Here is a 115,343-nt window from a genome sequence, read left to right as displayed (position 1 = left end):
ACTTTCTGAGCATGGGAATGTTTTAGGTATTGAGCCAATAGAGTGTGTAGTAAATTATGCTAAAAAAATGTTTCCTAATCTTAATTTTTTTTGTGGTACAACAACAGATTTATTAAATGATAAAAAATATAAAAGATATGATCTTATCGTTTCATCGGAGGTTATTGAACATATTTCAGATGAAAATAAAGGTGCTTTTATAAAAGATATAAATAAATTATTAAATGTTAACGGTTTTTTAATTCTTACAACTCCAAGGAAAGAAGCTCAAGAAGAATGGAATTTTTATATGAACCCTGATCAACCTATCGAAGATTGGATTCTTGAAAAAGAGCTTGAGGAATTAGTTACTCAAAATTCTTTTGTCAAAATAGAATTAGAAAGATTTTCGATATCACCAGTTTTAAATGCTGCTGAAATTGAAATTTATCAATTATGGTTATTTAAAAAAAATGACTAAAATCTCCATCATAGTCCCTTGTTACAATCAAGCCCAATATTTGAACGAGGCTTTACAATCGGTATTGGATCAAACATATCAGGATTGGGAATGTATTATTGTGAATGATGGTAGTCCAGATAATACAGAAATAGTTGCTAAAGAATGGCTAAAGAAAGATTCTCGATTTAAATATGTTTATAAAGAAAATGGGGGATTAAGTAGTGCCAGGAATGTAGGTTTAGGTATTGCAAATGGTAATTTTATTCAGTTTTTGGACAGTGATGATATTTTAGAATGTAATAAGTTACAGTGCCAATCTCAATTTTTTTATAAAAATATTGATGTTCTAATTTCGGGTTACAGATATTTTGAAGATAATGAAGGTATTTCTAATTTAAGAATTATTGGACGAAACAATTTTATACCTGAAACCATAATTAATTATGATGACACAATAGATTTAAAAAAACTTTTTGACATTAAAAACCCATTTGTAATATGTGCCCCTTTATATAAAAAAAGTATTTTTCACAAAATAGGCAATTTTGATGAACAACTTAATTCTCTCGAAGATTGGGATTTTAATTTACGTTGCGCTATTAACAACATAAGTTTTCATCATATTGGATATTTTCCAAAATCAAAAGTTTTAGTTAGACTTCATGAGAACAGTATGATGCGAAAAAATGATGTAATGAATACTAATAATAAAAAATTAAAAGATAAATGGAATAGTGACTTATTGTATCAATCTATTTTTAATGTTAAAAGTATAAATCAAGAAAATGTATCTGGCAATATTTCATTTTTAAAATTAAGTGATTTTAAATCTTTTTTTAAGTTGTTTTTGCCTCCAGTTTTTTTAATAATAAAAAGAAAAATATTTAATTCAAGAAATGTCTCAAAATAAAATAAAACCCATCGCTATCTACCTACCTCAATTCCATCCCATTCCAGAAAATGATGAATGGTGGGGAAAAGGCTTTACAGAATGGACGAATGTAACTAAAGCCCAGCCTAGATTTGAAGGACATTATCAACCACATTTCCCCGCAGATTTAGGTTTTTATGATTTGAGATTAGAAGAGACGCGTTTGGCTCAGGAAGCAATGGCAAAAGAATATGGAATTCATGGTTTTTGCTATTACCACTATTGGTTTAATGGTAAACGTGTGCTACACGAACCTTTAGATAGAAAAATGCAAAATCCAAAAGAGGATTTACCTTTCATGATGTGTTGGGCTAATGAAAACTGGACTAGAAGATGGGATGGTGAAGACAATCAAATACTATTACGTCAAGAATATAGTTTTGAGGATGATATAGCTCACATAAACCATTTGATTACTTACTTTAAAGAGGAACGATATATTAAGGTTGAAGGAAAACCAGTTTTTATTGTGTATAAATCTAAATTTTTTCCAAATATTCAAAAAACAATTTCAATATGGAGACAAGCAGTTAAAGAAGCTGGTTTTCCAGATTTATATATTGGTTTTGCACAGAATAAAGCAAATTCCTTTTATCCAGAAGAAAAAGGTTTTGATTTTGGTTTTCAATTTCAACCAGATTTTGATGCTCGGTCTAAGAACATCGTTTACGGAGCGAGTTTGTTAAAACGAGTAAAGCGCAGGATTAGAAAAAAACTAAAACTATCAGTTGAATCATTTAGTTATTTTAATGATTATAGCCATTATGCAAATACGCAAATTGAATTGGGTTTTAAAGAGAACGTTTACCCAGGAATAACTCCTATGTGGGATAACTCATCGAGGAGAAAAGTAAATCCATTTATTCTTCATGATTCTACTCCAGGTATGTATGGGGAATGGCTAAAAAATATTAAAGATAATTATCCATGGAATAATGTTCCAGAAAAATTTATTTTTATAAATGCGTGGAATGAATGGGCAGAAGGTAATCATTTAGAGCCTTGTAAAAAATGGGGTTCAGCTTATCTTAATGTAACCAAAGAAATATTAAAATAAATGCTAGCAATAGTAATTCCCTATTATAAAATAAATTTTTTTGGAGCAACCTTAGAATCCTTAGCTAATCAAACCAATAAACAATTCAAAGTTTATATCGGAGACGATGCGAGTCTTGATAATCCAAAAGAATTACTAGATAAATATCAGGATCAATTTAATTTTGTTTATCAAAAATTTGAGGAAAATCTAGGAGGAATATCTTTAGTTCAGCAATGGAATCGATGTATTGCCCTTTCTAGTAATGAAGATTGGATTATAATTTTGGGGGATGATGATGTGCTTGAAAATAATTGTGTCGAAGCTTTTTATTCAAATTTAAAAGAAATAGAAGATTTGGATAGTACTGTAGTACGCTTTGCAACGCAGGTTATTGATAAAAACGGTAAAACAATATCCAAAATTCATCAACATCCTAAAATAGAAATAGCAGGTGATTTTTTGATTAGAAAGTTTAAAGGAGGAACTCGCAGTTCTTTGAGCGAGTATGTTTTTAAAAAGGAAGTTGTAGAGAAGGTACAATTTAAAGATTTTCCTTTGGCTTGGTATAGTGATTTATTAGCAGTTTTAGAATTCTCGAGATTGAAAGAAATTTTCACTATTAATGAAGCAATAGTTTATTTTAGATTAAGTGGAATAAATATTACAAGCAGAACGGATGATAGTGTAATCAAAAACGTTTCTACGTTTCAGTTTTATTATTTCTTGTTAAAGAATCAGGATGTTAAATTATCTAAACAATTAGTTCAAGAAATTTTTAATAGTATTGAAAAAACATTATTAGATAATAAGAAAAATCTTAAGCACTGGTTACAACTTTTTTCATTGTATCTTAAGTTCTTACAGTTCAAAAGATTTTTCACTTTAAGTTTAAAGATAAAAAAAAGTATTAGATGAAGTTTTTAATTGTTGAACAAGATTTGCGTGTTTCGGGGACAAGTCAAGGTATAATTTCGAGGTCATTTTTGGCTAAATTGCGGAAAGCTTATCCAGAGGCCACAATTGATGTTGTTTATATTGTTCATACTGATACAGAGGATCAATTGAATCTCTTACCCGTAAATACAATTGAAAAAAAAATTATTAATATTAAAGTTCCCTTTTGGACTATTTTTTGGAACCGTTTTTATTGGCGTTTATTTCATGTATCTTTAAAAGAACGTAATATTCATAAACAATATGCAAAATTTATAGAAACAATACATTATAAAGCTTACGATCATATTTTTATTAGAAGTGCAGGTATAGATCATGAAATTATTTTGGCTACTCATAATTTACCAATTCTAAAAAAAGCAATAGTTAATTTTCACGATCCATATCCACTATCTTGGTATGTGGGATCTAAAACGGATCTTTCAAATTTAGAGTTGTTTAGATTAAAAAGAATGATGGAAATCGTTGCTCAAGCTAAAACCTGTTCGAGTTCCGCACAATGGATGTCTCATGATTTAGAACATTTATATGCATCAAAAAAGAAGTTTTATACTTTGCCACACCAGTTTGATGAGACAGTATTTGATTTATCTGATAAAAGTCAAATGTTAGCTAAAAATAAAAAGATTAGCATTTCGTATCATGGAGCAATAATGTTCGGCAGAAATCTAGAAAATTTATTAATAGCTTATCAAGAATTAGTACAAGAAAATGTTAGTTATAAAGAAAATACAGAATTTATATTAAGAGTAAAAGGAGAAGGAATAAAGCAATTAAAACAACAATTTAGTTCAATCGAAAATATTCAAATTTTGGATTGTTTAAATTTTTCTAACTCATCAAATGAGCAAATTCACGAAAGTGATATTATTATTATTCTCGAAAATGGGCCTTTGTATTGTAATATTTTAGTGGGTAAAGCTCCTTTTTTGGCAGCTTATGGTAAACCTGTTTTATGTGTGTCTCCTGAAAAAAGTGAATTGAGGGGAATTATTACTGATGAAAGGTTTATTGCCGATATGAATAATGTACAAGAGATAAAACAAAAATTAAAAGGGTTAATTGATGATAGAATGATTTCGAATGAAAAAGTTACCCCTTTTGGAGATTATTTTTCAGATGAAAACTTTAAAACATCTTTAGGTAAAATTATTAATAATCTTTAAAATACTAAATATTTTACCGATGAAAAAAAAATGGACTGGAGAACGCTTAGAGACAAATATATTTTCTAGAGACACCACCGAACACTTGCATAGATATGCTGTTGCTTTAGAGTATATCAAAGATAAAACAATACTAGATATTGCTTGTGGAGAAGGTTATGGAAGTAACCTCATGAGTAACGAAGCTAAATATGTTTTTGGAGTAGATATTGATGCAGAAACCATAAATAAAGCTTGCAAAAAGTATATAAAAAACAATTTAAAATATTTAAGTGGTAGTACTAGTAATATTCCTGTCCAATCAAATAGTATTGATGTTGTTATAAGTTATGAAACATTAGAACACCATGACGAACATGAGCAAATGATGCTAGAGATTCAAAGAGTACTTAAGCCAAATGGAATTTTAATTATATCCACGCCAGATAAACACTACTATAGTGATGTAAGAAATTTTAAAAATTCATTTCATGTTAAAGAATTGTATAAAAATGAGTTTTTAGATTTAATATCTAAATATTTTAAATTTGCACAACTACTTAACCAAGCACATATAAACGGTTCTTCTCTTATTTCTGAAAACGAGTACATTAAAAAAATTAAATTTTTTAAAGGAGATTATACTGAAATAGTAAGTATTGAAAATGATTTGACTTTTTTAATTATAATTGCGTCAAATGCTGAGTTTTCTAAACAAAACACTACAATTTTTGATGGAACTGAGGTAGCAAAACATATAGTAAATGAAATAAAAAAAGAATTTACTGATAGCAACACATTTAGATTAGGTAAATTTTTGCTTTCACCATTTGTTTTTATAAAAAGAATATTAAAATAAATGCTAGCAATCATAATTCCATACTATAAAATTACTTTTTTTGATGAAACTTTAAAATCATTGTCAAATCAAACGAATAGGAATTTTAAAGTTTATATTGGAGATGATTTTAGTCCAGAAAATCCTTCAGAATTATTAAAAAAATATGAAAATAAAATAGATTTTATTTATCAAAAATTTGATAATAATTTTGGAAGGTCATCATTAACAAAGCAATGGGAACGTTGTATAAAATTAAATAAAAATGAAAAATGGTTAATGCTATTAGGAGATGATGATGTTTTAAGTGAAAATTTTGTAGAAACATTTTATAATAAAAGACTTTTTTTTGAAGAACTATATGACGTTGTGAGGTTTTCAGTTATTAAAATAGATAGCAAAACTAATCCAATTTCTAATAAAATTCAAAACATTGAAATTGAATCTTCAAAAAACATCCTTTTCAATACTATGCGAAGTTCATTAAGCGAGTATGTTTTTAAAACCTCAACAGTAAATAAAATTGGATTTAAAAATTTTCCCTTAGCTTGGTGGTCCGATGTTTTAGCAGTGTTAGAATTTTCTAATTTCAATGATATTTATTCCATTAATAATTCTTATGTTAAGGTAAGAATTTCCGAACTCAGTATCTCAGGAAGTTCAAATTTTGAACAACAGAAAGAGAAAAGTTCATATTTATTTTATAATTACTTATTGTTAAATAAAAAAAAATACTTTACTTATTACGAAATTGACTTTCTACTAGAAAGAATTTCAAAACGCTATTTAAATAATAGAAGTAATATTAAATTATTTTATAAAATTTCTGCTACCTATTTTAAAAACGGCAAATTTATAGCCTATTTTAAATTTTTAAATAGAATTATAAAAAGTATATTTTACAAATGCGAATAGGAAATAACCCTCGTAAAAACGATAAACAAGAAGCTACGGATTATTTACATCAAGTTATTATTCCAGTCTACATTCCAAATAACGAAGGCTATTTCAGCGACTGTTTTAAAATTTTACAGATTTGCTTGGATTCTTTGTTTAAAACGGTTCATTCCAAAACCTTTATTACTATTGTTAATAATGGGAGTTGTGAGGAAGTAGTGAATTATCTCAATGGAGTTTATAAAAATGGATTTATAAAGGAACTCATTCATACCACAAATATTGGTAAAAATAATGCAGTATTAAAAGGGTTGAAAGGACATTATTTTATGTATGTAACTATAGCTGATGCCGATGTTCTTTTTTTGAATGGATGGCAAAATGAAACAATGAAAGTTTTTAATACGTTTCCTAAAGCTGGAGTTGTTGGAATAGTCCCTCAATTAAAATCATTTTCGTATTTATGTGCGAATGTATTATTTGATAATTTTTTTTCAAATAAATTAAAATTCACAAAGGTTATTAACCCAGAAGGAATAAAACATTTTTATAAAAGCATTGGTTGGGATAATGACTATAATAAAGAATATTTACGTTATCAATTAACGATTTCAGAAAGTTCAAATTGTAAGGCAGTAATTGGTTCTGGGCATTTTGTGGCAACCTACAAGAATGAAGTTTTGGAACAAAATTTAAAAATAAAGATAGATGAATATATAAGTTCAAAGTTTGATCGATTGCTGTTTGATGTTCCAGTTACTAAAAAAGGAGGTTGGCGTTTAACAACGGAGAATAATTATGCCTATCATATGGGGAACGTTTATGAAGAGTGGATGCAAAAAGTATTAGATGATTTAGAAGATGAAAGTAAAAGAATAATTCCTTTATATTCTGGGTCTATTTTAAAAAGTAATAAAATAATGTATTTTATTAAAAATAAATTATTCAATAAATTATTAAAAAATAATTTTTTTCTTCGTCACTTCTATATTAATAAAAGATTGCCAAAAGATATCGCACAGAACTATTAAAATATATGAAGCCTACTTTTTCTATACTTATCACCACCAAAAACCGTAAAGATGATTTAGCATTTACATTAGTTAAAATCCAACATTTATTAATTAGAGAAGCGGTCGAATGTATTATTTGCGATGATGGCTCTACAGATGATACAGTGTTATTTTTACAATCCAATTATCCAGAGATCCAATTAATTCAAAATAAAAAAAGTGAAGGGTTAATATACAGTCGCAATAGACTCATGAGCTTAACAAAGGCTGAATTTGCTATTTCAATAGATGATGATTTGCATTTTGTTACAGAAAATCCTTTAGCTATTATTCAAAAAGCTTTTGATGCTAATCCCCAAATAGGATTGTTGAGTTTTAGAATTTTTTGGGATTTAGAAGCACCAGAAAGCACAGATTGTAATGAGGTTTCATACCGAATGAAAAGTTTTGCAGGAGGTGCAAATGTATGGCGAATGGCTGCTTGGCGAGAGGTTCCAAATTACCCAGCTTGGTTTATGTTTTATGGAGAAGAAGATTTTGCATCGTATCACTTATTTAAAAGCAAATGGGAAATTCATTATTTACCCGAGGTTTTAGTAAATCATAGAGTAAATATTAAAGCTAGAAAAAAAGACACCGATTATAGTTTGCGTTTGCAACGTTCCTTACGTTCGGGTTGGTATCTTTATTTTTTATTTTATCCAATTCCAGTTATTCCTCGAAAATTATTTTATACACTTTGGATTCAACTAAAAACGAAAGTGTTAAAAGGTGATTTGAAAGCATTAAAAGCAGTTTTGTTAGCTATGTTAGATGTTTTGTTGGCTATTCCAAAGATTATTAAAAATTCAAATAGGCTCTCAATGAAGCAATATAAGGAATATCAGAAACTAGAAGAAACTAAATTGTATTGGAAACCAGAGGATAAATAAACTGTTATATGAAAACCATTGCCATAATTCCTGCTAGAGGCGGTTCTAAGCGATTGCCTCAGAAAAATATTAAATTGCTTGATGAAGTCCCATTACTATCCTTTAGTATATTATTTGCACAAGCCAATAGTGAACTTATTGATGAAGTGTATGTTTCGACAGATGATGCCGAAATTAAAAAAATTGCTTTAGAATATGGAGCAAAAGTAGTTGACAGACCCGAGCAGATTTCTGGTGATTTTGAACCCACAGTCTCTGCATTAAAGCATGTGTTGCAATCTATTGATTTAGAGGTTGAAAATGTTATTTTACTTCAAGCTACCAATCCTATTCGTCCAGAAAATTTATTGAAAGAAACTTTTGAAATATATCAAAAAAAAAAGTGTAACAGTTTGTTTACGGTTTCAAGAAATCATAAAAAATTCGGAAAAATAATAGATCAAAGGTTTATTCCTGAAAATTATAAAATTGGTCAAAGAAGTCAGGATATCGATCCTCTGTATTTTGAAAATGGATTACTATACATTACAAAAGCGGCTTTAATTCTTGAAGATATAATTATATCTGAAGATGCTTATCCTTTCGAAATAGATCATATTTTTGCCAACGTTGATATCGACACACAAGAAGACTTTGACTATGCTAAATATTTATACCACAAACATATAAAATCCTAATTAGGAATCTAATTTATGAATCCATTTATAGAAATTGCTGGGAGAAAAATAGGGCAAGATTTCCCACCTTTAGTTATTGCCGAAATCGGAATCAATCATGAAGGTTCTTTGCAAACAGCCAAAGAAATGGTTGACGCTGCAAAAAGAGCAGGTGCTGAAGTGGTAAAACATCAAACTCATATTGTAGAAGATGAAATGAGTGGAGCTGCTAAAAAAGTGATTCCAGGCAATGCGGATGTTTCTATTTATGAAATAATGGAACGTTGTTCACTCAATGAAGCGGACGAATTAGAATTAAAAAATTATGTTGAAAATAAAGGAATGATTTTTATATCAACTCCTTTTTCTCGTGCAGCAGCCGAAAGATTGAAAAAATTTGATATTACAGCCTACAAAATTGGTTCAGGTGAGTGTAATAATTATCCTTTATTAGAACACATTGCTTTGTTTGGTAAACCTATTATTTTGAGTACAGGAATGAATACTATAGAAAGTGTTCAGAAAGCAGTAGCTATATTTGACAAACACAATGTTCCAGTAGCTTTGTTACACACCACCAATTTATATCCAACACCAATTCATTTGGTGCGTTTTGGTGCAATGGTCGAATTGCATGAAGCTTTTCCAGACAAAGTCTTCGGATTGTCAGATCACACGTTGAATAATAATGCTTGTTTAGGAGCAGTAGCTTTGGGAGCGAGTATTTTAGAACGTCATTTTACAGATCACATGCAGCGCACAGGTCCAGATATAGTTTGTAGTATGGATGAAAAAGCCTGTCAAGAATTAATTGTTTCATCTGCAGAAATAGCTTTGATGCGTGGTGGAACTAAAAAACCAGCAGACGAAGAGCAAGTCACAATTGATTTTGCTTTTGCAACGGTTTGTTCTATAACAAATATTAAAAAAGGGGAAGTGTTTTCTAAAGAAAATATTTGGGTAAAACGTCCAGGAACAGGAAAAATACTAGCGGAAAATTTTAGTGATATTCTTGGTAAAATTGCTACTAGAGATATTAAAAATGATGAACAATTAGCTTGGGATGATATAGAATGAAATTCCATTCATTTTAGGAATAAAGTTTTTAAATAAAAAAGCGTCTCGACTACGCTCGACGTGTCAGCAGAATAAAACAATTGTCCAATCGAGCGGAACCAAATAACATTGTCAAATCGAGCGCAGTCGTGATTGAGCTTAATAAGAATAAAAAGGCGTCTCGACTGCGCTCGACGTGACAGTAATATAGAAAGGTTTGTCCAATTGAGCACAACCAAATAACATTGTCCAATCGATCGCAGTCGAGATTGAGCACAATAAGAATAAAAAAGCGCCTCGACTTCGCTCGACATGACAGCAGAATAAAACAAGTTTCCAATTAAACGCAGTCGAGATTGAGTTTAATAAGAATAAAAAAACGTCTCGACTGCGCTCGACGTGACAATAGAATAAACCAAGTGTCAAATCGAGCTCAGTCGAGATTACTCTCTCCTAAATTAATTTTAAGATATAAATAATGAAATTCTATTATGTATATATCCTTTCTTGTATTGACAAATCATTGTATGTTGGAATAACATCTGATGTAGAAAGACGAGTAATGGAACATAATGATGGGAAATATCCTGAATCTTATACACATTCTAGACGACCAGTAACGTTAGTGTTTTATCAAGATTTTACAGATCCAAATCAAGCAATTGATTTTGAGAAAAAGATTAAAAAGTGGAGTAGAGTCAAAAAACAAGCTTTAATAGACGAAAATTTTAATAAATTACAAAGCTTATCGGAGTGTAGAAATGCAACTCATTATAAATATAATGCTAAAAATGATGAGATTATAGAATAAAAAATCGTCTTGAATGCGGTAGACGTGACAGCAGAATAAAACAAGTATCCAATCGAGCGCAACGAAATAAAATTGTCAAATCGAGCGCATTCGAGATTGAGCTTAATAAGAAAAAAAAGCGCCTCGACTGCGCTCGACGTGACAGCAGAATAAAACAAGTGTCCAATAATCGAGCGCAAGGAAATAAAATTGTCAAATTGAGCGCAGTCGAGATTGATCTTAATAAGAATAAAAAAGCGTCTCGACTGCGCTCGACGTGACAGCAGAACATTACGCTTGTCAAATCGAGCGCAGTCGAGATTGATCTTAATAAGTATTAAATAAAAAAGCGCCTCGACTGCGCTCGACGTGACAGTAATATAGAAGATTTGTCAAATCGAGCGCAGTCGAGATCATCTTAGCAAATGCCTTAGTCCAAATTAAAATTGAAAGTTTTAGAATGAAAAAAATACTCTTCCTAACAGGAACACGAGCTGATTTTGGCAAAATAAAATCATTGATTTCAACTCTTGATAGGGATCAAGATTTTGAAGTTTTTGTTTTTGTTACAGGAATGCATTTGCAGGAGCAATATGGATATACCCTCATTGAAATTGAGCGCTGTAATTTTAAAAACATTCATACTTTCGAAAATCATACTCATGAGACTACGATGGATTTAACTTTGGCAAAAACCATCGAAGGGTTGTCGGCTTACTGTAAACAAGTCAAACCTGATTTGATTGTTGTTCACGGCGATAGACTAGAAACTTTAGCAGGTGCAATTGTAGGTTCTTTAAATAATATTTTGGTAGCTCATATAGAAGGAGGAGAATTATCAGGTACGGTGGATGAATTGATTCGTCATAGTGTGAGTAAATTGAGCCACATACATTTTGTATCTAATAATGAGGCCGCTAAACGATTGAAGCAAATGGGCGAAATAGAATCTTCCATTTTTACCATTGGTTCACCCGATATTGATATTATGTTTTCGGATAATTTGCCTGATTTATCGGTTGTGAAAAAATACTATGATATTAGTTTTGAAAACTATGCTATCGTAATGTTTCATCCTGTTACGACAGAGGTAAATCAGATGCAATCGTTTGCAGAAACTTTTGTAAAATCATTAGCAGCCGATAATCATAATTATGTAGTTATCTATCCAAATAATGATTTGGGAAGCCAATTTATAATAGAAGAATATAAAAAATTAAAAGACAATTCCCGATTCCGGATTTTTCCATCACTACGGTTTGAATATTTTTTGACACTATTAAAGAATAGTCAGTTTATAATAGGTAACAGTAGCGCAGGAATTCGGGAAGCACCTTATTATGGAATTCCAATTATTAATATTGGAACTCGTCAACAAAATAGAGCAGTTCAAGCCGATATTATTAATGTTGATTATGGATTTCAAGCAATCAAAGAAGCTTTATCAGTTATTGATACTCATAAAATTAAAAGGTCAGATGCCAGTTTTGGAAAAGGAAATAGTACAGCATTATTTCTCGAGTGTCTTCAAAAAGAGAATATTTGGCAGTTGAATCACCAAAAACAATTTAGAGACAGAGAATGAGTTTTTTAAAGACAATTAAAAATTGTTACTATATTTCTTTAAAGGTAAAAAGTAGGCTTCTATTTGGTAGACCTGTTTTAGTAATGATGTATCATAGAATTAATAATTCCGTTGGAGAAAAATTAACAGGATTGTCAGTTGATATTTCTAATTTTGAAAAGCATTTACTTTTTTATAAAAATAATTTTCAAATTCTAAGACTAGAGGAAGAGTGGACTTCTCTAAAAAAAACTGGACTTGTAATTACGTTTGATGATGGTTATGCGGATAATATTATAAATGCATTACCGCTATTAGAGAAATATCAGCTACCTGCAACCATTTTTGTAACGACTTTAAATATAGACTCTAAAGACGAGTTTTGGTGGGACCGTTTGGTTTTTGATTATTCCAATTGCAAGGAATCATTTTTTGTTCCGAATCAAAATAACGCAATTTCAAAATCAAATCGTTCCTATAAGATTCTTACTGATTTTGTTCATGCATTGCGAAATGAAGACAAAGAGGAATGGTTTTTAGCGTTTGAAAAGATAAATAATATCTCTTTTATACATAGAGAAGAATTTCGTTCATTGACAAATTCAGAGTTGAAGTTTTTATCAGAGCATCCTTTGATTTCAATAGGAATACATACACATAACCATTACTCTTTAGGAACTTTGAGTTATGAAGAGCAAAAAAAAGAGTTGCAATTATCGATACAAAACTTAAACGAATTAACAACTCAGAATATAAAATATCTGGCTCTGCCTCATGGTTCCTATAATCAAGATACAATTGAGGTTATGAATGATTTGAATTTGTCAGCAGTTTTATTAGCTAATAATTATTATTCAAGTAGTAAAAATAAAGCCAGTAGAAAAATTTATAGAATTTTGATGCCTAATATTAAGCATAATGAATTAAGAAATTATATTAAAAAATATAATTTTAAAATTTGGTAGTATTTAAAATTTAAAATACTCAGTCACATTTTAACATAAGATGATAAAAAATATTAAAAGTAAATTCGATAGCGAAACCAAGCGCAAAACAAAAAATTTAGTCAATAAAATTAAAGCTTTTTTTGTCTTGAACAATTTGACAACCTTAGCAAAAATATTTGGTACTGATAAATGGGGATATCATTATTATACAAAACATTATCAAAAACATTTCCGTCCATTTAAATATAAAAAGATTAAATTATTGGAAATAGGAGTTAGAGGTTACCATATTCCAACGAATGGAGGCCATTCATTACGTATGTGGAAGGCTTATTTTTGCTTAGGTAAAATATATTCACTTGATATTTATGGCAAATCACCACATGAAGAGCATAGAATAAAAATTTATCAAGGAAGTCAGGTCGATCAAAAATTTTTAATGTCAATTTGTGAAGAGATTGGAGATTTAGATATTATCATTGATAATGTAGGTCATATTAACGAACACGTAATAAAGACGTTCGAATATCTTTTCCGAAACTTAAAAATGGCGGTATTTATGTAATTGAAGATACACAAACTTCCTATTGGAAAGAATATGGTGGAACATCAGAAAATTTTAATTAAGATGCAACCATCTATTTCTATTTCAAAAGATTAATTGATGCATTGAACAATGAGGAATTTATGATAGATGGATATGAAAAAAATTATTTTGACAAGCATATTGTTTCAATGCATTTTTACCACAATATGATTTTTATTTATAAAGGAGAAAATAATGAACCTTCAACTTATTTAAAAAATAATCAAATAAAAAATGAATAAATCCCCTATTGCTATCTTAACTACTGTTGCTAATTTTGAACTTTATCAAAAAACAGTTCAACTATTTCCTAAAAACGTTCAGAAATATGTAATTGATGGAAGAAATGGCATGCATGGAATTCATAGTATTCTGTTTATGATCAATAAATTGAAAGGAAAAGGAATTGAATGGTTAGTGATGGCAGACGAAGATGTAGTTTTTAAAAATTCAGAAGCTGTTTTTTCTATTATTGAAAAAATGAAAAATAATGATATAACAGTTTGCGGGGTTCGCGATGGTGGGATTATTTCACATCGGAATTACAATCCCTATTTGATTAATACGTTTTTTTCAATACTTAATTTCAAAGAAATTGAAGTTATTTGGAATGAAAAAGAAATGCTTAGCAATCAGTTCCTTACTGAAAATGAATTTGATGATGAAGTTGCAAAATTGTTTTATGAATATGATATTTCAAGTCTTTATGAACCTTATTATTGTTTCTATTTATGGTTAAGAAGAAAAGGAAAGAAATTTCTTTTTTTAGATTCTGTTATGGAAGAAGATGGGGTTTCAAATAACGTGATTTTTAATGATGAAATAATTTTATGCCATACTTGGTATGCTAGAAGTTATGGTTTAAGTAAAAAACATACCAAAAGAATAAATAATTTATTAGGTAAAGCTTTAAATTTTGAAATTAATAGAAAACAGCAAAAGTCGAAAATTATTTTTTACAAAAAGAAAACATTTGCAATTGAACAAATGATTAAAAAACAGTATAGGCGAATTTGTTTAAAATTAAAGTAATGAAAAAACTAGCAATAGTTATAACAGACGGAGTAGGATTTAGAAATTTTATTCTAAGTGATTTTCTATCTGAAGCGGAACAGCAATTTGATGAGGTAGTTATTTTATCTTGTTTGCCAGCATCTGTTTATGACGGTTTTCTGCAAAAAAAAAGAGTTATAGAATTAGAAGTTTTTGAAGAAAAATTCCAAACTTGGTTTTTTAGGAAAGCTAAAGAAGTAGCACATTTGCAACTGCATAAAAAAGGTAATTTTGGAATTACAGATAATTTAAAAGCAAACAGGTCAAAAACAAAAACTCCGAGAGGATATGCTTCTCGGTTTATTTTTAAATGGACTTCACTATTTCATTCGGAAAATTGGATTCAGCGATATACTAAATTGCAACAATTCTCTTTTAAAAATAATGCAATTGTAAAAGAGTATAAAACAATTTTACAAAAAGAACAATTTGATATGTTGTTTTTTACCCATCAACGGCCTCCATTTATTGCACCATTGGTTTATCAGGCAGAGCAATTAAAAATAAAAACGGCTACTTTTATTTTTAGTTGGGACAATCTGGCTTCGAAAGGGAGAATGTCTGCTAACTTTGATTACTTCCTAGTTTGGAGTGAATTGATGAAGACTGAATTACTACATTTTTATAAAAAAGTTAATGCTGAGGATATTGAAGTTGTTGGTACACCACAATTTGAGCCTTATGTTTTGGAACGATATAAAGCTACGAAAGAGAATTTTTATACCCAATTTAATTTAAATGCTTTAAAAAAAACTATTTGTTTTAGCTGTGGTGATATTTCGACGAGTAAGAATGATGAACTATATATAACTGTAATTGCCGAAGCTATTAAAAAAAATAAAATTCAAGATGTCAATTTTTTAGTTCGAACTTCCCCTGCTGAAAATCCCATTCGTTTTGAAAGCTTTGTTGCCAAATATCCTTTCATAAAATGGAATTATCCCAAATGGCATTTATCTAGAAAAGGACATCAAGAGGAATGGTCACAACGAATTCCATCAAAACAAGATGTTATAGATTTAAGGAGTATTTTAGAATATTCTGATTTAAATGTTAATATGTTGTCTACCATGAGTCTGGATTTTATGCAATTTGACAAACCAGTAATTAATCCCGTTTTTGGTAATAATGGAAATGGACTTTATGATGACCAACGTTTTTTAGAATATCCGCATATTGAATACGTTGTTAACTCCAAAGCCAGTCAAATTGTTAAGACGGAACAGCAATTAATAAATGCCATAAATTTATATCTCCAAAATCCAGAGACGGATACCGAAAAAAGAAAAGAATTAATTCAACTGCAAATCGGAAAACCGCTAGAAGGAACATCTAAGCGAATTGTAACAATTTTAAGAAAATGGAGTCAAGAAAAATAGCGGTTCTTTGTAATTACGAACTCTTGCCCGAGCGAGTAGGCGGCATGGATTGTTTTTTTTGGCAGTTTGATGCAAAATGTAAACAGAATAACATTCAGGTCGATTGGTTTTTTCCAAATCAATCCAGTCATGGCGATTATGCAAAACTTACTATTTTTGAAAATACAGCGACAAGCATAGAATCTTTTTTTCTAAATCATTGCACTCAAAACAGTTCTAACTATGAGTCTATAATTACTCATTTTATAGAATTATGTACTCCTTTTTTTTATAAAATTAAACAAAGAACTACAGCCAGAATTATTGTTGTAGATCACAATCCAAGGCCTATTAATGGATATCCTTTCAAAAAAAGACTCCAGAAAAGACTAAAAGGGATTTTATTTTCTAAATACATTGATTTATTTGTAGGTGTTTCTAATTATACCGTGAATGAGATTTTAAAAGACTTTGGTAGTAGTTTAAAAAATAAAACGATTCCTATTTATAATGGAGTTTTAATAAATGATATCAAAGTAAGAACCGAGAGAAATAAGTTCAAACCTACTTTTATGGTTGCTTCTCACTTAAGAGCTTCCAAAGGGATTCAGGATTTAGTACAAGCCGTGATGCTTTTGCCTGATGAAATTAAAAATGAAATTAAAATAGCCATTTTTGGTGACGGACCTTATAAAGAGAAATTGATTGAATTAATTAAACAAAAAAAATTAACTGATAATTTTCAATTTATGGGATGTCAACCCAATTTAAAAGAAATATTTTGTCAGTATGATTACATGCTACAACCCACTCACATGGAATGCTTTAGTCTTTCTATAATAGAAAGTTTGGCAGCAAATGTACCGGTCATTACCACAAATGTAGGCGGTAATGAGGAAGTAATTACCAATACTGTAAATGGTTTTATTATCAAAGCAAAAGATATTGATTCCTTAGAAAACGTAATAAAAAAAGTATATTTGGGCGATTTTAAAATTACTCAAAATACCAGAACATTAATTGAGAAAGCTTTTTCATTAGATAGAATGGTCGACAATCATTTTAAAATCATTTAATAAAGTTCAATACTACGACAAGATGTTTTTCAATTCCTTTGCTTTTGCTATTTTTCTGCCTATTGTTTTTATCTTGTATTGGTTTGTTTTCAATAAAAACAAAAGCACTCAAAATGCGCTATTAATCATAGCGAGTTATTATTTTTATTCTTGTTGGGATTGGCGTTTTTTATTTCTGTTAGTATTCTCAACATTTTTAGATTATTATACAGGCATTCAAATTGAAAAAGCCAAAAAAGAAAGTATTCGAAAATTTTGGTTTTGGTTAAGTATCAGTGTCAATCTTGGTTTTTTAGGTGTATTTAAATATTATAATTTCTTTGCTGATTCCTTTTCGGATTTACTCAACGGATTCGGCTTGCAAACGAGCCCTTTATTACTGCATGTCATTCTTCCAGTTGGGATTTCTTTTTATACTTTTCACGGTTTATCGTATGTAATTGATATTTATTTAAAAAGGATTAAAGCCGAATACAACTTTGTCGATTACTCTTTGTTTGTAAGTTACTTTCCATTATTGGTGGCAGGTCCCATAGAAAGAGCCACACATTTATTACCACAAGTAAAAATAAAAAGAGAGTTTAATTATGAAAAGGCTAAAGAAGGAATTTTTCAGTTTATTTGGGGATTAGTCAAAAAGGTGGTAATTGCAGATACTTGCGCTACTTATGCCAACGCAATTTTTGATAATTATTCCTCCATGAATTCGTTATCTTTAGTGCTAGGCGCGGTTTATTTTGCCTTCCAGATATATGGTGATTTCTCTGGTTATTCTGATATGGCACTGGGAATGTCTAAATTATTTGGTATCGATTTATTACGCAATTTTAATTACCCTTATTTCTCTCGAGATATAGCCGAATTTTGGCGTCGTTGGCACATTTCATTGTCTTCTTGGTTTCGGGATTATTTATACATTCCGTTAGGAGGAAGTAGTGGTGGAATGGCGATGAAAATTCGAAATACGTTTATCATTTTTTTAGTGAGTGGGTTTTGGCACGGCGCCAATTGGACTTTCATCGTTTGGGGTTTCATCAATGCGCTTTATTTTTTGCCCTTATTGCTATTAAAAAAGAACCGTTCTAATATAGAAATGGTTTCATTAAATTGGGATTTAAAATCGGTTAACGTTTTTTTTAATATTGTAATCACTTTTGCGATAACTTGCTTTGCTTGGATCTTTTTTAGAGCAAAATCAATTAGCGAAGCTTTTAGTTATATAAAGAGGATGTTTATAGATCTAAGGTTTTCCTCTCAATATTTAGAAAATGAAAGGTATAATTATGAATTACTACTTCTCATTTTTACTTTTATTATTGTCGAATGGAATTTTAAAAATCAAGTAGAGCCTATTTCAGGAAAACTTTCGTGGCTGAAATTAGCATTGTGTTTGATTGCCATTATTACATTAGGAACTTTTTCTGACTATAAAGAGTTTATATATTTTCAGTTTTAATGAAAAACTTTACTATATATTTATTAGGACTTATTTTTTTTGTGATAGGGATTTTATTTATAATGGATATTTTTTATACGAAAGTATACGAGAATTCGATACCTAGAACAAAATTCCAATATCTAAGAAGTTTTAAAAATAAAAGAATAGATTATATTTTTTTAGGATCCTCTAGAGTTGAGAATAGTATAGTTCCAAATTTAATAAAAGAAAAAACTGGAAAAGATGGTATTAATTTAGGTTTTCAGGCTTCTAAATTAAGTGATATTTATACAGTTTTGAGACTTGTTAAAGAATATAATATTAAAGTCGACAAAGTTTTAATCCAAATCGATTATATTTTTAATATTGAAGAAGGATATTCTAATGTTTTTCAATACGAAATAATGCCTTTTATAAGAGAAAATCAAGTAACATATCAATATTTTGATAGTCATTTTAGTGATCGAAAAGAGATTTTTTATTTTCCATTTTATAGATATTGTACCTTCGGATCAAAAATTGGTTTTCGCGAAATTTTTGCAAATTTAATTAATAAAAGAAGTAAAATTATTGAAAATTATGGTTTCGTTAGTTTGTATGGAAATTCTTTTAATCATGATAATTCTTTACCAGAAGAAATAAATCTTAAAAATATATATTTTGACAAAATAAAAGAATTTAGTACAAGAAATAATATTCCAATAGTTTTTTTTTGCGCACCCTTTTGTAAACATACTAAAAACTTAGATTTTATCAAAAAACTAAAACAAAAAATCCCGGATCTTTATGATTTTTCGATGGCTATACAAAATGATGAGATGTTTAAGAATTGTTCACATTTAAATAATGAGGGAGCATGTTTTTTTACAGAATATTTAGCAGATGAAATTTTAAAATAAAATAACTGATGAAAAAAATCATATGTTTCATTGCCAAAAGCTTCCTTTTAATACTAATCTTGCTTGTATTTCTTGACTTACTCTATACTGCTATTTATCTTCAAGCTTCTGATAGAGGAAAAATAGACTTTGTTTACAATTCCAAAGGAAGAGTTTATGATGTAGTAGTTTTAGGTTCGTCTAGAGCTAATAATCATTTTGTTACTAAGTTGTTTGAAGACAAAGGATTGAAAGCTTTTAATTTTGGGATGAGTGGAGGCCATTTGTTTGAAGCTTCTTTAATTTTAAAGTTAATGATAGAGCGTAATTATTCCATTAAAAATGTAATTATAGAAACTGATCTGAATATTTCTAATGATCATAGAGCAGATGGAATTTCTTCGAAGTTTTTACCTTACATTCATAATTCTAAAATAATTGCGGGTCACTTTCGAGGAGAAAAAGATTTTTCTAAACTATATTATATTCCGTTTTATCGTTATATAGCTTTTGACGCTCAAATTGGATTTAGAGAAATGTTTTTTAATGTAATTCATAAAAAAACTGCACACCTTCAAAATTTAGGGTATTCTCCTTTAAAAGTAGGAAGCAAAGGAAATATGAAAAATGATATCAGAGCTCTTAAGCCGATTCAAAATAAATATTATGAAGAGATCAAAAAAATTTGTGCTGAAAATCACATCAATTTAATTGCCGTAATGACGCCGATGTGCAGTAATACAAAAGGATTGGATTATTTTGAGAAAGTTAAAAAAATATATCCCGAAATTCATAACTATGAAAATGCTGTAGAGGGCGATCAATATTTCTCTTCATGCGGGCACATGAATGATGTAGGCGCGCGACTTTTTACGACTCGAATTCTTAATGATTTTTTTATAAAAAAATAGATATTATTGTCGAATACAGTATTTTATTAAAGTACTGTGCAATTTAGTTTTTAATTATCAAACAAAATGAAAATAGCTTTTCTAACCCCAGAATATCCTCATGCTAAAACAGGTAATTCTGGAGGAATTGGGACAAGTATTAAAAATCTAGCAAAAGGACTTTTGTTAGAAGGATGTTCGGTACGTGTTTTAGTGTATGGACAAAAAGAAGACGCTATTTTTGATGACAATGGGATTTGTATTCAACAGATAAAAAATAAAAAAATTAAAGGGCTTTCTTGGTATTTTACTCGAAAAAAAATACAAGGAATAATCAATAAACTTTATCTAGAAAAAAAAATAGATATCGTCGAGGCCCCAGATTGGACGGGCATCACCTCATTTATACAACCTCACCTGTGTCCTGTTATAATTCGATTAAATGGTTCTGATACCTATTTTTGTCATTTAGACAATCGTCCTGTAAAATGGATAAATAAATTTCATGAAAAAAGAGCATTATTAAAAGCAGATGGTTTGCTTTCGGTAAGCCAGTTTACAGCCAATTTGACAAATGAAATTTTTGGCATTCAAAAAAAATTTACAATTATTCCTAATGCTATAGATACTAATTCTTTTGTTGCAAGTAACTCTAAAAATGAAAATACGATTTTATATTTTGGAAGTTTAATTAGAAAAAAAGGCTTGTTAGAACTTCCTTTTATTTTTAATGAAGTAATTCGTAAGAATCCATTAGCGCAGTTAATTTTGGTAGGTAAAGACGTTCCAGATATTATTACCGGGAACAACTCGACCTGGGAAATGATGCGGAAATTATTTACTAAAGAGGCATCCTCTAATGTTACTTATTTAGGGAGTGTTCCTTACCCAGAAATAAATAGGCATATTGCAGTTGCAACGGTTTGTGTTTTTCCCACATTTGCTGAGGCATTACCGGTATCTTGGCTAGAAGCTATGGCGATGCAAAAAGCCATTGTAGCTTCTAATATCGGTTGGGCAACAGAAGTAATTGATGATGGAGTGAACGGTTTTTTAGTTAATCCTAATAATCATATGGAATACGCTTCAAAAATTAATACATTGCTAATTAATTCAAAACTATGTCAAGAGTTTGGAATTGCAGCAAGAAAAAAAGTAATAGAAAAATTCAGTATTTCGGTTGTGGCAAAACAAAGTTTGGCTTTTTATAAACAATTCTCAAGAAAATGATATTAAAAGAATATATGACAGATTCAGGAGAAATTATATTATATAATGGGAATCCTGATTTTGAAAAATTAGAACAGCTTTCAAATGGATCTGGAGATATTTGGCATAGTTCTTTTGAACAGGGTTATAAAAATGCATTTCCGGAATTAGTGTATCAAACAGCAGTTTTTTTTTGGTATATTAATGATTTTGACAATTTGGACGAATGTGTAAGCTGGAGAATTAATCCCAATCATTTTGCTGTTCGAAAATCAGTTTGGGAAACACTAAATGGGTTTGATAATGATTATACGAATCCGCAAATACAGGCACTAGATTTTGGATATAATGCGATTAGAAACTCTGGTGCTGTTTCATTGTATGCAAAAGGTTTATTTGCTAGTAATGAAAAAGAAAACATAAACATATCGGTACGAGATCGATATACTTTTTTTATCAAAAATTTTAAGCTTGAGCATTCTTTGTATATGATTTACAGACAAGGTTTTTGGAAATTTACCGAATGGAGTGCTTTTTTTTACGCAAAAAACAGGTTTAATAAAATCTTACTTAAGCCAATAGTAAAGCCTAAAGAATTAAAACCTATAGTTGATAATCCATCAGTAAGTTATATAATACCAACAATGTTTCGTCAAGATTTTACTTTACAATTGTTGAAAGATTTGGCGAATCAAAGTTATAGAGTTACTCAAGTAGTTGTAGTTGATGCTACTCCAGAAATTGATCGGAATGAAAGTCTATATCAAGAAAAAGAATATCCATTCGAGTTAATTGTAAAGTGGCAAGAATCTAAAGGTAGTTGTCGAGCAAGAAATGAAGCTATTGACTTGTGTAATGGTGATTATATTGTTTTTGGAGATGATGATATTCGAATTCCATCTGATTTTATAGAAAATCATATTCGTTTTCTACAAACCAATAATTCAGGAGCATGTAATGGATTGGATATAAGAGCAGATCATCAAAATCAAGATTTACAAGATTTAAAAAATAAATTAAAGATACTAGGCAATAAAAGATGGATTGCTGGTAGTGCGCAAATGTTTAGTAATGCTAATTCCTGCGTAAAAAAAGAATTTGTTTCGCAATTACATGGAAACGATGTTAATTTTGATGGCGGTTATGGAGAGGATAGCGATTTTGGAATGTCATTATCAAAAATAGGTGTTACAGTTTTACATAATCCATTTTCGGTAAATTTACATCTCAAACCACCAGTTGGAGGTTATCGATTTTGGGGACTTGAAGCTAAAGTTACTGGTAAGAAGAGAAAGGCTCAAGCATGGGAATTAGAAGTTCCAGTAAAAACAATTAAGCCTGTTCCAAGCCCTACGGTACTATATGGAATTGTAAAACATTTTACTCCGCAACAAGTTATTGAATATAAGAAAAAGCATTTTTTTTTATATCTTTTTAAAGGAAGAAAAACTTCTTTTTTATACCGATTAATACGTATTCCATACAAAAATATTCAATTTAAAAAATCACTGTTTTATGCCAAAAATCTTTTGGCTTTAGGAAAAAGAATAAATTAATTCATGAAATTTTCTCTAATCATATGCACTTATATGCGTCCAAAACCATTGTTTCAATTATTGCAATCGGTTAAGGAACAAACTATTTATCCAGACGAAATTTTAATTGTTGATGGCTCTCTCAATCAACAGACACAAACTATTTTAAAAGATAATCAGTTTAAAAATCTAGTTTATTTTCTAGTTTCTGATCAAGAAAGAGGTTTAACCAAACAACGTAATTTTGGAATTACTAAGCTAAATTCGAATTCCGAAATTATTTGTTTTTTAGATGATGATACGGTTTTAGAAGTTGATTATTTCGAAAAATTGTTACTTACCTATAAAATTCATCCTGACGCTTTAGCAGTTGGAGGTTACATCATTAATGAAACAGAATGGAAAAAAGTTGATAAAGAATATAAGGCCTCGAAAAATGAATTTTATTTTGATGGCTGGAAACGCAAAGAGAGTTCTCGTTTTGTTTTACGAAAAAAGTTAGGTTTGGATAGTGATTGTCCCCCTGGATTTTCTAGTCTTTATTCCCACGGCAGAAGTGTTGGTTTTTTGCCACCTAGTGGAGAAATATATCCAGTAGAACAATTAATGGGTGGAGTTTCTTCTTTTAAAAAAACAGTTTTTGAAAGTTTTCAGTTTTCTACTTATTTTGAAGGCTACGGTTTATATGAAGACGCCGATTTTTGTTTAAGAGTGTCCAAAAAAGGGAAATTATATCTAAATACCTCGGCTCAATTATATCATTATCATGATGCTTCCGGAAGACCGAACCAATATCATTATGGGAGAATGGTAGTACGCAACGGTTGGTATGTTTGGAGGGTGAAGAATCCAAAACCTGTTGGTAAAGATCAATTCAAATGGTATGCAATTACGATACTATTAACTTTGATAAGATTTTCTAATACAGTAACCACCTCTAAAAGAAAACAAGCTTTTACAGAAGCACTAGGAAGAACCGTTGGATTGTGGAGTTTGCTTTTTGATAAGCCGAGAGAAAAATGAAATTTATTTAAATCAATAAAAATATTCCTTTTGATTTTAATAAATAATAATGACGCATGGTTTACAAAAATTTTGCATTAATGTGATTATTTTTTTCAGTATAGTGATGGCATATCTCATAATTAGTAATAAAAATCACAAACCATATAAATGCAATTAAAGTGCTAAAGTCAAATTTATTTAGGATATAATGTTTCGCCATAGAATTAAAAAATAATAATGAAAACAATACTTATCAGTCACAATTTTAGCGAAATATCATTTTCTAGTATGAGTTATAGCTTGGCGCATCATCTGGCTGATTTAGGACATAAAGTTATTTTTATTTCTCATAAACCGTATTTCTCAAAAAATCTTACAATAAAAAAAACTGAAGGTAGTATCATTATTTACTCTTGGCCGACAGAAAAAAGACCCACTACTTTAAAAGATTTTTTTTGGTTCAGTAAGTTGTATCTTCAATATAAACCAGATATTGTAATTGGGCATTTTGTAGGTAGCAATATTAGTGTCTCGATGTCAAAGTTACTTTCTTTAGGAAGGGTAAACACATATGTCTATTATCATACTTTATCTAAACAGCTTTTATTGGACGAAAAAAAAACATCATTAAAGCAAAAAGTTAAATTTATTAGAAAAAAAATATTTTACAAATTCTTCTGTGATATAATTGTTTGCCCATCAGAACTAGCTAAAAAAGATTTGAAATTATTTCACAATGTAGATAAAGCAATTGTACTTTTAAATCCAATGATAGATAGATTTGAAAATAAAAAAAATATTGAAAACGATTTTATTATAATAAGTTATTTAGGTAGATTAGATAATTCTAAGGGAGTAGTAGATTTAATCAAGGCTTATTTACTGTATAAAAAGGAATTTAGACATTCTAAAATTATTTTAAAAATTGCTGGTACAGGCGCACAAGAAAATGAGATTAAAGAATTGAGTAAAAATAATAGTTCTATTGAATATTTTGGAGGAATTTCATATGATAAAATTGATGATTATTTAAACGAATGTCATTTTTCAATAATTCCATCAAAGTTTGATGCCTTTAATGTCGTTGGAGTAGAATCGCTGATGAATCAAACCCCACTATTAATATCTAATGAGGTAGGATTAGCGGATTATCTAACAGATGGTAAAGAGTGCTTTAAATTCGATCCTAATATTGATTCAATGGTAAGTTTATTTAGTAGAGTGGAGAATAATATTGATTATCAAGTAAGTATGGGTTTTGACGCTAGAAAAACTTTTCTGAAAAAATTTAGTATTAGTACTTATTGTAATAAATTTTCAGACGTATTACTATGAAATTCCTCATCATCACTCACGTTCCTCATCTAAAATACGAAAACCACTATTTTGCCTATTCCCCTTATGTAAATGAAATGAACATTTGGGCAAAATATGCAACAGAAATTGTTTTGGTTGCTCCATTAACATTCACGGATAAAACAGCAATTGATAGTTCTTATATTCATCCTAAAATCAAGTTTTTATCCATTGATAATTTTGATGTATTGAGTTTAAAGGGGTTATTTCGAACAGTAATAAAAACACCAAAAATTAGTTGGCAAATTTTCAAAGCGATGCGTTCTGCCGATCACATTCACCTGCGTTGTCCTGGAAATATTGGTTTGTTAGGTTGTTTAGTTCAAATTGCTTTTCCATCAAAACCTAAAACAGCTAAATATGCTGGTAATTGGGATCCAAAATCACAACAACCTTGGACATATAAATTACAAAAATGGATTTTGTCGAATACTTTTTTAAGTCGTAACATGACTGTTTTAGTTTATGGAGAATGGCAAGGAAGTACAAAAAATATAAAACCCTTTTTTACCGCAACGTATTCAGAAGCCGAAAAAACTCCTATTTTAGAAAAGACTCTTCAGCAAACGATCGATTTTGTTTTTGTTGGTTCTTTAGTTTCAGGTAAAAACCCATTGTATGCCATTCAGTTAGTACAGCGATTGTTTCAAAAAGGATATAAAGTTAAATTAACTCTTTTTGGTGAAGGAAAAGAACGAAAGAATTTAGAACACTATTGCTATGCCAATCAGTTAGATGGAATTGTTATTTTAAAAGGGAATCAAAAAAAAGCAGCTTTAAAAAAAGCCTATCAAGAAAGTCACTTTGTAATTTTACCTTCTAAGAGTGAAGGTTGGCCCAAAGCCATTGCCGAAGGAATGTTTTGGGGTTGTGTTCCAATTTCCACTCCGGTTTCTTGTGTTCCTTATATGTTAGACAAGAACAATCGTGGGATTCTATTAAATATGAACTTTGAACAAGATATTTTGCAGATCGAAACCGTGGTTAATAATCAACAGGTTTTTGATAAAAAACAAATTCTTGCTGCCAATTGGTCTAGAAATTATACCTTAGAGGTATTTGAAAATGAAATAAAAAAAATGCTGTTGCAATCCTAGCGCAGTTAGATACAATTTTAAATCTTAATTGTAGTTTACAATCAAAGAGTAGCATAATAGTTAATAAATTTCCCCGGCTATTTTTATTCAGTAATTGAAATCTTGATTAATTTAATTACAGTTTTAGTAGAGGAATAAGTTTTAAAAATGATATTGAATCAGCTTTAATCACATCTTTTTATTTATTTAACTACCTTTGGTTTTTATAATTTTGAGGTAAAACTCAACACTAATCTTATTTTTGCTTAGCAATTAATTCCTGTTTATTTATTTATGAAAAAAGCGATATTTCTTTTATTATTATTAACTAATATATGTATTGCGCAAACTCCAAGTCAGCCAAAGCAAGTAAAGGATACAACAAAAATTAAAATAGCTCCAATCGACCTTTATAGAGTAATTACTTTAGAGAGAGACACTACCTATATCGATACTTCATTGACTATTCAAAAAGAGTACAGTCATAATTATTTAAGAAAAGATACTTTTGGTCTTTTGCCTTTTGCAAATGAGGGTCAAACTTACAATACGCTACAATATAGCCTCACGAACTTATCTCCCTATCCAGAATTTGGTTTTAAAGCAAAGCATTTTAATTTTTTAGAAGCCAACCAAATTAGATATTATTCTGTGGCTACTCCTGTAACCGAATTGTATTTTAAAACCACCATCAAAAAAGGGCAATCAGTAGATGCTTTTATTACCTTAAACACTTCTGAAAATCTTAATTTTTCTATAGCTTACAAAGGTTTGCGTTCAGAGGGCGAATATATCAATCAACTTGCTAGTACAGGAAATTTTAGATTTACAACAAGTTATAATACTAAAAACAAACGCTATTTTGCAAATGCGCATTATACCTATCAAGATATTTTAAACGGTGAGAATGGCGGCATCACCACCATTCAAGATTTTGAAAGTAAAGATCCTAACTATAACAATCGACAACGTTTTGAAGTTTTTTTGAACGATGCTAAGTCATTCTTAAAAGGGAAGAGAATTTTTGTAGATCATAATTTTAGAATCAACCCTGAAAAAGGATCCAACAATCTTTATATTACGCATCAGTTCAATTACGAAAATAAGTTTTTCGAATTCTATCAAGCCACTATTCCTTCTTTTGTGGGAAATAAAATCGTATCACGTTTTGGAAATTCATTCTTAGACTACGGAATCAATGATCAAACAAGGTACAATAAGATGTATAATCGCGCAGGTCTGGTTTATGAAAATACTACATTAGGGAAATTTGTTTTTTTTGCAGATGATTTCAGATCCAATTATTACTACAACAGAATCCTTATTTTTAACAATCAAAACACGATTCCTAGTGCATTTAGCCAAAAAATCAATAGTGCCGGCGGACAGTATGAGTACAGACATGATAAATGGAACGGTACGTTTTTATATTCAAGATCAATTACAGCACAATCTCTTTCTAATCTCGATGCGCAATTAAAATACGATTGGAATGACGATATTCAGCTGGCTTTTCAGTATCAAAACATCAACAAACTGCCTAATAGCAATTATAATTTGTACCAGAGTAGTTATGTGCAGTACAATTGGTCAAATGACTTTAAAAACGAAAAAATTAATGTTATAAAAGCCAATGCCATTTCACCTTGGATAAATGCAGAAGTATATTTGTCAGTAATGAATGATCATTTGTATTTTAAGGATAACTCTACCGATCTTCAAAAAACAGCTAGAACTCAAATTATAGCCCCAGCGCAATATGATGGTACCATTAATTACCTTTCGGTAAAAGCCAGTAGAGAATTTAAATTCGGAAAATTTGCTTTAGACAACACCATTTTGTATCAAAAAGTAAAGCAAACAAATGAAATTTTAAACGTTCCAGATATAGTAACCAGAAACACGATTTATTATACAACTTACATGTTCAAAAAAGCTTTGTTTCTGCAAACAGGAATAACATTAAATTACTTTTCTAAGTATTTTGCGAATGATTATAATCCTGTGATAGGTGAGTTTTTTGTACAAACCAACAAGCAAATAGGCAATCATCCTAATCTTGATTTTTTTGTAAATGCCAAAGTGCAAAGAACCAGAATTTACTTCAAGCTAGAACATTTTAATTCCTCACTTATGGGCAATGATTTTTATGCTTCTCCCACTAATCCTTCCCGTGATTTTACCATTCGTTTTGGTTTAATCTGGAATTTCTTCAACTAAATTCACACAAAAAAGTTTTTGTAATTTTTCATGGCGTTTTAACGTGCTATCCGCTATATCTTTCCTTGCTTAAGAACGCAAGCAAAGGATGTCGCTACTATCACGAACGCAAAATAGCATTCATAAGAATGTTTTGTAACAAAAACGTATCTTTGCAAAAGTTTTTCTAAAAAATTACAATCTAAAAAATTACAATCTAAAAAATTACAATTAAATGCAATACGCAGAAAATATATTAGGGACTATAGGGAATACTCCTTTAGTAAAACTTAATAAAGTTACCGCAGAAGTAGAGGCGCTAGTATTGGCCAAAGTAGAAACTTTTAATCCGGGAAACTCTGTTAAGGATAGAATGGCCGTTAAAATGATTGAAGATGCAGAAGCTGATGGTCGCTTAAAACCAGGTGGAACTATAATTGAGGGAACTTCTGGAAATACAGGAATGGGATTGGCTCTGGTAGCAATCATTAAAGGCTATAAATTAATTTGTGTAATATCAGATAAACAGTCTAAAGAAAAAATGGATATTCTTCGTGCTGTTGGGGCAAAAGTAGTCGTTTGTCCTACAGATGTTGAGCCTACAGATCCACGTTCTTATTATTCAGTTTCCAAACGATTAGCAACAGAAACGCCAAATTCTTGGTATGTAAATCAATACGATAATCCATCCAATGCTATTGCACACTATGAGCAAACAGGACCAGAAATCTGGGCGCAAACAGAAGGAAAAATAACTCATTTTGTTTCAGGAGTAGGAACAGGCGGAACAATCTCGGGTGTTGCAAAATACTTGAAAGAAAAAAATCCAAACATTAAAATTTGGGGAATTGATACCTACGGATCGGTGTTTAAAAAATACCATGAAACAGGAATTTTTGACGAGAATGAAATTTATTCGTACATCACAGAGGGAATAGGAGAGGACATTTTGCCAGAAAATGTAAATTTTTCATTGATAGATGGTTTTACAAAAGTAACAGATAAAGACGCAGCAGTTTATACCCGAAAAATAGCTTTAGAAGAAGGTATTTTTGTCGGAAATTCAGCTGGAGCTGCCATAAAAGGCTTGTTACAACTTAAAGAACATTTTAAACCAGAAGACGTAGTTGTTGTTTTATTTCATGATTCAGGAAGCAGGTATGTAGGAAAGATGTTTAATGATGATTGGATGCGTGAAAGAGGTTTTCTTGAAGAAGAAATCACAAAAGCAGAAGATGTAATCAAAGATCATATCACTAAACCATTAATCGTAGTTCGTACAGAAGAATTAGTTTCACACGCTATCGAACGCATGCGAAAATATAAAATATCTCAAATACCAGTAATAGATATTACCGGTTTTGTAGGATCTGTAGATGAAAGTGATTTGTTTCAAAGTTATGTAGCTAATAAAGATGTAGCCGATAAACCGATTAAGGATATTATGGGTAAACCTTTCCCAATTGTAAAAAAAGGAACTGCTATAGAAGAGGTTTCAAAATTATTTACTAAAGATAATGCAGCCGTATTGGTCGAATTAGAAAATGGTGCACACCACATTATTACGAAATACGATATTATTGGTTCTATAAAATAAGATTTTTTTTTTTTGCCACGAGTTAGACTATTTAGCTAAAATTTATTTTTCGTTAACTATTTTAATTTGTGGCTTTTTTAATTAAAAGTGATTGTGTCATAAAAAAAGATTCAAGAATCTCTCTTAATTCTTAATTCAATAAATTACTCCCAAAAATGACTTTTACCGCAATAGATTTTGAAACAGCAACTGCATTTCATCCATGTTCTGTTGGGATTGTTTCAGTAGAAAACGGAATAATAGTGGATGAATTTGTCAGTTTGATCAAACCTCCAAATAATTTATATTCTCCTTTTACGATTCAAGTTCACGGAATTCATCCTAGAGACACCATAAATGCGAAAAGTTTTGCCGAGGTTTTTCCAGAAATAAAAAAAAGACTGCAAAACAAAATTGTAGTGGCGCATAACGAAAGTTTCGATAGGAATGTTTTGTGTAAATCTATGGCGCTTTATAGTTTAGATTATGATGATTTAAACCTTGCCTCTCGTTGGGAATGTACCGTAAAAATATATAAAGCCAAAGGGCTTAAACCAACAAAGTTGAGTGATTGTTGCCGAGAAATGAATATTCAATTAAATCATCACGAAGCTTTGTCTGATGCTCGTGCTTGCGCTAAATTGTACTTACTGCGCTAAATATTTACTTCATAATCTTTCAATTACCATTCTTAAAAGGGATGTAATTCCAATTTATGTTCGAAATAACTTACTTTTAATTATTTTTACTACATTAGTATTCAATCTAATACGGTAAAGATGAAAGAAGATTTTCTACATTATCTCTGGAAATTCAAGAAGTTTGATTCCTTAAATTTGAAAACCTCGAACTTAGAAACCCTTACGATCATCCATGTTGGGCAGTATCTAGAACTTGCAGGTCCCGATTTTTTCAATGCACAAATTAAAATTGAAAATCAGAAATGGGCAGGAAACGTAGAGATTCATCTTAAATCATCGGATTGGTATCTACATCAGCACGAGAAAGATTCCGGTTATGAAAATGTAATTTTACACGTGGTATGGGAAAATGATGCAGCAGTTTTTAGAAGTGATAATAGCGAAATTCCGGTATTAGAACTTAAGGATTATGTAGATTCTGATACTCTGAATAATTACCATTCTTTGGTCGCACCTAAATCATGGATTTATTGCGAAAAACATTTGAGTACTATTGATGAATTTACGTTTAAAAATTGGCAAGAGCGTCTTTTTTTTGAACGTCTAGAGACAAAATCAAAACCAATTTTTGATTTATTAGAAAAAACGAATCAAGACTGGGAATCTGTTTTATTTTGTTTGTTAGCAAAAAATTTCGGTTTGAACACAAACGGTGAAATTTTTATGAAAATTGCCCAATCTATTCCTTTTTCAGTAATTCGTAAAGAAAGTTTTGAAGTCGAAAATCTTGAAGCTCTTATTTTTGGAACTGCAGGATTATTAGATAACGAAAAAGAAGATAACTATTTTAAAGATTTAAAATTCCGCTATTTTTATTTGTTACATAAATATCAATTAGATAAAATAGTTGTTCCACCGGTACAGTTTTTTAAACATCGACCGGATAACTTCCCAACTATAAGATTGTCACAATTAGCTAATTTATACCATACACATCAGAACTTGTTTTCAAAAATAAGTAATTTACGATCTTTGAAAGAGAGTTATCAGCTGTTTCAAATTTGCGCAGCTCCCTATTGGCAAAATCATTATCAGTTTGATAAAGAAAGTCCCAAAAAAAAGAAAACACTTTCTAAATCGTTTATTGATTTAATTCTCATAAATACAATTATTCCATTGCAATTCGCTTATGCTAAAAGTTTAGGAAAAGAAGTTTCTGAAGATTTAATGGAACTTTTAACTGAAGTTTCTGCAGAGAAAAATGCAATTATTGATAAGTTTATTTCTTTTGGAATTAAACCAAAGAATGCTTTAGAAACGCAATCATTGCTGCAACTTAAAAAAGAGTATTGCAATAATAGTAAATGTTTAGAATGTGTAATTGGAATAGAATTGTTAAAAAATAATAACTAATTAATAATCAAATAATAATTCAATTAGCTTATTTGTAACTCCTGAATGGGTTTATTTTGTAATTTTGTAAATAACTAAAAATTTAACTTGCAATGTCTGCTATTATAAAACTAAAGTTCTTTTTTGAAAAACATGGTTTTCATGTTTCTTCTCGTTTGGCAGATACATTAGGGATGCGAGCAAGTACAGTACGATTGTTCTTTATATACATTTCGTTTGTAACAGTAGGTTTAGGTTTTGGTGTTTATCTTACTTTGGCTTTTTGGATTAGGCTTAAAGATTTAGTTCGTGCCAAAAGAACTTCTGTATTTGATTTATAAATTATAATTTGATTAATAAAAAAAAGGATTATAAAGTAGTATTACTTTATAATCCTTTTTTTTATTAATTGAGGTAAATTATTTTTCTGGATTGTTTAATTTACTATTTTTCTTGCTGTATAAAAAATAAATTACAACACCAAGTACCATCCAAATTGCTAATCTTTCCCAACTTTCAATAGGTAAGCCAGCCATTAATACTAAACAGATTAGTACACCTATAATAGGGAACAATGGTACAAATGGTACGCGGAAACCTCGTACTGCATCTGGATTGGATTTTCTCATAACAATTACTCCAATACAAACAAGTGAGAAAGCGAACAATGTACCAATACTTACCATGTGTCCAAGGTCTGATACAGGAACAAATCCCGCAAACAAACTCACAAACACCATAAAAAGAAGATTCGTTTTGTAAGGTGTTCTGTTTTTAGTATGTAAAGTGCTGAAAAATTTAGGTAATAAACCATCTACACTCATGCTGTAAAAAACTCTACTTTGTCCCATTAACATCACTAACATTACAGAAGTATATCCTGCAATAATAGCAATCGTAAGTGCAGAATTTAAGAAGGTGTATCCTGTTTTTGCAAATGCAGTAGTAACCGGACTTGCATCACCTTTAAAATTAAGGTAGTTTTCTAAACCAGTTAAAACAAAAGCAAAAAGAACGTATAATATAGTACAAATTATTAATGATCCTAAAATACCAATTGGCATTCCTTTCTGTGGATCTTTTGCTTCTTGTGCAGCAGTAGATACGGCGTCAAAACCAATAAAAGCAAAAAATACAACTCCAGCACCTCTTAAGATACCACTCCATCCATAATGACCAAAATAATCACTACTAAAGAAATTAAGAAATGACATCTTACCAGAACTTAAAAGAGCTTCTCCTTCATTTACAGGTATAAAAGGTGTGTGGTTTGCGCTATTCATAAAGCCCCATCCTAAAGCAATAAATACAATTACCACGGTAACTTTCAAAATAACAAGTATGTTATTTATTAATGCAGATTCTTTTGTACCGCGTATTAGTAAAACAGAAAGTAAACAGATAATTAATATGGAGGGTAAATTAATGATTCCTGGTGTCGTGTCCCAGGGACCATGCAAGATGGATTGCGGTATGTGAATACCATAATTCCCGAGAAATTTATCTACATATTGAGACCAACTGACCGCTACTGTTGCGGCTCCTAAGGCATATTCTAACACTAAATCCCAACCGATTATCCAAGCCACAAATTCACCCATTGTAGCATAAGAGTAGGTGTAAGCACTTCCTGCTACAGGGATCATAGAGGCAAACTCTGCATAACAAAGTCCTGCAAATGCACATCCTACTGCGGCTAATATAAAAGAGAGTGTAACTGCTGGACCGGCATTATCTGCCGCTGCAATACCTGTTAGAGAAAATAATCCCGCACCAATAATAGCACCAACTCCTAGCGCTACAAGTGATTTTGCAGATAGTGTTCTCTTTAATCCTTTTTCATCTTCTGAAGCTTCATTTAGTAAAACCGAAAGCGGTTTCGTTTTCCAAATTGACATATGTTTTTTGGTTTTGTTGTTTTTAGATCTCAAATGTATTGTTTTTTGTAAAAAATAAAAACAATAATTAAAGTTTTCACTGATAAAATATAGTTTTTTACAATTTTTAGCGTTTTTCACTCCATTAATACTAGTTCTTGAATAAGAAAATCTTGTTTAAATTTTTATTTTGAATCTTGTGTTTTAAATTTTGCTTTCAAGTAAGAGTAAGTAATTGTGTTTTTATTTTATATGTTTCAGATGTTTATACAACAAGGTTTTTCTATTTGTAGTAATTTTATTTATAAATTAAATAGGTGAAAAGTGTATTATTTTGAATATTAGTTATATTTTTAAATAAATTAAGGTATCAAATGGCGTTTAAAAATATTCGATCTCATTTTAATTTTTCTAAGGAACAGAGAATAGGAGTTTTATTCTTGTTGTTAATTATAATTTCTTTACAGTTTGTTTATTTTTTCGGTGACTTTTCAATTGTTTTCAAAGAAGAGGCTGGTAAACAAGAGTGGCTTTCCCTGCAAGCAGAATTCGATTCTATACAACGTAATGATAAAAGCCAGAATAATATGGTTTATCTTTTTAATCCAAATTTCATTACAGATTACAAAGGATACAAATTAGGAATGTCGGTTGCAGAAATAGACCGTTTGTTAAATTTTAGAAAAGAAAATAAATTTGTTAACTCGGCACAAGAATTTCAAAAAGTAACACAAATATCAGATTCCTTATTAAAGAAGATAGCACCTTTTTTTAAATTCCCTGATTGGGTAAACAATAAAAAGAAGTTTAAAGAATATGATTCAAATTCTAATCCAGTTTTTGTTAAAAAAGATAAAATAGTTGTCATAGATATAAATCAAGCAACACAAGAGGATTTAATAAAAGTTTATGGGATAGGTGAAGTAATCTCCTCGCGTATTTTGAAACAAAAAGAAATTATAGGTGGCTTTGTTTCTATGGAACAAATGAATGACGTTTGGGGATTATCGCCCGAAGTAATTGAGAAATTAAATCTTCATTTTAAGATTGGTGCACTTCCTGAAATAAAAAAAATAGATATTAATAATGCTTCTTTAAAGGAATTATCAAAGTTCTATTATTTTAGATATCCATTAGCTAAAGAGATTGTTACTTATCGAAGCATGAACGGTGATTTTAAAAATATTGAGGATTTAACAAAAGTTAAGGCTTTTCCTGTTGATAAAGCAAAAATAATTACTTTATATTTGGACTTTAATTAAAAGTCTATAATTGGGTACTACTAAAATCTATAATTAATTGTAAAATCTTCCTTTTGCAACCTGTTCTTTTTAGATTTATACATATCACTCATTTACGACATTTAAAATAATAACGCTTAGATACATTGCTATTGCGATGTGTTTTAGTAAATTTAATTTGTTAAAAAAAAAGATAGAATTTATATGGAATCAATTTATTTCACAGAAGAGCACCAATTGTTTAGAAAAAGTTTGAAAGAATTTTTACAAAAAGAAGTAGTGCCTCATATTGAAAAATGGGAAAAAACAGGTACAATTGAACGATTTATATGGAAAAAGTTTGGTGAAATGGGCTTTTTTGGAATCAGATGTCCTGAAGCTTATGGAGGTTTAAATCTAGATTTGTTCTACACGGTTGTTTTTCTAGAAGAACTTCAAAAAATTAAATCATCAGGTTTTGCTGCTGCAATGTGGGCACATTCATATTTAGCTATGACGCATTTGAATGCTGAAGGGGATGAGAGAATCAAACAAGAATATTTAGTACCTAGTATTGCTGGTGATAAAATAGGAGCTTTGTGTATTAGTGAACCTTTTGGTGGTAGTGATGTAGCAGGAATGCGTACAACTGCAATCAAAGAAGGGGATAAGTATATCATTAACGGATCTAAAACCTTTATTACAAATGGTGTTTATGCAGATTACTATGTAGTGGCTGCTAAAACAGATCCTAGTCAAGGAAATAAAGGAATAAGTATTCTTCTTGTTGATAAAAATACAAAAGGAATTTCTGCAACAAAATTAGACAAGTTGGGTTGGAGAGCTTCAGATACTGCCGAAATTGCATTTGATAATGTCGAAATTCCTGTTGAAAATTTGATGGGAGAAGAAGGTAAAGGTTTCCCATATATTATGCAGCATTTTGCATTAGAACGTTTGATTATGGCTATCAACGGTCATGCTAGAGCAGATTATGCTATAGATTATACTATAGAATATATGTCTCAAAGAGAAGCTTTTGGAAGAACCATTGATAAATTCCAAGCATTAAGACATACAATCGTTGAGCACGCAACAGATGTAGAGCACTGTAAAGTCTTTAACTATGCTGCTGTAGCAAGATTAGATAAAGGCGAATACGTGGTTAAAGAGGCAACCATGGCTAAATTAAAGTCTACTAAAGTAGCAGATGAAACAATTTACAGTTGTTTGCAAATGTTAGGTGGTTACGGTTATATGGAAGAATATCCGTTGGCACGTTTGTTAAGAGACAGTCGTTTAGGTCCAATTGGTGGTGGTACCTCTGAAATTTTAAAAGAAATTTTATCCAAAATGATTATTGATAATAAAAATTATAAACCTGCTGTTGAATAATAAGTATTAAATTTAGACAGGTATTTATTTGTATCAAAAAAGCCAATTTGTCATTGATGAATTGGCTTTTTTTATTGGTTTGATTGTGATAGTAAGGCTTAATTGTTTTATATTTTTAAATTTTCCTTAATTCATGCCTTATAATTGAGAAGTTTGATTACTTTTGCAGACTTAAAGAAAGGGGGTGTCTATATTATGTTAATTATACCAATTAAAGACGGAGAAAATATCGATAGAGCGTTAAAACGTTACAAAAGAAAATTTGATAAAACAGGAACTGTTCGTCAACTAAGAGCGCGTACTGCTTTTATTAAGCCTTCAGTAACCAATAGAATCAAAATTCAAAAAGCGGCTTATATCCAAAATATGAGAGATAACTTAGAGAGTTAATCGATTCCATTAAATAAAATACCGTTAGTCATCAAAAATTTATAACTTTGATGCTAACGGTTTTTTTATGGCTACAAATCAAGATGCATTTCGGGATTATCTACAGTTCGAGAAAAAGTATTCACCTCATACTTTAATGGCTTATTGTGCTGATATTAGTTCTTTTCAGTCTTTTAGCAAAGTTAATTATAATCAAGAAAATATAGATCATGTCGATTACAATGACATACGAAATTGGATTATTTCGTTAGTTGATGAAGGAGTCACCAATGGTTCTGTAAATAGAAAAATGGCTTCTTTAAAAGCTTATTACAAGTTTTTATTGAAGATAAAACAAATTCCGCTTAGTCCGTTAGTCAAACATAAGGCGCTAAAAGTTTCTAAAAATATTCAAATTCCATTTTCTGAAAACGAAGTAGATGCTGTTTTAAATCAAATGCAAAACGGAAGTGGTTTTGAAGAGGTTAGAGATAAATTGATAATTGATTTGTTTTATACAACAGGTATCCGAAGGGCAGAACTAATTCAATTAAAGATTGAAAGTGTTGATCTTTCCAATGCTTTGATTAAGGTGTTAGGAAAACGAAATAAAGAACGTCTAATTCCTATTTTGCCTGTAGTTCTGGGTCAGTTTTCGTTATATTTAAAGGAAAGGATTGGTTTGTCTGTAATTGTAGATGACGATTATTTTTTTCTCAATAAAAAAGGGTTAAAATTGAATGAAACTTTTGTGTATCGATTAATAAATACTTACTTTAGTACTGTATCAGAAAAGGTAAAAAAAAGCCCGCATATACTCAGACATACTTTTGCGACGCATTTACTTAATAATGGTGCAGATTTGAATTCAGTTAAAGAGTTGTTAGGGCATTCTAGCCTTGCTTCTACCCAAGTCTATACACATAATAGTTTAGCGGGGCTTAAAAGTGTGCATAAAGATGCTCACCCTCGTGGACGAAAGTGATTTTGAGAATGATTAATAATTAAAAAAGAAAATTATGAAGGTAAGTGTTCATGCAGTTAACTTTACAGTTGACAAAAAGCTAGTAGATTTTGTTCAAGATAGATTAGATAAACTTGAAAAGTATTATGACAAAGTCGTTTCTGCCGATGTTTTTTTAAAAGTTGAAAACACAAGTGACAAGGAGAATAAGATTGCAGAGATAAAAATTAATGTTCCTGGTGATGATTTTCTGGTAAAAAAACAATGTAAAACATTTGAAGAAGCTATAGAACTTTCCTCAGAATCGTTAGAGAGATTGTTAGTAAAAAGAAAAGAAAAGATAAGTTCTCATATTTAATATAAATTTTTTTAAAAAAATGTTTTGATTCATAGATAAAATCTCTACATTTGCAGTCCGTTAGAAATAGCGGACTTTTTTTATTGATATTGCCAGCGTAGCTCAGTTGGCTAGAGCAGCTGATTTGTAATCAGCAGGTCGTGGGTTCGAGTCCCTCCGCCGGCTCTAAATTTCCAATACGATTGGAAAATGTTCATGGTTTTATTGATAAGAAAAAGGGGAGATACTCAAGCGGCCAACGAGGGCAGACTGTAAATCTGCTGTGTAAACTTCGCAGGTTCGAATCCTGCTCTCCCCACAATCTTTTAAATAACGATTTATCCGAAAGTTTTCTTTGGAGTAAATTTGATTTAAAAGTTTGAGCACCGAAAACTTCGGTGCAGGATCAACGACCTTTTGGGAGTTAATCCGAATAAGAGTGTTTGGAAAGATTTCAATTGGTAAAACAATTGATTGTTTAAAACCATAACATCATTCTCTGCCGACTTAGCTCAGAGGTAGAGTGCTTCCTTGGTAAGGAAGAGGTCACGGGTTCAATTCCCGTAGTTGGCTCAAGTAAGTAAGAAATAAAAATTAATATATAACAAGATTAAAAATTAAGTAAAATGGCAAAAGAAACCTTTAACCGTTCGAAACCACACTTAAATATTGGTACGATCGGACACGTAGATCACGGTAAAACTACTTTAACAGCAGCAATCACAAAAGTATTATCTGATGCTGGTTACTGTCAAGCAAGATCATTTGATCAAATTGATAATGCTCCTGAAGAAAAAGAAAGAGGTATTACAATTAATACATCTCACGTTGAATATGAAACTGCTAATCGTCATTACGCTCACGTTGACTGTCCAGGTCACGCGGATTACGTAAAAAACATGGTTACTGGTGCTGCTCAAATGGATGGTGCTATTCTTGTGGTAGCTGCAACTGATGGACCAATGCCTCAAACTCGTGAGCATATCCTTTTAGGTCGCCAAGTTGGTATTCCTAGAATGGTTGTATTCATGAATAAAGTGGATATGGTTGATGACGCTGAGTTGTTAGAGTTAGTTGAAATGGAAATTAGAGACTTATTGTCTTTCTATGAATATGATGGTGATAACTGTCCAGTAATCCAAGGTTCTGCTTTAGGAGGATTGAATAATGATCCAACTTGGGTACCTAAAATTCTTGAATTGATGGCAGCTGTTGATGCTTGGATCGAAGAGCCAATCAGAGATACTGAAAAGCCTTTCTTGATGCCAGTTGAGGACGTATTTACAATTACTGGTCGTGGAACTGTTGCTACAGGTCGTATCGAAACTGGTATTGCTAATACAGGTGATGCTGTTGAAATCATTGGTATGGGGGCTGAAAAATTAACTTCTACTATTACAGGAGTTGAGATGTTCCGTAAAATCCTTGATAGAGGTGAAGCTGGAGATAACGTAGGTTTATTGTTAAGAGGTGTTGATAAAGAATCTATCAAAAGAGGAATGGTTATCATTAAGCCAGGATCAGTAAAACCACACGCTACTTTCAAAGCTGAGGTTTATATCTTGAAAAAAGAAGAAGGTGGACGTCATACTCCATTCCATAATAACTACCGTCCACAGTTCTACGTACGTACAACTGACGTTACAGGAGTTATTACTCTTCCAGAAGGTGTTGAAATGGTAATGCCAGGAGACAACTTAACTATCAATGTAGCTTTATTAAGCCCAATCGCAATGAGCGTTGGTTTACGTTTCGCTATCCGTGAAGGTGGTAGAACAGTAGGTGCTGGTCAAGTAACTGAAATTGTAGGTTAATCCTAAAAATTATATAAAGCCAGTTAATTTTCTTAACTGAAATCTAACTGGCTTTTAACATACGGGCGTAGTTCAAGGGTAGAATAGCGGTCTCCAAAACCGTTGATGGGGGTTCGAATCCCTCCGCCCGTGCAAAAAACTAATCATAATGACAAAAGTTGTAAATTATATATCGGAAGCATTTGAGGAATTAAAGTCAAATGTAACTTGGCCAGAATGGCCTGAGGTGCAACGTCTAACGATTGTTGTTGCCGTTTTTTCAGTATTATTCGCCTTGGCAACTTGGGGAGTAGATGAAATTTTCGCAAAAGCTTTAGCTGGATTTTTTAACTGGATAAAAGCTTAAATTTTTTTGTTATGGCAGATAATAATGTTAAAAAGTGGTATGTCGTTAGAGCAGTAAGTGGACAAGAAAATAAAGTAAAAGCATATATTGAGACTGAGATCGCAAGATTAGAAATGACTGATTATGTTTCGCAAGTTTTAGTTCCTACTGAGAAAGTGGTTACCGTAAAAGAAGGAAAAAAAATAATCAAAGACAAGGTTTATTTCCCTGGTTATGTTATGATCGAGGCTAATCTTGTTGGAGAAATACCTCATATTATTAAGTCTATAACAAGTGTTATTGGTTTTTTAGGGGAAATTAAGGGTGGTGAGCCTGTTCCTTTGAGAATTTCAGAAGTAAACAGAATGTTAGGTAAGGTAGATGAATTAGCTGTTAATACAGATACTCGTTCTATTCCTTTCAACGTTGGAGAAACTATTAAGGTTGTTGATGGACCTTTTAATGGATTTAACGGAACTGTTGAAAAAATTAATGAAGAGAAGCGTAAATTGGAAGTAATGGTTAAGATTTTCGGAAGAAAAACACCATTGGAGTTGAGTTTTATGCAAGTTGAAAAAGTATAATTTTTTGTTACATCTATAATATCCATTGCAATCGCTTCCAATGATTGCAGTGTTAAATTTTTTAAAAAATGGCTAAAGAAATTAGTAAGGTAGTTAAACTACAAGTTAAGGGAGGTGCTGCGAACCCGTCGCCACCGGTTGGACCTGCTTTAGGAGCTGCTGGTGTGAACATCATGGAGTTCTGTAAGCAATTTAATGCTAGAACACAAGATAAAGCCGGCAAAATATGCCCAGTACAAATTACTGTGTATAAAGACAAATCATTTGATTTTGTTGTAAAAACTCCTCCAGCGGCAGTCCAGTTAATGGAAGCTGCAAAGCTAAAGTCTGGATCTGGTGAGCCAAATCGTAAAAAAGTAGCTAGCGTTACTTGGGATGTTATCAAAGCAATTGCTGAAGATAAAATGGTAGATTTAAATGCATTCACAATCGAATCTGCTATGAGCATGATTGCTGGAACAGCTAGATCTATGGGTATAACTGTATCAGGAGAAGCTCCTTTTTAATTAAGAGAAAGACATGGCAAAATTGACAAAAAAGCAAAAAGAGGCTGCTTCAAAAATTGAAAAGAACAAATTATACTCTCTTAAAGATGCTGCGGCATTAATAAAAGTAGTTGCTTCTGCAAAATTTGATGAGTCTGTTGATATCGCAGTTCGTTTGGGTGTAGATCCAAGAAAAGCGAATCAAATGGTAAGAGGTGTGGTAACATTACCTCACGGAACTGGTAAAGATGTTAAAGTATTGGCATTAGTTACTCCAGATAAGGAAGCGGAAGCTTTGGCTGCTGGAGCTGACTTTGTTGGTCTTGATGACTATTTACAAAAAATTAAAGACGGTTGGACTGATGTTGATGTTATCATCACTATGCCTTCTGTTATGGGTAAATTAGGTCCATTAGGTCGTATTTTGGGACCTAGAGGTTTAATGCCTAACCCTAAAACAGGTACTGTAACTATGGATGTTGCAAAAGCTGTTGCAGAGGTTAAAGCTGGTAAAATCGATTTCAAAGTTGATAAAACTGGTATTGTGCATGCAGGAATTGGGAAAGTTTCTTTTGGGGCTGAACAAATTATTGACAATGCTCACGAAATTATTCAAACATTAATCAAACTTAAACCAACTGCGGCTAAAGGAACTTACATCAAAAGTATTTACCTAACTAGCACGATGAGTCCTGCAATTGCATTGGATCCTAAAGCAGTATAATTGGTAGTTAAAAATTTTTAGTATGACTAGAGAAGAAAAATCAATCGCGATTGAAGATTTAACTGCACAGTTAGCCGGTACAAATATTATTTATGTATCTGATATTTCTGGACTTAATGCAGAGGCTACTTCAAGCTTAAGAAGAGCTTGTTTTAAAGCAGGTATAAAATTAGAGGTTGTTAAGAATACTTTGCTTGCAAAAGCAATGGAAGCTTCTGATAATGATTATGGTGATTTACCTTCAGTATTAACTGGAAGTAGCGCTATCTTTATTTCAGATGTTGCTAACGCACCTGGAAAAATAATCAAAGATTTCCGCAAAAAATCGGCTAAACCTGTATTGAAGGGAGCTTATATTAATGCTGAAGTTTACATTGGAGATGATCAATTAGATGCATTAGCAACTATTAAATCTAAAGAAGAGCTTATCGGCGAAATCATTGGATTATTGCAATCACCAGCTCAAAGAGTTATTTCTGCACTTCAAAACCAATTCGCAAAAGGCGAAGAGGCTTCAGAAGAAGTGGAAGCATAATAAAATAGAGTTCTACTCTAATTTTATTTAAAAAAGCGCACAATAAATAAATTATATTTTTACAAATCATTTTAAAACGATAGAAAAAATGGCAGATTTGAAACAATTCGCAGAACAATTGGTTAACCTTACAGTTAAAGAAGTTAACGAATTAGCAACAATATTAAAAGATGAGTACGGAATCGAACCAGCTGCTGCAGCTGTAGTAGTTTCAGGTGGTGGTGAAGCTGCTGCTGAAGATGTTCAAACTGAGTTTACAGTAGTATTAAAAGCAGCTGGTGCTTCTAAATTAGCTGTTGTGAAATTAGTTAAAGAACTTACAGGTTTAGGTTTGAAAGAAGCTAAAGATGTTGTTGATAGCGCACCAAGTACAGTTAAAGAAGGTGTAACTAAAGAAGAGGCTGAAGGTCTTAAAAAATCTTTAGAAGAAGCTGGAGCTGAGGTTGAACTTAAATAGTTTATCTCTGTTTTAAGAATAAGGTTTAGGTCTTGGATGTTTTTCCAAGGCCTAAACCATTTTTCGTATAATAAAATTATTTTTAAGTTTTATTATAAAATAGCATAAATACAATAGGTTTTTAAATCAATACGATGAAAGAAAATATAGGAAAGAGTCTCTCTTGAATTATTTTTAAAGATGTATCGATTATAAAAAAAAAGTATAGATTGTTTTATAAATTAAACAGTGTTTTGCACAAAAACTACTTTTTTTAATCAAAATTTCTCCATTGATGATTACAAATCAGACTGAAAGATTAAATTTTGCCTCAACAAAAAACATACCTCAATATCCAGATTTTCTAGATGTTCAGGTTAAATCGTTTAAAGATTTTTTTCAATTAGAAACTAAATCTGACGAAAGAGGCGACGAAGGGCTTTACAATACCTTCATGGAAAACTTCCCAATTACTGATACAAGAAACAACTTTGTATTAGAATTCCTTGATTATTTTGTAGATCCACCACGTTACACTATTCAAGAGTGTATAGAAAGAGGTCTTACGTATAGTGTACCTTTAAAAGCAAGGTTAAAACTATATTGTACAGATCCAGAACATGAGGATTTCGAAACAATTGTTCAAGATGTATATCTTGGTACAATTCCTTACATGACGCCGAGTGGTACTTTTGTTATCAATGGTGCTGAACGTGTAGTTGTTTCTCAATTACATAGATCTCCAGGTGTTTTCTTTGGTCAATCATTCCACGCAAATGGAACAAAATTGTATTCTGCTAGGGTAATTCCTTTTAAAGGTTCTTGGATAGAATTTTCTACAGATATAAACAGCGTAATGTATGCTTATATTGACAGAAAGAAAAAATTACCTGTAACTACTTTATTCCGTGCAATTGGTTTTGAAAGAGACAAGGATATCCTTGAAATCTTTGACCTTGCTGAGGAAATTAAAGTATCTAAGACAGGTCTTAAAAAATATATCGGTAGAAAATTAGCGGCTCGTGTATTAAATACATGGCATGAGGATTTCGTAGATGAAGATACTGGTGAGGTTGTTTCTATCGAACGTAACGAAATAATCCTTGATAGAGATACAATTATCGATAAAGATAATGTGGAAGAAATCATTGATTCTAACGTTAAATCTATTTTGTTACATAAAGAAGATGCTAATCAAGGTGATTATGCTATCATTCATAATACGTTACAAAAAGATCCAACAAACTCTGAAAAAGAAGCTGTTGAGCATATTTACAGACAATTGCGTAACGCAGAACCGCCTGATGAAGAAACTGCTCGTGGTATCATAGATAAATTATTCTTTTCTGATCAACGCTATAACTTAGGTGAAGTTGGTCGTTATAGAATTAATAAAAAATTAGGTTTAGATACTCCAATGGAAAAGCAAGTCTTGACCAAAGAAGATATCATAACTATCGTGAAATATTTGATCGAATTGATCAACTCTAAAGCAGAGATTGATGATATTGATCACTTATCAAACCGTCGTGTTAGAACAGTTGGAGAACAATTGTCTCAACAATTCGGTGTTGGTTTAGCGCGTATGGCTAGAACTATTCGTGAGAGAATGAACGTTAGAGATAACGAGGTGTTTACACCAATTGATTTGATTAATGCTAAAACATTATCATCAGTTATCAACTCTTTCTTTGGTACAAACCAGTTGTCACAGTTTATGGATCAAACGAATCCACTTGCTGAGATTACGCACAAGAGAAGATTATCTGCACTAGGACCTGGTGGACTTTCGAGAGAGAGAGCTGGATTTGAGGTACGTGACGTTCACTATACGCATTACGGACGTTTATGTCCAATTGAAACTCCAGAGGGACCAAACATTGGTTTGATTTCATCTCTTGGTGTTTATGCTAAAGTAAACGGAATGGGTTTCATTGAAACACCTTACCGTAAAGTAACTAATGGGGTGGTAGATTTAGAGTCTACTCCAGTTTACTTAAGCGCAGAAGAAGAAGAAGGAATGATGATTGCTCAGGCAAATATCCAAATGGATGCTACTGGTAAAATTACTGCTGAAGACGTAATTGCTCGTCAAGAAGGTGATTTCCCTGTAATTGAACCTACAAGAGTTGATTATACGGATGTAGCTCCAAATCAAATTGCTTCAATATCTGCTTCTTTGATTCCTTTCTTAGAACATGATGATGCGAATAGAGCCTTGATGGGATCTAACATGATGCGTCAGGCCGTACCATTAATTCGTCCTGAAGCTCCTATTGTTGGAACTGGTTTAGAGCGTCAAGTAGCTTCTGATTCTAGAGTATTGATTAATGCTGAAGGAGATGGAGTTATAGAATATGTAGATGCAAACATCATCACTATCAAATACGACCGTACTGAGGAAGAAAGAATGGTTAGTTTTGAATCTGATGAGAAAACATACAATCTAATTAAATTTAGAAAAACCAATCAAGGAACAAGTATCAACCTTAAACCTATCGTAAGAAAAGGGGATAGAGTGGTTCTTGGACAAGTATTATCTGAAGGATATGCTACTCAAAATGGTGAATTGGCTTTAGGTCGTAATTTGAAAGTGGCGTTTATGCCATGGAAAGGATACAACTTTGAGGATGCAATCGTTATTTCTGAGAAAGTAGTTCGTGATGATATTTTCACATCTATTCACGTTGATGATTATTCATTAGAAGTGAGAGATACTAAATTAGGTAACGAAGAATTAACGAACGATATACCGAACGTTTCTGAAGAAGCTACTAAAGATTTAGATGAAAATGGTATGATTAGAATTGGAGCAGAGGTTAAACCTGGCGACATTCTTATCGGAAAAATTACTCCAAAAGGAGAATCAGATCCTACTCCAGAAGAGAAATTGCTTCGTGCAATCTTCGGGGATAAAGCAGGTGATGTAAAAGATGCTTCATTAAAAGCGTCTCCTTCTTTACATGGTGTTGTTTTAGACAAAAAATTGTTCGCAAGAGCAGTTAAAGATAAACGTAAACGTACGCAAGATAAAGATGCTTTAGGAGCACTTGAAATGGAATTCGAAACTAAATTTGTTGAATTAAAAGACAAATTAGTAGAGAAATTGTTCTTGATCGTAAACGGAAAAACATCTCAAGGGGTAATGAATGATTTGGGTGAAGAAGTTTTACCAAAAGGTAAAAAATATACTCAAAAAATGCTTTATGCTGTTGAAGATTTTGCTCACTTAAGTAAAGGTCAATGGGTTGCTGATGATGCAACTAATAAAATGGTTAATGATTTAATTCATAACTATAAAATTAAATTGAACGATTTACAAGGTGCATTACGTAGAGAGAAATTCACAATTACTGTTGGTGATGAGTTGCCTGCTGGAATTTTGAAATTAGCTAAAGTATATATTGCCAAAAAACGTAAGTTGAAAGTTGGGGATAAAATGGCAGGACGTCACGGTAACAAAGGTATTGTTGCTCGTATCGTTCGTCATGAAGACATGCCTTTCTTGGAAGACGGAACGCCAGTTGATATCGTATTGAACCCACTTGGGGTACCTTCACGTATGAACATTGGTCAAATTTATGAAACGGTATTAGGTTGGGCTGGACAAAACTTGGGTAGAAAATTTGCTACACCAATTTTTGATGGAGCAACTTTAGATCAAATTAATGAATTGACTGACGAAGCTGGAATACCACGTTTTGGACATACACACCTTTATGATGGTGGTACTGGAGAACGTTTCCACCAAGCAGCAACAGTTGGAGTTATCTATATGTTGAAACTTGGACACATGGTTGATGATAAGATGCATGCCCGTTCTATCGGACCGTACTCTTTGATTACACAACAACCACTTGGAGGTAAAGCACAATTTGGAGGTCAACGTTTTGGAGAGATGGAGGTTTGGGCACTTGAAGCTTATGGAGCATCAAGTACTTTACGTGAAATCTTGACAGTTAAATCGGATGACGTAATTGGTAGAGCTAAAACTTACGAAGCAATCGTTAAGGGAGAGTCTATGCCAGAACCAGGATTGCCAGAATCATTCAATGTATTGATGCACGAATTAAAAGGTCTTGGACTTGACATTCGTTTAGAAGAATAGATTAAAATTTGTTACGGTAGAGATGCGATTAATCGCATCTCTACTTTGGCATTTATATAAGTTTTTAGGATTTATACCCGTAAACCGTTCCGATTTTTTATAAAAAACATTGTTTTTTATAACTAGCGCTTCAAAACTAGTTTGAAGTTTAGAGAAGTAACTCGAGGTGTTTTAATAGTCTTAAAGTCTAATGTTATAAAGTTTTTAAAGCCCTATGTGACTTTTGAATTTTAACTTTCAAACTTTTGACTATAATAAAAATCAATTTTTAATTGCAAATAAATCAATAGTAAAAACTATGATCAATAATAGAAATAACAATAATAAAGACAAGAATCCTGTAAAAAGATTCAATAAAATTTCGATAGGATTAGCTTCGCCAGAATCTATCTTGAAAGAGTCAAGAGGAGAGGTTTTAAAGCCAGAAACTATCAACTACAGAACGCACAAACCAGAGCGTGATGGACTTTTCTGTGAGCGTATTTTCGGACCTGTAAAGGATTTTGAATGTGCTTGTGGTAAATATAAAAGAATTCGTTACAAAGGGATCATCTGTGACCGTTGTGGTGTTGAAGTTACTGAGAAAAAAGTACGTAGGGATAGAGTAGGTCACATCAACCTTGTTGTGCCAATTGCTCATATCTGGTATTTCCGTTCTCTTCCTAATAAAATTGGTTATATTCTTGGACTTCCATCTAAGAAATTAGATATGATCATCTACTACGAAAGATATGTAGTAATTCAAGCAGGTATTGCTAAAAATGCAGAAGGGGAATCAGTTCAAAGATTAGACTTCCTTACAGAAGAAGAATATTTGAACATTCTTGATACTCTTCCTGCTGACAACCAATATTTGGATGATTTTGATCCTAATAAATTTGTTGCTAAAATGGGAGCAGAGTGTATTATGGACTTATTGGCTAGAATTGATTTAGATCAATTGTCTTACCAATTAAGACATAATGCAAACAATGAGACGTCTAAACAACGTAAAACGGAAGCATTAAAAAGATTACAAGTAGTTGAATCTTTCCGTGAGTCTAACTTGAACCGTGAGAATCGTCCAGAATGGATGATTATGAAAGTGGTACCAGTTATTCCACCAGAATTACGTCCACTTGTGCCACTTGATGGAGGTCGTTTTGCAACTTCGGATTTAAATGACTTATACCGTCGTGTAATTATACGTAACAACCGTTTGAAAAGATTAATGGAGATTAAAGCTCCAGAAGTGATCTTAAGAAACGAAAAACGTATGTTGCAAGAATCTGTAGATTCACTTTTCGATAATACACGTAAAGCATCTGCAGTAAAAACAGAATCAAACAGACCATTAAAATCATTATCTGATTCCCTTAAAGGTAAGCAAGGACGTTTCCGTCAAAACTTACTTGGTAAACGTGTGGATTATTCTGCTCGTTCGGTAATTGTTGTTGGACCTGAATTAAAATTATCTGAATGTGGTATCCCTAAAGATATGGCAGCAGAATTATACAAACCTTTCGTTATCCGTAAATTGATAGAAAGAGGAATTGTAAAAACTGTAAAATCAGCTAAAAAAATAATAGATAAGAAAGAGCCAGTAGTTTGGGATATTCTTGAAAATGTAATTAAAGGTCACCCAATATTACTGAATCGTGCTCCTACTTTGCACAGATTAGGTATTCAAGCATTCCAACCAAAATTAATTGAAGGAAAAGCAATCCAATTGCACCCTTTAGTTTGTACTGCATTTAATGCGGATTTTGATGGGGATCAAATGGCAGTTCACTTGCCTTTAGGACCAGAAGCTATTTTGGAAGCACAACTATTAATGTTGGGTTCTCACAATATTCTGAATCCTGCAAATGGAGCGCCTATTACAGTACCTTCTCAGGATATGGTTTTGGGTCTATATTATATGACCAAAGAACGTTTGTCAACTCCTGAAAAGAAAATTTTAGGGGAAGGAATCACTTTCTATTCTGCTGAAGAAGTAAATATTGCTTTGAATGAAGGAAGATTAGAATTGAATGCTTCAGTTAAAATTAGAGCAAAACACTTTAATGAAGCTGGTGATTTAGTGTACCAAATCATTCAAACAACTGCTGGGCGTGTATTATTTAATGAAGTAGTGCCGGAAGCAGCTGGATATATCAATGATGTATTGACTAAGAAAAACTTAAGAGATATTATTGGTCACGTTTTAAGTTCTACTGATGTGCCTACAACTGCAGCTTTCTTGGATAACATGAAAGACATGGGGTATAAATTTGCCTTCAAAGGTGGTTTGTCATTCTCATTAGGTGATATTAGAATTCCAGATCAAAAACCAAAATTGATTGCTGACGCTAGAGAACAAGTTCAAGGTATTTCTATGAACTATAACATGGGTCTTATTACCAATAACGAACGTTACAACCAAGTTATTGATGTATGGACTTCAGCGAATGCTCAATTAACAGAGTTAGCAATGAAAAACATTAGAGAAGACCAACAAGGTTTCAACTCAGTGTATATGATGCTTGATTCTGGGGCAAGGGGATCTAAAGAACAAATTCGTCAGTTAACTGGTATGCGTGGATTGATGGCTAAGCCTAAAAAATCGACTGCTGGTGGTGGAGAAATTATTGAAAACCCGATTCTTTCTAACTTTAAGGAAGGACTTTCGATCCTTGAGTACTTTATCTCTACTCACGGTGCTCGTAAAGGACTTGCGGATACGGCGTTGAAAACAGCGGATGCTGGTTACTTGACTCGTAGATTGCATGATGTATCTCAAGATGTTATTGTTAATATCGATGATTGTGGTACTCTTAGAGGTGTTGAAGTTTCAGCATTGAAGAAAAATGAAGAAATAGTTGAGTCATTAGGAGAAAGAATATTAGGTCGTGTAGTATTACAAGACTTAGTTAATCCTTTAAATAATGAAATATTAATTCATTCTGGTGAGCAAATCACAGAAGTTATAATGAAAGCAATTGACGCTTCTCCAATCGAGAAAGTTGAAGTTCGTTCACCATTAACTTGTGAAGCTACAAAAGGTATTTGTGCTAAATGTTACGGTAGAAACTTAGCTACTGGAAAAATGACACAAAGAGGAGAAGCAGTTGGTGTAATTGCAGCTCAATCTATTGGAGAACCAGGAACACAGTTAACACTTCGTACTTTCCACGTTGGAGGGGTTGCGGGAGGTATTTCTGAAGAATCTAGTATTGTTGTTAAATTTGCTGGTAGACTTGAAATCGAAGATTTGAAAACGGTTAAAGGAGAAGACAGTGAAGGTAATGCAGTTGATATTGTAGTTTCTCGTTCTACTGAATTGAAATTAATTGATGAGAAAACAGGTATTTTATTAAGTACTAATAATATCCCTTACGGTTCAAGTATTTTTGTGAAAGACGGTCAGTCTGTAGCAAAAGGAGATGTAATATGTAAATGGGATCCATATAATGGAGTTATTGTTTCTGAGTTTACTGGTAAAATTGCTTACGAAGATTTAGAGCAAGGTCAATCATTCATGGTTGAAATTGATGAGCAAACTGGTTTCCAAGAAAAAGTAATTTCTGAATCAAGAGCTAATAAATTAATACCAACTTTATTGGTTTACGGTAAAGATGGTGAATTGATTCGTTCTTACAACTTACCAGTTGGAGCCCACTTAATGGTTGATAACGGTGAGAAAATTAAAGCAGGTAAGGTATTGGTAAAAATCCCTCGTCGTTCTTCTAAATCAGGAGATATTACAGGAGGTTTACCTAGAATTACAGAGTTGTTAGAGGCTCGTAATCCTTCTAATCCAGCTGTAGTTTCTGAGATTGATGGTGTTGTTTCTTTTGGAAAAATCAAAAGAGGTAACCGTGAGGTTGTTATCGAATCTAAATTCGGAGATATTAGAAAATACTTGGTTAAATTATCAAGCCAAATTCTAGTTCAAGAAAATGACTTCGTAAGAGCTGGTGTGCCATTGTCTGATGGAGCTATTACTCCAGATGATATTTTAAGAATTCAAGGACCAGCAGCTGTTCAACAGTATTTGGTTAATGAAATTCAAGAAGTATACCGTCTACAAGGAGTAAAAATCAACGACAAACACTTTGAAGTAGTAATACGTCAAATGATGCGTAAAGTTAGAGTTCAGGATCCAGGTGATACTTTATTCTTAGAAGACCAATTGATTCACACTAAAGATTTCATCGTTCAAAACGATAAATTATATGGTATGAAAGTGGTTGAAGATGCTGGAGATTCTAGTGCGCTTAAAGAAGGACAAATAATTACGCCTCGTGATTTGCGTGATGAAAACTCTCTATTGAAACGTACAGATAAAAATCTTGTTGTAGCTCGTGATGTTGTTACTGCAACTGCAACACCAGTATTACAAGGTATTACCAGAGCTTCGCTTCAAACGAAATCATTTATTTCTGCTGCATCGTTCCAGGAAACTACTAAAGTATTGAATGAAGCTGCTGTTGCAGGTAAAATCGATTACTTAGAAGGATTGAAAGAAAATGTTATTGTTGGACATAGAATCCCTGCCGGAACTGGTATGAGAGAATATGATAATACTATTGTAGGTTCTAAAGAAGATTACAATGATATGATGGCTAATAAAGAGGAATATATTTACTAAGATATGAGTAATTCTAATCAACAACAAGAGCAAATTAATATTGAGTTAGACGAAAAAACAGCTGAAGGAATTTATTCTAATTTGGCTATTATCAATCACTCTTCATCTGAATTTGTTTTAGATTTTGTAAGTATCATGCCTGGTATACCTAAAGCTAAGGTAAAATCAAGAATTGTCTTGACACCACAACATGCTAAAAGATTATTTAAAGCAATTGGGGAAAATATCCATCGATTTGAAGTAGCTCATGGCGAAATCAAAGAAACGGAACAAGTTCCAATTCCGCTTAATTTTGGTCCCGCGGGACAAGCATAATATTTTAAAAGGCTTTCACTTCGGTGAAAGCCTTTTTGTTTTAAAGCTATTTTTTAATTTTTTTTGTTTTAAACGTGTATGATTTAACTATCAAAGACACATTCCGTTTTAAGGTACCAATAACTGAATTATAAGTTTTATTGTTCTCTGGTCGTTTAAAAGTAAGTTACACCAAAAAAATCTTAATCTCTTTCGCAATAGTGTCTAAGAAGCTAAAAGTTGCTTTTTATAAATTAAAAAATTAGTGATTTTAACCTTGTTTTGTTTTTGATAATTTAATTTTAAATAGGAATATGTCCTTTAAACGAGTATTCAGGTGGTTTGTCGGAATTATTTTTTGCTATCTCTTTAATGCTATACTTTCGCACTCGAAATAAGATAGCGATTAACATATCATTTAAAAACAGATTTACATGCAATACTCTTCTTTAAAAATAAATAAAAAAACCATTTTTACAGGTCTTATGTTATTCGTTTTTATGTTAATAAGTAGTACTTCTGTTTCAGCTCAAACTGAAAATGATTTCCTTGTAGATGCATCAGTTACTATTTCTCCTTCAACTAAAAAAGAAAATGTTTCTACAGTTTCCTCTTCAAATAGCATGAACTTTGTTTTGTGGTTTATGGGGTCTAAACAAGATCCAAAAAGTTCTATTTCGACAGAAGGGAACAATACTAAAAAACAAGTGATTATTTCCGGAACAGCACCTAATCGTTTATTGATCAAAGCTTTTTTAAAAAAAGCAGTAGATTTGGATAGTATGATTGCTTAATTGAAATCATTTTAAAACATAAAAAAAAACGCTAATTTTTAAATTAGCGTTTTTTTTATGTTATAAATATAGAATTATTATTATTCGAATTCTGATGTAAAGAATAACTTAACATTTGGATATTTGTTTTGAGTCATTTGAATCGTAAAATCTGAATCTGCAAGGAATACGAGTTGTCCATATTTATCGTGCGCCAAGAATTTTTGCTTAATACGTCTAAATTCTTTAAACTCATCGCTTTTAAGATCGTTTGGTTTTACCCAACACGCTTTGTGAACAGGAAAATTTTCATACGTACATTTAGCGCCATATTCATGCTCTAAACGATATTGAATAACTTCGTATTGTAGTGCTCCAACAGTTCCAATGATCTTTCTGTTGTTCATTTCTAGCGTAAATAACTGCGCAACACCTTCGTCCATTAACTGATCAACCCCTTTGTCCAATTGTTTAGCTTTCATTGGATCAGCGTTGTTGATGTATCTAAAGTGTTCCGGTGAGAAACTTGGAATTCCTTTGAAACTCATGATTTCTCCTTCAGTCAATGTATCTCCAATTTTGAAGTTTCCAGTGTCATGTAAACCTACAATATCACCCGGATAAGAAATATCTACAATTTCTTTTTTCTCAGCAAAAAAAGCATTTGGACTAGAGAATTTTAAATTTTTCTTCTGGCGTACGTGATAATACGGTTTGTTTCTTTCAAAAGTTCCAGAAACAATTTTTATGAAAGCCAATCGGTCTCTGTGTTTAGGATCCATATTAGCATGGATTTTAAATACAAAACCGGTCATTTTTTCTTCTTTTGGATCAACCAATCGCGTTTCTGAATCTTTTGGTCTTGGTGAAGGAGCAATTTGAACAAAGCAGTCCAATAATTCTCTTACTCCAAAATTATTTAAAGCAGAACCAAAAAATACGGGTTGTAATTTACCATCTAGATATTCCTGACGATCAAATTTTGGATATACTTCGTCAATTAATCCTATTTCTTCTCTAAGTGTATTGGCTGGTTTTTGACCTATTATTTTTTCTAATTCAGGACTTTGTACATCTGAAAAAGCGATCGTTTCTTCGATGTTTTTTCTGCTGTCTCCACTAAATAAATTAATGTTTTGCTCCCAAAGATTATAAATACCTTGAAAATCGTAACCCATTCCTATCGGGAAACTCAAAGGGGTAACCCTTAAACCTAGTTTTTGTTCAACTTCGTCCATTAAGTCAAAAGCATCTTTTCCTTCTCGGTCTAATTTGTTGATGAACACGATAATTGGAATTTTTCGCATCCTACAAACAGCTACTAATTTTTCTGTTTGCTCTTCCACACCCTTAGCTACGTCAATTACTACAATAACACTGTCAACAGCAGTTAATGTTCTAAAAGTATCCTCGGCAAAATCCTTGTGTCCTGGAGTATCCAGAATGTTTATTTTTTTGTCCTTATAATTGAATGCTAAGACAGAGGTGGAAACTGAAATACCTCTTTGGCGTTCAATCTCCATAAAGTCACTCGTTGCACCTTTTTTTATCTTATTATTTTTTACAGCACCAGCTTCTTGAATAGCACCACCAAAAAGTAGTAATTTTTCCGTAAGTGTTGTTTTTCCTGCATCAGGATGTGAGATAATCCCGAAAGTTCTTCTGCGTTGTATTTCTTCTAAAAAGCCCATATTTATATAAATAGGGTGCAAAAGTACTATTTATAAATGCCAATTAAAAAAATACTATCCTTTAATTACTCTGTTGGATTTTCAAAATTTAATGCAAGATTAATAATTGACTTATTTAATATTATTTTTAATATCTTTTTTTTAATTTATTTCAATTAATCAAGATGTTTTTATGCAGTCTTAATTATTGAACTAATCTTTTTTTAAATAAATGCTACAGTATTTTAGGGTGATTTTTGCTGTTTTATTATAAGCAATCTAAAGAGTTTGAGTAATGAAAAAAATGCGATATAATTTTTTGTTAATACTACTTAGGAAACTTGTATTATCTAATTGAATTACTATTTTTGTTTGTTTTAAAATTTGAAAATGTCTATTGTATTATGTACTTTATAAACTTGATTCTTAAAACTGTATATTTGCCGAAAATATTTAGTTCTTTATAAAAACTAATAATAGCACACTTTATTCCCTTTTAATATTAAATTATACCAATGCCAATAAATAAAACACCAATGAAATTCATTAATAATAGATTTGCACTTGCCTTTTTTCTCTTAGTTTTTACAAGTTTCGTTACAAGTGCTCAAGAGATTATTAAAGATTCTGTGGTTTCCTCTCCAATAATTAAAAAGCAATCAACAGGAAAGCTTAAAATAGATGGCATTATTGCAACAGTTGGTGATTATATCATTTTAGATTCAGATATTGACAAGTCATTTCTAGAAATTTCAGCTCAAGGCGGATCTGTGAAAGACATCACAAGATGTCAAATGTTAGGGAAGTTATTAGAGGATAAATTATATGCTCATCAGGCTGTTCAGGATAGTATTGTTGTTACAGATTCTGAGGTTAAAGGTATGATGGAAGATAGATTACGTTATATGGTTGAGCAAATCGGATCTATGGAAAAAGTAGTTCAATATTATAAAAAAGATTCTGAAGAAGAATTCAGAAGCTACTTTTCTGACATCTTAAAAGAAGGTAGGTTAACTTCTGAAATGCAAAAGAAAATTGTAGATGCAGTAGAAATTACTCCAGAAGAAGTACGTAATTACTTCAAAACAATTCCTAAAAATGATTTGCCATTCTTTGGTGTAGAATTAGAAGTAGCACAAATTGTTGTTACTCCAAAGGTTTCGGCTGAAGATAAGCAAAAAGTTATTGACCGTTTAAATGGTTTCAAAAAAGAAATAGAAGAAGGGTCGAGTTTTTCTACAAAAGCAGTTTTATATTCTCAAGATCCTGGATCTAGAGCAACAGGAGGATATTATAAAATGAATCGTAGGACACCATTTGTAAAAGAATTTAAAGATGTTGCTTTTAGTTTGGCCGAGGGTGAGATTTCTGCTCCTTTTGAAACTGATTTTGGTTTTCATATTATATATGTAGAGAAGATTAAAGGACAAGAGATAGAATTAAGACATATTTTATTAGCTCCTGTTGCTACCGAAGCTTCTTTGGCGGAGGCTAAAGAGAAAATTACTTTGATTAAAAAGAGAATTGAAGATAAAGAAATTACATTCGCTGAAGCGGCGAGAACTTTATCTGATGAGAAAGAAACAAGAGCTAATGGTGGTGCACTTATTAATCCTAAAACACAAGATACTCGTTTTGAATTGACAAAAATGGATCCTGTTTTTTATAGTCAAGTTTCTAATTTGAAAACCAATCAAATTTCTGAACCAATTTTAGATCAAACTGAAGAAGGTAAGAAAAAATTTAAATTGATTACTGTAACTAATAGAATTGATGAGCATGCAGCAGATTATGCTAAAGATTATATTAAAATAAAAGATTTAGCATTAAAAAGTAAACAAATAACTGCTATAGGTAAATGGTTTGATGAAAAAATTAAAGAAACCTATATTAAAATTATTGGTGAATACAGAGACTGTGATTTTACCAATAATTGGCTAAAAAAATAATTGGATCTTACTTCATAGAAGTAACAAGAGCTTAAATAATTTTTCGTTAAATAAATAAAAAGAGTTAGTTTTATGTTTTCATAATGCTAACTCTTTTTAATTTTAAATACTTAATAAATGTCAGACGTCGTTGCAATACAAAACTTAGTTCAAAAGAGAAATGAATTAAAAAATGAAATAGCAAAAGTAATTGTAGGCCAAGATTTAGTAGTAGATCAAATTTTGCTTTGCATTTTTTCTGGAGGCCATGCTTTGTTGGTGGGTGTTCCTGGATTGGCAAAAACATTAATGGTAAATACGCTGGCTCAAGCCTTAGGTTTAGATTTTAAAAGAATTCAATTTACGCCAGATTTAATGCCTTCTGATATTTTAGGGAGTGAAATTTTAGACGAAAACAGGAATTTTAAATTTATAAAAGGGCCTATTTTTTCAAATATAGTTTTAGCAGACGAAATTAACAGAACACCTCCTAAGACTCAAGCGGCTTTACTTGAGGCAATGCAAGAACGCTCTGTTACTATTGCGGGAGAAAATTACAAGTTAGATTTGCCTTATTTTGTTCTAGCTACTCAAAATCCTATCGAGCAAGAAGGAACTTACCCTTTGCCTGAAGCGCAACTGGATCGATTTATGTTTGCTATAAAATTAGAATACCCTTCATTTGAAGAAGAAGTTTTAGTAGTAAAGCGTACAACTTCGGATGTTAAAACTACTATAAATGCATTATTTACGGCAAAGGAAATAATTGATTTTCAGCATTTAATTCGCCGAATCCCAGTAGCTGATAATGTAATTGAATATGCTGTTGCGTTGGTAAGTAAAACTAGACCTGATAATCCGCTTTCAAATGAGTTTGTTAAAAACTATTTAGATTGGGGTGCGGGTCCGCGAGCTTCACAAAATTTAATCTTGGCTGCTAAAGCAAATGCTGCTTTTAATGGTAAGTTTTCTCCAGATATAGAGGACGTTAAAGCTGTTGCAACTGGAATTTTGCGTCATCGTATTATTAAAAATTACAAAGCAGATGCAGAGGGGATAACCGAAGAAATGATTATTGCTAAATTGATGTAATCAGTAAGTAGCAATAATCTATTATTTGTGTATCATTAAAGCTTAAACTTTCTAATTTCAAATTAGGATTATTTTGTTGATTTTTTTTATATGTCATGATAATAATCATATTTGGTTTGTGATTGTAATCATACTTTTGCGTATAATTTATTCACAAAATATACTTTAATATGAGCCAGAACAATGTGATTTTTACAAGACCAATTCCAATTGATAAAGAGGTTTCTTGGGATAAAACCCAAACAATTATGAGTAAGACAGATTCTAAAGGAATTATAGAATATGCCAATGAAGTTTTTGTTGATGTTAGTGGATACGAGGATTACGAATTAATGTCTCAACCTCATAGTATGATAAGGCATCCAGATATGCCTAGAGTTATTTTTAAAGTACTTTGGGATAATTTAAAAGCAGGGAAGAATTTTTATGCGGTTGTTAAAAACTTAGCTAAATCTGGAAGATACTATTGGGTAGTAACTGACTTTGAAATTTCTAAAGACTCTAATGGAGAGATTACTCATTATTTTGGAAGAAGAAAAGCTGTTCCTCAAGAAGTAATTAGTAAGCACATTGAGCCCTTGTATAAAAGATTGTTGCAAATTGAGCAAGCGAGTGGAATGGAAGCGAGTGAACGTTACTTAATTGGTTTTTTAGAAGAGAAAAAAAGAACCTATGTAGAGTTTGTAGAGGAATGCATTTTAGATTATGAAAAAACTCAGAATTCTTTAAAAAGAGAAGAATTAGAGGTAGAAGAAGACTCTGGTAATAGAGGCTTTTTCTCAAGATTGTTTGGAAGGTAGATTTATATTAAATAAACAAAAATAAAAAACTGGAATTGTATTTTAATAAAATGCAATTCCAGTTTTTTATTTATAAATTTTTTAAAGTGTCAAGCTAAAATACTACTATTACAGATAGTAAAAGAGATTAGTAAATTCAATGATAATATTATAATTTAAAACAATTATTTTGATTTTTTCGCAACTTTATACAATGAATTTGGCTATTTAATAATAATAATTTTTGGAAAGATGTGTTTTATTAAATTCTTTCTAATATCATATGAAATAACTAAATTTGCATAACAATAAAAAAAACCTAACTATTTGGTTTTTTATTTTGAGTCAATCAGAATAATCTGCCTTTAACATTGAAATACTGCTATTATGAACATTTATAACGATTATCTCAAAGAAATCGAAGAAAGAAAAGCTCAGGGTCTTCATCCTAAGCCAATTGATGGTTCTGAATTGCTAAGCGCAATCATTGCACAAATTAAAGAAATAGATAATGCCAATAGAGAAGAGTCTCTTAAGTTCTTTATTTATAATGTAGTGCCTGGAACTACTCCTGCTGCTGCTGTAAAAGCGGTATTTCTAAAGGAAATTATTTTAGGAACAGCAGTCGTTAAAGAAATTACTCCTGTTTTTGCTTTTGAGTTATTATCTCATATGAAAGGTGGTCCTTCTATAGAGGTTTTGCTAGATTTAGCTTTAGGGAATGATGCTGCTATTGCAAATGATGCTGCGGAAGTTCTTAAAACACAATTTTTCTTATACGAAGCAGATACAAATCGTTTAGAAGTAGCTTTCAAAGAAGGAAATGCTATTGCTGCAGCAATTTTAGAAAGTTATGCTAAAGCGGAATTTTTTACTAAACTTCCAGAAGTAGTTGAAGAAATTAAAGTAGTTACTTACATAGCTGGTGAGGGAGATATCTCAACAGATTTACTTTCTCCAGGAAATCAAGCGCACTCAAGATCGGATCGAGAATTGCACGGGAAATGTTTAATTTCTCCTGAAGCTCAAGATGAAATCAGAGTTTTACAAATGCAGCATCCAGATAAAAGTGTGATGTTAATTGCTGAAAAAGGAACTATGGGTGTGGGTTCTTCAAGGATGTCGGGTGTAAATAACGTGGCACTTTGGACAGGAAAACAAGCAAGTCCTTATGTTCCATTTATTAATGTTGCTCCTATTGTTGCAGGAACAAATGGAATTTCTCCTATTTTCCTAACCACTGTTGATGTTACGGGCGGTATTGGTTTGGATCTTAAAAACTGGGTTAAAAAACTAGATGAAAACGGCAATGCAATTCGTAATGAAAATGGTGATGTTATTTTAGAGGAAGCCTATTCTGTTGCTACCGGAACAGTACTTACTATTAATACAAAAACTAAGAAATTATACAATGGCGATCAAGAATTAATCGATATTTCTAAGGCGTTTACTCCTCAGAAAATGGAGTTTATAAAAGCGGGTGGTTCGTATGCAATTGTATTTGGAAAAAAACTGCAAACTTTTGCATCAAAGGTTTTAGGTATTGGTATTGTGCCAGTATTTGCACCATCGAAAGAAGTTACTATTGAAGAGCAGGGTCTTACGGCTGTAGAAAAAATATTTAATAAAAATGCAGTTGGAAATACTCCGGGTAAAGTTTTACACGCTGGTTCTGATGTTCGTGTTACTGTAAATATTGTAGGTTCGCAAGACACCACTGGTTTGATGACTTCTCAGGAATTAGAGTCTATGGCTGCTACAGTTATTTCTCCAATCGTTGACGGTGCTTACCAATCAGGTTGTCATACTGCTTCCGTTTGGGATAATAAATCGAAAGCAAATATTCCTCGATTAATGAAATTTATGAATGACTTCGGTTTGATTACTGCACGTGATCCAAAAGGAGTTTATCCTGCAATGACCGATGTTATACATAAGGTTTTAAATGATATTACTGTAGATGAGTGGGCAATTATCATTGGTGGTGACTCTCATACAAGAATGTCCAAAGGGGTTGCTTTTGGTGCAGATTCAGGAACAGTTGCATTGGCACTGGCTACTGGTGAAGCTTCAATGCCAATTCCGGAATCTGTAAAAGTTACTTTCAAAGGAGAAATGAAAACTTACATGGATTTCCGTGATGTGGTTCATGCTACACAATCTCAAATGCTTAAAACTTTTGGTGGAGAGAATGTTTTCCAAGGAAGAATTATTGAAGTTCATTTAGGTACTTTGACTGCAGATCAAGCCTTTACTTTTACAGACTGGACTGCAGAAATGAAAGCGAAAGCTTCTATTTGTATTTCTGAAGATGATACTTTGATTCAATCACTTGCAATTGCAAGAGGTAGAATTCAAATCATGATCGATAAAGGGATGGATAATGAAAAACAAGTCCTTCAAGGATTGATCAATATAGCAAATAACAGAATCGAGGAAATTAAATCAGGTGTAAAACCAGCTTTAGTACCGGATGCAAATGCTAAATATTATGCTGAAGTTGTTATTGATTTAGATATAGTCAATGAGCCAATGATTGCAGATCCAGACGTTAACAATGCTGACGTTTCTAAAAGATACACGCACGATACCATTAGACCGTTGTCTTTTTATGGTGGAGTGAAAAAAGTAGATCTTGGATTTGTTGGATCTTGCATGGTACATAAAGGTGATATGAAAATTTTGGCTCAAATGCTTAAGAATATTGACGAACAATATGGTAAAGTTGAGTTTAAAGCACCATTAGTTGTAGCGCCTCCTACTTATAATATTGTAGATGAGCTTAAAGCTGAAGGAGATTGGGATATTTTACAAAAATATTCTGGTTTTGAATTCAATGATAATGCTCCAAAAGGTGTTGCTCGTACTTCATATGAAAAGATGTTATATTTAGAACGTCCTGGTTGTAACCTTTGTATGGGTAACCAAGAAAAAGCAGCAAAAGGAGATACTGTAATGGCAACTTCTACACGTCTTTTTCAAGGAAGAGTTGTTGAGGATAGTGAAGGTAAAAAAGGGGAGTCGTTACTTTCATCAACTCCTGTAGTAGTGCTTTCGACTATTTTAGGTAGAACACCTACAATAGATGAATATAAAACGGCAGTAAAAGGAATTAATTTAACTCAATTTGCACCTTCTTATAAATTGTTAGTTAAATAATATTCTATATTTTATATATTATTTAAAAGCCTGATTTAATTCAGGCTTTTTTTGTTTTTACACTTTGCTAAAATGCAAATTCATTTTGATTATTCTTTATCTTGATTATTTGTGATTAAATAACATTCAGTAGTTTAACTTTTTGTTTAGAAATATTCAGACTCCTAACTTTTGTGAGCTATACTATTTTTTTGTAACTTGTAGTGTTTAAAAAATGAATAATAATTATACCTATATACTATGGCTTTTGATATTGAAATGATTAAAAAAGTGTATGATAACATGACAAGTCGTGTTGACGAAGCACGAAAAATAGTTGGTCGTCCACTTACTTTAACTGAGAAAATTTTGTACAATCACCTTTGGGAAGGAAAACCTACTCAGGCTTTTACGCGAGGGACTGATTATGTTGACTTTGCTCCGGATAGAGTCGCTTGTCAAGATGCAACTGCACAAATGGCATTATTGCAATTTATGCACGCTGGAAAACCCAAAGTAGCAGTTCCTACTACGGTACATTGCGACCACTTAATTCAAGCAAAAGTAGGAGCAGAGAAAGATTTGGCTAGAGCCAAAACACAAAGTAATGAAGTTTTTGATTTCTTATCATCAGTTTCTAATAAATATGGTATCGGTTTTTGGAAGCCAGGAGCTGGAATTATTCACCAAGTAGTTCTTGAAAATTATGCTTTCCCAGGCGGAATGATGATTGGTACCGATTCTCACACGGTTAATGCAGGTGGTTTAGGAATGGTTGCCATTGGTGTTGGTGGAGCTGATGCAGTAGATGTTATGTCAGGAATGGCTTGGGAATTAAAATTTCCTAAATTAATTGGAGTAAAATTAACTGGTAAACTATCCGGTTGGACTGCACCAAAAGATGTTATTTTAAAAGTAGCTGGTATTCTGACTGTAAAAGGAGGAACTGGTGCTATTGTTGAATATTTTGGTGAAGGAGCGATAGCAATGTCTTGTACTGGTAAAGGTACCATTTGTAATATGGGTGCTGAAATTGGAGCTACCACTTCAACCTTTGGTTACGATGATTCGATGGGGCGTTATTTACGTGCGACTAATAGAGCTGATGTTGCCGATGCTGCAGACAAAATTGCTCCTTATTTAACTGGTGATCCTGAAGTTTATGCCGAGCCAGAGAAATATTTTGACCAAGTAATCGAGATTAATTTATCTGAATTAGAGCCTCATTTAAATGGTCCATTTACTCCTGATTTAGCCACTCCAATCTCTAAAATGAAAGAAGAAGCTATTAAAAATGATTGGCCATTGCAAATTCAAGTTGGCTTAATTGGTTCTTGTACTAACTCTTCTTACGAAGATATTTCACGTGCAGCTTCTTTAGCACGACAAGTTGCAGATAAAAAGTTAAAAACAAAAGCGCAGTTTACTATAAATCCAGGTTCTGAAACTATTCGTTACACAATCGAACGTGACGGATTTATTGATACTTTCGAGAAAATTGGTGCTACTGTTTTTGCAAATGCATGCGGACCTTGCATCGGAATGTGGGATAGAGAAGGAGCAGAGAAAGAAGAAAGAAATACAATTGTGCATTCTTTTAACCGTAATTTCTCAAAAAGAGCGGATGGTAATCCAAATACATTAGCTTTTGTAGGGTCTCCAGAATTAGTTACTGCTATGGCAATTGCAGGAGATTTAGGGTTTAATCCTTTGACAGATACTTTAATTAACGAAGATGGTGAAGAAGTGCGTTTAGAAGAACCAACTGGAGATGAGTTGCCACCTAACGGATTTGATGTGGTTGATCCTGGTTTTCAAGCACCAGCTCACGATGGTTCGAATATAGTAGTTTCTGTAAATCCAGATTCAGAACGTTTACAGTTATTGGCTCCATTTGCACCTTGGGATGGAAAAAACATTACAGGGGCTAAATTGCTTATCAAAGCTTTTGGAAAATGTACAACAGATCATATTTCTATGGCTGGACCGTGGTTGCGTTTCCGTGGACATTTAGATAATATTTCGAATAATATGTTGATTGGTGCTATTAACGCCTTCAATCAAAAACCAAATACAGTTAAGAATCAGTTAACAGGTATTTATGATACTGTTCCTTCGGTAGCACGTTCTTATAAAGCGGCTGGAGTTCCTTCAGTAGTTGTGGGAGATCATAATTATGGTGAAGGTTCCTCTCGTGAACATGCTGCTATGGAACCTCGTTTTCTTGGTGTTAAAGCGGTTTTGGTTAAGTCTTTTGCTCGAATTCACGAAACAAACCTTAAAAAACAAGGAATGTTAGGATTGACTTTTGCCAACGAAGCTGATTATGATAAAATTCAGGAAGATGACACTATAAATTTCTTAGATTTACTAGAATTTGCTCCAGAAAAACAATTAACATTAGAATTTGTCCATGCTGATGGAACAACAGATGTTATAATGGCAAATCATACCTATAATGAAGGACAAATTGGTTGGTTTGTTGCTGGTTCGGCACTAAATTTAATTGCAGCTGAAGCATAATTTAAAAAATCTTAAATTGATCTTTTAAAAAAAAAATATTATTACAATATAAAGTGTTTAGGACTTGGTTTGTTGTTTTTTAAAAACTGCAAATTAAGTACTAAACATTTTTTTTACATTTAATTTTGAATTTTTTTCACATTATTTTTAAAAGGTTTTGACTCATTTTCTTTTTCACAAAACCACAATGAATTCATGAGTCTAATTTTATTTATAAAAAAAAGAATGTTTTTTTAATCCTTGATTAGTTCTTTTATTTAAGAATACCGATTTATTATGATAAAGTTAGTACTATAGTAATAAAAAATAAAAATCTAAGTATATTATAGTTTAAGGCTATTGAAATATTCAAAAAACAGCGGAAAAACTTGAAAATACCGTTATTATATAAGAATGTTTAAAAATTATGAAACAAAATAGTGCGTTTTTTGATAAATAATTCTATATTAGCATTTATTAGAATTCTACTGTTTGTACAATAGTCAATAGATATTTTCTATGAAGTTATAAAGCAATTTTATGTAGAGAATTTCCTAATTTTTTTAGAAATTCATAATGACGAAATTTAATAATTATATCCCGAAATCGTCATAAAAATATCCAGGGATAAGTAATTTGAAATAAATGAATATGAGTTTAAGAGTAATTGTAATACTAGTTTTTTTAAATAGCATCGTGCTTTTTTCACAAGAAAAAATAACAAAACACACTATCGTAAAAGGAGAAACTATATCCAGCATTGCAGAGAAATATGAAGTAAAGCAAAGTGCGATTTTAAAATTAAATCCCAAAGCTAAAAATCTTCTAAAACTAAATTCAATATTATTAATACCTGTTGCCTCTTCAACTAAGACAGTTACCACTTCAAGTCAAGTTGCTCAAAACTATACTGGAAAAGAACATCAAGTTCAAGCTAAAGAAACCCTTTATGGTATAGCAAAGCAATATGGAATAAGTATTAAAGAATTAAATCAAATTAATCCAACTCTTGCTTCTTCAGATTTAAAAATTGGGCAAAAAATAAATATTCCAGCTAACGCAATTACTGTTGATGTTGTATCTGAATCAACAAAAGATGTTGTAATAAAGCAAGAAATTGCTGCTACTCCAGTTGTGTCATCATCTACTTTTATTTGGGAAGTTTTACCTAAAGAAACTAAATACTCCATTACAAAAAAATACGGAATCACCATTAAGGATTTTGACAAAGTCAATCCAGGATTAGGAGTTAAATCTCTTAAAGTGGGGCAAAAAGTTTTTATACCTGGAAATGTAGTTGCTGAAATAGCAATGGATACAAATAAGCAGGAGATAAAAAATGATACTAATATGGTAGCTTCTATAGATGTTATTAAAGAAAATAATTCTTTGAATACTATAATTAGAGAAGTGATGCCAAAGGAAACAAAATTTGCAATTGCAAAAGAATATGGAATAACAGTTAAGGAGTTAGAAAGACAGAATCCGGAGATAAAAAATAAACTCCTTGTAGGTCATAAATTGAGTATAACTGCTGCTAATCTATCTTTAGAAAATAATGCAGTAGCAGATGCTAAAGCAACTATACAAAATACTAAGATTGATTTTAATAATTCAATAAAACCAACATTTGATCATGAGTTTCTGGATGAATTAATTGAAAGTGCTTCACAAAATATAGGTTCACGTTACCGCACAGGAGGAACAACAAAATCTGGGTTTGATTGCTCAGGACTTATGTGTACAACTTTTGGAGCTTTTGATATCAAGTTGCCAAGAACTTCTCGAGAACAATCTGGAATTGGAACTAAAATTAATACAGAAGAAGCACAAAAAGGCGATTTAATTTTCTTTAAAACAAATGGAAGAAGTCAAATTAACCATGTAGGAATGGTTGTTGAAGTTAATGAAGGTGAAATTAAGTTTATTCATTCCTCTGTGAGTAGTGGAGTTATCATTTCATCTACTAAAGAAAAATATTATCAGAAAAATTTCACTCAGATCAATCGAGTTCTTCAATAGACTTATTGGAAATAAAAAAAAACGCTCTACTTGTAGAGCGTTTTTTTATTAAATTACAATTTCCCCTTCAGAACCACTCACTAAATTAGTTCCAGTAACAAATGATGCTGCCATCTTTAAGATATTGATCATTTGATTGCCATCAGTATCCCAAAAATAGGCGCTGGATGGAGTAACTTTTATAATAGATATGTTAGGATCGTCTTTTCCTTTTTCAAACCAGATTTCTACTGCAGGATTCCATAATTCTTCAATCTTTTTTCGATCTGTAGTAATTGATGCAGTTCCATTAACTACTAAATAGCTTCCCTTAGCAGGATGTGAAAAAAATAATTGAACTTTTGGGTCTTCCTCAATTTCTTTATTTTTATCACTGTCTTTTTGATTAAAAAAATAAATATTTCCTTTATCACATACCTTTACAGCACTCATTGGTCTTGTAGTTGCACCATCTTGAGTTTTTAGTTTAGTTGAAAAAAGACAAATACGAATCGCTTCTACTAGTTCTTTCAATTTATCAACGCCTTCAATTGTGTGTTTAGTTTCATTATCGCTCATGATATTTTTTTTTTATGTTTCAACAATTATTTATATGCTTGATTACAAAGTTGGTGAACTTAATCTTAAAAAACATTACACAATTTGATGTGATATTTTCAATTTTATAATATTTAGAATTTTAAAAACAAATATAATATCTGATGAGATTTTATGTCATTTTTTAGAATTTAAATAAAGGATATCTATTAATTTATAAATTCTATTTATATATTTTATTAAAAAAGATGTTATAAGGAATAGTTATCATTAATTTTATGTTAATTAATAATATGACTTAATTTTAATAAATTATTTTTGGAGCGAATAATAAAATTATAACTCAATGAGAAAATTACTTTTTATCGCATTAACATTTATTACTACTGCAAATGTGATAGGACAATCTAAAACTGCTTTGTCTTTTAAAGCTGAAATTGCGAACAGAAATACCGATGCTATAAGTTTCTTAGACAGCAACAACGGAAAAGAAATAAAAAAGATTTCAGTAAATAAAGATGGTTTTTTTAAAGATTCATTTCCTGTAGAGGAAGGGTTTTATATGTTGTTTGATGGTAAAGAATACACGCAATTATTTTTGAAGAACGGATATGATCTAAGTTTAAAAATGGATGCTAAGAAATTTGATGAATCTATTGTTTATAGTGGTAAAGGAGCTTTAGAGAATAATATATTAGCGCAAAACGCTATAAAAGATGCAGCATATGATTACGATTCACTTTTGGCTTCATCTGAAGAGATTTTCACTAAAAGCATAAATGATAAAAAAATTGCTGATTTACTAGTATTGGACAACAAAAAATTAGATGCCAATTTTGTAACATTGCAAAAGAAAAATATTGATAAGTCATTGGTGAGTATGGCAAAATATTATGATGAAGCAATGAAAACTAAAAAAATGGATGGCGCTATGTCTCCAACTTTTGAGTATGACAATTATAAAGGAGGGAAAACTAAATTAGAGGATTTTAGAGGTAAATATGTATATATTGATGTTTGGGCAACTTGGTGTGCTCCATGTCGTGCTGAAATTCCATTTTTAAAAAAATTAGAGGAAAAATACCATCAAAAAAATATTGTGTTTGTAAGTTTATCAATTGATCAATTAAAGGACGTAGAAAAATGGCGCAAATTAATTAAAGATAAAGAATTAGGTGGCGTACAAGTTTTTGCTGATAATGACTGGAATTCTCAATTTGTTAAAGACTATAATATAACAGGAATTCCTAGATTTATATTAATTGATCCCAATGGAAAAATAGTTAAAGCCGATGCACAACGTCCTTCTAGTCCTACAATTGAGGCTGAGTTTGACGCTTTATTACAATAATGTAATTAGGTTGAGGTAGTTATTAAAATGATGATTTATCTTTTTAATAACTACTCTCGATTAAAACCATCAAAATTTAATTTTGGTGGTTTTTTTTATTAAATAGAACCGTTGTAAATTGTGGCAAGCGGTTATAAAAAACTTAAACGGTCTTGATTGATCAACTTATAATTACAATCTTTGGACATTAAAAAAATAAAATAGTATGAGCAAAACAAAACTTACAATTAATCGTAATGGATCTATAAAAATCGAAGGAGATTTTGAAATAACAGATGCTGATGGTAATGTATACGGATTAGAGGGAAGAACTGCTCTAGGACTTTGTCGTTGTGGTTTATCTAAAAACAAACCTTTTTGTGATGGTTCGCACCGCAATGCATTTGAACATGATGCCTTAGCATTTGATTTGCCACCGGTTAAAGCAAAATAAAAGATTTATTTCTAAATATTTCTTTTATAAATTTAAATAATCCTGTCTGCATTTTGGATTAATATAGAATAATAGACGCTATCTTCCACTATTGGTAAAGATAGCGTCTTTTTTTGTTACATTTTTTTTGCTTGATGTAATGTGATTTACTTTTATGATTTGCATTTTTAAAAAAAGATATATCTTTATCGAAACCAAAACCAAAAACGATTAAATGGAAGAAAATAAACCCAAAGATTTTAAAAGAGAATTAGGATTACTAGACGGAACAATGCTCGTTGTAGGATCCATGATTGGCTCAGGAATCTTTATTGTAAGTTCAGACATGGTGCGCCAATTAGGATCTGCAGGTTGGCTTATTGCTATGTGGGTTCTTACTGGTGTGATTACAGTTATTGCAGCTGTAAGTTATGGAGAATTGAGTGCGATGTTTCCAAAGGCAGGAGGGCAATATGTCTATATCAAGGAAGCATACGGAAAGTTAGTTGGTTTTTTATACGGTTGGAGTTTCTTCGCTGTAATTCAAACAGGTACTATTGCCGCAGTTGGCGTTGCTTTTGCAAAATTTTCAGCTTATTTATACGCGCCTTTAAGTGATAAAAATATTTTATACGAAATAGGAAGTTTTAAGCTAAATGCTGCGCAAGTTCTCTCTATAATTACCATTATTTTTTTGAGTTATATTAATAGTCGCGGTGTAAAAAACTCTAAAATATTGCAAACAGTTCTTACTTTGATTAAGATTGTTTCATTGGCGGGTTTAATAATTTTTGGTTTCATGGCAGCTAAGGCTGAGGTATGGGATGCAAACTGGACCAATGCTTGGGCTTCGCAATCGTTCAATGTAGAAACTGGGAACTGGTTGCCAATAAGCGGTATGGCATTGATTTCTGCTATATCTGCAGCATTAGTCGGTTCACTATTCTCAAGTGGAGCTTGGGAGGGAGTTACCTTTATTGCAGGCGAGATTAAAAACCCTAAACGGAATGTAGGTTTGAGTTTATTCCTAGGGACAGTTATCGTTTGTGTAATTTACCTGCTAGCAAATTTAATGTATCTAGCAGTTGTGCCTATGCAAGGCATTGCAACAGCCGAGTCTGATAGAGTTGCAGTTGTAGCGTCGCAATATATCTTTGGTCCGATAGGAACATTTCTAATTGCGGTAATGATTATGATTTCCACTTTTGCTTGTAACAACGGAATGATCATGGCAGGAGCAAGGGTCTATTATACGATGGCTCAAGATGGTCTGTTTTTCAAAAAAGCCGCTCAACTTAATAAAGCAAGTGTTCCAGCTTGGTCGATTTGGGTACAATGTCTTTGGGCTTCTGTGTTATGTTTGACTGGAAAATATGGAGATTTATTAGATTTTGTGGTTATCGTAGTTTTGATTTTCTACATGCTAACTATATTAGGAATATTCATCCTTCGCAGGAAGTTACCAAATGTAGAACGTCCTTATAGAGCTTTTGGTTATCCTTTTTTACCAGGATTTTACATTGTGGTTTCTACAGCAATTTGTATTGCATTATTAATTGTAAAAACAAGCACTTGCGGTTGGGGTGTGCTAATAATGTTAGCTGGGATTCCAATATATTATCTAACCAAAGCAAAAGAATAGTTTTTCTATCTAGTTATAAACGATCATCTATTTAACTTTAGTTCGTGAGAGGTTTTTATTTTTGATGTATAAATAAATTAACTAAAAAATCCGTCCCGTTATTAAAACGAGACGGATTTTATATTTAATTTAGATTGTATTATTATTTTTATTTAGCATAAGGATTAAGACTAAAAATAACAATCAGTATCTACAACCTGTATATAATTGGCTAGTAGTAAGTAAAACGTCTTACTTTAGCAATATATTTTGCTAATCTTATTACTTGGTGGCTGTAACCGTATTCGTTATCATACCATATGTATAAAACAATATTGTTACCATCTTTTGAAACTATAGTAGCATTACTGTCATAAATGGCAGGTTGAGAAGTTCCAACAATATCTGAAGAAACCAACTCATTATTCATTGAATATTTAATTTGCTCAACAAGTTCTCCTTCTAGAGCATATTTTTTCATTATCGCATTGATTTCAGTAACTGAAGTCGCTTTTGAAACTTCAAGATTCAAAACTACTAATGAACCGTTAGGAACAGGAACTCGAATTGCATTTGAGGTTAGTTTTCCTTCTAGAGACGGTAGTGCTTTTGCAACAGCACTTCCAGCCCCTGTTTCAGTAATTACCATGTTCAAAGCCGCTGCTCTTCCGCGACGGTACTTTTTATGCATGTTGTCTACTAAATTTTGGTCATTTGTGTAGGCATGAATAGTTTCTAAATGTCCTTTTACTACGCCTAATGTGTCTTCAACTGCTTTTAAAATAGGAGTGATTGCATTAGTTGTACAAGAAGCTGCAGAAAAAATATCAATTTCGTCAGGATTATATTCGTTCTGATTAACTCCATGAACAATATTTGGAACCCCTTTTCCAGGAGCTGTTAATAATACCTTATCAGCACCTTTTGATACCAAATGTCTGCTTAAAGCTTCGTGAGTAGTAAATGCACCCGTATTGTCAATAACTAAAGCTTTGTCGATTCCATAAAGAGTATAATCAATTTCTTCTGGAGAATTAGCTGTAATAATATGTACAGTTGTTCCATTGATAATCAAAGCATTGTTCTCTATATCAGCAGTTACTGAGCCTTCAAAATCACCATGAATCGAATCATATCTTAATAAAGAAGCTCTTTTTTCAAGTGTTGTAGCATCATTTTTATCACGTGTTACAATAGCTCTCAATCTTAACTGGCTTCCTTTACCTGTTTTTGACATTAATTCTCTAGCCAATAATCGACCAATTCTACCAAAACCATACAAAACCACATCTTTTGGATGAATTTCCTCAGAGTTTTTTGCATTTTTTAATTTGTCAATAACAAAATATTTGGCATCAGGATATTTGTCTTCTTCTAAAGCAAATTCATAGGCTAGTTTTCCGATATCTAGTTTAGCAGGTGGTAGATCCAATTCTAAAATAGCTTTTGCAATTTTAACAGAATCGAAGATAGAAATTGGTTTTCCAACGAATTCACCAGCATAACCATGTAGGTTGATGATATCGCTTACATTTCGATCTATTAATTGATTGCGGAATAAAACCATTTCTATGGATTTATCGTACCATAAATCACTAATGATTTTGATAAGTTTTACTCCTGCACGTCGCCTGTCGGCTTGAAAAGAGACTTCTTTTTCGTATAAAGTTGTAGTAGCCATGTTGAAAATTTAATGAAAATAAGTTAGTGTCTTTTTTAAAATTTGGTGCAAAAGTACCCATTTCAATCGATTTCGTAACTTGTTTTTCGAAATATTTATAAAAAAATATTTGTCATTTTAAATTTGTGTTACTCTTGAAAGTTTAAAAATATGATTTATGATTTCAGCTATAAGTAAATTTAAACACGCAAATTGATTATTTAAAAAATAAGAATATTCAAATTAAAAAATTGAAAAGTGAAATTAGTGCTATTCAACACTCTTCTTCCTATTATTTGGAAGAAAAAAACGGAAAATTAACTGCTCTATTAGAGTCTCATTTGATGACAGAAAATAATTGGTTACTCTTTAAAAGGGAATTTAAAAAAGAGTTTCCTGATTTTTATCAAATGATTTTATCTGAATTTAAAGAAATTACCGATTCTAATATGCGTATTTTATTATTGCAAAAACTTAATTTTAGTAATAGTGAAATAGCTGAATTGTTAGGTGTTACCATTGAAGCGATAAAGAAATCAAAACAAAGATTGAAAAATAAGTTAGGAAGTCGATACGGAAAACAAGAAAATAATTTAAATATAAATACATGATTTATTTTATTAAGAAAGTTTAAAAAACATATTGCTTAAAAGTTACTTGTAATAATTAAAAAAAAAGTCTCCTAAAAATAAATTTAGGAGACTTAATTACAATTTGGTATTTAACAATAACTTTATTTTAGTTTAAATAATAACACGGATTACTTCTCCATTTTTATTAATCATTTCTAAACGTACAGTTTGATTTTCTTCTTTTTTATTAATAATCTTAGCCACAGTTTCAATATCTGTTGCTTTTACATTATCAATGCTCAAGATTATATTTCCTCTTAATTCAGCATCATATTGTTTCAAGTTTTCACTTGTGATCGATTTTATTTTGACACCATAATCAATTTTAAATTTCTTTTTGTCTGCTGCGTCTAAATTTTCTAATTCGATTCCTTTAAATTCAGTACTAAAAAATTCATTTTTACTTAGAATTACAGGAACGACCTTTGTACTTCCATTTCTAATATAAGTAACTTGTATTTTATCATTGGGTCTTTTTGTATTAATGTATCCAGAAAGATCTGCAAAAGTGGCAATGCTTTGATCGTCTAATTTGATGATAACATCTCCTTTTGTTAATCCAGATTTTTCGGCACCAGAATTTTTAGTTACCTTATTAATGTAAAAACCTTGTGTTTGAGAAATACCTAATTCTTTAGATGCGATTCCGTTTAATTCCCCACCTTCAACACCTAAAATTCCTCTTTGAACATTACCAAATTCCATCAAGTCTTCGATTATTTTTCTTGCAATGTTGGACGGTACAGCAAATGAATATCCAACATACGATCCTGTCATCGAAGAAATCATGGTATTAATACCAATTAATTCGCCACGAGTATTTACTAATGCACCACCACTATTCCCAGGATTTACAGCCGCATCTGTTTGTATAAACGATTGTATTCCGCTAGTGTTAAGGTCTCGCGCTTTCGCTGATACAATTCCGGCAGTTACTGTTGAGGTTAAATTATAAGGATTTCCTACTGCTAAAACCCACTCTCCAACTTTAACAGAATCTGAATTGGCAAAAACGGTGTACGGTAATTTTTCATTAGCATCAATCTTCAATAAGGCAATATCCATTTTTGAATCGGTTCCGATCAATTTTGCCTGATACGATTTTTTATTATTCAAGGTAATTTGAATTTCAGATGCTCCTTGTATTACATGATTATTAGTAACAATATATCCATCTTCTGAAATTATTACTCCAGATCCTGTTCCTACTTGTTCTTGAGATTGTCCTCCTTTGTATCCATAAAAATATTCTAAGATCGGATTGCTTACCGTTCTTCTAGAAACGTTCTTAACGTGAACAACGGTATGAATTGTCTTATCTGCAGCTTCAGTAAAATCGAGCACATCAGCTGATAATCCTATTTTTTTAGAATAAGAATCTGGAGCAGTGGTTACGGTTCCATTTTTCTGCTGAGAAAAATAACCATTTGTGTCAAATAATACTTTGTAAGCGCCAAGCGTTACTGTTCCACTTAATAACGAAACCAATAAAAGTGTTGAAAATTTTTTCATATTAAATTCGTTTTAAAATATTTTATACGTAAAATTAACACTAAAATCATTCCATAATTTCTAGTTTAACGCTCTTTAACAATGATTAACATTTCATTAATAGTTCGTACTTTTGTGTAAATTAATACATCCTAAAATGCAATTAGAATTTTTTAAATACCAAGGAACAGGCAATGACTTTGTAATGGTAGATAATCGCACCAAATTTTTTCCAAAAGAGAATACAAAACTAATTGCTCAATTGTGTGACAGACGTTTTGGCATCGGTGCAGACGGCTTGATTTTGTTGGAAAACGATACCGAAACAGATTTTAAAATGGTCTATTACAATTCTGATGGTAATCAAAGTTCAATGTGCGGTAATGGAGGTAGATGTCTAGTTGCTTTTGCTAAAAAATTAAATGTGATCCAAAAAACAACTACTTTCATGGCAACAGATGGCTTACATCATGCTCATATTAGTGACGATGGATTAGTTGCACTTCAAATGATTGATGTTTCTGATGTGAATGTTAATCCGGAATTTGTATTCCTTAATACAGGATCTCCACATCATGTTCAGTTAGTCAACAATTTAGAACAGTATAATGTAAAAGAAAACGGTTCTCAAATCAGATACAGTGAATTGTATGGAAAAGAAGGAAGTAATATCAATTTTGTCAATCAAATTGACGAAAGTACTTTTACTTTAAGAACTTATGAAAGAGGCGTAGAAGATGAAACACTATCTTGCGGAACAGGTGCTACCGCAGTTGCTATAGCAATGAATGTACTGGGTAAAACAGATTCTTGTACTATAAATTTGAATGTAGAAGGTGGTAAATTAATCGTTTCTTTTGTAAAAGAGGATTCTGTTTTCAAAAAAGTAATGCTTAAAGGGCCGGCAAAATTCGTTTTTAATGGAATTATTGAAATTTAATAACGTAAAAATGAAAACATTAAAAGGCAGTACTATTTATCTTCGTGCATTAGAACCAAATGATTTAGAGTTTATTTATGCAATAGAAAATGACCAAACTATTTGGGAAGTTAGTAATACGCACACCCCATATAGTCGTTTTTTAGTGAAACAATATTTAGAGAATGCACATCAAGATATTTACGAAGCCAAGCAATTGCGTTTGGCTATTTGCAAAGATCAAGATTTTCCAGCATTAGGATTAGTAGATTTATTTGATTTTGATCCAAAAAATAATAGAGCAGGAGTGGGTATTGTTTTACAAGGCGCTGAAAACAGAAATCAAAACATTGGTTCTGAAGCATTAGAGCTATTAATTGAATATGCATTTTCTAATTTAAATTTACATCAATTATATGCAAATATTGGTACTGAAAATGTAGCAAGTAATGCACTTTTTACTAAATTTGGATTCGAAATGATTGGTGTGAAAAAAGAATGGACTTTTGTAAAAGGAAAATACAAAGACGAAGCTCTTTTTCAATTGATCAATACTACTTTCTGATTTTTATTTAAAAATCAGTTACCAAAGCTTTTAAATAGATATTCTACAAAATAAAATGCCACAAATGAAATTAAAAAAAATTATAACAATAGTAGCTGTTGCTTTAATAACGGTATTATTAATTTACGGATTTATTCTCTTAAACCAAATTTTTTCGCCGAATACAAAATTCTCAGAAAACGAAGTGTATGTATATGTTCCTACTGATTCTAACTATAAGGATGTACAAAAAATACTTGCACCTTACGTAGAAAACATGGATCGTTTTGATTTGGTTGCAGATAAACGAGGGTATTCCGACAATGTGATTCCAGGTCGTTTTTTATTAACAAAAGACATGAATAGTTTTGCGCTAGTAAAAACAATGAGACTTAATTCTGCTGTGAAATTAGCTTTTAATAATCAAGAGCGTATTGAGGATTTAGCCGGACGTGTGGGTTCGCAAATAGAAGCAGACAGTCTTTCCCTACTTACTTCTTTTAAAGATTCTATTTTTTTAAAGGAAAACGGATTTAATGAAGAAAATGTGTTAGCGATGTTTATTCCAAATACTTACGAAGTATACTGGAACACCACTGCGGTTAAGTTCCGTGATAAAATGATCAAGGAATACCGTAGTTTTTGGACTAAGGAAAGAGTGGCTAAAGCAGAAAAACAAGGTTTAACCCCAATTGAAGCAACAATATTAGCTTCTATCGTTCATAAAGAATCGGTTAAAAAAGACGAAAGACCAAGGATTGCAGGTGTTTATTTAAATCGTTTAAGAGCAGGAATGCCACTTCAGGCTGATCCTACGGTAATTTATGCCATCAAAAAGAAATCGAATGATTTTGAGCAAATTATTAAAAGAGTTTTTTATAATGACTTGACAATGAGTCATCCTTATAATACTTATAAAAATTTGGGACTTCCTCCAGGGCCTATTGCTATGCCTGATATTACTGCTCTTGAAGCCGTATTGAACCCAGAGAAAAATGACTTTATTTATTTTTGTGCAAGTATTGAACGTTTTGGATATCATGAATTTGCAGCTACATTAGCAGAGCATAATTTAAATGCAAAAAAATATTCTGACTGGATTAACAGTCAAGGAGTCAAAAGATAGTTTTGAAATTTAAAGTACCACTTCTTTTTTTTATTTTAATATATTTTCAAATGGGCTATTCTCAAAAGAGTCCATTTGAAAATACATTAAGGCCATCAGATTCTTTAAATCATATCAGAAAAAATACTGTTCTTATTTCAGAAATTGCAATTGGTGCGGGAACTTTGATCGGTTTAAATCAACTTTGGTATGCTGATTATCCCAGATCAAATTTTCATTTTATAAATGACAATTCAGACTGGCTTCAAATGGATAAAGCAGGGCATGCATTTTCTTCCTACCATTTGGGTCGATTGAGTTCAGAAATGCTAAAATGGAGTGGAGTTTCTAAGAGAAAACAGTTACTCTACGGATCGGGTGTGGGATTTGTATTTCTTACCGCTGTTGAGGTACTAGATGGATATTCATCACAATGGGGAGCCTCTACTGGAGATATTATAGCGAATGCTTCGGGAACGGCTTTATATGTTTCACAAGAGTTAATCTGGAACGAACAACGTATATCCCCAAAATTCTCTTTTCACACTACAAAATATGCTGATTTAAGACCTGATGTTTTAGGAAGTTCTTTTTCTGAACAAATTCTAAAGGATTATAATGGTCAGACATATTGGCTTTCCTTTAATTTATATTCTTTTGCAAAAGGAACTAAAATTCCTAAATGGCTAAATCTGGCTGTTGGTTATGGAGCAGAAGCAATGATTTCAGCAAATCAAAAAAATAATAGTATTTATTCTTCAACTGGTACAAGGCCATTTAGGCAGTTTTATCTAAGTTTAGATATTAATCTTACAAAAATTAACACAAATTCTTCTTTACTTAAAACTCTTTTTTCTGTTATAAATACTATTAAGGTTCCAGCCCCAACAATTGAGTTTAAGCGTTTTAACGATGTAAAATACCACTTAATCTATTTTTAGAAAACTTTAACTATCTGATTATCAGTATAAATAATTTTATTGTATCTTTGCACGTAGAAATTTCATAACGGGACAGCGTTTGAAGAAAAACAATTTATGATAAAGAAATGGTATTTTTATACAAGTCTAACTGTTATTACAGTTTTTTTAAGTTTAGGTTTTAAACCTGCTAATTTAGAAACCCACCCCTGGTTTCTAATAAATGAAGAAGATGGTACACACTACTTATATCCATCTCAAGAAGCGGAGGAGTACACTAATTTAAGTATTCCTTTTACTGGTAATTTCTTTGTTGGTTTCAGAGAAGCAGTTGGCTTTAAAGAATCAGAAAGCAAATACAAAAAAATTAATTCCTTAGGTTATATGGGTAAATACCAATTTGGTATTGAAACATTAAAATCTGTTGGTATTAATGATAGGGTTGCTTTTCTGAATAGTCCTGAATTGCAAGAAAAAGCTTTTTTGGCTCTTTTAGCTAAGAACAAATGGGAATTAAAAAATGAAATTGAAAAATACGAAGGTACTGTCATGAATGGTCTTCGCATTACAGAATCAGGAATATTAGCAGCTGCTCATCTTGGTGGTGCTGGTTCTGTAAAGAAATTCTTTCGTTACAATGGAAAACGCAATTTTACGGATGCCTATGGAACTTCAATAAGAAGTTATATGAAAATGTTTGGTGGCTATGATACTTCATTCATTGTTGCTGACGTAAATGCAAAAGCAAAAAATATTTAAAATAGTATATAGAATAAAAAAAGAAGGCTATCATTATTTGATAGCCTTCTTTTTTTTAAAACAGTAAAAATATTATTCTTTGCTTTCTTCAAAACTTCCCATTAAAATTTCTAATATTTTAATTGCTGCTTCACTGATTTTTGTTCCAGGTCCAAAAACCGCTACAGCACCAGAGTCAAACAAAAACTGGTAATCTTGTGCGGGAATCACTCCTCCAACAACTACCATTATATCTTCGCGACCATATTTTTTAAGCTCTGCTATCACTTGAGGAACTAATGTTTTATGTCCTGCTGCTAATGAAGAAACACCTAAAATGTGAACATCATTTTCTATGGCCTGTTTTGCTGCTTCCTCAGGGGTTTGAAAAAGAGGACCTATGTCAACATCAAAACCAACATCAGCGTAACCAGTAGCAACAACTTTGGCTCCGCGATCGTGACCATCTTGCCCCATTTTTGCTATCATTATTCGAGGTCTACGCCCTTCTTGCTTAGCAAATTCGTCGGCCATTTGTTTTGCTTTTTCAAAACTTTTGTCGTCTTTTATCTCTTTACTATACACACCGCTAAAGGATTTAATTTGTGCTTTATATCTTCCGAAAACTGTTTCTAATGCATCGCTAATTTCACCTAATGTGGTTCTATTTCGAGCAGCGTCAACAGCTAAATCTAGTAAATTACCTTCGCCAGTTTGAGCACATAGTATTAATTTTTTTAGAGAATTTTGCACTTTTTCAGAATCTCTAGTGGCCTTAATGCGGTCTAATTGCTCTAATTGTTGTTTGCGAACCATTTGGTTATCTACATCCAATATTTGCAAAGGGTCTTCTTTTTCTAATCGATATTGATTGACTCCAACTATAATATCTTGTCCACTATCAATACGTGCTTGTTTCCTTGCAGCTGCTTCTTCTATGCGCAATTTTGGAATTCCAGATTCGATTGCTTTGGTCATTCCTCCCAATTCCTCAACCTCTTCTATTAGTTTCCAAGCATTTTCAGCGATTTCATTGGTCAAACTTTCTACATAGTAACTTCCTGCCCAAGGATCTACTGTTTTAGTGATTTTTGTTTCCTCTTGTAAATACAATTGTGTATTTCTAGCAATTCTAGCAGAAAAATCGGTTGGTAATGCAATAGCTTCATCCAGCGCATTGGTGTGTAGCGATTGTGTTCCTCCAAATGCTGCTGCTGCTGCTTCAATACAAGTTCGTGCTACATTGTTAAAAGGATCTTGTTCAGTTAAACTCCAACCAGAAGTTTGGCAATGCGTTCTAAGAGCTAAAGATTTATCATCTTTTGGTTCAAATTGTTTGACCAATTTTGCCCATATCATTCTTCCTGCACGCATTTTGGCAATTTCCATAAAATGGTTCATTCCAATTGCCCAGAAAAACGATAATCTTGGTGCAAATTCGTCAATTTTCATTCCGGTTGCTAAACCAGTTCTAATGTATTCTAATCCGTCCGCTAAGGTGTAAGCCAATTCAATGTCAGCAGTAGCTCCCGCTTCTTGCATGTGGTATCCAGAAATTGAAATTGAATTAAATTTCGGCATTTTTTTACTGGTATATTCAAAGATATCAGCAATGATTTTCATAGACGGCGTTGGCGGATAAATATACGTATTACGCACCATAAACTCTTTCAAAATATCATTTTGAATCGTTCCAGAAAGTAATTCCGGTTTCACTCCTTGTTCTTCGGCAGCTACTATATAGAAAGCCATAATTGGTAAAACGGCCCCGTTCATCGTCATAGAAACAGACATTTCATCTAACGGAATTTGGTCGAATAATACTTTCATATCTTCCACAGAGTCGATAGCAACACCAGCTTTTCCTACATCACCAACTACGCGCTCATGATCGGAATCATAGCCACGATGTGTAGGTAAATCAAAAGCGATAGAAAGTCCTTTTTGACCAGCCGCTAAATTTCTTCTGTAAAAAGCGTTACTTTCCTCCGCTGTTGAAAATCCCGCATATTGACGAACTGTCCAGGGTCTTCGAACATACATAGTGGCATAAGGTCCGCGTAAATTTGGCGCAAAGCCAGCTCCAAAATCAAGATGATGAAGATTCTCTGTATCTTTTTCGGAGTAGGTTTGTTTGAGTTCAATATTTTCAGCAGTTAGAAAACTTTTTTCGTCTGCACGTACTGCTTTATCTTCAGGCTGTCCTAGTTTTATATGTTGTATGTCTTTTCTCATTTCTATTTTGCCAAATTAAAACTTGCTAATCAATTTTTTAAAACGTTTAATTGTCTTCTAATTTCAATCGTTCTTGCTCAATTTTTTCAGCCAAACGTTTCTCAATAATTGGTTTGATTAATGTTTTTCTTGGATTTTGCTTTACGAAAGGAAACAATTCTAAATCCTCTTTCATTCTATCTTGTTTATTAGGATGCTTGTTGGTTCCTAATAATATTTCTTTTCCCGTATCAAATAAATCTTGCTCGGCATCGGCACTTTCTTGAATTTTTCTTTTGATAATTCCGTCATTCAGTTGTTTAAGAAAACCACCATTTGCCTCAATATCTTTGAATAACGCTAGCGATTTTTCCGCTAATTGATTGGTAAGGTTTTCTATATAATAACTTCCGTCAGCTGGATTATTTACTTTATCAAAATAGCTTTCATTTTTTAAAATCAACAATTGGTTTCTGGCTATTCGATCACCAAATTCATTGTCTTTGTGGTATAAAGCATCGTAAGGTAAATTAGCAATAGCATTTGCACCGCCAATAATAGCACTCATACATTCGGTTGTAGTACGTAACATGTTTACATTATAATCGTATAATGTTTTATTTCGTTTTGTAGGTGAAACTATAATGTTACAATCTAAATTATGGTTGTATTCTTTAGCGATAAGATTAAACAGTAGTCTCAACGCACGTAATTTTGCAATCTCAAAAAAGTAGTTTGTTCCTACTGCTACTTTAAAAACTATAGGTTGCTCGATCGACTCTATTCTATTAAAATATTCATTGACATGACCTAAACTATAGGCAATTTGCTGAACAATAGTTGCACCAGCATTCTGATATAAAGAAGAATTAATGCTGATTAAAGAAATCGCTTTAGTTTGTTTTGAAAGTAAATTTAGTGTTTCAAAATTATTTTTTTCTTTGGTCGTAAACCAATTGCCATCTTTCGCTAATTGTCCAATTGGATCTAGATTGCAAAAGATAGTTGTGTTGGTTTTGGCAGCAAAAGCGTCAATCTTTTTTACGAAATCGGTTGAAATAAAGCTTAGGTTAAAATAAACAGTAACATTAGATAACGGCAAATTCTCTAATAAATTGGTAATATCAATCGATTCATTTTCAATTGAAAATCGAATACTGTCCGCGCCACGACTTAGTGTATTTATGGCTCTTTCAATTGATTTTTCTACATCATACACAAAGATGTTTTGACATATTTTAAATTGAGTCGCTTTTGTGGCAACAGAAAATGTTTTAACCAGTTCATCCTTATGGTAAAACGGTTTTACCTGAATATCTTCTGGAGAATTCCAAACTAAGGTTTCATTGTAATCAGCTCCCTTGAGTTCAAATTGAATTTTTTGTTTCCACTGTTTAGAAGAAATGGGATTGAAATCATCGAAAAGAGTAGCAGCCATTTTATTCGTTTATTATGTGATGGTTTTTAATAATCAAAATTTAATTATTTTTTTTCAATTGTGTCGCCTTCAAATTCTATTATATAAATATCTTCACTATCTTTTTTCATATAGTATTTTTCGCGGGCGTATTTTTCTATCTGTTCGGAGTTTTTTAATTGCTTAATGTTCTCCTGATCTTTCCTTATTTCTTCTTTATAATAGGAAGCATTATCCTCAAGATCTTGAATTTGCTGGTCTAAAATTCGATGATCAAAATAAGAATAATTATCTAAAAAAGTCATCCATATACAAAAGAACATCAGTACCCAAACGTATTTGTTACTTAAAAATTTAAACCAAGGTTTGTCTTTATATAGATTTTTCATTTTTTTGTTTTTACCCCCGATTGTAATGAAAATCCTTTTTTCCTCGTTCTTTAGAGGGAAAAAGATTGAAATGAAAAGCGGGAATAGCTCCTAATCATTAGTAAATTTAAAAATACGACTAATTTATAGTATTTTTTGATTAATTACTGCCCGGACTACATCTATGGCTACTGTATTGTATTTGTCGTTTGGAATAATGATATCAGCAAATGCTTTTGTAGGCTCTATAAACTGTTCGTGCATTGGTTTTAATGTAGTTTGATATCTGTTAATAACCTCTGTCATATCTCGTCCGCGTTCTGCGATATCTCTTTTCAGACGGCGAATTAATCTTTCGTCAGAATCGGCATGAACGTATATTTTTACATCAAAAAGTTCTCTTAACTCTGGGTTTGCGAGAATTAATATTCCCTCTACAATCATCACTTTTCTGGGATGAGTAAAAACAGTATCATCAGTTCTGTTGTGTGTTACAAAAGAATATACGGGTTGATTTATGTTATTTCCTTCCTTTAATTCTTTGAGATGTGCTACCAATAATTCAAAATCAATTGCGCGAGGATGATCAAAGTTAATTAAAGCTCTTTCGTCAAAAGAGAGACCGTGATTTTCTTTGTAATACGAGTCTTGAGAAATAATACCGACTTCTGTTTCGGGTAATTCATTCATAATCTGATGTACAACGGTTGTTTTTCCGCTTCCCGTACCACCTGCAATTCCAATAATGAGCATAAAATTTCTGTTATATTTATAGTGGTACAAAAGTAGGAATTTAATCGGGAGTGAATTTTGTTTTAGTAGAAATATTTACTAATTTAATAGGTCTAGTATTCATTTTTGATAAACATTTTTTATCTTTAGTTTCTAAAACTACTCACTTTGCATTCACAAATCAATACTAATATAGGAAGATACGTCTCTTTTGACACTAATGAATTAGCTATTTTTAATTCCTTAATGGAGTTTAAAGCTGTTCCTAAAAAAACGATTTTGCTTCATGAAGGTGAAATGTGCAATTTTGAAGCTTTTGTTATTAAAGGCTGTGTTCGAAAGTATTATATTGATGCCAATGGTTTTGAAGTTATTCTTCAGTTTGCCATTGAAAATGCTTGGATTAGTGATATTTCGTTTAGTATCTATGAAAAAAATCCGAGTAGAGTTTATATTGAAACTATAGAGGATTGTGAGTTCTTTATGTTTAATCCCGAAACGAAAGAGGAACTTTTTAGTAAAGCACCAAAGTTTGAACGTGCTTTTCGAATTTTGATGCAACGCAGTTTGGCCGTTACTCAAGAACGACTTTTTAATACTATTTCTAAAACTGCTACAGAAAAATATATAGAATTTTTAGAACATTATCCAGCACTTCCGCAACGTGTTGCTCAACATTACATAGCGTCTTATTTGGGTATTTCGGCTGAATTTTTGAGTAAAATAAGAACAAAAATGGCAAAACATTAAATTTCAGTTTTTTTTATTTCTTGTCCTAGTTCAATGTATTGGCTTTTTTTTTGACGCAACTTTGTACCATAAAATTAAAGAAAACGACAATGGAAAATAAAGATACTACCGCAAACCATAAAATTGCTAATTACATTTTGCATAAAGCCGATTCTCGAGGTCATGCCAATCATGGCTGGTTAGAGTCCTATCACACTTTTAGTTTTGCGAATTATCAAAATAAGGATCGCATGAATTTTGGTGTTTTGCGAGTGCTTAATGATGATAGAGTAAATCAGGGAATGGGTTTTGGAAAACATCCGCACGATAACATGGAGATTATTTCTATTCCGCTAGAAGGTGATTTAGAACATCAAGATAGTATGGGAAATACCACTGTTATCAAAGAAGGTGATATTCAGATTATGAGTGCTGGAACAGGGATATTTCACAGTGAGAAAAATAAGAATCAGAATCAATTAGTTAAGTTTTTGCAGATTTGGATCTATCCTAACAAAAAAAATGTAACTCCGCGTTATGACCAAATTACTCTTGATCTAAAAGATCGCCATAATAAATTACAGCAAATATTATCTCCAAATCCAGAGGATGAAGGGGTTTGGATTCATCAAGATGCTTGGTTTCATATAGGGAGATTTGATAAAGGATTCTCCAATTCTTATCCATTAAAAAAATCAGGAAACGGAATTTATGCTTTTGTTTTGAAAGGCGATTTTACGGTAGGAGACATTCATCTTAATGAACGTGATGGTTTAGGAATTTGGGATACGGAATCTATCAAAATAACTGCTGATTCCGAAGGAGCAGAAATTTTATTGATGGAAGTACCAATGGAATTATAATTTAACAAATAAAAATAATTAATTTAAATAATACTAATATGACAACAACAAAATGGGCAATAGACCCTACACATTCAGAAATTGGTTTTAAAGTAAAACACATGATGTTTACTAATGTTTCAGGTAAGTTTACCAAATTTGATGCTTCTATTGAATCTGATGAAACTGATTTTGAAAATGCTAAAATTCAATTTACCGGAGCAATTGACTCAATAGCTACAGGTAATGCAGATAGAGACACACACTTAGTAAGTGCTGACTTTTTTGATGCTGAAAAGTTTCCGGAAATTAAATTTGTAGCAACATCGTTTACAAAAATTAAAGATTCTGAATACGATTTAACTGGTGACTTAACGATGCACGGTGTTACTAAATCTATAAAATTACCTGCAGAATTTAGTGGCTTAATGAAAGATCCTTGGGGAAATACAAAATTAGCTTTTTCATTAGAAGGGAAAATTAATAGAAAAGATTGGGGATTAAACTGGAATTCAGCACTTGAAACGGGTGGCGTTTTAGTTGGTGAAGAAGTACGTTTGGTTATTGAATTACAATTTATCAAACAATAATTTTTATTTAAAGAATAAAACAACAAATCCTCAAAATTTTTGGGGATTTGTTGTTTTTAAAGTAAAACTATGGAAATTATTAATATTTTATACATAGGAAGAAATGCTCAAATACTCGATATCGTAATCCGACTTATTAATTCAAATGACAACTGGAACGGAGTTGGAATGTTATGTGATGAAAAAGCGAAACAAGTTTTTATGCAAACGAATTTTTCTATTGTATTATTGGGCCCTGGCATTGAACAAGAAAGGGAGTCTGAATTGCGTTCTTATTTTACAAAGGTAAATCCCACTATAAAAATAGTTCAGCATTATGGAGGTGGTAGTGGTTTACTGCAAAGTGAGATTTTAAGCGCCATTGCTCCTGCAGAGAATAGATAAAAAAAAGAGCCTTTGTGAGGCTCTCTTTTTATGCGTATTATTTATTTTTTTTTGCTTTGATCATCATTTCGAGTTGATCCCAAAGTTCCTCTGGAATTGCTTCTAACAAATTAAATTGTCCGGCACCTTTAAGCCATTCTCCACCATCAATAACTACTACTTCTCCATTTACATAAGCTGAAAAGTCAGAAACTAAATAAGCTGCTAAATTGGCTAATTCCTGATGATCACCAACACGTTGTAGAGGCACTTTTTTTGCCATGTCAAATTTCTCCGCTAAGTCACCTGGTAATAATCGGTCCCAAGCTCCTTTTGTAGGGAATGGTCCTGGAGCAATCGCGTTGGTGCGAATTCCGTATTTTGCCCATTCAACAGCAAGACTTCTGGTCATGGCTAAAACTCCTGCTTTTGCAGTAGCACTAGGAACTACATAAGCGGAACCCGTCCAAGCATAAGTAGTTACAATATTTAAAACAGTAGATGATTTTTGTTTGGTATCAATCCAATGTTTTCCAAAAGCAAGTGTACAGTTTTTGGTTCCTTTTAAAACAATATCAATAACGGTATCAAAAGCGTTTGCAGACAATCTTTCGGTAGGAGAGATAAAGTTTCCAGCTGCATTATTTAATAAGACATCTACCTTACCAAAAGTTTTCAAAACTTCTTGTAGCATGTTTTCTACTTCTTCATAATGACGCACATCACATTGTATAGGAAGACAAGATCCGCCAGTTGCTGCTTCTAGTTCTTTAGCCGTGTTTTTTAATTTTTCTAAATCTCTGGATGTAATGGCAACTTTAGCGCCAAGTTCAAGGAAATATTGGGTCATTGCTTTTCCTAAACCACTTCCGCCACCGGTTACTACAATCACTTTGCCTTTAAGAGCATCATCGCGTAACATTTTATCTGTATAACTCATAATTTCTATTTTTTGAATTGTAAATATAACGAAATCAAATAGTATGCATGCATAATAAAAATAAATAAATCAGCACTTTTATATCGTGCATAATCTTTTAGCAGCTTCTTCTAATGTTGCATTGTCTTTTGCAAAACAAAAGCGAATTAACTTTAAGTCTTTTCCATCTCCATAAAAAGTAGAGATTGGAATGGCAGCAACACCATATTCAGTGATTAATCGTTTACAAAAATCAACATCATTTTCGTTTGAAATAGCAGAATAGGAAGCAACTTGAAAATAAGTTCCTTCGCAGGGCATGAGTTCAAAACGACTTCCGTGTAATAATCCTCTGAAATAGTCTCGTTTTTCTTGGTACATTTTCTTAATATCATCAGTAGAAACTACGTCTAAATAGTCGCTAATGGCCACTTGGCAAATGCTATTTATACTAAAAACTAAAAACTGATGTACTTTTTTTATTTCTTTCATTAAGTGTTCAGGCGCAGTCAAATACCCTATTTTCCATCCGGTGATATGAAATGATTTCCCAAAAGAAGAAACTACAATACAACGATTCATCAATTTTTCTCTTGTATTGGCTGAAATGTGCTTTTCTTCAAAAGTGATGTATTCATAAACTTCGTCGGATAGAACTAAAATGTTTGGGTATTTTTCTAGTAAAAGTTCTAATGATTGGAAGTCAGATTCTTTTAAAATTTTTCCAGTTGGATTGTGTGGATTATTAATGATAATCATCTTCGTTTTCGAAGAGCATGCTTTGTCTATAATTTCCCAATTGGGAGTGTAATCATCGTTCAAAGCTACTCGAATTGGCTTAGCATTGCAAAGTAGTACGGGTGCTTCATAACAATCATAACTCGGATCTAGAATTAGTACTTCCTCATTTGTTTTTACTAAAGCGGTAATAGTTGTAAAAATTCCTTGAGTTGCTCCTGCAGTTACGAGAATTTCGGTTTCAGGATGAACAACTCTTGAATAGGATTTCTTAGTTAGTGCAGCTATTTTTGATAATAACGGCGGATAGCCAGACATGGGCGTATATTGATGTACATTTTCGGTAGCGAGTTTAGCAACAATATCTGTTAGTCTTTTGTCAACTGGAAAATTTGGAAAACCTTGAGATAAATTAATGGCGTTGTGTTCTGAGGCCATTTTCGACATTACTGTAAATATACTCGTGGCAATATTGGGAAGTTTGCTCATAAAAAAAATCATTAATTCTAATTATAAAAATAGACATTTTATAATTAGAATTAATGATTTACTATTTGGGTAGTGTTACAATACTTTAAGGAAAGTAAAATAAACTTTTATAGTCTTTAAAATTGACTCTGATATTTACATTTTATGAATGATAAAAATAGTTGGACGCTTGTGTAAATCGATTGTCTCTTTTTTCCAAGCCGCAATTTTCTTGGTCTTAATGTACTCTGTTGGCAAAGTAATATCTGTTGCGATACACAAATGCGTGTCAGGATGTAAGGTTTGTATTAAATCTTCCAGTAATTTGTTATTTCTATACGGTGTTTCGATGAAAATTTGTGATTGATTTTTTTCGAATGATACTCTTTCTAGTGTTTTAAAACTGGCTTTCTTTTCGTCTTTCTCGATAGGTAAGTAGCCATGAAAAGTAAAACTTTGTCCGTTCATTCCTGAGGCCATCATCGCTAAGAGAATTGAAGAAGGTCCAACTAATGGAATTACTTGAATTCCTCTATCATGTGCTAATTTTACAATCACAGCACCAGGATCAGCTACTCCAGGACAACCTGCTTCACTCATTAAACCCATATTAATGCCTTCTAACAAGGGTTTTATAAAGTCTAAATGTTCTTTAGTTTCCGTGTGTTTATTTAAAACAAAAAGTTTTAATTCTGATTGTTTCTTTTCCGGATTTACTGTTTTAATAGACTTTCGAGCAGTTTTATCATTTTCAACGATATAATAATCAATAAGGTCAATACTTCTTTTTATAGTCTGCGGAAAAACATCCATAGGATCGCAATCACCCATAGTGGTAGGAATTAGATAGAGTTTTCCTAAAACAGTATTTGATTTCATATTCTTTATTTATATTCTAAAGTAAAGTTGAAATTAGTTTTATTTTGTATTGAAAATAAAAACTAAAAAATAGATTGAAGAGCTATTTTACTAAAGAATGTTATTGGTGTTTTTGTATTAATTTCTCCGAAATCACATCACATACTTCATCAAGCATGTTGTACACAATTTCAAATCCATTTGGTAAGCCAAAATAAGGATCTGGCACATCTACATTTTCATTTGGAAATAAGTCATTCAAAATCATTTGAACTTTGTCTTTTTGATCTTGATTTTTGGCTAAATCCAGTACATCACTGTAGTTGTTGCTATCCATCACATAAATATAATCAAAAGTATCAAAGTCAGAAGTGCTAAATTGACGTCCTCTTTGTTCCGAGATATTTATTTGATTTTTTTTCGCTACTGTAATAGAACGTTCATCAGGCGAATGACCAACATGCCAAGCACCAGTTCCTGCAGAGTCAACTAAAAATTTATCTTTAGGTAGTTTTGAAGCTAGAATTCCTTGGGCTAAAGGTGATCTGCAAATATTCCCTAAACAAACCATTAAAATTTTAATAGGCATAAAAGCGTTTATAGCGTTAATTTCTTATTGATATCTTCGACAAATTTTTTGAATTGTTTGTCAGTAGCCACTAAGTTGTCTACCGTTTTACAAGCGTGTAATACCGTTGCGTGATCGCGATCTCCAATTTGAGAACCAATATTTGCTAAAGATGCTTTAGTGAATTTCTTTGCGAAAAACATCGCTAATTGTCTTGCTTGTACAACGTGCCTTTTTCTCGTTTTTGATTGTAAAGTTTCTAAATCCAATTGGAAATAGTCCGATACAATTTTTTGAATGTAATCGATCGAAATTTCTCTTTTTACATTTTTCACGAATTTTTCGACAACGCTTTTAGCCAATTCAATAGTAACCTCTTTTTTGTTAAAAGAAGATTGCGCTATCAATGAAATGATGGCTCCTTCAAGTTCTCTTACATTCGATTTAATATTGCGAGCAACATATTCTACAATTTCATCAGGAATTTCAACTCCATCTCTATAAAGAATATTTTTCAAGATAGAAATTCTAGTTTCATAATCGGGTTGATGAATTTCTGCGGATAATCCCCATTTAAAACGAGATAACAAACGTTGTTCGATATCTTGCATATCAACTGGCGCTTTGTCCGAAGTCAAAATTACTTGTTTTCCATTTTGATGCAAGTAATTAAATATGTGAAAAAACACATCTTGAGTTCCTGATTTACCAGAAAGAAATTGAACATCATCAATGATTAATACATCAATTAATTGATAGAAATGGATAAAATCATTACGATTATTTTTCTTTACAGAATCAATATATTGTTGTGTGAAAATTTCAGCAGAAATGTATAAAACGGTTTTTTCTGGATATTTATCTTTTATTTCTACACCAATAGCATGTGCTAAATGTGTTTTTCCAAGACCAACTCCACCAAAAATTAATAACGGATTAAACGATGTTCCCCCTGGTTTATTCGCAACAGCCATTCCTGCAGAACGCGCCAAACGATTAGAATCACCTTCAAGAAAATTATCAAAACTATAATTAGCATTTAATTGCGATTCAATTTTTAAATTTCTAATTCCTGGAATTACAAAAGGATTTTTTAATTCTGGGTTTAAATTTTTAAAGGGAGCATCAACTTCTTGCGGTTTCATCGGAACTCTGTTGGCACTTGGTAACTGTTCCGTAAACGGTTGTTTGTTACCATATGTGTTTTCCATTCTAATTTTATAAAGTAACTTAGCGTTTTTTCCAAGTTCTTTGGTAAGGGCAACTTTTAATAATTTTACATAGTGCTCTTCCAACCATTCATAAAAAAATTTACTAGGAACTTGAATGTATAATGCGTTATCGGTAAGTTCAACTGACTTGATTGGTTCAAACCAAGTTTTGTAAGCTTGATCTTGAATGTTGTCTTTGATAAAAGACAAACAGTTTTCCCATACTGATTGAGCAGTTTTGTTCATATATTCTATTAAATTGTTTTAATTTGGTAATTTTTATCTTACTAAAAAAAAGATGTTTTGATGTCTTTTATCGGGGTAACAAATATGTGAACAAATTTCTGTAAAAAAAAATTTATGGGGTGGAAATTTCACGAATAAATGTCGTAAGGGGTTCTTTAAATTTAAAATTTTTAATATATAATCAATGAAAGATCATAAGGTAGAAGTTAGGGTGCGTTATTCAGAAACAGACCAAATGGGAGTGGTATATCATGGGAATTACGTTCCTTATTTTGAGATAGGACGCGTGGAATGGCTTAGAAACAAAGGGATTTCATATAAAAGTATGGAAGAAAGTGGTATTGCTCTGCCAATTGTGTCTATGACTATAAATTATAAAAAATCAGCGCGTTATGATGAGTTATTGACAGTTCACACGGTTTTTAAAAGTCAGTCCTCCGTAAAGATAGAATTTGATTGCGCTATTTATAATGAGTCGAATGAGTTATTAACAACCGCCCATTTTATCTTAGTATTTGTGTCATTAAAATCTGGCAAACCAGTGTCTCCGCCAGATTATATTTTAGAATTGTTTAAAGCAATGGAATAAAGTTGAAAATAATGCTGTTTTATTTAAAAAATTAAAGAGGTTTTATATCGATTTCAAACATAGAATTAAAAATGTCGTAAACTATTTCGGCATTTTTTTTTCGTGTTTTTATCTCAATTTTGCCTAATGGAATTCCAGATTCCTCATTAATTTCCATTTCTTGACTCACAATTTCGAGCTTTTTTTCCTTAATCACTCGCATTATTTTATTCATATTTTTATAATCATAAGTGATCATAAAATGATTATCGATGGTTTTCTCAATAATTTCAGCGCTTTCTAGAACTAATTGTGCTGTTGTTCTGTACGCACTAATTAATCCTCCAACACCTAGTTTTACACCACCAAAAATCCGAATAACTACTACCATGATATTAGTAACCGAAAACGATTGGATTTGACCATAAATAGGCATCCCAGCTGTATTACTCGGTTCTCCATCATCATTGGCTCTGTATGATATTGTTTCAGTTCCAATTTGATAAGCGTAACAAAAATGCCCTGCATTAGGATATTGCTTTCGCAAAACATCTATTTGGGATTTTACTGTATCTTCTGATTGTATTGGGAAAGCGTAACCAAAAAATTTGCTATTTTTTTCTTTAAATAACACTACCTCTGGAGTTTGTGCTATCGTTTTATAAGTATCTTTAATTTCCAAAAAGAGCCGGTTTTTCTAAATTATTTTTTTATCGAATAAATGTATTACATCTTCTTCTCCCACTTGTAAGTTCCAAACATTAAAGCCTAACGAAAGTGCTGCATCTGTATTTTCTTTTTTATCATCTACAAATAATGTGCGCTTTGGATCTAATTCGTGGTTGCTTATTAAGTGCTTGAAAGTTTCTAAATCTGGTTTTCGTAATCCCATTTCAAAAGAAAAATACACTCTTTCAAAACAACTATAGAAATCACTGTAAAAAGAAACGCCATTTTTTTGTTCAAAAGTTTCGATGTGAATAGCATCAGTATTAGAAAGTAAAAATAAACGGTATTTTTCAGAAAGCAATTGCAAGAACTCTAAACGATACAAAGGGAAATCAAGTAAAATAGCATTCCACGCTGTTTGTATTTCGGCAATACTCGAATTTGGAATGTGTTTCTGAATGCCTAACAGGAAATTTTCACGGGATATTTTACCAGTTTCAAACTGAGAATTCAAATGCATTAGCTCCTCATTCCATTCTGTTAATCCTAGTTTTTTAAAAGCATTAACGGTTCCTTGTAAATCTAAATTGATAAAAATAGCTCCAAAATCAAAAATTATAGTATTAATCATAGTTTCTTGAAATTATAAGTTCGTCGTTACTAATTGTTGATTTCTCAAAATTTTTCTTAGCTAAGGAAGGTGCTTTTATACCCGTTTTGAAATCGATTTTCCCTATAAATATTCGAGATTCATCCCACAGTTTAGCATCAATAAATGTCTGTAAAGTTTGGCTTCCGCCTTCAATAATAACAGATTGAATTTGATGTTTATAAAGCACTTGTGCTATTTGAATAGCAATGTTTTCTTTAAAATCGATGTTTTCAAAGATAGTATTTTCTTTTTCAATAGTAGTTTTTGATTTAGAAAATACAATTGTTTTTGTCTGATTGTCAAGAATTTGACTACTATTTGGTATTCTTTTATTTTGGTCTAAAACTATACGAACGGGATTATGACCTTTCCAATCTCGCACATCTAATTTTGGATCATCATCAATAACCGTTTGTGTTCCTACTAGTATTGCTTGTTCTTCACTGCGCCATTTGTGCACGAATTGCCTAGAATAAGAATTGGTAATCCAGACTGGTTTTTTTTCGAATTTTTCTATTGGAGCAATAAATCCATCTTGGCTTTCGGCCCATTTTAATATGATATAGGGTCTTTTCTTTTCATGAAAAGTAAAAAAACGCTTATTCAATTCATAACAATCTTCTTCTAGAATCCCTACGGTTACTTTAATTCCGGCGTCAAGTAGTCTTTTAATTCCGTTTCCAGCTACTTTAATATTGGGGTCAACGGTGCCAATGACCACATTGGGAATTTCATTTTCGATGATCAAATTACAACAAGGCGGTGTTTTGCCAAAATGACTGCAAGGTTCCAAGCTAACATAGATAGTCGCTTTTTTTAATAGCGTTTTATCTTTTACCGACTTGATAGCGTTTACTTCTGCATGCGGTTCTCCAGCTTTTTTATGCCAGCCTTCACCAATTATTTTTCCGTCATAAACAATTACACTACCTACAAGTGGATTTGGATATGTTGTGCCTAGTCCATTTTTAGCTAATTCTATGCACCTTCTGATGTATTTTTCATGTATTTTCACAATACAAAAGTAGTGATTTTTGCTTTTATGATTTTGTTTGAAAACAACGAAGATTTACAACAAACAATTTCTATTTTTGCGTATATAATTAGATTGTAGATAAAATGGAAAATTACAGTATCAGAAAAATAAATAAAGAAGACAATGAGCAAGTTGCACAATTAATTCGTGCTGTTTTTGATGAAATGGATATTCCTAAAGTAGGAACTGCCTATGCTGATCCTTATCTTGACTTAATGTACGAAGAATATAATAAGCCTAGATCTGTATATTATGTGGTAGAACATAACGGAAGAGTAGTAGGTTGCGCCGGTATAGCACGACTAGAAAATGAAGCTGAAACAATTTGTGAATTGCAAAAAATGTATTTTCTACCAGAAATTCGCGGTTTGGGAATTGGTAGTGAGATGATGGCTGTATGTTTGCAAAGTGCTATAAATTTTGGATTCGAAAGTTGCTATTTAGAAACAATGCCGTTTATGCTTGACGCACAAAAACTATATAAAAAATCCGGTTTTGAGTCTATTGATGCACCCATGGGAAGTACTGGTCACGATAGTTGTCCTATTTGGATGCTGAAAAAACTATAGTTTTAAATCATCACTTTTAATTTAAAATACTTTTACTACTTCTTTTATAAAATACAACATGAAAATTAGAGCATACAGATCCTATTTTATTCAAGAGCTAGAGTCCATTTTTGGAGAAGATGAAGCGGAAAGCTTTTTCTACTTAATATTAGAAGAAAAGCATCAATTAAAAAGAATTGATTTGGCCTTGCAAATTGATTTAACTTTTTCTGAGAATGAAATTAAGGTTTGGAATGTCATTTTAGAACAATTAAAACAAGAAATCCCAGTACAATATATATTAGGGAATACTAGTTTTTATGGATTGGATTTTGAAGTGAATAAAAATGTTTTAATTCCAAGACCAGAAACGGAAGAACTAGTCGATTGGATAATTAAAAGCAATACAAAAGATTCATTCTCAAAAAATATAAAAATTTTAGATATTGGAACCGGAAGTGGTTGCATCGCTATTTCATTGGCTAAGAATGTTGCGAATGCTCAAGTTTTTGCGATTGATGTTGCTGAAAATGCTTTGGCTACAGCCGAAAAAAATGCACAAAACAATAAAGTTGAAGTTGCTTTTTGGAATAGAAACATTCTTGAAACATACGACTTAGAGGAACAGTTTGATATTATCGTTTCTAATCCGCCTTATGTTAGAAACCTCGAAAAAGAGGAAATCAAAAAAAATGTACTAGATAATGAACCTCATTTGGCTCTTTTTGTAGAAGACAATGATGCTTTGATTTTTTATAAAAAAATAGCAGAATTAGCTCAAAAAAACCTTTCCGAAAACGGGCAACTGTATTTTGAAATTAATCAATATTTAGGCAAAGAAATGATTGGTTTGCTCGAAAAAATGAATTTCAAAAATATCGAATTACGAAAAGATATTTATGGCAACGATCGAATGATTTTTGCTAATAGATAAAAATTCACGCAAACTTTACTATTACTTTAATGTTCCTAAACCATAAGTTTAGGAGAAATACATAAATGATTTTTATTGATTATGCTTTTTTAAAAAATAACATAAAGTATTGTCATAGTTATATTTCTGATTTAAAAATTAAATAGGAACCTCTAGATTATTCATAACGCAACGCCTCAATAGGATCTAAAACAGCCGCCTTAATAGCTGGATATAATCCAGAAGCAATTGCAACAATAAAACTGGTGAGGAATGCTGCCATTATTGCTCCCCACGGAATTACAAATGCAAAATCCATAGCGGTAGCGATACCAAAACCAATAAGAATACCAAAAATAATTCCTACTAAACCACCTAATTGGCCAATGAGTAAAGTTTCTATAAAAAACTGAATCGCAATAGTGGTTTTCTTGGCTCCCAAAGCTTTTCTAACTCCAATTTCTCTAGTACGTTCTGTAACCGAAACAATCATGATATTCATCAAAGCAATAGAGGAACCCAATACAGTAATAATACCAATAAGCCAGGAAGCAAGTCCTAAGTATTTCGTAATTCCTAAAATTCGATTTATTAAATCGTCACTTCGAACCACACCAAAATTATTGTCTTTTACAGGACTTAATTTTCGAACTCTACGCATGGTGCTCGTTGCATTATCTAATGCTTGTTCCAGTAATTCTTTTTTATCAACCATTACACTTACCGTATAATTAATATTGGGTGCCGTAAATAAGGAACGGGCAATTTGTATGGGAATTAATACGCGTAAATCCTGATTGTTGCCAAAAGTGGATCCTTTTTCTTTCAGAATACCAATGACTTTAAATCTAGCTCCGCGAATCGAAATTACTTTGTCAATCGGGTTCACGTCTTTTAATAAACCTTTCTCAAAATCAGATCCTACAATACATACATAGGCATTGTTATCTATGTCAAATCCAGTAAAGTTGCGTCCTAAACTAGTTTCTAATCCAGAGTTAGACATAAAATATTCATCAACTCCTAGAATAGAATTCTCTGGATCTGTTTTTATCGCTTCGTATTTTATCTCAGCTGTTGAGGTAGCTGTAAAGGAAAGTGAGGTTTCTGTAAATGGATATTGAAATTTATTCTTAAACGCAACGGCTTCAGGATAGGAAATAATTGGATTTATGATTTCACGCTCGTCTCCACCTCGATTTCGCGTTACGTTTTCATATTGTTTTATGTTAAAAGTGTTCGCTCCCATCGATGCAAAATCACTCGAAATAGTATTTTCAAGTGCTGCAACAACAGTAAGAATACTTACTAAAGCCGTAATTCCTATCGCAATTATCATCACAGTAAGAACCGTTCTTAGCAATTGCGTACGTATTGAACCAAACGCAATTCGGACATTTTCCTTAAATAATTTTAGCATCATACAAGTTTGACACGAAAATACAATTTTTGTTACAATTTTTCTGTAGCTAAAATATAATTTCCTGCAATCTCTTTTATCTGGAGCAATTTCCTGCTTTACGTTACAATCCAGTTGTAAAATAATTTATTTTCAATTGCCTAAAAGGAGCTTCCTCTGGTCGCTCTTTTAGTCAAGAAAATAATATTATTTTTTACAACTGTATTTTCACTACAATCAGGGCTATGGTTTGTGTAATAAAATGATGTAATTTGTAAAGAGAATAATTTAAAAAATAAGATATTTGCACCCAATCAGATTTGTTCGTTTTTTATGTTCTTCAATCTGAAAATTTAAAATTCAATATTCATAAAATGGCATCAAAACCGAGTATTCCAAAAGGAACTAGAGATTTTTCACCAAGCGAGGTGGCAAAACGTCAGTATATCATTCAAATTATAAAAAGTAATTTCGAAAAATTCGGATTCCAACCTATAGAAACACCTTCTTTTGAAAACTCCGATACTTTAATGGGTAAATACGGCGAAGAAGGCGATCGATTGATCTTTAAAATATTAAATTCAGGTGATTATTTGGCAAAAGCCAATGCAAGTCATTTAGAAAATAAAGACAGTACTAAGCTCACTTCGAGCATTTCTGAAAAAGCGTTGCGCTATGACTTGACCGTACCTTTTGCACGTTACGTGGTGCAACATCAAAACGAAATTGAATTTCCTTTTAAACGGTATCAAATTCAACCAGTTTGGCGTGCAGACCGCCCTCAAAAAGGCCGTTTTAGAGAGTTTTTTCAATGTGATGCCGATGTAGTAGGTTCTAAATCCCTTTGGCAGGAAGTAGAATTGGTTCAGTTATATGATGCTGTATTTACCGACTTAGGACTGGTGGGTGCAACTATAAAAATTAACAATAGAAAAATTTTATCTGGAATTGCTGAGGTAATAGGTGCTTCGGATAAATTGATAGACTTTACAGTTGCCTTAGACAAGCTCGATAAAATAGGCGAAGAGGGTGTAAAAAAAGAGATGATCGAAAAAGGAATTAATGAAGGAGCTATCGAAAAAGTACAGCCTTTATTCAATTTTACCGGAACAATTACGGAGAAAATAGAAAAATTATCGCAGTTGCTCGCTGCATCTTCAGAAGGTATGAAAGGAGTTGAAGAGTTGCGATTTATTTGTGAAAATGTATTGAAATTAGGATTAAACAGTGCCGTTTTAGACTTAGATGTAACGTTAGCACGTGGTTTGAATTATTACACAGGAGCCATTTTTGAAGTAGCTCCACCAAAAACAGTAGCTATGGGATCCATAGGAGGCGGTGGTCGCTATGATGATTTGACGGGTATTTTTGGATTAAAAAACATGAGCGGTGTAGGCATATCATTTGGTTTAGACCGAATTTATTTGGTTGTAGAAGAGTTAAGTTTATTTCCAGAAACCGTAACAGCAACTTCAAAAGCGTTATTTATTAACTATGGTGATAAAGAAGCTTTTTATGCCATGCAAGCCATACAAAAATTAAGAGCTTTAGGTGTAAAAGTAGAATTGTATCCTGAAAATGCAAAAGTGGGAAAACAATTTCAACATGCTGATAAAAGAGGAATTCCTTATGCTGTTATTATTGGAGAAGATGAAATGAAAACCAATTCGTATGCTATTAAAAATCTTGTCACGGGAGAACAAGTTGTCATTGATTTTGAAAATTTAAAATCGACGTTATTATAGACTGTTAGTTATTGCTAAATATAAAAAAAGCTTCGTTTAAGATATAAACGAAGCTTTTTTTTATAAAAACTGTGAATTAATAATTTTAAAAGTTGAAATTTAAATTGTCAAATTTTATTTTGAAGGTCTAAATAACACCAACTCCAAAAATAAAAAAAAAGACAATAAAATAATCTTAAAATAATCCTAAAATTTATTAAAATCTCCATTTTTATAAATAACAGAAGTCAAATTGCTAAAAAGGTGACAATTTGACATTTTAAAACAATTGGCAGTACTTTTGCAATCCATGGAAAAGATTAACAATGAACTTTAAGAATATTTTTAAAAATACAAGTAATATGACTACTGAAAATACAGAAATCGATCAGGAATTAGAGGAGACGACATTAGAGAATAATGGCGGTGAGGAGCAAGTTGTTATTGAGGAATTAAGCTTAGAAGAGCAATTAACACAAGACTTAGCGAAAGAGAAAGATAAATATTTAAGATTATTTGCTGAATTTGAAAACTATAAAAGAAGAACTACTAAGGAACGTATTGAGTTATTCAAAACGGCTAACCAAGAAGTTTTATTAGCATTGTTACCAGTTTTAGATGATTTTGATAGAGCAATTACAGAAATCAGTAAGACAGATGATGGTCCTTTATTAGAAGGTGTTGCGCTTATTAATGAGAAATTAAAAACTACTTTAGTTTCTAAAGGATTAGAGCAAGTTGATGTAAAAGCAGGAGATGTATTTGATGCTGATTTTGCTGAAGCGATTACTCAAATTCCTGCAGCATCGGATAAGATGAAAGGAAAAATTGTTGATGTTCTTGAAAAAGGATATAAACTTGGAGATAAAATTATCCGTTTTCCAAAAGTTGTTATAGGTCAGTAATACTTTAATTTATAGTGGTAATTTATTGCTGCTTTAGGTTTGTAAGAAAAAATAAAAATGAAAAAAGATTTTTACGAAATTTTAGGCATTACTAAAAGTGCTGATGCTGCCGAGATAAAAAAAGCCTATAGAAAACAAGCTATAGCGCATCACCCTGACAAAAACCCTGGAGACAAATCGGCAGAAGATAAATTTAAATTAGCTGCAGAAGCATACGAAGTCTTAGGTGATCCTCAGAAAAAAGCTAAATACGATCAGTACGGTCATCAAGCATTTGATGGTTCTGGTGGTTTTGGTGGCGGTGGTCATGGCGGTATGAATATGGATGATATTTTTAGCCAGTTTGGTGATATTTTCGGAGGCGGTTTTGGTGGCTTCGGAGGTGGAGGCGGAGGCGGAGTTCGTCGTGCTAAAGGAAGTAATCTTCGTATCAAAGTAAAACTAACATTAGAAGAAATTGCTAATGGTGTTGAGAAAAAAGTTAAAGTAAAACGTAAGGTTCAAGCTCCTGGTGTTACTTATAAAACTTGTTCTACTTGTAATGGTCAAGGGCAAGTGATGCGTGTAACTAATACAATTTTAGGACGTATGCAATCTGCTTCTACTTGTCCTACTTGTAGTGGTTCTGGTCAAATTTTAGATAAAAAACCATCGAATGCAGATTCGCAAGGGATGATTTTAGAAGATGAAACAGTATCTATCAAAATACCTGCGGGTGTGGTAGATGGTATGCAGTTAAAAGTTTCTAATAAAGGAAATGATGCTCCAGGAAATAGTATTCCAGGAGATTTAATTGTTGCCATAGAAGAGTTAGAGCATGATCTTTTGAAACGTGAAGGAGAGAATTTACACTATGATTTATACATTAGCTTTGCCGAAGCCGTTCTTGGTATTTCTAAAGATATTGAGGCTATCAATGGTAAAGTAAGAATTAAATTGGAGGAAGGAATTCAATCCGGTAAAATTCTTAGATTGAAAGGTAAAGGAATTCCAAGTATCAACGGTTATGGTAACGGAGACTTATTGGTTCATGTAAATGTTTGGACACCAAAAACATTAAACAAAGAGCAAAAACAGTTTTTTGAAAATGCCTTAACGGATGATAACTTTATTCCAAATCCTGAAAAATCAGACAAATCATTTTTCGAGAAAGTAAAAGATATGTTTTCATAAATAGGTTCGCGATCAAACGCAGACTTATCAATAAATAAAAACCCATCCTTAAATTAGATAAGGATGGGTTTTTTTGTGTAACAATTATGCCTATTTCGGCACTAATTATTTACTTTTACATCAATTAAAAATAAAGCATGAGTAATATACTTGAGGTTAATAAAGTAGTAAAGAAATATGGTGATTATGTTGCGCTAAACGAAGTTACATTATCCGTACCCAAAGGCAGTATCTATGGACTTCTGGGACCAAATGGAGCAGGAAAAACATCTCTTATTCGCATCATCAATCAAATTACCTTACCGGATAGTGGGCAAATTATTCTTGATGGTGAAAAATTACAGCCCAAGCACGTTCAGCACATAGGCTACCTTCCAGAGGAAAGAGGTTTGTATAATACTATGAAAGTGGGAGAGCAATGCTTGTATTTGGCTCAAATGAAAGGACTTTCAAAAGCAGAAGCAAAAAAACAATTGGAATATTGGTTTGAAAGATTAGAAATTCAAGGATGGTGGAACAAAAAAATCCAAGAATTATCAAAAGGGATGGCACAGAAAATTCAATTTGTTGTTTGTGTTTTGCACAAGCCCAAATTATTAATTTTTGACGAACCTTTTTCTGGATTTGATCCTGTAAACGCAAATGTTATCAAAGACGAGATTTTAAAGCTTCGTGAAGATGGAGCTACTATAATTTTTTCTACACACCGAATGGAAAGTGTAGAGGAGTTATGCGATCACATTGCTTTAATACATAAATCAAACAAATTGATCGAAGGAAAGCTGAACGATGTTAAGCGACAATTTAAAACCAATTCTTACGAAGTAGGTATATTGACTGATAACGTTGAAGGGTTGATGTATGATATTACTCAAAAATTCACTGTTAGTACAGCCAATTTTAAATCACTCAACGATTCTCTGAAATTAGAAATACAATTGGGCAATGCCACGCCAAATGAGTTGTTAAATCTCTTAACGCTACGTGGGCAAGTCACACATTTTCTAGAGAAAATACCAAGTGTCAACGATATCTTTATCAAAACCGTTAGCGGAAATTAAATAAATTCTAATGTTGTGATTTTAAATCTATATTGTAAAATCACTACTAATAAATAAAAAACTAAATGAGTATTATTTCATTAATTATAAAAAGAGAATTTATTTCGAAAGTTCGCAATAAGTCTTTTATCGTAATGACTTTTTTAAGTCCGTTATTGTTTGTTGCATTAGCAGGATTTGTAGGGTATTTAAGTTCTATGAAAGCCGATACAAAACAAATTGCGATTCACGATGAATCCGGTTTATTTGTCCAAGAATTCACAGCCAAGAACAACAAAAATGCAACTTATAAATACCTAGATTTATCAGGGATAGATTTAAAGTCTCTAAAGGATAGTATTACCAATGAAAGTTATGAAGGACTTTTGTACATTCCAAAAGCAGTTGATACAAAGGATTTTGAAAACAACATACAGTTTATTTCAAACAATAGTCCTAGTATTTCATTTACAGAAAAAGTTCAGGATATAATTGCCTCTAAGCTAACAAAGACCAATCTTGTCAAAGCTAATTTAGACACTCTTGCTATAAATAAAGCAAGAGCCAATGTAAATATTAACTTGACAAAAGCGTCTGGAGAAGAAAGTGTCAAAGGACTGAATGAAATAAAAATAGGAATTGGTGGTGCTTTTGGTTATCTAATTATGATGTTCATTATAATTTATGGTAATATGGTAATGCGAAGCGTAATCGAAGAGAAAACGAGTAGAATTGTAGAGATTATTATTTCGTCAGTAAAACCATTTCAATTGATGATTGGAAAAATTATTGGAACTTCATTGGCCGGTTTACTACAATTCTTTATTTGGGCGGCCATAGGACTTTCATTAATGTTTGCAGCCTCTACTTTTTTTGGCGTAAATGTGTCACCAACGGCAAAAATATCACCCGAATTAATGCAGGCTGCACAGCAAGAAATGGCAGGAACAGCACAAATGTATATTAAGGAATTATGGAATTTGCCTATTGCAAGTATTCTAATAGGATTTGTCGTTTATTTCATCGGTGGTTATTTCCTTTATAGCTCTTTTTATGCAGCAATTGGTGCCGCGGTTGACAATCAGACGGATTCGCAACAATTTCTTTTGCCTATAATGATGCCACTAATCTTAGCAGTTTATATTGGTTTTTTTACAGTAATCAATGATCCACACGGAACCGTCGCGGTAGTTTTTTCAATGATTCCGCTTACATCTCCTATAGTAATGCTCATGCGAATTCCGTTTGGCGTACCTTTGTGGCAAATTGCTATATCAGTCACCTTGCTATTTGCTAGCTTTTTTGCAGTAGTTTGGTTTGCTGCAAAAATATATAGAATAGGAATATTGATGTACGGCAAAAAACCAAGTTGGTTGGAATTATACAAATGGTTGAAATATTAAGATTTCAATTGTTTGAATTTTCACAATAAACAATTAATTTTAAGGAGCTATTTCCCGCTTTTCATTGCAATCTTTTATACCTCGCTAGGGCGAGTTACAAAAGGATTTTCATTGCAATCGGGGCTAGGGCATATTATTTGCAAGAGGATATATGCTTTTAACAAAAAATAGAAATTTAAGCCTTGGTCAATTTATAGCCATTAAAAAAACAGTAAAAAATGCCGAAAATATTAGTAATAGAAGACGAAGCCGCAATACGAAGAGTACTCAGTAAAATACTTTCTGAAGAAAATGATACCTATCAAGTTGAAGAAGCAGAAGATGGAGTTGCTGGTTTCGAAAAAATAAAAAATAACGATTACGATCTTGTTTTATGTGATATCAAAATGCCAAAAATGGATGGTGTTGAGGTGCTAGAGGCCGTAAAAAAAATTAAACCTGAAATTCCAATGGTAATGATCTCTGGTCATGGCGATATGGAAACAGCTATAAATACGATGCGTTTGGGAGCTTTTGATTACATCTCAAAACCACCCGATTTAAACCGTTTGCTAAACACAGTTCGAAATGCTTTAGACAAAAAACAACTGGTTGTCGAAAATAAGATTCTAAAGAAAAAAGTAAGTAAAAATTACGAAATGATCGGCGAAAGCGAAGCGATTAATCACATCAAAGTGATGATTGATAAAGTAGCAGAAACCGAAGCTAGAGTTTTAATTACAGGACCAAACGGAACGGGAAAAGAATTAGTTGCGCATCAATTGCACGAAAAAAGTGTACGATCTAATTTTCCATTAATCGAAGTAAACTGTGCTGCTATTCCTTCAGAATTGATAGAAAGTGAATTGTTTGGTCACGTCAAAGGAGCTTTTACATCGGCAGTAAAGGACCGTGCAGGAAAATTTGAAGCAGCGGACAAAGGAACCATTTTTTTAGATGAAATTGGCGATATGAGTCTTTCGGCACAAGCCAAAGTTTTAAGAGCCCTACAAGAAAGTATGATTACTAGAGTAGGAGCCGATAAAGACATAAAAGTAGATGTGCGTGTAGTTGCAGCAACAAATAAAGATTTAAAAGTAGAAATTGCTGAAGGTCGTTTCCGCGAGGATTTATACCACAGATTAGCCGTTATATTAATAAAAGTGCCCGCGCTAAATGATAGACGAGAAGATATTCCGATGTTAATAAGTCATTTTGCAAATAAAATTGCTACAGAGCAAGGAAATGCAGTCAAGAAGTTTTCTGCTGCTGCAATAAATTTGCTTAAAGAATACGATTGGACTGGAAATATACGTGAATTGAGAAATGTAGTAGAGCGTTTGATTATCCTTGGCGGAAGCGAAATTTCCGAAAATGATGTGAAACTTTTTGCAAGTAAATAATAGCATTCGAATAAATTATAGAATTGAGCTTTAAGCTATAAAAAAATGAAATTAAAAAAAATAAACGAGAAGTTACAAGAAGGTTTAATTGAGAACGGTCTAACCGAAGCGAATGCATTGCAGCAAGAAACTTTTTCTACAATAAAAAGTGGTGCTGATTGCCTTATTATTTCTGAAAAAGGCAGCGGAAAAACAACTACAATTGTACTGAATGTAATTCAGCAATTGGCTAGAGAAACCGAAGAATCTCCACGTGCTTTAATTATTGTTGAAGACAAAGCGAAGGTTTTAGAAATGGAAGATCTTTTTGAAAAATATGGTAAATATACCGATCTTCAGGTTTTTGGTGTTCATGATAAAGGCGACATGGAATATGATAAAAATTATATTTCTACAGGAGTTGATGTGCTAATAGGTACGGCTACTAAATTGAATGATATGTTTACCACGGCAGGTTTTAATGTCAATCGTTTAAAAATGTTTATTGTTGATGATCCAGATCCTATGTTACGATTGCGTAATGAAACTAAAATAATGCGCATATCTAATAGCATCAACAAAACTCAGAGAATCGTTTTTGCTGATCGAATAACAGATCGTATTGAGATTTTAGTTGATAAAATGTTGATAGAACCTTTCGTTTTTGAAATGGATGAGGAAGAAGAATATGAAGAGGATGATATTGAAGATGAAGAAGAAAGTGATGAAGATGATCTAGAGGATGAAAATGAAAATTTAGAAGAAAAATAATAATACTAATAAATAAAATAAACATCATGGGATTAATGAAAGTATTTTCGGGAAGTGAAATTCTAGCAATGGCTTTACAAGAAAAAATTGAAGCAATTGGTGTAGATGTAGTAGCTAAAAACAACATACAATCGGCTCGATTAGGTGGTTTTGGTAATTCAGATTTAGCAGTTGAATTATTCGTGCAAGAAACAGAATTTGCAAAAGTAAATCCAGTTATCGAAGAATTTAGAATGAGTATATAAACTCATTAGTATTGTTTAAAAGAGTAAAATGAAATACAAAATGTTGGTTCTGGACTTGGATGATACCTTGTTGACTGATGACCATAAAATCTCAGACGAGAATAAGGAAATGTTATTTAAGGCACAGGAGTTAGGTGTTTACATTGTCTTGGCCTCCGGCAGACCTACTTCAGCAATGATTTCTTTTGCTAAAGAATTAAAACTAGATGTCAATAATTCTTTTATGCTTTCTTATAACGGAGCTGTAATTACAGATTTAAAAGAAGATAAAGTCCTATTCGAAGAAAGCTTGACACAACAACAAATTCATGAGTTATACGATTACAGTTTAAAAAGTAAAACCCATATCATTACTTATATTGATGGGAAAATTGTAAGCGAAACGGATTCAGAATATATTGAAGTAGAAAAAAATATTACAGGATTACAACACAATAAAGTTCCTCATTTCAAGGATGCGGTCAATTCATCTGTGGTAAAATGTATTTTATTAGAAGAACCAACTTATCTAAAAAAGGTTGAAGCCGACTTGAAAGCTGCGATGCCACATTTGAGTGTTTCTATGTCAAAACCTTTTTTCTTAGAAGTGGCTCCAAACGGAATTGATAAAGGAGCGAGTATAAAATTCTTAGCTGAAAAACTTAATATTCTTCAAAGCGAAATTATATCGGTTGGTAATGCCGGTAATGATTTATCGATGATAGAATATGCAGGATTAGGTGTTTGGGTTGATAATGTAGATCCAGAATTGAGAGATAGAGCAACTGTTATTGTTGCCTCAAATAATAATCATGGCGTGGCAGAAGTAGTAAGACGTTTTATATTACAGTAAGTTTTTTTTAAAAAATTAAATAAATCCGATACCTTATGTATAAATCATAAGGTATCGGATTTGTGTTTTAATAAAATGCGTAACCTCTACTCATTAATAGATTTTAGTTTGTAAATTTGCACACTTAAATTTTTTGACAACGATTTCATTAGTTTAAGATTTATTATGGGAAATAGAAAAAAAGTTGCCTTTTATACGCTTGGTTGTAAGCTGAATTTTTCGGAAACATCAACAATTGCTCGTTCTATTGAGGACGAAGGTTTTGATCGTGTCGATTTTGAGGAAGTGGCTGATATGTATGTGATAAATACGTGTTCTGTAACGGAAAATGCAGACAAACAATTTAAGCAAATTGTAAAAAAAGCAATGAAGTTAAATAATCAAGCTTTTATTGCTGCAGTAGGTTGTTATGCACAATTAAAACCAGAAGAATTAGCCTCAGTAGATGGTGTTGATTTAGTTCTTGGTGCCACAGAAAAATTTAAAATCACAGATTATATTAACGACTTGTCTAAAAATGATATCGGGGAAGTTCATTCTTGCGAGATTTCTGAAGCTGATTTTTATGTAGGAAGTTATTCCATTGGGGATAGAACACGCGCTTTCTTAAAAGTACAAGATGGTTGCGATTATAAATGTACTTATTGTACCATTCCATTAGCGAGAGGAATTTCTAGAAGTGACGAATTAGAGAATGTATTGAAAAATGCAAAGGATATTTCTGCACAAAACATCAAAGAAATTGTTCTTACTGGAGTGAATATTGGCGATTACGGAAAAGGAGAATTTGGTAATAAAAAACACGAGCATACTTTTTTAGAATTGGTTCAGGAATTAGATAAAGTAGAAGGAATTGAGCGCTTGCGTATTTCGTCTATTGAACCTAATTTGTTGAAAAACGAAACGATTGAGTTTGTTTCCAAAAGTCGCACTTTTGTTCCGCATTTTCATATTCCTTTGCAATCCGGAAGCAATGCTATTCTAAAATTGATGAAGCGTCGCTATCAGCGAGAAGTTTATACCGAAAGAGTAAATAAAATACGCGAAGTAATGCCACATGCTTGTATTGGTGTGGACGTGATTGTTGGTTTTCCTGGCGAAACTGACGAGCATTTCTTGGAGACTTATAATTTTCTTAATGAAATGGATATTTCTTATTTACATGTTTTTACTTATTCGGAAAGGGATAATACAGAAGCTGCAGCTATGGATGGAGCAGTTGCTGCTAATGTTCGAGCCAAGAGAAGTAAAATGATGCGTGGATTGTCTGTTAAAAAGCGTCGTGCTTTTTATGAAAGTCAATTGGGAAGTAACAGAACCGTACTTTTTGAAAGTGAAAATAAAGAAGGATACATTCATGGATTTACAGAAAATTACGTAAAAGTAAAAACACCGTGGAATCCAGAATTAGTAAATACACTACACGAAATCAATTTGACTAAAATTGATGATGACGGAAGCGTAAGAATGGAGTTTATTTCGGCTTTGGTTTAAATCCTGTCCATAAAAAAGTAGTTCAGAATCATAACAATATATAAAATCAAAACCCCTTTATTATAAGGGGTTTTGTAGTTTTAAACTCAAAGTGATTATGGATTTGTTGACCAAATACTGCTATTTTTTATAAAAACTCTTCGGTTCAATTTTAATTGAGCGATAATTAATTCGGCCATATCTTCTGCTTGCATTACTTTATCAGGATTACCATCGGTAAGTTTTAATTCTTTCGCCATATTTGTTGCAACGGTACTTGGTGTTAAAGCAGTTACTCTAATATTGTGCTTGCGAACTTCTTGCATTAACGAATCAGTTAATCCTAAAACAGCAAATTTTGACGCACTGTACGCGCTAGTCATTGCATTTCCGTTTAATCCTGCAGTGGAAGAAATATTAATAATATCACCCATTTGTCTTTCAATCATATTAGGTAAAACAGCACGTGTTACATAATACGTTCCCATTAAGTTCACTTTAATAATGTTTTCCCACGCTGATGGTTCTAGTTCTAAAAATTTACCAAAAGCAGCAATTCCAGCATTGTTGACTAGGATGTCAATTGTTTTAAATTCTGCTAATGCTTTTTCTACAGCTGTGTTTACAGAAGTAATATCTGCAACATCAGCGATAACAGTCATAGATTTTACTCCAAGTGCATTTACTTCTTTAGCGACTTCATCTAAATCAGATTGTGTTCTTGCCATCAAGATTACATTTACACCTTCTTTAGCCAATGCAATTGCAACTGCTTTTCCAATACCTTTTCCGGCACCTGTAATAAGTGCATTTTTATTTTTTAAATCGTTCATGTTTTGTTTTTCTAAAATGAAGTACAAAGTTAAGCCATTCCCTTTTTTGTAACTGTTATTAAAAAGTAAAATAAGATAGTATTAACGTTTGTCAACTCTAAAAATTTAAATTATTTCCATCTAATAATTTGACAAGAAAACCCTCTAATTATGTAACATCAAGGTCACATAAATGGCTGAAGTTTGTAAAACAGAATTTTAGTTGAAGTTATAAATCAAAAATAAAAGATTTTATTATGAAAAAAATAGTTCTATTTTTAAATATCAGTATTGCATTATTAATTATTGGTTGCAAGCAAGAGAGTAAAACAGAGTCTACAATTGACAAAATTGCCGTTAAAGAAAGAAATGAACCTAAAAAAACTTCTTTTCATCTCGAAAACACAAAAGAATGGTTGTCTAAAAATAGTGCAGATAGTACAAACTTTGCTATAGCTTACGCTGTAAATAGAACGGATCCTGCTAATTTTAAAAAAATGGATTCTGTCGTTATTCCAGATGATATGAGTGGAGACATTGAATTTTATTTACCATTTCCATTATCGGTTTCGTCATTAAAAGAGATTAATAAAATCGTGTTTTTCTCTTATCCAACACAAACATTTGCGGCGTACGAAAAAGGCGAGTTAGTATATACAGGCCCTACTAATATGGGTAGAGAGAAAGATAAAACACCAACTGGACTTTTTTTTACGAACTGGAAAGCTGAAGAAACTACTAGTACTTTTGACGATGAATGGGATTTGCGTTGGAACTTTAATATCGAAAATAAATTGGGTGTAGGATGGCATCAATATACTTTGCCAGGATATCCTGCTTCTCATTCTTGTTTGAGATTGCAAGAAAAAGATGCTCGTAAGTTATATGATTTCGCAGACCAATGGGAATTAGCCAATCCAGAAACAGTAAAGGTAAAAGGAACACCAGTAATTGTTTTTGGTAGTTATGATTTTAAAGCCCCTAAACCATGGTTACAATTAGTTAAAAATCCAAAAGCATTAACTATTTCTGAAAATGAAATTGAAACGGTAACAAAGCCTTTTATGGAGTCTATTTTAAAGGAACAAAAAATTAGACAAGATTTCCAAAAAGCAGCCAAATAATAGTCAAATTAGAATATTAAAAAATCCATTCTGTGAATATTAATTCGCAGAATGGATTTTTTTTTAATTATAAACTTATTTTTTATTCAGATTAAAACAAAAAAAACTCCTAAGTTATAGGAGTTTTTAAAACTAATCTAGTTTATTTTTTATATAATATTTGCCATCCAAATCTTCATCAAAATCATCAATTTTAACTGGTTTTGGTTTTGGTTTATTTGCTGTTGCTTTCTTTTTCCACATTTCAAACTTTTCTGCTGGCATTTTTTTCTTCATGATTTCCAGAATCTCTTTTTCTGCCAGACCAAATTCTTTTTTGATGATTTCAAAAGGGTTCTTTTCTTCTAAAGCCATTGTAACAAGTTTTTCTGTTTGTTCCCAGTTTAATTCTTTTCGGTTACTCTTTTTCATCACGTGAAAATTAATTCAAATAAGTTGTTAATGATTAATAAATTACATTTCTAATTTGATACCAATATTAAGAAAAAAATAGTTAGATTCTATCAAAACTTATTTTTTTTTATATTTTTTACTTCTTTTCTTTTACAGGTTGATTTTGAAAGGGTATTTTTAATAAATTTTTTAAATTATTGTGTTCTGTAGGATTAGGATGTGTATCAATTCCGTAGATTATTTCTTCTTTAGAAAGCGTCCTGAAAGTGCCAAATAAACGATCCCATATTGAAAATATATTCCCATAATTACTATCTGTATAAGGCATCACATGGTGATGATGTACTTTGTGCATGTCTGGCGATACAATAAAATAACTTAAAAGTGTATCCACTTTTTTGGGTATTGCAATGTTCGCGTGATTAAATTGTGTAGCAATCACCGATAAAGTCTGATATAAAAAAATCATCCACATTGGACTTCCAATAATAAAAACTCCCATTGCAGTAAAGGCAAATCGAATGATACTTTCTCCAGGATGATGTCTATTGGCTGTTGTAGTATCGATCCAAGTGTCGGTATGATGTATAAAATGAAAACGCCATAAGAATTTTACTTTATGTTCTACTAAGTGAACTAAATAAGCACCAATTAAATCCAGCAAAAGTAATCCGATAAGTGTATAAAGTAAAATTGACATTTTAGGCAACCATTGTAGTATTCCAAAATTGTTATTAATTGTCCAATCAGCGGTTTTTAGTAAAATAAAAGCCAATAAGAAATTGACAATAATTGTGGTTAGCGTTAAAAAAATATTGATTCCTGCATGATGCCATTTTTTATAGTTGAATTTAAAAAGTGGATAGGCATTCTCAATCATCCAAAAAATAGTGATTCCCGCTACCAGAATTAAGCTGCGATGAGAAGATGGAATACTAGAAAAGTAAGATATAATTTCGTTCATAGCAATGAGTTATTATATCAAATATAATGATAAATCGATACAAAAATTATTTTATCAGTCTGAAGGTGAGGTTTATTCGTGATCCGATTGGTTTTGCTGTTTTAGGGATTTGATGTTTCCAGAAATGTTGCGTAGTTCCTTTCATCAAAAGCAGACTTCCATGTTGTAAATTGATGCTTTTTTTCTGTAGTGTATCAGTCTTATGTTTTAATTGAAATACGCGTTCCGCACCAAAACTAACCGAAGCAATTATAGGATTTAATCCTAATTCTTTTTCGTCGTCTGCGTGCCAACCGTTACTGTCTTTTCCATCGCGATAATAATTGAGTAAAACCGTACTAAAATTTGTTTCAGCAACCTTTTCAACTTCCGTTTTTATTTTTTGCAAAAGCAAACTCCACGGATGAGGTTGCATTTTTATATTCGAATAGGAGTATGATTTTCCTTCATTACCATACAAAGCGGTCAATCTAGGTTGCGGATGAATTTTTCCAAAAATTTTGATTTCATCTTGTTGCCAGAGAATGTCTCTTTGTAGTTCGGAATAAATTAAATCGGCTGATGATTGACTATAAAATTCGGGATAATAAATAATTTCAGCATCTGGTAATCCCAGAAATAGTGGTTCGGAGTATCCCTCAAATAAAGAATTCATTTTTTACGTATATTGAAAAGCCCAATAAATCAATACTAACTGCAAGGGCATTCTTAAAAGTAATACCCATTTTGGCAATCCCATTCTCGCCTTTTCATTAAAATACATATAAAGATGCGTGGGAAAAACAGCGATCAATAAAGCAATAATTCCCCAAGCAGCATAATTGGAAATACTTGCAATACACAAACCTATAGCCAAAAGTACTTCGGCCAAACCGCTAATTATATTTAATAATTTTGGATTTGGAAAAGAAGGAGGGATAATTTTTATGTAAAGACGTGGATTTCTAAAATGGTTTATTCCTGCAATGAAATAGATAAATGCCATTACATACAAATGCCAAGGTAAATTCATAATAATTTGTTTGTTACGAATTTATAAAAAAATCGATGAGTTTACTAGTATTATAACACGATTTATTAGTGTAAATCTTTAGCAGTTTTCTTAAAATTGACATTCATAATGATTATCGCTAAAATAATTAAGACAATACCAAACCATTGTAGCGGATCTACTTTTTCATTTAATAAAGTATAAGCCATCATAACCGAAACCGGAAGCTCTAGCGCAGAGACAATACTTCCTAGTCCAATTCCCGTTAACGGAAAACCGGCATTCAATAACATCGGTGGAATTATAGTTCCAAATAGAGCCATAATAATTCCCCATTTTAAAAAGATATCAAAGTTAAATGGAGTAACTTGTGTAAATAAAGCAAATGTAAATACAATTACCGCACCTCCAAGAAGCATATACAAACTTCGTTGGGTTGAAGAAATGGTGGTCGCAACACGATTAGCGGTAAACATAGTAGTAGTAAAGGAAGCAGCTGCTAAAACTCCCCACATAATGCCGCGCCAATCTAATTGTATTTCGTTGTTTATTAAGTTAGTTGCCAAAACGGTTCCCACTAAAACAATAATTACTGAAATAATTTTTTGTGTAGATGGTAATTTTTTTTCTAAAATCATTTCTAGTAAAACTCCCATCCAAACGGTTTGCATCAATAAAACGATCCCGATAGAAACAGGAATGTATTTCACGGCTAAATAATAAAAAAGACTGGTTGTTCCCAACGAAGTTCCCGCAAGCATCAAATGTAGAATATTTTTTTTCGTAGCTTTTGGAGTTGTATTCTTGTTTTTAATCTTCTGAATTAAATTTAAAAGTAGAATTCCAATAATTCCATATATAAATTGCGAAGTAGTTACTTCTGCTGTTGTAAAACCTTCTCCGTAAGCTATTTTTACAAAAGTGGCTAACATTCCGTAGCTCGTTGCACCAATTGCTACTAAGAAAACTCCTTTTAATACGCTGTTCTTTGTCATTTTTTTTAAATTTTAAAAAGCGGGCAAAGATAGGCTTTAGTTGCAACTTATGAGTAGAATTTAGAAGTTAATATTTCAGAAGTTTATTCTCCTTTTTTTATTAATTCTAGATCAGCGATTTCCTAAAATTATTATGTCGTATTTATTCTAAAAATACATTTTTCTAAATTAGAACCTAATTCTTGTAACGTTTGTTCTACTTACGAGTCTATTTAGATAATAAAATATCCATGATGAAAAATAATATCTTGTTGGCTCTATTCCTTTTTGGAAGTTTATGTACACTTCAAGCACAGGAAACACCTGCAAAAGCAGTTGAATTAAGCGAAGTATCAATTGTAAAAGTGAAGAAAGCTGTAGAACAAAAAGCAGACAGAACTATTTTTGATTTTGCAAGTCAACCCAGTTTAAATACAGGATCTGTATTAGACGGAATAAAAAAACTACCTGGACTAATTGCCTCTGATGTCGCTGGAATGATGTATCAAGGAAAGCAATTGGATGTTTACTTAGATGGAAGGCCATTAAATATAACTACAAACGAACTCAATTCTTTTTTAGAAGGAATGCCTGCAAATGCTATTGAGAAAATTGAAATCATAACACAACCTGGTGCCGAGTTTCCAGCAACTTCTGGTGGAGCTATTATGAATATTATTACGAATGTAAATGCTAAAAAATATTTAAGCGCAACCTTTACAAACAGCACGAATATTACTAATTATGATCATTTGAGATGGCGTGTAAACAATAGTTTGCTGCTGAGTGCTAGAAATAAATATTTTGGTTGGCAACTGAATCTTGGACAAAGTTATTCTGAAAGCGCTTTGTGGACTTCCTTAACTAAAAACGAGAATAATGTAACTACTTTAGTTTCGGCTACAGATGCGGATCGTATTGGAAGAACAAATTTTGTAAAATCAGCGCTAACTTTTGATATTGGTAAAGATAGATTGTTGCTTAATTATGATTTAAATTACAGCAATAATAATAGTGTAACTACGAGTAATGGTCCTGGGTTTAATACGGATGATGACTCTTACACAGATGCATTGCGCCAAGATTTCGTGGTGACTTACCAAAAAAAGTTTGACGACAGATCAAAGAAATTAGAGTTTAAATTCAATTATAATGATAATAAAAATGATTTTTTATTAGACTCTAGAATCAATAATACAAACGTTTTAAACAATGAATCAAATCAGCAATTATTCAATGCTAAAATTGATTATTCTCAGCCAATAAACTTTTCAGATGAAGGAAAATTGAGTTTTGGTGGTTTATATGAAGGATTGTTTTTTGAAACTCAAAATAGGAATGTGGTCAATTTAGACTATCAACGTAGAACAGCGGCTGCGTATTCAGAATTGCAAACTAAATTTAGTAATTTCAATTTTATCGTTGGTGCTAGAGCTGAGGATTACGATATTAGCGGAAAAACCAATACGACAGATTTAATTCCGTTTAAACAATTTCGATTTTTTCCTAACGCAAGTGCGCAATACAATTTTAGTAACTCTGTTTATTTTAATGTCAATTACAACAAGAAAATTAGTTTGCCGAGTACTTCTGCATTAAATCCTAACAATACCAATTATCAAAATCCCAATGTAGATTTCTCTGGAAATCCAAACTTACAACCTACAATCTTTGATAATTATGAAGTAAAATTAAGCGCGTTTGATTATGCATTTATTGGATACAATGTAAGTTCTGCTCAAAATCAAGTGGTTAATAGAGTTTTGCTAACGAATGATGTGGTGATCAATACCAATGTGAATGTGCCACAAATTAAAGTTCACAATTTTAATATTGGAATGCCAGTTCCGTATATGTTGTTTACCAAAGGACTTAAAGAAACGATGAAAATGAATGTCAATCCAGACACGATGAATTTCTTATATGTATATACGGCGTATCAATACCATCAAATTCCAGATATTAAAACCAATGGTTTTTGGATGTTAAATTTAATGTCGCAACTCTTATTGCCAAAAGATATTAAGTTTGTGGCCAACTTTACTTATATGTTTCCAAAGGGGAATTACTTTTATTTTATTGTAGATAAACCGATGCGAAATAGCTTAGATTTGACTTTCTCTAAAAAGTTTTTCAAAGATCAACTTTCCGTTTCATTGAGTGCTAGTGACATTTTTAATTCTAATCGCACTGTGGTGAGCTCCTATAATACGCCATTATTATTGTCAAGCAAATATGACTCTCGTCGATTTGGCTTTAGTATTAATTATAAAATTCCAACTAAAAACAAATTGGCTAAAGAAGGTCCAAGTTTGTTGAACAAAGAAAAAAAGGAAGAAGAAGGCAATTTGAATCAGTAAGTTTTATTTATGATTTTTGATTAACGATTTTTGATTTCTGATGTGAGAATCTAGATAAGTAAATAATTTATTTTCAACCACAAAATCGGCCTTCAAAAATCGTTAATCTTTAACGAGAAATCTTTAAAATAGTCCTTGCAATGCTTTATTCTGTATTCCTATTTTAGTAGGATCAAAGTCTAGTTTGTTTTTTAATAAACTCGCATATACACTTCTAAAATCTGTTTCGTATTTTAAATCACCTTGATCTAAATCTGATAGATTGGGATTATTACCAATGATTTTGCCTCGGTTGTTACCGCCAATAACAAACATTGGTGCTGCTGTTCCGTGATCCGTTCCTTTGCCATTGTCTTTTACGCGAC

106 protein-coding genes and 4 tRNA genes (2 of these 110 only partly in view) are annotated in these 115,343 nt (G+C 31.8%); 85 read left to right on the top strand and 25 right to left on the bottom strand.

Translation table 11 applies throughout. The annotated features are described in order from the left end of the window. From MW871_RS08495 to MW871_RS08345, 31 genes are all read left to right on the top strand, one after another. Positions 1-460, top strand: partial view of a class I SAM-dependent methyltransferase gene (locus MW871_RS08495; protein ID WP_248428247.1) — the 3' portion only. The gene continues 251 nt to the left of window position 1, outside the view; only the last 460 of its 711 coding nucleotides appear in the window; its start codon lies off the left edge, out of view; it ends in the stop codon at positions 458-460. After that, positions 453-1,352 (top strand): glycosyltransferase family 2 protein, encoded by a 900-nt coding sequence (locus MW871_RS08490; RefSeq protein WP_248428246.1) that lies wholly within the window; start codon positions 453-455, stop codon positions 1,350-1,352. The genes MW871_RS08495 and MW871_RS08490 overlap by 8 nt, the downstream gene beginning before the upstream one ends. After that, positions 1,339-2,430, top strand: coding sequence for a glycoside hydrolase family 99-like domain-containing protein (locus MW871_RS08485; protein WP_248428245.1), 1,092 nt, complete (start codon positions 1,339-1,341; stop codon positions 2,428-2,430). The genes MW871_RS08490 and MW871_RS08485 overlap by 14 nt, the downstream gene beginning before the upstream one ends. Further along, entirely contained in the window at positions 2,431-3,327 is an 897-nt protein-coding gene (locus tag MW871_RS08480) for a glycosyltransferase family 2 protein (protein WP_248428244.1), read from the top strand. Further along, complete coding sequence (locus tag MW871_RS08475) at positions 3,324-4,532, top strand: glycosyltransferase family protein (RefSeq protein ID WP_248428243.1); 1,209 nt, start codon at positions 3,324-3,326, stop codon at positions 4,530-4,532. The genes MW871_RS08480 and MW871_RS08475 overlap by 4 nt, the downstream gene beginning before the upstream one ends. A 19-nt stretch (positions 4,533-4,551) precedes the next feature. Further along, positions 4,552-5,370 (top strand): class I SAM-dependent methyltransferase, encoded by an 819-nt coding sequence (locus MW871_RS08470; protein ID WP_248428242.1) that lies wholly within the window; start codon positions 4,552-4,554, stop codon positions 5,368-5,370. Then, complete coding sequence (locus MW871_RS08465; protein ID WP_248428241.1) at positions 5,371-6,264, top strand: glycosyltransferase family 2 protein; 894 nt, start codon at positions 5,371-5,373, stop codon at positions 6,262-6,264. Further along, a complete protein-coding gene (locus tag MW871_RS08460) occupies positions 6,255-7,277 on the top strand; it encodes a glycosyltransferase (RefSeq protein WP_248428240.1) in 1,023 nt (340 codons plus the stop codon). The genes MW871_RS08465 and MW871_RS08460 overlap by 10 nt, the downstream gene beginning before the upstream one ends. Before the next feature lie 5 nt (positions 7,278-7,282). Beyond that, positions 7,283-8,191, top strand: a complete 909-nt coding sequence (locus MW871_RS08455) for a glycosyltransferase family 2 protein (RefSeq protein ID WP_248428239.1) — start codon at positions 7,283-7,285, stop codon at positions 8,189-8,191. An 8-nt stretch (positions 8,192-8,199) separates the two neighbouring features. Beyond that, on the top strand, positions 8,200-8,868 hold the full coding sequence (locus MW871_RS08450) for an acylneuraminate cytidylyltransferase family protein (protein ID WP_188049582.1): 669 nt from the start codon (positions 8,200-8,202) through the stop codon (positions 8,866-8,868). Positions 8,869-8,883: 15 nt separating this feature from the next. Continuing rightward, positions 8,884-9,924, top strand: a complete 1,041-nt coding sequence (neuB, locus tag MW871_RS08445; protein ID WP_248428238.1) for an N-acetylneuraminate synthase — start codon at positions 8,884-8,886, stop codon at positions 9,922-9,924. 457 nt (positions 9,925-10,381) lie between these two features. Beyond that, positions 10,382-10,714 (top strand): GIY-YIG nuclease family protein, encoded by a 333-nt coding sequence (locus MW871_RS08440; RefSeq protein WP_248428237.1) that lies wholly within the window; start codon positions 10,382-10,384, stop codon positions 10,712-10,714. 439 nt (positions 10,715-11,153) lie between these two features. Beyond that, positions 11,154-12,278 (top strand): UDP-N-acetylglucosamine 2-epimerase, encoded by a 1,125-nt coding sequence (neuC, locus tag MW871_RS08435; protein WP_248428236.1) that lies wholly within the window; start codon positions 11,154-11,156, stop codon positions 12,276-12,278. Positions 12,279-12,361: 83 nt separating this feature from the next. Beyond that, a complete protein-coding gene (locus tag MW871_RS08430) occupies positions 12,362-13,222 on the top strand; it encodes a polysaccharide deacetylase family protein (RefSeq protein WP_248428235.1) in 861 nt (286 codons plus the stop codon). Positions 13,223-13,262: 40 nt separating this feature from the next. After that, complete coding sequence (locus MW871_RS08425; RefSeq protein WP_248428234.1) at positions 13,263-13,769, top strand: hypothetical protein; 507 nt, start codon at positions 13,263-13,265, stop codon at positions 13,767-13,769. A 255-nt stretch (positions 13,770-14,024) separates the two neighbouring features. Then, the gene (locus tag MW871_RS08420; RefSeq protein WP_248428233.1) at positions 14,025-14,822 is read left to right on the top strand and encodes a hypothetical protein; all 798 of its coding nucleotides are present in this window, start codon (positions 14,025-14,027) and stop codon (positions 14,820-14,822) included. After that, positions 14,822-16,222: a hypothetical protein gene (locus MW871_RS08415; protein WP_248428232.1), complete on the top strand. Its 1,401-nt coding sequence runs from the start codon at positions 14,822-14,824 to the stop codon at positions 16,220-16,222. Before MW871_RS08420 ends, MW871_RS08415 begins: the two co-directional genes overlap by 1 nt. Then, the gene (locus tag MW871_RS08410) at positions 16,204-17,277 is read left to right on the top strand and encodes a glycosyltransferase family 4 protein (protein ID WP_248428231.1); all 1,074 of its coding nucleotides are present in this window, start codon (positions 16,204-16,206) and stop codon (positions 17,275-17,277) included. Before MW871_RS08415 ends, MW871_RS08410 begins: the two co-directional genes overlap by 19 nt. A 22-nt stretch (positions 17,278-17,299) precedes the next feature. Then, positions 17,300-18,733 (top strand): MBOAT family O-acyltransferase, encoded by a 1,434-nt coding sequence (locus MW871_RS08405; RefSeq protein ID WP_248428230.1) that lies wholly within the window; start codon positions 17,300-17,302, stop codon positions 18,731-18,733. Then, on the top strand, positions 18,733-19,614 hold the full coding sequence (locus MW871_RS08400; protein ID WP_248428229.1) for a hypothetical protein: 882 nt from the start codon (positions 18,733-18,735) through the stop codon (positions 19,612-19,614). The genes MW871_RS08405 and MW871_RS08400 overlap by 1 nt, the downstream gene beginning before the upstream one ends. A gap of 8 nt (positions 19,615-19,622) precedes the next feature. Continuing rightward, positions 19,623-20,504, top strand: coding sequence for a hypothetical protein (locus tag MW871_RS08395; RefSeq protein ID WP_248428228.1), 882 nt, complete (start codon positions 19,623-19,625; stop codon positions 20,502-20,504). 66 nt (positions 20,505-20,570) lie between these two features. Continuing rightward, complete coding sequence (locus MW871_RS08390) at positions 20,571-21,713, top strand: glycosyltransferase family 4 protein (protein WP_248428227.1); 1,143 nt, start codon at positions 20,571-20,573, stop codon at positions 21,711-21,713. Next, complete coding sequence (locus MW871_RS08385) at positions 21,710-23,248, top strand: glycosyltransferase family 2 protein (protein WP_248428226.1); 1,539 nt, start codon at positions 21,710-21,712, stop codon at positions 23,246-23,248. The genes MW871_RS08390 and MW871_RS08385 overlap by 4 nt, the downstream gene beginning before the upstream one ends. A gap of 3 nt (positions 23,249-23,251) precedes the next feature. Then, entirely contained in the window at positions 23,252-24,250 is a 999-nt protein-coding gene (locus MW871_RS08380) for a glycosyltransferase family 2 protein (protein WP_248428225.1), read from the top strand. Between the two features lie 219 nt (positions 24,251-24,469). Continuing rightward, entirely contained in the window at positions 24,470-25,567 is a 1,098-nt protein-coding gene (locus MW871_RS08375; protein ID WP_248428224.1) for a glycosyltransferase family 4 protein, read from the top strand. Continuing rightward, positions 25,564-26,685 carry a glycosyltransferase gene (locus MW871_RS08370; protein WP_248428223.1) on the top strand — a complete coding sequence of 374 codons (1,122 nt, stop codon included), beginning with the start codon at positions 25,564-25,566 and terminating at the stop codon, positions 26,683-26,685. Before MW871_RS08375 ends, MW871_RS08370 begins: the two co-directional genes overlap by 4 nt. Positions 26,686-26,958: 273 nt before the next feature. Next, a complete protein-coding gene (locus tag MW871_RS08365) occupies positions 26,959-28,884 on the top strand; it encodes a putative porin (protein ID WP_248428222.1) in 1,926 nt (641 codons plus the stop codon). 214 nt (positions 28,885-29,098) lie between these two features. Further along, positions 29,099-30,460, top strand: coding sequence for a pyridoxal-phosphate dependent enzyme (locus tag MW871_RS08360; RefSeq protein WP_188049599.1), 1,362 nt, complete (start codon positions 29,099-29,101; stop codon positions 30,458-30,460). Positions 30,461-30,615: 155 nt separating this feature from the next. Further along, positions 30,616-31,098, top strand: coding sequence for a 3'-5' exonuclease (locus MW871_RS08355; protein ID WP_248428221.1), 483 nt, complete (start codon positions 30,616-30,618; stop codon positions 31,096-31,098). A gap of 120 nt (positions 31,099-31,218) precedes the next feature. After that, complete coding sequence (locus MW871_RS08350; RefSeq protein ID WP_248428220.1) at positions 31,219-32,493, top strand: DUF2851 family protein; 1,275 nt, start codon at positions 31,219-31,221, stop codon at positions 32,491-32,493. Positions 32,494-32,585: 92 nt separating this feature from the next. Next, on the top strand, positions 32,586-32,813 hold the full coding sequence (locus MW871_RS08345) for a PspC domain-containing protein (RefSeq protein WP_188049602.1): 228 nt from the start codon (positions 32,586-32,588) through the stop codon (positions 32,811-32,813). 78 nt (positions 32,814-32,891) lie between these two features. Here MW871_RS08345 and MW871_RS08340 read toward each other — a convergent pair whose 3' ends face one another. Then, on the bottom strand, positions 32,892-34,370 hold the full coding sequence (locus MW871_RS08340; RefSeq protein ID WP_188049603.1) for an amino acid permease: 1,479 nt from the start codon (positions 34,368-34,370) through the stop codon (positions 32,892-32,894). A 353-nt stretch (positions 34,371-34,723) separates the two neighbouring features. Between MW871_RS08340 and MW871_RS08335 the strand changes: the two genes are divergently transcribed. The 20 genes from MW871_RS08335 to MW871_RS08240 all read left to right on the top strand — a co-directional run bounded on the left by MW871_RS08335 (position 34,724) and on the right by MW871_RS08240 (position 53,345). Further along, the gene (locus MW871_RS08335) at positions 34,724-35,611 is read left to right on the top strand and encodes a ComEA family DNA-binding protein (protein ID WP_248428219.1); all 888 of its coding nucleotides are present in this window, start codon (positions 34,724-34,726) and stop codon (positions 35,609-35,611) included. Positions 35,612-35,794: 183 nt separating this feature from the next. Further along, on the top strand, positions 35,795-36,964 hold the full coding sequence (locus MW871_RS08330) for an acyl-CoA dehydrogenase family protein (RefSeq protein WP_248428218.1): 1,170 nt from the start codon (positions 35,795-35,797) through the stop codon (positions 36,962-36,964). A gap of 195 nt (positions 36,965-37,159) precedes the next feature. Continuing rightward, on the top strand, positions 37,160-37,354 hold the full coding sequence (gene rpsU, locus MW871_RS08325; protein ID WP_035670421.1) for a 30S ribosomal protein S21: 195 nt from the start codon (positions 37,160-37,162) through the stop codon (positions 37,352-37,354). Positions 37,355-37,421: 67 nt separating this feature from the next. Further along, positions 37,422-38,318, top strand: coding sequence for a tyrosine-type recombinase/integrase (locus tag MW871_RS08320; protein ID WP_248428217.1), 897 nt, complete (start codon positions 37,422-37,424; stop codon positions 38,316-38,318). 34 nt (positions 38,319-38,352) lie between these two features. Then, positions 38,353-38,655, top strand: a complete 303-nt coding sequence (gene hpf, locus MW871_RS08315) for a ribosome hibernation-promoting factor, HPF/YfiA family (RefSeq protein WP_188049607.1) — start codon at positions 38,353-38,355, stop codon at positions 38,653-38,655. A 91-nt stretch (positions 38,656-38,746) separates the two neighbouring features. Further along, positions 38,747-38,820: transfer RNA gene (locus MW871_RS08310), tRNA-Thr, on the top strand. Between the two features lie 52 nt (positions 38,821-38,872). Then, a tRNA-Tyr gene (locus tag MW871_RS08305) sits at positions 38,873-38,953 on the top strand. Between the two features lie 182 nt (positions 38,954-39,135). After that, positions 39,136-39,207 (top strand) — tRNA-Thr (locus tag MW871_RS08300). 53 nt (positions 39,208-39,260) lie between these two features. Next, positions 39,261-40,448, top strand: a complete 1,188-nt coding sequence (gene tuf / locus MW871_RS08295; protein ID WP_210644253.1) for an elongation factor Tu — start codon at positions 39,261-39,263, stop codon at positions 40,446-40,448. Between the two features lie 61 nt (positions 40,449-40,509). Continuing rightward, a tRNA-Trp gene (locus MW871_RS08290) sits at positions 40,510-40,580 on the top strand. 16 nt (positions 40,581-40,596) lie between these two features. Further along, complete coding sequence (gene secE, locus MW871_RS08285) at positions 40,597-40,794, top strand: preprotein translocase subunit SecE (RefSeq protein WP_188049609.1); 198 nt, start codon at positions 40,597-40,599, stop codon at positions 40,792-40,794. A gap of 11 nt (positions 40,795-40,805) precedes the next feature. Next, positions 40,806-41,357 (top strand): transcription termination/antitermination protein NusG, encoded by a 552-nt coding sequence (nusG, locus tag MW871_RS08280; protein WP_188049610.1) that lies wholly within the window; start codon positions 40,806-40,808, stop codon positions 41,355-41,357. Positions 41,358-41,425: 68 nt separating this feature from the next. After that, positions 41,426-41,863, top strand: a complete 438-nt coding sequence (gene rplK, locus MW871_RS08275) for a 50S ribosomal protein L11 (protein ID WP_121925843.1) — start codon at positions 41,426-41,428, stop codon at positions 41,861-41,863. A gap of 13 nt (positions 41,864-41,876) precedes the next feature. Next, the gene (gene rplA / locus MW871_RS08270) at positions 41,877-42,566 is read left to right on the top strand and encodes a 50S ribosomal protein L1 (RefSeq protein ID WP_188049611.1); all 690 of its coding nucleotides are present in this window, start codon (positions 41,877-41,879) and stop codon (positions 42,564-42,566) included. A 22-nt stretch (positions 42,567-42,588) separates the two neighbouring features. Continuing rightward, entirely contained in the window at positions 42,589-43,101 is a 513-nt protein-coding gene (gene rplJ / locus MW871_RS08265) for a 50S ribosomal protein L10 (protein ID WP_188049612.1), read from the top strand. A gap of 88 nt (positions 43,102-43,189) precedes the next feature. After that, the gene (gene rplL, locus MW871_RS08260; RefSeq protein ID WP_188049613.1) at positions 43,190-43,558 is read left to right on the top strand and encodes a 50S ribosomal protein L7/L12; all 369 of its coding nucleotides are present in this window, start codon (positions 43,190-43,192) and stop codon (positions 43,556-43,558) included. 274 nt (positions 43,559-43,832) lie between these two features. Next, complete coding sequence (gene rpoB, locus MW871_RS08255; protein WP_188049614.1) at positions 43,833-47,645, top strand: DNA-directed RNA polymerase subunit beta; 3,813 nt, start codon at positions 43,833-43,835, stop codon at positions 47,643-47,645. 298 nt (positions 47,646-47,943) lie between these two features. Further along, positions 47,944-52,257 (top strand): DNA-directed RNA polymerase subunit beta', encoded by a 4,314-nt coding sequence (gene rpoC / locus MW871_RS08250; RefSeq protein WP_188049615.1) that lies wholly within the window; start codon positions 47,944-47,946, stop codon positions 52,255-52,257. A gap of 3 nt (positions 52,258-52,260) precedes the next feature. Continuing rightward, positions 52,261-52,572 (top strand): DUF3467 domain-containing protein, encoded by a 312-nt coding sequence (locus MW871_RS08245; protein WP_188049616.1) that lies wholly within the window; start codon positions 52,261-52,263, stop codon positions 52,570-52,572. A 413-nt stretch (positions 52,573-52,985) separates the two neighbouring features. Further along, a complete protein-coding gene (locus MW871_RS08240; protein WP_210644249.1) occupies positions 52,986-53,345 on the top strand; it encodes a hypothetical protein in 360 nt (119 codons plus the stop codon). Between the two features lie 80 nt (positions 53,346-53,425). Here MW871_RS08240 and MW871_RS08235 read toward each other — a convergent pair whose 3' ends face one another. Next, a complete protein-coding gene (locus MW871_RS08235; RefSeq protein WP_188049618.1) occupies positions 53,426-55,015 on the bottom strand; it encodes a peptide chain release factor 3 in 1,590 nt (529 codons plus the stop codon). 515 nt (positions 55,016-55,530) lie between these two features. On the opposite strand from MW871_RS08235, the gene MW871_RS08230 reads away from it, so the two are divergent. The 6 genes from MW871_RS08230 (at position 55,531) to MW871_RS08205 (ending at position 66,455) form a co-directional block, all read left to right on the top strand. After that, positions 55,531-56,943 (top strand): peptidylprolyl isomerase, encoded by a 1,413-nt coding sequence (locus tag MW871_RS08230; RefSeq protein WP_427854634.1) that lies wholly within the window; start codon positions 55,531-55,533, stop codon positions 56,941-56,943. A 117-nt stretch (positions 56,944-57,060) separates the two neighbouring features. Further along, positions 57,061-58,014 carry an AAA family ATPase gene (locus MW871_RS08225; protein WP_210644245.1) on the top strand — a complete coding sequence of 318 codons (954 nt, stop codon included), beginning with the start codon at positions 57,061-57,063 and terminating at the stop codon, positions 58,012-58,014. A gap of 170 nt (positions 58,015-58,184) precedes the next feature. Beyond that, positions 58,185-58,814: a PAS domain-containing protein gene (locus MW871_RS08220; protein WP_188049621.1), complete on the top strand. Its 630-nt coding sequence runs from the start codon at positions 58,185-58,187 to the stop codon at positions 58,812-58,814. Positions 58,815-59,180: 366 nt separating this feature from the next. Next, the gene (locus tag MW871_RS08215) at positions 59,181-61,952 is read left to right on the top strand and encodes a bifunctional aconitate hydratase 2/2-methylisocitrate dehydratase (protein ID WP_248428215.1); all 2,772 of its coding nucleotides are present in this window, start codon (positions 59,181-59,183) and stop codon (positions 61,950-61,952) included. 240 nt (positions 61,953-62,192) lie between these two features. Then, the gene (locus MW871_RS08210) at positions 62,193-64,454 is read left to right on the top strand and encodes an aconitate hydratase (RefSeq protein ID WP_248428214.1); all 2,262 of its coding nucleotides are present in this window, start codon (positions 62,193-62,195) and stop codon (positions 64,452-64,454) included. A gap of 630 nt (positions 64,455-65,084) precedes the next feature. Further along, positions 65,085-66,455, top strand: a complete 1,371-nt coding sequence (locus tag MW871_RS08205) for a C40 family peptidase (protein ID WP_248428213.1) — start codon at positions 65,085-65,087, stop codon at positions 66,453-66,455. Positions 66,456-66,503: 48 nt separating this feature from the next. Here MW871_RS08205 and MW871_RS08200 read toward each other — a convergent pair whose 3' ends face one another. Then, the gene (locus MW871_RS08200; protein WP_248428212.1) at positions 66,504-67,013 is read right to left on the bottom strand and encodes a pyridoxamine 5'-phosphate oxidase family protein; all 510 of its coding nucleotides are present in this window, start codon (positions 67,011-67,013) and stop codon (positions 66,504-66,506) included. Between the two features lie 325 nt (positions 67,014-67,338). Between MW871_RS08200 and MW871_RS08195 the strand changes: the two genes are divergently transcribed. The 3 genes from MW871_RS08195 to MW871_RS08185 all read left to right on the top strand — a co-directional run bounded on the left by MW871_RS08195 (position 67,339) and on the right by MW871_RS08185 (position 70,397). After that, positions 67,339-68,343 carry a TlpA family protein disulfide reductase gene (locus MW871_RS08195; protein WP_248428211.1) on the top strand — a complete coding sequence of 335 codons (1,005 nt, stop codon included), beginning with the start codon at positions 67,339-67,341 and terminating at the stop codon, positions 68,341-68,343. 205 nt (positions 68,344-68,548) lie between these two features. Beyond that, the gene (locus MW871_RS08190) at positions 68,549-68,776 is read left to right on the top strand and encodes a CDGSH iron-sulfur domain-containing protein (protein WP_188049627.1); all 228 of its coding nucleotides are present in this window, start codon (positions 68,549-68,551) and stop codon (positions 68,774-68,776) included. A 214-nt stretch (positions 68,777-68,990) separates the two neighbouring features. Beyond that, positions 68,991-70,397, top strand: a complete 1,407-nt coding sequence (locus MW871_RS08185; protein WP_248428210.1) for an APC family permease — start codon at positions 68,991-68,993, stop codon at positions 70,395-70,397. Between the two features lie 211 nt (positions 70,398-70,608). Here the strand turns inward: MW871_RS08185 and MW871_RS08180 are convergent, their stop codons facing one another. After that, positions 70,609-72,057: a glyceraldehyde-3-phosphate dehydrogenase gene (locus tag MW871_RS08180; RefSeq protein WP_188049629.1), complete on the bottom strand. Its 1,449-nt coding sequence runs from the start codon at positions 72,055-72,057 to the stop codon at positions 70,609-70,611. A 230-nt stretch (positions 72,058-72,287) separates the two neighbouring features. On the opposite strand from MW871_RS08180, the gene MW871_RS08175 reads away from it, so the two are divergent. Then, entirely contained in the window at positions 72,288-72,647 is a 360-nt protein-coding gene (locus MW871_RS08175; protein ID WP_248428209.1) for a helix-turn-helix transcriptional regulator, read from the top strand. 132 nt (positions 72,648-72,779) lie between these two features. Here the strand turns inward: MW871_RS08175 and MW871_RS08170 are convergent, their stop codons facing one another. Then, the gene (locus MW871_RS08170; protein WP_188049631.1) at positions 72,780-74,180 is read right to left on the bottom strand and encodes a trypsin-like peptidase domain-containing protein; all 1,401 of its coding nucleotides are present in this window, start codon (positions 74,178-74,180) and stop codon (positions 72,780-72,782) included. A 136-nt stretch (positions 74,181-74,316) separates the two neighbouring features. Between MW871_RS08170 and dapF the strand changes: the two genes are divergently transcribed. The 5 genes from dapF to MW871_RS08145 all read left to right on the top strand — a co-directional run bounded on the left by dapF (position 74,317) and on the right by MW871_RS08145 (position 78,406). Continuing rightward, positions 74,317-75,099 (top strand): diaminopimelate epimerase, encoded by a 783-nt coding sequence (dapF, locus tag MW871_RS08165; protein ID WP_248428208.1) that lies wholly within the window; start codon positions 74,317-74,319, stop codon positions 75,097-75,099. Between the two features lie 10 nt (positions 75,100-75,109). Next, entirely contained in the window at positions 75,110-75,643 is a 534-nt protein-coding gene (locus MW871_RS08160) for a GNAT family N-acetyltransferase (RefSeq protein ID WP_248428207.1), read from the top strand. Positions 75,644-75,707: 64 nt separating this feature from the next. Next, positions 75,708-76,748, top strand: a complete 1,041-nt coding sequence (gene mltG / locus MW871_RS08155; RefSeq protein ID WP_248428206.1) for an endolytic transglycosylase MltG — start codon at positions 75,708-75,710, stop codon at positions 76,746-76,748. A gap of 50 nt (positions 76,749-76,798) precedes the next feature. Next, positions 76,799-77,668, top strand: coding sequence for a DUF2279 domain-containing protein (locus MW871_RS08150; protein WP_248428205.1), 870 nt, complete (start codon positions 76,799-76,801; stop codon positions 77,666-77,668). A 96-nt stretch (positions 77,669-77,764) separates the two neighbouring features. Continuing rightward, positions 77,765-78,406, top strand: coding sequence for a peptidoglycan-binding protein LysM (locus MW871_RS08145; protein ID WP_188049636.1), 642 nt, complete (start codon positions 77,765-77,767; stop codon positions 78,404-78,406). A gap of 72 nt (positions 78,407-78,478) precedes the next feature. Here MW871_RS08145 and scpA read toward each other — a convergent pair whose 3' ends face one another. The 4 genes from scpA to udk all read right to left on the bottom strand — a co-directional run bounded on the left by scpA (position 78,479) and on the right by udk (position 83,137). Then, the gene (scpA, locus tag MW871_RS08140) at positions 78,479-80,620 is read right to left on the bottom strand and encodes a methylmalonyl-CoA mutase (RefSeq protein ID WP_248428204.1); all 2,142 of its coding nucleotides are present in this window, start codon (positions 80,618-80,620) and stop codon (positions 78,479-78,481) included. 46 nt (positions 80,621-80,666) lie between these two features. Then, a complete protein-coding gene (locus MW871_RS08135) occupies positions 80,667-82,037 on the bottom strand; it encodes a methylmalonyl-CoA mutase subunit beta (RefSeq protein WP_248428203.1) in 1,371 nt (456 codons plus the stop codon). A gap of 44 nt (positions 82,038-82,081) precedes the next feature. Next, positions 82,082-82,405, bottom strand: a complete 324-nt coding sequence (locus MW871_RS08130; RefSeq protein WP_248428202.1) for an FtsB family cell division protein — start codon at positions 82,403-82,405, stop codon at positions 82,082-82,084. 123 nt (positions 82,406-82,528) lie between these two features. After that, positions 82,529-83,137 carry a uridine kinase gene (gene udk / locus MW871_RS08125; protein ID WP_188049642.1) on the bottom strand — a complete coding sequence of 203 codons (609 nt, stop codon included), beginning with the start codon at positions 83,135-83,137 and terminating at the stop codon, positions 82,529-82,531. A gap of 147 nt (positions 83,138-83,284) precedes the next feature. Between udk and MW871_RS08120 the strand changes: the two genes are divergently transcribed. The 4 genes from MW871_RS08120 (at position 83,285) to MW871_RS08105 (ending at position 85,661) form a co-directional block, all read left to right on the top strand. Further along, a complete protein-coding gene (locus MW871_RS08120; RefSeq protein ID WP_236023866.1) occupies positions 83,285-83,866 on the top strand; it encodes a Crp/Fnr family transcriptional regulator in 582 nt (193 codons plus the stop codon). Between the two features lie 89 nt (positions 83,867-83,955). Then, positions 83,956-84,708: a pirin family protein gene (locus MW871_RS08115; protein ID WP_210644207.1), complete on the top strand. Its 753-nt coding sequence runs from the start codon at positions 83,956-83,958 to the stop codon at positions 84,706-84,708. Positions 84,709-84,746: 38 nt separating this feature from the next. Continuing rightward, positions 84,747-85,277 carry a YceI family protein gene (locus tag MW871_RS08110; RefSeq protein WP_210644205.1) on the top strand — a complete coding sequence of 177 codons (531 nt, stop codon included), beginning with the start codon at positions 84,747-84,749 and terminating at the stop codon, positions 85,275-85,277. A gap of 69 nt (positions 85,278-85,346) precedes the next feature. Then, entirely contained in the window at positions 85,347-85,661 is a 315-nt protein-coding gene (locus MW871_RS08105; protein ID WP_210644203.1) for a hypothetical protein, read from the top strand. 37 nt (positions 85,662-85,698) lie between these two features. On the opposite strand, the gene MW871_RS08100 is transcribed toward MW871_RS08105, so the two are convergent. The 5 genes from MW871_RS08100 to dnaA all read right to left on the bottom strand — a co-directional run bounded on the left by MW871_RS08100 (position 85,699) and on the right by dnaA (position 90,648). Beyond that, positions 85,699-86,580: an SDR family oxidoreductase gene (locus MW871_RS08100; protein ID WP_188049645.1), complete on the bottom strand. Its 882-nt coding sequence runs from the start codon at positions 86,578-86,580 to the stop codon at positions 85,699-85,701. A 78-nt stretch (positions 86,581-86,658) separates the two neighbouring features. Continuing rightward, positions 86,659-87,786 carry a methionine aminotransferase gene (locus MW871_RS08095; RefSeq protein WP_248428201.1) on the bottom strand — a complete coding sequence of 376 codons (1,128 nt, stop codon included), beginning with the start codon at positions 87,784-87,786 and terminating at the stop codon, positions 86,659-86,661. A 135-nt stretch (positions 87,787-87,921) separates the two neighbouring features. After that, positions 87,922-88,644 carry an SAM-dependent methyltransferase gene (locus MW871_RS08090; RefSeq protein WP_188049647.1) on the bottom strand — a complete coding sequence of 241 codons (723 nt, stop codon included), beginning with the start codon at positions 88,642-88,644 and terminating at the stop codon, positions 87,922-87,924. A 100-nt stretch (positions 88,645-88,744) separates the two neighbouring features. Next, positions 88,745-89,212: a low molecular weight protein-tyrosine-phosphatase gene (locus tag MW871_RS08085; protein WP_188049648.1), complete on the bottom strand. Its 468-nt coding sequence runs from the start codon at positions 89,210-89,212 to the stop codon at positions 88,745-88,747. An 8-nt stretch (positions 89,213-89,220) separates the two neighbouring features. Beyond that, on the bottom strand, positions 89,221-90,648 hold the full coding sequence (dnaA, locus tag MW871_RS08080; protein WP_188049649.1) for a chromosomal replication initiator protein DnaA: 1,428 nt from the start codon (positions 90,646-90,648) through the stop codon (positions 89,221-89,223). 184 nt (positions 90,649-90,832) lie between these two features. Here dnaA and MW871_RS08075 point away from each other — a divergent pair, with 184 nt between their 5' ends. Next, on the top strand, positions 90,833-91,237 hold the full coding sequence (locus MW871_RS08075; RefSeq protein WP_188049650.1) for an acyl-CoA thioesterase: 405 nt from the start codon (positions 90,833-90,835) through the stop codon (positions 91,235-91,237). A gap of 31 nt (positions 91,238-91,268) precedes the next feature. Here MW871_RS08075 and MW871_RS08070 read toward each other — a convergent pair whose 3' ends face one another. From MW871_RS08070 to ribD, 3 genes are read right to left on the bottom strand one after another with little or no spacing between them, the layout of a single operon-like run. Then, positions 91,269-91,898, bottom strand: coding sequence for an IMPACT family protein (locus tag MW871_RS08070; protein ID WP_248428200.1), 630 nt, complete (start codon positions 91,896-91,898; stop codon positions 91,269-91,271). 15 nt (positions 91,899-91,913) lie between these two features. After that, entirely contained in the window at positions 91,914-92,516 is a 603-nt protein-coding gene (locus MW871_RS08065; protein ID WP_248428199.1) for an HAD-IA family hydrolase, read from the bottom strand. Further along, complete coding sequence (gene ribD, locus MW871_RS08060; RefSeq protein WP_248428198.1) at positions 92,509-93,552, bottom strand: bifunctional diaminohydroxyphosphoribosylaminopyrimidine deaminase/5-amino-6-(5-phosphoribosylamino)uracil reductase RibD; 1,044 nt, start codon at positions 93,550-93,552, stop codon at positions 92,509-92,511. The genes MW871_RS08065 and ribD overlap by 8 nt, the downstream gene beginning before the upstream one ends. A 104-nt stretch (positions 93,553-93,656) precedes the next feature. Between ribD and MW871_RS08055 the strand changes: the two genes are divergently transcribed. Together MW871_RS08055 and prmC are read left to right on the top strand one after the other, a co-directional pair. Beyond that, positions 93,657-94,142 (top strand): GNAT family N-acetyltransferase, encoded by a 486-nt coding sequence (locus MW871_RS08055; protein WP_248428197.1) that lies wholly within the window; start codon positions 93,657-93,659, stop codon positions 94,140-94,142. Between the two features lie 58 nt (positions 94,143-94,200). Further along, positions 94,201-95,055 carry a peptide chain release factor N(5)-glutamine methyltransferase gene (gene prmC / locus MW871_RS08050; RefSeq protein WP_248428196.1) on the top strand — a complete coding sequence of 285 codons (855 nt, stop codon included), beginning with the start codon at positions 94,201-94,203 and terminating at the stop codon, positions 95,053-95,055. 157 nt (positions 95,056-95,212) lie between these two features. Here prmC and MW871_RS08045 read toward each other — a convergent pair whose 3' ends face one another. Next, a complete protein-coding gene (locus MW871_RS08045) occupies positions 95,213-96,457 on the bottom strand; it encodes an ABC transporter permease (RefSeq protein WP_248428195.1) in 1,245 nt (414 codons plus the stop codon). 350 nt (positions 96,458-96,807) lie between these two features. On the opposite strand from MW871_RS08045, the gene hisS reads away from it, so the two are divergent. The 10 genes from hisS to mtaB all read left to right on the top strand — a co-directional run bounded on the left by hisS (position 96,808) and on the right by mtaB (position 107,381). Beyond that, positions 96,808-98,178: a histidine--tRNA ligase gene (gene hisS, locus MW871_RS08040; protein ID WP_248428194.1), complete on the top strand. Its 1,371-nt coding sequence runs from the start codon at positions 96,808-96,810 to the stop codon at positions 98,176-98,178. 305 nt (positions 98,179-98,483) lie between these two features. After that, positions 98,484-99,062, top strand: a complete 579-nt coding sequence (locus tag MW871_RS08035; protein ID WP_248428193.1) for a nucleotide exchange factor GrpE — start codon at positions 98,484-98,486, stop codon at positions 99,060-99,062. Positions 99,063-99,119: 57 nt separating this feature from the next. After that, positions 99,120-100,235: a molecular chaperone DnaJ gene (gene dnaJ, locus MW871_RS08030; RefSeq protein WP_188049659.1), complete on the top strand. Its 1,116-nt coding sequence runs from the start codon at positions 99,120-99,122 to the stop codon at positions 100,233-100,235. Between the two features lie 137 nt (positions 100,236-100,372). Further along, a complete protein-coding gene (locus MW871_RS08025) occupies positions 100,373-101,296 on the top strand; it encodes an ABC transporter ATP-binding protein (RefSeq protein ID WP_248428192.1) in 924 nt (307 codons plus the stop codon). 65 nt (positions 101,297-101,361) lie between these two features. Then, complete coding sequence (locus MW871_RS08020) at positions 101,362-102,678, top strand: ABC transporter permease (RefSeq protein ID WP_210644176.1); 1,317 nt, start codon at positions 101,362-101,364, stop codon at positions 102,676-102,678. Positions 102,679-102,896: 218 nt separating this feature from the next. After that, complete coding sequence (locus tag MW871_RS08015) at positions 102,897-104,060, top strand: sigma-54-dependent transcriptional regulator (protein ID WP_188049662.1); 1,164 nt, start codon at positions 102,897-102,899, stop codon at positions 104,058-104,060. Between the two features lie 45 nt (positions 104,061-104,105). Continuing rightward, the gene (locus MW871_RS08010) at positions 104,106-104,810 is read left to right on the top strand and encodes a DEAD/DEAH box helicase (RefSeq protein WP_248428191.1); all 705 of its coding nucleotides are present in this window, start codon (positions 104,106-104,108) and stop codon (positions 104,808-104,810) included. Between the two features lie 26 nt (positions 104,811-104,836). After that, the gene (locus MW871_RS08005) at positions 104,837-105,055 is read left to right on the top strand and encodes a DUF2007 domain-containing protein (protein WP_121925889.1); all 219 of its coding nucleotides are present in this window, start codon (positions 104,837-104,839) and stop codon (positions 105,053-105,055) included. A 28-nt stretch (positions 105,056-105,083) separates the two neighbouring features. Beyond that, entirely contained in the window at positions 105,084-105,887 is an 804-nt protein-coding gene (locus MW871_RS08000) for a Cof-type HAD-IIB family hydrolase (RefSeq protein ID WP_248428190.1), read from the top strand. A 165-nt stretch (positions 105,888-106,052) separates the two neighbouring features. Continuing rightward, entirely contained in the window at positions 106,053-107,381 is a 1,329-nt protein-coding gene (mtaB, locus tag MW871_RS07995) for a tRNA (N(6)-L-threonylcarbamoyladenosine(37)-C(2))-methylthiotransferase MtaB (RefSeq protein WP_248428189.1), read from the top strand. Between the two features lie 95 nt (positions 107,382-107,476). Here mtaB and MW871_RS07990 read toward each other — a convergent pair whose 3' ends face one another. Next, entirely contained in the window at positions 107,477-108,193 is a 717-nt protein-coding gene (locus MW871_RS07990; protein WP_188049666.1) for a 3-ketoacyl-ACP reductase, read from the bottom strand. Between the two features lie 236 nt (positions 108,194-108,429). Between MW871_RS07990 and MW871_RS07985 the strand changes: the two genes are divergently transcribed. Next, complete coding sequence (locus MW871_RS07985) at positions 108,430-109,296, top strand: L,D-transpeptidase (protein WP_248428188.1); 867 nt, start codon at positions 108,430-108,432, stop codon at positions 109,294-109,296. A gap of 132 nt (positions 109,297-109,428) precedes the next feature. On the opposite strand, the gene MW871_RS07980 is transcribed toward MW871_RS07985, so the two are convergent. The 5 genes from MW871_RS07980 to MW871_RS07960 all read right to left on the bottom strand — a co-directional run bounded on the left by MW871_RS07980 (position 109,429) and on the right by MW871_RS07960 (position 112,639). Beyond that, the gene (locus MW871_RS07980) at positions 109,429-109,707 is read right to left on the bottom strand and encodes a DUF2805 domain-containing protein (protein WP_066081282.1); all 279 of its coding nucleotides are present in this window, start codon (positions 109,705-109,707) and stop codon (positions 109,429-109,431) included. Positions 109,708-109,825: 118 nt separating this feature from the next. Next, a complete protein-coding gene (locus MW871_RS07975; protein WP_248428187.1) occupies positions 109,826-110,653 on the bottom strand; it encodes a sterol desaturase family protein in 828 nt (275 codons plus the stop codon). A 46-nt stretch (positions 110,654-110,699) separates the two neighbouring features. After that, positions 110,700-111,308, bottom strand: a complete 609-nt coding sequence (locus MW871_RS07970; protein ID WP_248428186.1) for an alpha-ketoglutarate-dependent dioxygenase AlkB family protein — start codon at positions 111,306-111,308, stop codon at positions 110,700-110,702. 3 nt (positions 111,309-111,311) lie between these two features. Continuing rightward, complete coding sequence (locus tag MW871_RS07965) at positions 111,312-111,665, bottom strand: DoxX family protein (protein WP_188049670.1); 354 nt, start codon at positions 111,663-111,665, stop codon at positions 111,312-111,314. Between the two features lie 65 nt (positions 111,666-111,730). Then, complete coding sequence (locus tag MW871_RS07960; protein WP_188049671.1) at positions 111,731-112,639, bottom strand: EamA family transporter; 909 nt, start codon at positions 112,637-112,639, stop codon at positions 111,731-111,733. A 233-nt stretch (positions 112,640-112,872) separates the two neighbouring features. On the opposite strand from MW871_RS07960, the gene MW871_RS07955 reads away from it, so the two are divergent. After that, positions 112,873-114,978, top strand: coding sequence for a TonB-dependent receptor domain-containing protein (locus tag MW871_RS07955; RefSeq protein WP_248428185.1), 2,106 nt, complete (start codon positions 112,873-112,875; stop codon positions 114,976-114,978). A 123-nt stretch (positions 114,979-115,101) separates the two neighbouring features. Here the strand turns inward: MW871_RS07955 and MW871_RS07950 are convergent, their stop codons facing one another. Then, positions 115,102-115,343, bottom strand: partial view of a DUF1501 domain-containing protein gene (locus tag MW871_RS07950; RefSeq protein ID WP_188049673.1) — the 3' portion only. Its footprint extends 925 nt past the window's final position; only the last 242 of its 1,167 coding nucleotides appear in the window; the start codon falls outside the window, past its right edge — the gene reads right to left on this strand; the stop codon is at positions 115,102-115,104.

The organism is Flavobacterium pygoscelis, from assembly GCF_023162025.1.
In the GTDB taxonomy this organism is placed as follows: domain Bacteria; phylum Bacteroidota; class Bacteroidia; order Flavobacteriales; family Flavobacteriaceae; genus Flavobacterium; species Flavobacterium pygoscelis.
The sequence above is the reverse complement of the archived record's forward strand: the minus strand, read 5'-3'. Positions and strand labels throughout refer to the sequence as shown.

What these genes read in the sequence shown, in the direction of transcription:
- MW871_RS07985 (WP_248428188.1), top strand. Translation starts at nt 108,430, where the DNA reads ATGAAAAAAATAGTTCTATTTTTAAATATCAGTATTGCATTATTAATT.
- MW871_RS08245 (WP_188049616.1), top strand. Translation starts at nt 52,261, where the DNA reads ATGAGTAATTCTAATCAACAACAAGAGCAAATTAATATTGAGTTAGAC.
- MW871_RS08480 (WP_248428244.1), top strand. Translation starts at nt 2,431, where the DNA reads ATGCTAGCAATAGTAATTCCCTATTATAAAATAAATTTTTTTGGAGCA.
- MW871_RS08020 (WP_210644176.1), top strand. Translation starts at nt 101,362, where the DNA reads ATGAGTATTATTTCATTAATTATAAAAAGAGAATTTATTTCGAAAGTT.
- MW871_RS08400 (WP_248428229.1), top strand. Translation starts at nt 18,733, where the DNA reads ATGAAAAACTTTACTATATATTTATTAGGACTTATTTTTTTTGTGATA.
- MW871_RS08390 (WP_248428227.1), top strand. Translation starts at nt 20,571, where the DNA reads ATGAAAATAGCTTTTCTAACCCCAGAATATCCTCATGCTAAAACAGGT.
- prmC (WP_248428196.1), top strand. Translation starts at nt 94,201, where the DNA reads ATGAAAATTAGAGCATACAGATCCTATTTTATTCAAGAGCTAGAGTCC.
- MW871_RS08160 (WP_248428207.1), top strand. Translation starts at nt 75,110, where the DNA reads ATGAAAACATTAAAAGGCAGTACTATTTATCTTCGTGCATTAGAACCA.
- MW871_RS08075 (WP_188049650.1), top strand. Translation starts at nt 90,833, where the DNA reads ATGAAAGATCATAAGGTAGAAGTTAGGGTGCGTTATTCAGAAACAGAC.
- MW871_RS08410 (WP_248428231.1), top strand. Translation starts at nt 16,204, where the DNA reads ATGGAGTCAAGAAAAATAGCGGTTCTTTGTAATTACGAACTCTTGCCC.
- MW871_RS08425 (WP_248428234.1), top strand. Translation starts at nt 13,263, where the DNA reads ATGATAAAAAATATTAAAAGTAAATTCGATAGCGAAACCAAGCGCAAA.
- hpf (WP_188049607.1), top strand. Translation starts at nt 38,353, where the DNA reads ATGAAGGTAAGTGTTCATGCAGTTAACTTTACAGTTGACAAAAAGCTA.
- MW871_RS08485 (WP_248428245.1), top strand. Translation starts at nt 1,339, where the DNA reads ATGTCTCAAAATAAAATAAAACCCATCGCTATCTACCTACCTCAATTC.
- MW871_RS08170 (WP_188049631.1), bottom strand. Translation starts at nt 74,180, where the DNA reads ATGAAAAAATTTTCAACACTTTTATTGGTTTCGTTATTAAGTGGAACA.
- MW871_RS08220 (WP_188049621.1), top strand. Translation starts at nt 58,185, where the DNA reads ATGAGCCAGAACAATGTGATTTTTACAAGACCAATTCCAATTGATAAA.
- MW871_RS08035 (WP_248428193.1), top strand. Translation starts at nt 98,484, where the DNA reads ATGAACTTTAAGAATATTTTTAAAAATACAAGTAATATGACTACTGAA.
- MW871_RS08345 (WP_188049602.1), top strand. Translation starts at nt 32,586, where the DNA reads ATGTCTGCTATTATAAAACTAAAGTTCTTTTTTGAAAAACATGGTTTT.
- MW871_RS08430 (WP_248428235.1), top strand. Translation starts at nt 12,362, where the DNA reads ATGATGTATCATAGAATTAATAATTCCGTTGGAGAAAAATTAACAGGA.
- MW871_RS07980 (WP_066081282.1), bottom strand. Translation starts at nt 109,707, where the DNA reads ATGAAAAAGAGTAACCGAAAAGAATTAAACTGGGAACAAACAGAAAAA.
- MW871_RS08045 (WP_248428195.1), bottom strand. Translation starts at nt 96,457, where the DNA reads ATGATGCTAAAATTATTTAAGGAAAATGTCCGAATTGCGTTTGGTTCA.
- MW871_RS08415 (WP_248428232.1), top strand. Translation starts at nt 14,822, where the DNA reads ATGAAAAAACTAGCAATAGTTATAACAGACGGAGTAGGATTTAGAAAT.
- MW871_RS08455 (WP_248428239.1), top strand. Translation starts at nt 7,283, where the DNA reads ATGAAGCCTACTTTTTCTATACTTATCACCACCAAAAACCGTAAAGAT.
- MW871_RS08000 (WP_248428190.1), top strand. Translation starts at nt 105,084, where the DNA reads ATGAAATACAAAATGTTGGTTCTGGACTTGGATGATACCTTGTTGACT.
- MW871_RS08135 (WP_248428203.1), bottom strand. Translation starts at nt 82,037, where the DNA reads ATGGCTGCTACTCTTTTCGATGATTTCAATCCCATTTCTTCTAAACAG.
- MW871_RS08385 (WP_248428226.1), top strand. Translation starts at nt 21,710, where the DNA reads ATGATATTAAAAGAATATATGACAGATTCAGGAGAAATTATATTATAT.
- MW871_RS08470 (WP_248428242.1), top strand. Translation starts at nt 4,552, where the DNA reads ATGAAAAAAAAATGGACTGGAGAACGCTTAGAGACAAATATATTTTCT.
- dapF (WP_248428208.1), top strand. Translation starts at nt 74,317, where the DNA reads ATGCAATTAGAATTTTTTAAATACCAAGGAACAGGCAATGACTTTGTA.
- MW871_RS08465 (WP_248428241.1), top strand. Translation starts at nt 5,371, where the DNA reads ATGCTAGCAATCATAATTCCATACTATAAAATTACTTTTTTTGATGAA.
- MW871_RS08355 (WP_248428221.1), top strand. Translation starts at nt 30,616, where the DNA reads ATGACTTTTACCGCAATAGATTTTGAAACAGCAACTGCATTTCATCCA.
- MW871_RS08450 (WP_188049582.1), top strand. Translation starts at nt 8,200, where the DNA reads ATGAAAACCATTGCCATAATTCCTGCTAGAGGCGGTTCTAAGCGATTG.
- MW871_RS08460 (WP_248428240.1), top strand. Translation starts at nt 6,255, where the DNA reads ATGCGAATAGGAAATAACCCTCGTAAAAACGATAAACAAGAAGCTACG.
- MW871_RS08200 (WP_248428212.1), bottom strand. Translation starts at nt 67,013, where the DNA reads ATGAGCGATAATGAAACTAAACACACAATTGAAGGCGTTGATAAATTG.
- neuB (WP_248428238.1), top strand. Translation starts at nt 8,884, where the DNA reads ATGAATCCATTTATAGAAATTGCTGGGAGAAAAATAGGGCAAGATTTC.
- MW871_RS08210 (WP_248428214.1), top strand. Translation starts at nt 62,193, where the DNA reads ATGGCTTTTGATATTGAAATGATTAAAAAAGTGTATGATAACATGACA.
- MW871_RS08365 (WP_248428222.1), top strand. Translation starts at nt 26,959, where the DNA reads ATGAAAAAAGCGATATTTCTTTTATTATTATTAACTAATATATGTATT.
- rplJ (WP_188049612.1), top strand. Translation starts at nt 42,589, where the DNA reads ATGACTAGAGAAGAAAAATCAATCGCGATTGAAGATTTAACTGCACAG.
- MW871_RS08420 (WP_248428233.1), top strand. Translation starts at nt 14,025, where the DNA reads ATGAATAAATCCCCTATTGCTATCTTAACTACTGTTGCTAATTTTGAA.
- rpoB (WP_188049614.1), top strand. Translation starts at nt 43,833, where the DNA reads ATGATTACAAATCAGACTGAAAGATTAAATTTTGCCTCAACAAAAAAC.
- MW871_RS08195 (WP_248428211.1), top strand. Translation starts at nt 67,339, where the DNA reads ATGAGAAAATTACTTTTTATCGCATTAACATTTATTACTACTGCAAAT.
- MW871_RS08015 (WP_188049662.1), top strand. Translation starts at nt 102,897, where the DNA reads ATGCCGAAAATATTAGTAATAGAAGACGAAGCCGCAATACGAAGAGTA.
- MW871_RS08145 (WP_188049636.1), top strand. Translation starts at nt 77,765, where the DNA reads ATGATAAAGAAATGGTATTTTTATACAAGTCTAACTGTTATTACAGTT.
- rplA (WP_188049611.1), top strand. Translation starts at nt 41,877, where the DNA reads ATGGCAAAATTGACAAAAAAGCAAAAAGAGGCTGCTTCAAAAATTGAA.
- MW871_RS07965 (WP_188049670.1), bottom strand. Translation starts at nt 111,665, where the DNA reads ATGAATTTACCTTGGCATTTGTATGTAATGGCATTTATCTATTTCATT.
- MW871_RS08005 (WP_121925889.1), top strand. Translation starts at nt 104,837, where the DNA reads ATGGGATTAATGAAAGTATTTTCGGGAAGTGAAATTCTAGCAATGGCT.
- MW871_RS08235 (WP_188049618.1), bottom strand. Translation starts at nt 55,015, where the DNA reads ATGGGCTTTTTAGAAGAAATACAACGCAGAAGAACTTTCGGGATTATC.
- dnaA (WP_188049649.1), bottom strand. Translation starts at nt 90,648, where the DNA reads ATGAACAAAACTGCTCAATCAGTATGGGAAAACTGTTTGTCTTTTATC.
- MW871_RS07970 (WP_248428186.1), bottom strand. Translation starts at nt 111,308, where the DNA reads ATGAATTCTTTATTTGAGGGATACTCCGAACCACTATTTCTGGGATTA.
- MW871_RS08225 (WP_210644245.1), top strand. Translation starts at nt 57,061, where the DNA reads ATGTCAGACGTCGTTGCAATACAAAACTTAGTTCAAAAGAGAAATGAA.
- MW871_RS07975 (WP_248428187.1), bottom strand. Translation starts at nt 110,653, where the DNA reads ATGAACGAAATTATATCTTACTTTTCTAGTATTCCATCTTCTCATCGC.
- MW871_RS07990 (WP_188049666.1), bottom strand. Translation starts at nt 108,193, where the DNA reads ATGAACGATTTAAAAAATAAAAATGCACTTATTACAGGTGCCGGAAAA.
- MW871_RS08090 (WP_188049647.1), bottom strand. Translation starts at nt 88,644, where the DNA reads ATGAAATCAAATACTGTTTTAGGAAAACTCTATCTAATTCCTACCACT.
- MW871_RS08130 (WP_248428202.1), bottom strand. Translation starts at nt 82,405, where the DNA reads ATGAAAAATCTATATAAAGACAAACCTTGGTTTAAATTTTTAAGTAAC.
- rpsU (WP_035670421.1), top strand. Translation starts at nt 37,160, where the DNA reads ATGTTAATTATACCAATTAAAGACGGAGAAAATATCGATAGAGCGTTA.
- MW871_RS08230 (WP_427854634.1), top strand. Translation starts at nt 55,531, where the DNA reads ATGAAATTCATTAATAATAGATTTGCACTTGCCTTTTTTCTCTTAGTT.
- MW871_RS08380 (WP_248428225.1), top strand. Translation starts at nt 23,252, where the DNA reads ATGAAATTTTCTCTAATCATATGCACTTATATGCGTCCAAAACCATTG.
- MW871_RS08100 (WP_188049645.1), bottom strand. Translation starts at nt 86,580, where the DNA reads ATGAGTTATACAGATAAAATGTTACGCGATGATGCTCTTAAAGGCAAA.
- MW871_RS08340 (WP_188049603.1), bottom strand. Translation starts at nt 34,370, where the DNA reads ATGTCAATTTGGAAAACGAAACCGCTTTCGGTTTTACTAAATGAAGCT.
- rplK (WP_121925843.1), top strand. Translation starts at nt 41,426, where the DNA reads ATGGCTAAAGAAATTAGTAAGGTAGTTAAACTACAAGTTAAGGGAGGT.
- secE (WP_188049609.1), top strand. Translation starts at nt 40,597, where the DNA reads ATGACAAAAGTTGTAAATTATATATCGGAAGCATTTGAGGAATTAAAG.
- MW871_RS08205 (WP_248428213.1), top strand. Translation starts at nt 65,085, where the DNA reads ATGAGTTTAAGAGTAATTGTAATACTAGTTTTTTTAAATAGCATCGTG.
- MW871_RS08085 (WP_188049648.1), bottom strand. Translation starts at nt 89,212, where the DNA reads ATGCCTATTAAAATTTTAATGGTTTGTTTAGGGAATATTTGCAGATCA.
- MW871_RS08330 (WP_248428218.1), top strand. Translation starts at nt 35,795, where the DNA reads ATGGAATCAATTTATTTCACAGAAGAGCACCAATTGTTTAGAAAAAGT.
- MW871_RS07955 (WP_248428185.1), top strand. Translation starts at nt 112,873, where the DNA reads ATGAAAAATAATATCTTGTTGGCTCTATTCCTTTTTGGAAGTTTATGT.
- MW871_RS08055 (WP_248428197.1), top strand. Translation starts at nt 93,657, where the DNA reads ATGGAAAATTACAGTATCAGAAAAATAAATAAAGAAGACAATGAGCAA.
- MW871_RS08240 (WP_210644249.1), top strand. Translation starts at nt 52,986, where the DNA reads ATGCAATACTCTTCTTTAAAAATAAATAAAAAAACCATTTTTACAGGT.
- MW871_RS08105 (WP_210644203.1), top strand. Translation starts at nt 85,347, where the DNA reads ATGGAAATTATTAATATTTTATACATAGGAAGAAATGCTCAAATACTC.
- MW871_RS08350 (WP_248428220.1), top strand. Translation starts at nt 31,219, where the DNA reads ATGAAAGAAGATTTTCTACATTATCTCTGGAAATTCAAGAAGTTTGAT.
- MW871_RS08185 (WP_248428210.1), top strand. Translation starts at nt 68,991, where the DNA reads ATGGAAGAAAATAAACCCAAAGATTTTAAAAGAGAATTAGGATTACTA.
- MW871_RS08215 (WP_248428215.1), top strand. Translation starts at nt 59,181, where the DNA reads ATGAACATTTATAACGATTATCTCAAAGAAATCGAAGAAAGAAAAGCT.
- MW871_RS08320 (WP_248428217.1), top strand. Translation starts at nt 37,422, where the DNA reads ATGGCTACAAATCAAGATGCATTTCGGGATTATCTACAGTTCGAGAAA.
- MW871_RS08335 (WP_248428219.1), top strand. Translation starts at nt 34,724, where the DNA reads ATGGCGTTTAAAAATATTCGATCTCATTTTAATTTTTCTAAGGAACAG.
- MW871_RS08065 (WP_248428199.1), bottom strand. Translation starts at nt 92,516, where the DNA reads ATGATTAATACTATAATTTTTGATTTTGGAGCTATTTTTATCAATTTA.
- MW871_RS08490 (WP_248428246.1), top strand. Translation starts at nt 453, where the DNA reads ATGACTAAAATCTCCATCATAGTCCCTTGTTACAATCAAGCCCAATAT.
- MW871_RS08150 (WP_248428205.1), top strand. Translation starts at nt 76,799, where the DNA reads ATGGGCTATTCTCAAAAGAGTCCATTTGAAAATACATTAAGGCCATCA.
- mltG (WP_248428206.1), top strand. Translation starts at nt 75,708, where the DNA reads ATGAAATTAAAAAAAATTATAACAATAGTAGCTGTTGCTTTAATAACG.
- tuf (WP_210644253.1), top strand. Translation starts at nt 39,261, where the DNA reads ATGGCAAAAGAAACCTTTAACCGTTCGAAACCACACTTAAATATTGGT.
- MW871_RS08190 (WP_188049627.1), top strand. Translation starts at nt 68,549, where the DNA reads ATGAGCAAAACAAAACTTACAATTAATCGTAATGGATCTATAAAAATC.
- scpA (WP_248428204.1), bottom strand. Translation starts at nt 80,620, where the DNA reads ATGAGAAAAGACATACAACATATAAAACTAGGACAGCCTGAAGATAAA.
- MW871_RS08095 (WP_248428201.1), bottom strand. Translation starts at nt 87,786, where the DNA reads ATGAGCAAACTTCCCAATATTGCCACGAGTATATTTACAGTAATGTCG.
- MW871_RS08115 (WP_210644207.1), top strand. Translation starts at nt 83,956, where the DNA reads ATGGAAAATAAAGATACTACCGCAAACCATAAAATTGCTAATTACATT.
- neuC (WP_248428236.1), top strand. Translation starts at nt 11,154, where the DNA reads ATGAAAAAAATACTCTTCCTAACAGGAACACGAGCTGATTTTGGCAAA.
- udk (WP_188049642.1), bottom strand. Translation starts at nt 83,137, where the DNA reads ATGCTCATTATTGGAATTGCAGGTGGTACGGGAAGCGGAAAAACAACC.
- MW871_RS08440 (WP_248428237.1), top strand. Translation starts at nt 10,382, where the DNA reads ATGAAATTCTATTATGTATATATCCTTTCTTGTATTGACAAATCATTG.
- dnaJ (WP_188049659.1), top strand. Translation starts at nt 99,120, where the DNA reads ATGAAAAAAGATTTTTACGAAATTTTAGGCATTACTAAAAGTGCTGAT.
- MW871_RS08110 (WP_210644205.1), top strand. Translation starts at nt 84,747, where the DNA reads ATGACAACAACAAAATGGGCAATAGACCCTACACATTCAGAAATTGGT.
- mtaB (WP_248428189.1), top strand. Translation starts at nt 106,053, where the DNA reads ATGGGAAATAGAAAAAAAGTTGCCTTTTATACGCTTGGTTGTAAGCTG.
- MW871_RS08475 (WP_248428243.1), top strand. Translation starts at nt 3,324, where the DNA reads ATGAAGTTTTTAATTGTTGAACAAGATTTGCGTGTTTCGGGGACAAGT.
- MW871_RS08370 (WP_248428223.1), top strand. Translation starts at nt 25,564, where the DNA reads ATGAAATTCCTCATCATCACTCACGTTCCTCATCTAAAATACGAAAAC.
- nusG (WP_188049610.1), top strand. Translation starts at nt 40,806, where the DNA reads ATGGCAGATAATAATGTTAAAAAGTGGTATGTCGTTAGAGCAGTAAGT.
- rplL (WP_188049613.1), top strand. Translation starts at nt 43,190, where the DNA reads ATGGCAGATTTGAAACAATTCGCAGAACAATTGGTTAACCTTACAGTT.
- MW871_RS08025 (WP_248428192.1), top strand. Translation starts at nt 100,373, where the DNA reads ATGAGTAATATACTTGAGGTTAATAAAGTAGTAAAGAAATATGGTGAT.
- MW871_RS08010 (WP_248428191.1), top strand. Translation starts at nt 104,106, where the DNA reads ATGAAATTAAAAAAAATAAACGAGAAGTTACAAGAAGGTTTAATTGAG.
- MW871_RS08395 (WP_248428228.1), top strand. Translation starts at nt 19,623, where the DNA reads ATGAAAAAAATCATATGTTTCATTGCCAAAAGCTTCCTTTTAATACTA.
- hisS (WP_248428194.1), top strand. Translation starts at nt 96,808, where the DNA reads ATGGCATCAAAACCGAGTATTCCAAAAGGAACTAGAGATTTTTCACCA.
- MW871_RS08405 (WP_248428230.1), top strand. Translation starts at nt 17,300, where the DNA reads ATGTTTTTCAATTCCTTTGCTTTTGCTATTTTTCTGCCTATTGTTTTT.
- rpoC (WP_188049615.1), top strand. Translation starts at nt 47,944, where the DNA reads ATGATCAATAATAGAAATAACAATAATAAAGACAAGAATCCTGTAAAA.
- MW871_RS08180 (WP_188049629.1), bottom strand. Translation starts at nt 72,057, where the DNA reads ATGGCTACTACAACTTTATACGAAAAAGAAGTCTCTTTTCAAGCCGAC.
- MW871_RS07960 (WP_188049671.1), bottom strand. Translation starts at nt 112,639, where the DNA reads ATGACAAAGAACAGCGTATTAAAAGGAGTTTTCTTAGTAGCAATTGGT.
- MW871_RS08360 (WP_188049599.1), top strand. Translation starts at nt 29,099, where the DNA reads ATGCAATACGCAGAAAATATATTAGGGACTATAGGGAATACTCCTTTA.
- MW871_RS08375 (WP_248428224.1), top strand. Translation starts at nt 24,470, where the DNA reads ATGAAAACAATACTTATCAGTCACAATTTTAGCGAAATATCATTTTCT.